At 48.6% G+C, this 110,781-nt stretch carries 133 protein-coding genes and 1 tRNA gene (2 of these 134 running past the window's edge); 73 read left to right on the forward strand and 61 right to left on the reverse strand.

Going from position 1 to position 110,781, the window contains the following annotated elements; translation table 11 throughout:
- From uvrB to ASJ33_RS02420, 6 genes are all read right to left on the reverse strand, one after another.
- Window positions 1-1,638: the 5' portion of an excinuclease ABC subunit UvrB gene (uvrB, locus tag ASJ33_RS02395; protein WP_041330663.1), read on the reverse strand. Its footprint begins 369 nt before the window's first position; only the first 1,638 of its 2,007 coding nucleotides appear in the window; the start codon lies at window positions 1,636-1,638; its stop codon lies off the left edge, out of view.
- A gap of 45 nt (window positions 1,639-1,683) precedes the next feature.
- Window positions 1,684-2,268, reverse strand: a complete 585-nt coding sequence (gene ruvA / locus ASJ33_RS02400; protein WP_023651988.1) for a Holliday junction branch migration protein RuvA — start codon at window positions 2,266-2,268, stop codon at window positions 1,684-1,686.
- A 1-nt stretch (window position 2,269) separates the two neighbouring features.
- Window positions 2,270-2,767, reverse strand: a complete 498-nt coding sequence (gene ruvC, locus ASJ33_RS02405) for a crossover junction endodeoxyribonuclease RuvC (RefSeq protein WP_023651989.1) — start codon at window positions 2,765-2,767, stop codon at window positions 2,270-2,272.
- A gap of 3 nt (window positions 2,768-2,770) precedes the next feature.
- Window positions 2,771-3,526 (reverse strand): YebC/PmpR family DNA-binding transcriptional regulator, encoded by a 756-nt coding sequence (locus tag ASJ33_RS02410; RefSeq protein WP_041330665.1) that lies wholly within the window; start codon window positions 3,524-3,526, stop codon window positions 2,771-2,773.
- Window positions 3,527-3,641: 115 nt separating this feature from the next.
- Window positions 3,642-4,001, reverse strand: a complete 360-nt coding sequence (acpS, locus tag ASJ33_RS02415) for a holo-ACP synthase (protein ID WP_041330666.1) — start codon at window positions 3,999-4,001, stop codon at window positions 3,642-3,644.
- A 41-nt stretch (window positions 4,002-4,042) separates the two neighbouring features.
- Window positions 4,043-4,507 carry a complex I 24 kDa subunit family protein gene (locus tag ASJ33_RS02420; protein WP_041330668.1) on the reverse strand — a complete coding sequence of 155 codons (465 nt, stop codon included), beginning with the start codon at window positions 4,505-4,507 and terminating at the stop codon, window positions 4,043-4,045.
- 236 nt (window positions 4,508-4,743) lie between these two features.
- Here ASJ33_RS02420 and ASJ33_RS02425 point away from each other — a divergent pair, with 236 nt between their 5' ends.
- From ASJ33_RS02425 to ASJ33_RS02465, 9 genes are all read left to right on the forward strand, one after another.
- The gene (locus tag ASJ33_RS02425; RefSeq protein WP_041330670.1) at window positions 4,744-6,294 is read left to right on the forward strand and encodes an acyl-CoA carboxylase subunit beta; all 1,551 of its coding nucleotides are present in this window, start codon (window positions 4,744-4,746) and stop codon (window positions 6,292-6,294) included.
- Between the two features lie 22 nt (window positions 6,295-6,316).
- Complete coding sequence (locus tag ASJ33_RS02430) at window positions 6,317-7,570, forward strand: 3-isopropylmalate dehydratase large subunit (RefSeq protein WP_023651994.1); 1,254 nt, start codon at window positions 6,317-6,319, stop codon at window positions 7,568-7,570.
- Complete coding sequence (locus ASJ33_RS02435; protein WP_023651995.1) at window positions 7,570-8,073, forward strand: 3-isopropylmalate dehydratase small subunit; 504 nt, start codon at window positions 7,570-7,572, stop codon at window positions 8,071-8,073. The genes ASJ33_RS02430 and ASJ33_RS02435 overlap by 1 nt, the downstream gene beginning before the upstream one ends.
- A 14-nt stretch (window positions 8,074-8,087) precedes the next feature.
- Window positions 8,088-9,167, forward strand: a complete 1,080-nt coding sequence (locus tag ASJ33_RS02440) for an isocitrate/isopropylmalate dehydrogenase family protein (protein WP_012881721.1) — start codon at window positions 8,088-8,090, stop codon at window positions 9,165-9,167.
- Window positions 9,168-9,243: 76 nt separating this feature from the next.
- On the forward strand, window positions 9,244-10,170 hold the full coding sequence (gene mdh, locus ASJ33_RS02445; RefSeq protein ID WP_041330672.1) for a malate dehydrogenase: 927 nt from the start codon (window positions 9,244-9,246) through the stop codon (window positions 10,168-10,170).
- A 19-nt stretch (window positions 10,171-10,189) separates the two neighbouring features.
- Window positions 10,190-10,561 (forward strand): hypothetical protein, encoded by a 372-nt coding sequence (locus ASJ33_RS02450; RefSeq protein ID WP_012881723.1) that lies wholly within the window; start codon window positions 10,190-10,192, stop codon window positions 10,559-10,561.
- A complete protein-coding gene (locus tag ASJ33_RS02455) occupies window positions 10,562-11,404 on the forward strand; it encodes a fumarate hydratase (RefSeq protein ID WP_041330673.1) in 843 nt (280 codons plus the stop codon).
- Entirely contained in the window at window positions 11,404-11,973 is a 570-nt protein-coding gene (locus ASJ33_RS02460; protein ID WP_041331692.1) for a Fe-S-containing hydro-lyase, read from the forward strand. Before ASJ33_RS02455 ends, ASJ33_RS02460 begins: the two co-directional genes overlap by 1 nt.
- A 1-nt stretch (window position 11,974) precedes the next feature.
- The gene (locus ASJ33_RS02465; RefSeq protein WP_041330674.1) at window positions 11,975-12,316 is read left to right on the forward strand and encodes a histidine triad nucleotide-binding protein; all 342 of its coding nucleotides are present in this window, start codon (window positions 11,975-11,977) and stop codon (window positions 12,314-12,316) included.
- On the opposite strand, the gene ASJ33_RS02470 is transcribed toward ASJ33_RS02465, so the two are convergent.
- The 13 genes from ASJ33_RS02470 to aroF form a co-directional block, all read right to left on the reverse strand.
- Window positions 12,313-12,843 (reverse strand): NUDIX hydrolase, encoded by a 531-nt coding sequence (locus tag ASJ33_RS02470; RefSeq protein ID WP_012881727.1) that lies wholly within the window; start codon window positions 12,841-12,843, stop codon window positions 12,313-12,315. The genes ASJ33_RS02465 and ASJ33_RS02470 overlap by 4 nt on opposite strands.
- Before the next feature lie 18 nt (window positions 12,844-12,861).
- Entirely contained in the window at window positions 12,862-13,338 is a 477-nt protein-coding gene (locus ASJ33_RS02475) for an N-acetyltransferase (protein ID WP_080514097.1), read from the reverse strand.
- Complete coding sequence (locus ASJ33_RS02480) at window positions 13,322-14,176, reverse strand: NAD(+)/NADH kinase (protein ID WP_023652000.1); 855 nt, start codon at window positions 14,174-14,176, stop codon at window positions 13,322-13,324. Before ASJ33_RS02480 ends, ASJ33_RS02475 begins: the two co-directional genes overlap by 17 nt.
- A 71-nt stretch (window positions 14,177-14,247) precedes the next feature.
- Window positions 14,248-14,571, reverse strand: coding sequence for a hypothetical protein (locus tag ASJ33_RS02485; protein ID WP_023652001.1), 324 nt, complete (start codon window positions 14,569-14,571; stop codon window positions 14,248-14,250).
- Window positions 14,572-14,663: 92 nt separating this feature from the next.
- Window positions 14,664-15,527 carry a prephenate dehydrogenase gene (locus ASJ33_RS02490; RefSeq protein WP_023652002.1) on the reverse strand — a complete coding sequence of 288 codons (864 nt, stop codon included), beginning with the start codon at window positions 15,525-15,527 and terminating at the stop codon, window positions 14,664-14,666.
- A complete protein-coding gene (gene pheA / locus ASJ33_RS02495) occupies window positions 15,524-16,600 on the reverse strand; it encodes a prephenate dehydratase (protein WP_023652003.1) in 1,077 nt (358 codons plus the stop codon). The genes ASJ33_RS02490 and pheA overlap by 4 nt, the downstream gene beginning before the upstream one ends.
- Window positions 16,597-17,691 (reverse strand): chorismate synthase, encoded by a 1,095-nt coding sequence (gene aroC / locus ASJ33_RS02500; protein WP_023652004.1) that lies wholly within the window; start codon window positions 17,689-17,691, stop codon window positions 16,597-16,599. Before aroC ends, pheA begins: the two co-directional genes overlap by 4 nt.
- A complete protein-coding gene (aroA, locus tag ASJ33_RS02505; RefSeq protein WP_041330676.1) occupies window positions 17,684-18,946 on the reverse strand; it encodes a 3-phosphoshikimate 1-carboxyvinyltransferase in 1,263 nt (420 codons plus the stop codon). Before aroA ends, aroC begins: the two co-directional genes overlap by 8 nt.
- Complete coding sequence (locus tag ASJ33_RS02510) at window positions 18,927-19,457, reverse strand: shikimate kinase (RefSeq protein ID WP_041330677.1); 531 nt, start codon at window positions 19,455-19,457, stop codon at window positions 18,927-18,929. Before ASJ33_RS02510 ends, aroA begins: the two co-directional genes overlap by 20 nt.
- Window positions 19,441-20,301 carry a shikimate dehydrogenase gene (locus ASJ33_RS02515; protein WP_041330679.1) on the reverse strand — a complete coding sequence of 287 codons (861 nt, stop codon included), beginning with the start codon at window positions 20,299-20,301 and terminating at the stop codon, window positions 19,441-19,443. Before ASJ33_RS02515 ends, ASJ33_RS02510 begins: the two co-directional genes overlap by 17 nt.
- Complete coding sequence (aroD, locus tag ASJ33_RS02520; RefSeq protein WP_041330680.1) at window positions 20,285-20,953, reverse strand: type I 3-dehydroquinate dehydratase; 669 nt, start codon at window positions 20,951-20,953, stop codon at window positions 20,285-20,287. The genes ASJ33_RS02515 and aroD overlap by 17 nt, the downstream gene beginning before the upstream one ends.
- On the reverse strand, window positions 20,950-22,029 hold the full coding sequence (aroB, locus tag ASJ33_RS02525) for a 3-dehydroquinate synthase (protein WP_041330681.1): 1,080 nt from the start codon (window positions 22,027-22,029) through the stop codon (window positions 20,950-20,952). The genes aroD and aroB overlap by 4 nt, the downstream gene beginning before the upstream one ends.
- 19 nt (window positions 22,030-22,048) lie before the next feature.
- Complete coding sequence (gene aroF / locus ASJ33_RS02530; protein WP_041330683.1) at window positions 22,049-23,104, reverse strand: 3-deoxy-7-phosphoheptulonate synthase; 1,056 nt, start codon at window positions 23,102-23,104, stop codon at window positions 22,049-22,051.
- 520 nt (window positions 23,105-23,624) lie between these two features.
- Between aroF and rpsL the strand changes: the two genes are divergently transcribed.
- From rpsL to rpsI, 37 genes are read left to right on the forward strand one after another with little or no spacing between them, the layout of a single operon-like run.
- Window positions 23,625-24,059 (forward strand): 30S ribosomal protein S12, encoded by a 435-nt coding sequence (rpsL, locus tag ASJ33_RS02535; RefSeq protein WP_010936247.1) that lies wholly within the window; start codon window positions 23,625-23,627, stop codon window positions 24,057-24,059.
- A gap of 13 nt (window positions 24,060-24,072) precedes the next feature.
- A complete protein-coding gene (rpsG, locus tag ASJ33_RS02540) occupies window positions 24,073-24,543 on the forward strand; it encodes a 30S ribosomal protein S7 (RefSeq protein ID WP_012881741.1) in 471 nt (156 codons plus the stop codon).
- Between the two features lie 55 nt (window positions 24,544-24,598).
- The gene (fusA, locus tag ASJ33_RS02545; RefSeq protein WP_012881742.1) at window positions 24,599-26,680 is read left to right on the forward strand and encodes an elongation factor G; all 2,082 of its coding nucleotides are present in this window, start codon (window positions 24,599-24,601) and stop codon (window positions 26,678-26,680) included.
- A gap of 24 nt (window positions 26,681-26,704) precedes the next feature.
- Window positions 26,705-27,013: a 30S ribosomal protein S10 gene (gene rpsJ, locus ASJ33_RS02550; RefSeq protein ID WP_010936250.1), complete on the forward strand. Its 309-nt coding sequence runs from the start codon at window positions 26,705-26,707 to the stop codon at window positions 27,011-27,013.
- An 8-nt stretch (window positions 27,014-27,021) separates the two neighbouring features.
- Window positions 27,022-27,639, forward strand: a complete 618-nt coding sequence (rplC, locus tag ASJ33_RS02555) for a 50S ribosomal protein L3 (RefSeq protein ID WP_010936251.1) — start codon at window positions 27,022-27,024, stop codon at window positions 27,637-27,639.
- A gap of 2 nt (window positions 27,640-27,641) precedes the next feature.
- Window positions 27,642-28,274, forward strand: coding sequence for a 50S ribosomal protein L4 (rplD, locus tag ASJ33_RS02560; RefSeq protein ID WP_023652013.1), 633 nt, complete (start codon window positions 27,642-27,644; stop codon window positions 28,272-28,274).
- A gap of 12 nt (window positions 28,275-28,286) precedes the next feature.
- On the forward strand, window positions 28,287-28,571 hold the full coding sequence (rplW, locus tag ASJ33_RS02565) for a 50S ribosomal protein L23 (protein WP_023652014.1): 285 nt from the start codon (window positions 28,287-28,289) through the stop codon (window positions 28,569-28,571).
- Between the two features lie 25 nt (window positions 28,572-28,596).
- Complete coding sequence (rplB, locus tag ASJ33_RS02570; RefSeq protein ID WP_012881746.1) at window positions 28,597-29,421, forward strand: 50S ribosomal protein L2; 825 nt, start codon at window positions 28,597-28,599, stop codon at window positions 29,419-29,421.
- 6 nt (window positions 29,422-29,427) lie between these two features.
- Window positions 29,428-29,709: a 30S ribosomal protein S19 gene (gene rpsS, locus ASJ33_RS02575; protein WP_011309000.1), complete on the forward strand. Its 282-nt coding sequence runs from the start codon at window positions 29,428-29,430 to the stop codon at window positions 29,707-29,709.
- A gap of 30 nt (window positions 29,710-29,739) precedes the next feature.
- Window positions 29,740-30,069, forward strand: a complete 330-nt coding sequence (gene rplV / locus ASJ33_RS02580; RefSeq protein ID WP_010936256.1) for a 50S ribosomal protein L22 — start codon at window positions 29,740-29,742, stop codon at window positions 30,067-30,069.
- An 8-nt stretch (window positions 30,070-30,077) separates the two neighbouring features.
- Entirely contained in the window at window positions 30,078-30,914 is an 837-nt protein-coding gene (rpsC, locus tag ASJ33_RS02585; protein ID WP_023652016.1) for a 30S ribosomal protein S3, read from the forward strand.
- A gap of 1 nt (window position 30,915) precedes the next feature.
- Window positions 30,916-31,365 (forward strand): 50S ribosomal protein L16, encoded by a 450-nt coding sequence (gene rplP / locus ASJ33_RS02590; RefSeq protein ID WP_023652017.1) that lies wholly within the window; start codon window positions 30,916-30,918, stop codon window positions 31,363-31,365.
- A gap of 1 nt (window position 31,366) precedes the next feature.
- Complete coding sequence (gene rpmC, locus ASJ33_RS02595; RefSeq protein ID WP_012881749.1) at window positions 31,367-31,564, forward strand: 50S ribosomal protein L29; 198 nt, start codon at window positions 31,367-31,369, stop codon at window positions 31,562-31,564.
- A 7-nt stretch (window positions 31,565-31,571) separates the two neighbouring features.
- A complete protein-coding gene (gene rpsQ / locus ASJ33_RS02600; protein WP_012881750.1) occupies window positions 31,572-31,841 on the forward strand; it encodes a 30S ribosomal protein S17 in 270 nt (89 codons plus the stop codon).
- Window positions 31,842-31,856: 15 nt separating this feature from the next.
- Complete coding sequence (gene rplN / locus ASJ33_RS02605; protein WP_012881751.1) at window positions 31,857-32,225, forward strand: 50S ribosomal protein L14; 369 nt, start codon at window positions 31,857-31,859, stop codon at window positions 32,223-32,225.
- Between the two features lie 10 nt (window positions 32,226-32,235).
- A complete protein-coding gene (rplX, locus tag ASJ33_RS02610; protein WP_023652018.1) occupies window positions 32,236-32,547 on the forward strand; it encodes a 50S ribosomal protein L24 in 312 nt (103 codons plus the stop codon).
- A complete protein-coding gene (rplE, locus tag ASJ33_RS02615; RefSeq protein WP_023652019.1) occupies window positions 32,547-33,086 on the forward strand; it encodes a 50S ribosomal protein L5 in 540 nt (179 codons plus the stop codon). The genes rplX and rplE overlap by 1 nt, the downstream gene beginning before the upstream one ends.
- A gap of 8 nt (window positions 33,087-33,094) precedes the next feature.
- Window positions 33,095-33,280 (forward strand): type Z 30S ribosomal protein S14, encoded by a 186-nt coding sequence (locus tag ASJ33_RS02620; protein ID WP_010936264.1) that lies wholly within the window; start codon window positions 33,095-33,097, stop codon window positions 33,278-33,280.
- 33 nt (window positions 33,281-33,313) lie between these two features.
- Window positions 33,314-33,709: a 30S ribosomal protein S8 gene (rpsH, locus tag ASJ33_RS02625; RefSeq protein WP_012881753.1), complete on the forward strand. Its 396-nt coding sequence runs from the start codon at window positions 33,314-33,316 to the stop codon at window positions 33,707-33,709.
- Window positions 33,710-33,724: 15 nt separating this feature from the next.
- Entirely contained in the window at window positions 33,725-34,273 is a 549-nt protein-coding gene (rplF, locus tag ASJ33_RS02630) for a 50S ribosomal protein L6 (protein WP_041330687.1), read from the forward strand.
- Window positions 34,273-34,638, forward strand: coding sequence for a 50S ribosomal protein L18 (gene rplR / locus ASJ33_RS02635; protein ID WP_041330688.1), 366 nt, complete (start codon window positions 34,273-34,275; stop codon window positions 34,636-34,638). Before rplF ends, rplR begins: the two co-directional genes overlap by 1 nt.
- 16 nt (window positions 34,639-34,654) lie before the next feature.
- A complete protein-coding gene (gene rpsE, locus ASJ33_RS02640) occupies window positions 34,655-35,173 on the forward strand; it encodes a 30S ribosomal protein S5 (protein ID WP_012881756.1) in 519 nt (172 codons plus the stop codon).
- On the forward strand, window positions 35,166-35,348 hold the full coding sequence (gene rpmD, locus ASJ33_RS02645) for a 50S ribosomal protein L30 (protein WP_012881757.1): 183 nt from the start codon (window positions 35,166-35,168) through the stop codon (window positions 35,346-35,348). Before rpsE ends, rpmD begins: the two co-directional genes overlap by 8 nt.
- Window positions 35,349-35,810, forward strand: a complete 462-nt coding sequence (gene rplO / locus ASJ33_RS02650; RefSeq protein WP_041330691.1) for a 50S ribosomal protein L15 — start codon at window positions 35,349-35,351, stop codon at window positions 35,808-35,810.
- The gene (secY, locus tag ASJ33_RS02655) at window positions 35,791-37,107 is read left to right on the forward strand and encodes a preprotein translocase subunit SecY (protein ID WP_041330692.1); all 1,317 of its coding nucleotides are present in this window, start codon (window positions 35,791-35,793) and stop codon (window positions 37,105-37,107) included. The genes rplO and secY overlap by 20 nt, the downstream gene beginning before the upstream one ends.
- A 9-nt stretch (window positions 37,108-37,116) precedes the next feature.
- The gene (locus ASJ33_RS02660) at window positions 37,117-37,767 is read left to right on the forward strand and encodes an adenylate kinase (protein WP_023652021.1); all 651 of its coding nucleotides are present in this window, start codon (window positions 37,117-37,119) and stop codon (window positions 37,765-37,767) included.
- Window positions 37,768-37,774: 7 nt separating this feature from the next.
- Window positions 37,775-38,530 carry a type I methionyl aminopeptidase gene (gene map, locus ASJ33_RS02665; RefSeq protein WP_023652022.1) on the forward strand — a complete coding sequence of 252 codons (756 nt, stop codon included), beginning with the start codon at window positions 37,775-37,777 and terminating at the stop codon, window positions 38,528-38,530.
- 9 nt (window positions 38,531-38,539) lie between these two features.
- Entirely contained in the window at window positions 38,540-38,761 is a 222-nt protein-coding gene (gene infA / locus ASJ33_RS02670) for a translation initiation factor IF-1 (RefSeq protein WP_010936274.1), read from the forward strand.
- Window positions 38,762-38,789: 28 nt separating this feature from the next.
- Window positions 38,790-38,903: a 50S ribosomal protein L36 gene (gene rpmJ / locus ASJ33_RS02675; protein ID WP_023652023.1), complete on the forward strand. Its 114-nt coding sequence runs from the start codon at window positions 38,790-38,792 to the stop codon at window positions 38,901-38,903.
- 9 nt (window positions 38,904-38,912) lie between these two features.
- Window positions 38,913-39,302, forward strand: a complete 390-nt coding sequence (gene rpsM / locus ASJ33_RS02680; RefSeq protein ID WP_012881762.1) for a 30S ribosomal protein S13 — start codon at window positions 38,913-38,915, stop codon at window positions 39,300-39,302.
- Window positions 39,303-39,327: 25 nt separating this feature from the next.
- Entirely contained in the window at window positions 39,328-39,720 is a 393-nt protein-coding gene (gene rpsK, locus ASJ33_RS02685) for a 30S ribosomal protein S11 (RefSeq protein WP_010936277.1), read from the forward strand.
- Window positions 39,721-39,729: 9 nt separating this feature from the next.
- On the forward strand, window positions 39,730-40,353 hold the full coding sequence (gene rpsD, locus ASJ33_RS02690) for a 30S ribosomal protein S4 (RefSeq protein ID WP_012881763.1): 624 nt from the start codon (window positions 39,730-39,732) through the stop codon (window positions 40,351-40,353).
- Window positions 40,354-40,373: 20 nt separating this feature from the next.
- Window positions 40,374-41,366: a DNA-directed RNA polymerase subunit alpha gene (locus ASJ33_RS02695; protein ID WP_023652025.1), complete on the forward strand. Its 993-nt coding sequence runs from the start codon at window positions 40,374-40,376 to the stop codon at window positions 41,364-41,366.
- Between the two features lie 30 nt (window positions 41,367-41,396).
- Entirely contained in the window at window positions 41,397-41,750 is a 354-nt protein-coding gene (gene rplQ / locus ASJ33_RS02700) for a 50S ribosomal protein L17 (protein ID WP_012881765.1), read from the forward strand.
- A gap of 35 nt (window positions 41,751-41,785) precedes the next feature.
- Window positions 41,786-42,526, forward strand: coding sequence for a tRNA pseudouridine(38-40) synthase TruA (gene truA / locus ASJ33_RS02705; protein ID WP_023652026.1), 741 nt, complete (start codon window positions 41,786-41,788; stop codon window positions 42,524-42,526).
- A 1-nt stretch (window position 42,527) separates the two neighbouring features.
- Complete coding sequence (rplM, locus tag ASJ33_RS02710; protein WP_023652027.1) at window positions 42,528-42,959, forward strand: 50S ribosomal protein L13; 432 nt, start codon at window positions 42,528-42,530, stop codon at window positions 42,957-42,959.
- A 12-nt stretch (window positions 42,960-42,971) separates the two neighbouring features.
- Window positions 42,972-43,370: a 30S ribosomal protein S9 gene (rpsI, locus tag ASJ33_RS02715; protein WP_012881768.1), complete on the forward strand. Its 399-nt coding sequence runs from the start codon at window positions 42,972-42,974 to the stop codon at window positions 43,368-43,370.
- 73 nt (window positions 43,371-43,443) lie between these two features.
- On the opposite strand, the gene ASJ33_RS02720 is transcribed toward rpsI, so the two are convergent.
- The 13 genes from ASJ33_RS02720 to ASJ33_RS02780 form a co-directional block, all read right to left on the reverse strand.
- Complete coding sequence (locus ASJ33_RS02720) at window positions 43,444-43,638, reverse strand: DUF202 domain-containing protein (protein WP_023652028.1); 195 nt, start codon at window positions 43,636-43,638, stop codon at window positions 43,444-43,446.
- A 290-nt stretch (window positions 43,639-43,928) separates the two neighbouring features.
- Window positions 43,929-44,996, reverse strand: a complete 1,068-nt coding sequence (locus tag ASJ33_RS02725; protein ID WP_023652030.1) for a bifunctional phosphoglucose/phosphomannose isomerase — start codon at window positions 44,994-44,996, stop codon at window positions 43,929-43,931.
- 24 nt (window positions 44,997-45,020) lie between these two features.
- Window positions 45,021-46,436, reverse strand: coding sequence for a phosphoglucomutase/phosphomannomutase family protein (locus ASJ33_RS02730; protein WP_041330694.1), 1,416 nt, complete (start codon window positions 46,434-46,436; stop codon window positions 45,021-45,023).
- Window positions 46,432-46,635: a hypothetical protein gene (locus tag ASJ33_RS02735; RefSeq protein ID WP_023652032.1), complete on the reverse strand. Its 204-nt coding sequence runs from the start codon at window positions 46,633-46,635 to the stop codon at window positions 46,432-46,434. The genes ASJ33_RS02730 and ASJ33_RS02735 overlap by 5 nt, the downstream gene beginning before the upstream one ends.
- Before the next feature lie 31 nt (window positions 46,636-46,666).
- Window positions 46,667-47,887 carry a methionine adenosyltransferase gene (metK, locus tag ASJ33_RS02740; protein WP_041330696.1) on the reverse strand — a complete coding sequence of 407 codons (1,221 nt, stop codon included), beginning with the start codon at window positions 47,885-47,887 and terminating at the stop codon, window positions 46,667-46,669.
- A gap of 9 nt (window positions 47,888-47,896) precedes the next feature.
- A complete protein-coding gene (locus ASJ33_RS02745; RefSeq protein WP_023652033.1) occupies window positions 47,897-49,153 on the reverse strand; it encodes an adenosylhomocysteinase in 1,257 nt (418 codons plus the stop codon).
- 7 nt (window positions 49,154-49,160) lie between these two features.
- Window positions 49,161-50,723 carry an AAA family ATPase gene (locus ASJ33_RS02750; protein ID WP_023652034.1) on the reverse strand — a complete coding sequence of 521 codons (1,563 nt, stop codon included), beginning with the start codon at window positions 50,721-50,723 and terminating at the stop codon, window positions 49,161-49,163.
- Window positions 50,723-50,923, reverse strand: a complete 201-nt coding sequence (locus ASJ33_RS02755; RefSeq protein ID WP_012881776.1) for a DUF6485 family protein — start codon at window positions 50,921-50,923, stop codon at window positions 50,723-50,725. The genes ASJ33_RS02750 and ASJ33_RS02755 overlap by 1 nt, the downstream gene beginning before the upstream one ends.
- Entirely contained in the window at window positions 50,920-51,948 is a 1,029-nt protein-coding gene (locus tag ASJ33_RS02760; RefSeq protein WP_023652035.1) for a methionine synthase, read from the reverse strand. Before ASJ33_RS02760 ends, ASJ33_RS02755 begins: the two co-directional genes overlap by 4 nt.
- Window positions 51,941-52,825 carry an S-methyl-5'-thioadenosine phosphorylase gene (gene mtnP, locus ASJ33_RS02765; protein ID WP_023652036.1) on the reverse strand — a complete coding sequence of 295 codons (885 nt, stop codon included), beginning with the start codon at window positions 52,823-52,825 and terminating at the stop codon, window positions 51,941-51,943. Before mtnP ends, ASJ33_RS02760 begins: the two co-directional genes overlap by 8 nt.
- Window positions 52,826-52,900: 75 nt before the next feature.
- Complete coding sequence (gene mtnA / locus ASJ33_RS02770) at window positions 52,901-53,899, reverse strand: S-methyl-5-thioribose-1-phosphate isomerase (RefSeq protein ID WP_041330698.1); 999 nt, start codon at window positions 53,897-53,899, stop codon at window positions 52,901-52,903.
- A gap of 1 nt (window position 53,900) precedes the next feature.
- Entirely contained in the window at window positions 53,901-54,998 is a 1,098-nt protein-coding gene (locus ASJ33_RS02775) for an ABC transporter permease (protein WP_041330699.1), read from the reverse strand.
- A complete protein-coding gene (locus ASJ33_RS02780) occupies window positions 54,995-55,945 on the reverse strand; it encodes a daunorubicin resistance protein DrrA family ABC transporter ATP-binding protein (protein WP_041330701.1) in 951 nt (316 codons plus the stop codon). Before ASJ33_RS02780 ends, ASJ33_RS02775 begins: the two co-directional genes overlap by 4 nt.
- Window positions 55,946-56,037: 92 nt before the next feature.
- Between ASJ33_RS02780 and ASJ33_RS02785 the strand changes: the two genes are divergently transcribed.
- Complete coding sequence (locus tag ASJ33_RS02785) at window positions 56,038-56,460, forward strand: FAS1-like dehydratase domain-containing protein (RefSeq protein ID WP_023652039.1); 423 nt, start codon at window positions 56,038-56,040, stop codon at window positions 56,458-56,460.
- Entirely contained in the window at window positions 56,430-56,870 is a 441-nt protein-coding gene (locus tag ASJ33_RS02790) for a MaoC/PaaZ C-terminal domain-containing protein (RefSeq protein ID WP_236886627.1), read from the forward strand. Before ASJ33_RS02785 ends, ASJ33_RS02790 begins: the two co-directional genes overlap by 31 nt.
- On the opposite strand, the gene ASJ33_RS02795 is transcribed toward ASJ33_RS02790, so the two are convergent.
- The 5 genes from ASJ33_RS02795 to ASJ33_RS02815 are packed head-to-tail and all read right to left on the reverse strand — an operon-like array spanning window position 56,857 to window position 61,891.
- The gene (locus tag ASJ33_RS02795; RefSeq protein ID WP_023652041.1) at window positions 56,857-57,417 is read right to left on the reverse strand and encodes a GNAT family N-acetyltransferase; all 561 of its coding nucleotides are present in this window, start codon (window positions 57,415-57,417) and stop codon (window positions 56,857-56,859) included. The two genes, ASJ33_RS02790 and ASJ33_RS02795, sit on opposite strands and share 14 nt — an antisense overlap.
- A 3-nt stretch (window positions 57,418-57,420) precedes the next feature.
- Window positions 57,421-58,371, reverse strand: a complete 951-nt coding sequence (locus ASJ33_RS02800) for a HEAT repeat domain-containing protein (protein WP_041330703.1) — start codon at window positions 58,369-58,371, stop codon at window positions 57,421-57,423.
- Window positions 58,371-59,198: a PAC2 family protein gene (locus ASJ33_RS02805; RefSeq protein WP_041330704.1), complete on the reverse strand. Its 828-nt coding sequence runs from the start codon at window positions 59,196-59,198 to the stop codon at window positions 58,371-58,373. Before ASJ33_RS02805 ends, ASJ33_RS02800 begins: the two co-directional genes overlap by 1 nt.
- Before the next feature lie 13 nt (window positions 59,199-59,211).
- Window positions 59,212-60,513 (reverse strand): TldD/PmbA family protein, encoded by a 1,302-nt coding sequence (locus ASJ33_RS02810; RefSeq protein WP_023652044.1) that lies wholly within the window; start codon window positions 60,511-60,513, stop codon window positions 59,212-59,214.
- A 1-nt stretch (window position 60,514) separates the two neighbouring features.
- Window positions 60,515-61,891, reverse strand: coding sequence for a TldD/PmbA family protein (locus ASJ33_RS02815; RefSeq protein WP_041330706.1), 1,377 nt, complete (start codon window positions 61,889-61,891; stop codon window positions 60,515-60,517).
- A gap of 139 nt (window positions 61,892-62,030) precedes the next feature.
- On the opposite strand from ASJ33_RS02815, the gene glmM reads away from it, so the two are divergent.
- Genes glmM through glmS form a run of 4 tightly spaced genes read left to right on the forward strand, consistent with a single transcriptional unit; the run spans window position 62,031 to window position 67,506 of the window.
- Window positions 62,031-63,323 carry a phosphoglucosamine mutase gene (gene glmM, locus ASJ33_RS02820; RefSeq protein WP_041330708.1) on the forward strand — a complete coding sequence of 431 codons (1,293 nt, stop codon included), beginning with the start codon at window positions 62,031-62,033 and terminating at the stop codon, window positions 63,321-63,323.
- 1 nt (window position 63,324) lies between these two features.
- Window positions 63,325-64,527 carry a bifunctional sugar-1-phosphate nucleotidylyltransferase/acetyltransferase gene (gene glmU, locus ASJ33_RS02825; protein ID WP_023652047.1) on the forward strand — a complete coding sequence of 401 codons (1,203 nt, stop codon included), beginning with the start codon at window positions 63,325-63,327 and terminating at the stop codon, window positions 64,525-64,527.
- A gap of 15 nt (window positions 64,528-64,542) precedes the next feature.
- The gene (gene glmU / locus ASJ33_RS02830) at window positions 64,543-65,724 is read left to right on the forward strand and encodes a bifunctional sugar-1-phosphate nucleotidylyltransferase/acetyltransferase (protein WP_041330710.1); all 1,182 of its coding nucleotides are present in this window, start codon (window positions 64,543-64,545) and stop codon (window positions 65,722-65,724) included.
- Window positions 65,725-67,506, forward strand: coding sequence for a glutamine--fructose-6-phosphate transaminase (isomerizing) (gene glmS / locus ASJ33_RS02835; protein WP_041330712.1), 1,782 nt, complete (start codon window positions 65,725-65,727; stop codon window positions 67,504-67,506). It begins immediately after the preceding gene.
- Window positions 67,507-67,512: 6 nt separating this feature from the next.
- Here glmS and ASJ33_RS02840 read toward each other — a convergent pair whose 3' ends face one another.
- A complete protein-coding gene (locus ASJ33_RS02840) occupies window positions 67,513-67,965 on the reverse strand; it encodes a YbhB/YbcL family Raf kinase inhibitor-like protein (RefSeq protein WP_023652050.1) in 453 nt (150 codons plus the stop codon).
- 11 nt (window positions 67,966-67,976) lie between these two features.
- The gene (locus ASJ33_RS02845) at window positions 67,977-68,681 is read right to left on the reverse strand and encodes an HAD family hydrolase (protein WP_041330713.1); all 705 of its coding nucleotides are present in this window, start codon (window positions 68,679-68,681) and stop codon (window positions 67,977-67,979) included.
- A 137-nt stretch (window positions 68,682-68,818) separates the two neighbouring features.
- Between ASJ33_RS02845 and lysA the strand changes: the two genes are divergently transcribed.
- From lysA to ASJ33_RS02860, 3 genes are read left to right on the forward strand one after another with little or no spacing between them, the layout of a single operon-like run.
- Window positions 68,819-70,123, forward strand: coding sequence for a diaminopimelate decarboxylase (gene lysA, locus ASJ33_RS02850; RefSeq protein ID WP_041330715.1), 1,305 nt, complete (start codon window positions 68,819-68,821; stop codon window positions 70,121-70,123).
- A gap of 13 nt (window positions 70,124-70,136) precedes the next feature.
- On the forward strand, window positions 70,137-71,156 hold the full coding sequence (locus tag ASJ33_RS02855) for an ATP-binding protein (RefSeq protein WP_023652053.1): 1,020 nt from the start codon (window positions 70,137-70,139) through the stop codon (window positions 71,154-71,156).
- 2 nt (window positions 71,157-71,158) lie between these two features.
- Window positions 71,159-71,992 (forward strand): PSP1 domain-containing protein, encoded by an 834-nt coding sequence (locus tag ASJ33_RS02860; protein WP_023652054.1) that lies wholly within the window; start codon window positions 71,159-71,161, stop codon window positions 71,990-71,992.
- Here the strand turns inward: ASJ33_RS02860 and ASJ33_RS02865 are convergent.
- From ASJ33_RS02865 to ASJ33_RS02905, 9 genes are all read right to left on the reverse strand, one after another.
- Entirely contained in the window at window positions 71,981-72,511 is a 531-nt protein-coding gene (locus ASJ33_RS02865) for an HNH endonuclease (protein ID WP_023652055.1), read from the reverse strand. The genes ASJ33_RS02860 and ASJ33_RS02865 overlap by 12 nt on opposite strands.
- Window positions 72,512-72,582: 71 nt before the next feature.
- Window positions 72,583-73,995, reverse strand: coding sequence for an ATP-binding protein (locus ASJ33_RS02870; RefSeq protein WP_041330717.1), 1,413 nt, complete (start codon window positions 73,993-73,995; stop codon window positions 72,583-72,585).
- Window positions 73,919-74,629, reverse strand: a complete 711-nt coding sequence (locus tag ASJ33_RS02875) for a DnaD domain-containing protein (protein WP_041330718.1) — start codon at window positions 74,627-74,629, stop codon at window positions 73,919-73,921. Before ASJ33_RS02875 ends, ASJ33_RS02870 begins: the two co-directional genes overlap by 77 nt.
- Window positions 74,626-76,002 (reverse strand): replicative DNA helicase, encoded by a 1,377-nt coding sequence (gene dnaB, locus ASJ33_RS02880; protein ID WP_041330720.1) that lies wholly within the window; start codon window positions 76,000-76,002, stop codon window positions 74,626-74,628. The genes ASJ33_RS02875 and dnaB overlap by 4 nt, the downstream gene beginning before the upstream one ends.
- Complete coding sequence (rplI, locus tag ASJ33_RS02885) at window positions 76,003-76,458, reverse strand: 50S ribosomal protein L9 (protein ID WP_041330722.1); 456 nt, start codon at window positions 76,456-76,458, stop codon at window positions 76,003-76,005.
- Window positions 76,459-76,527: 69 nt separating this feature from the next.
- Window positions 76,528-77,448, reverse strand: coding sequence for a thioredoxin-disulfide reductase (gene trxB / locus ASJ33_RS02890; RefSeq protein WP_041330724.1), 921 nt, complete (start codon window positions 77,446-77,448; stop codon window positions 76,528-76,530).
- Window positions 77,429-78,472: a phosphate acyltransferase PlsX gene (gene plsX / locus ASJ33_RS02895; RefSeq protein WP_023652061.1), complete on the reverse strand. Its 1,044-nt coding sequence runs from the start codon at window positions 78,470-78,472 to the stop codon at window positions 77,429-77,431. The genes trxB and plsX overlap by 20 nt, the downstream gene beginning before the upstream one ends.
- Before the next feature lie 39 nt (window positions 78,473-78,511).
- Window positions 78,512-79,363 (reverse strand): acyl-CoA dehydratase activase, encoded by an 852-nt coding sequence (locus ASJ33_RS02900; protein WP_041330725.1) that lies wholly within the window; start codon window positions 79,361-79,363, stop codon window positions 78,512-78,514.
- A gap of 24 nt (window positions 79,364-79,387) precedes the next feature.
- On the reverse strand, window positions 79,388-80,581 hold the full coding sequence (locus tag ASJ33_RS02905; protein WP_041330726.1) for a M20 family metallopeptidase: 1,194 nt from the start codon (window positions 80,579-80,581) through the stop codon (window positions 79,388-79,390).
- A gap of 213 nt (window positions 80,582-80,794) precedes the next feature.
- Between ASJ33_RS02905 and uvrA the strand changes: the two genes are divergently transcribed.
- The 3 genes from uvrA (at window position 80,795) to ASJ33_RS02920 (ending at window position 84,566) form a co-directional block, all read left to right on the forward strand.
- The gene (gene uvrA / locus ASJ33_RS02910) at window positions 80,795-83,635 is read left to right on the forward strand and encodes an excinuclease ABC subunit UvrA (RefSeq protein WP_041330727.1); all 2,841 of its coding nucleotides are present in this window, start codon (window positions 80,795-80,797) and stop codon (window positions 83,633-83,635) included.
- 66 nt (window positions 83,636-83,701) lie between these two features.
- Entirely contained in the window at window positions 83,702-84,253 is a 552-nt protein-coding gene (locus tag ASJ33_RS02915; protein ID WP_041330729.1) for an HD domain-containing protein, read from the forward strand.
- 109 nt (window positions 84,254-84,362) lie between these two features.
- Window positions 84,363-84,566, forward strand: a complete 204-nt coding sequence (locus ASJ33_RS02920; protein ID WP_012881809.1) for a helix-turn-helix transcriptional regulator — start codon at window positions 84,363-84,365, stop codon at window positions 84,564-84,566.
- Here ASJ33_RS02920 and ASJ33_RS02925 read toward each other — a convergent pair.
- From ASJ33_RS02925 to ppsA, 5 genes are all read right to left on the reverse strand, one after another.
- Window positions 84,563-87,142, reverse strand: a complete 2,580-nt coding sequence (locus ASJ33_RS02925; RefSeq protein ID WP_023652066.1) for an AAA family ATPase — start codon at window positions 87,140-87,142, stop codon at window positions 84,563-84,565. The genes ASJ33_RS02920 and ASJ33_RS02925 overlap by 4 nt on opposite strands.
- Window positions 87,143-87,315: 173 nt before the next feature.
- Entirely contained in the window at window positions 87,316-88,878 is a 1,563-nt protein-coding gene (gene rpoD / locus ASJ33_RS08620; protein WP_012881811.1) for an RNA polymerase sigma factor RpoD, read from the reverse strand.
- Window positions 88,879-90,651, reverse strand: a complete 1,773-nt coding sequence (gene dnaG / locus ASJ33_RS02935) for a DNA primase (protein WP_023652067.1) — start codon at window positions 90,649-90,651, stop codon at window positions 88,879-88,881.
- A gap of 1 nt (window position 90,652) precedes the next feature.
- Window positions 90,653-91,690 (reverse strand): deoxyguanosinetriphosphate triphosphohydrolase, encoded by a 1,038-nt coding sequence (locus tag ASJ33_RS02940; RefSeq protein WP_023652068.1) that lies wholly within the window; start codon window positions 91,688-91,690, stop codon window positions 90,653-90,655.
- Window positions 91,687-93,963: a phosphoenolpyruvate synthase gene (gene ppsA / locus ASJ33_RS02945; RefSeq protein ID WP_023652069.1), complete on the reverse strand. Its 2,277-nt coding sequence runs from the start codon at window positions 93,961-93,963 to the stop codon at window positions 91,687-91,689. The genes ASJ33_RS02940 and ppsA overlap by 4 nt, the downstream gene beginning before the upstream one ends.
- A 300-nt stretch (window positions 93,964-94,263) precedes the next feature.
- Between ppsA and ASJ33_RS02950 the strand changes: the two genes are divergently transcribed.
- The 10 genes from ASJ33_RS02950 (at window position 94,264) to ASJ33_RS02995 (ending at window position 101,712) form a co-directional block, all read left to right on the forward strand.
- Window positions 94,264-94,833 (forward strand): bifunctional nuclease family protein, encoded by a 570-nt coding sequence (locus ASJ33_RS02950; protein WP_012881815.1) that lies wholly within the window; start codon window positions 94,264-94,266, stop codon window positions 94,831-94,833.
- Window positions 94,834-94,908: 75 nt separating this feature from the next.
- A complete protein-coding gene (locus tag ASJ33_RS02955) occupies window positions 94,909-95,124 on the forward strand; it encodes an AtpZ/AtpI family protein (protein ID WP_236886629.1) in 216 nt (71 codons plus the stop codon).
- A 2-nt stretch (window positions 95,125-95,126) separates the two neighbouring features.
- Complete coding sequence (locus tag ASJ33_RS02960) at window positions 95,127-96,071, forward strand: F0F1 ATP synthase subunit A (RefSeq protein ID WP_041330731.1); 945 nt, start codon at window positions 95,127-95,129, stop codon at window positions 96,069-96,071.
- A 40-nt stretch (window positions 96,072-96,111) separates the two neighbouring features.
- Window positions 96,112-96,342, forward strand: coding sequence for an ATP synthase F0 subunit C (gene atpE, locus ASJ33_RS02965; protein ID WP_010936335.1), 231 nt, complete (start codon window positions 96,112-96,114; stop codon window positions 96,340-96,342).
- Between the two features lie 24 nt (window positions 96,343-96,366).
- Window positions 96,367-96,876, forward strand: a complete 510-nt coding sequence (atpF, locus tag ASJ33_RS02970) for a F0F1 ATP synthase subunit B (protein ID WP_041330732.1) — start codon at window positions 96,367-96,369, stop codon at window positions 96,874-96,876.
- 20 nt (window positions 96,877-96,896) lie between these two features.
- Window positions 96,897-97,439 (forward strand): ATP synthase F1 subunit delta, encoded by a 543-nt coding sequence (gene atpH / locus ASJ33_RS02975; protein ID WP_010936337.1) that lies wholly within the window; start codon window positions 96,897-96,899, stop codon window positions 97,437-97,439.
- Window positions 97,440-97,461: 22 nt separating this feature from the next.
- Window positions 97,462-98,973, forward strand: coding sequence for a F0F1 ATP synthase subunit alpha (gene atpA / locus ASJ33_RS02980; protein ID WP_012881820.1), 1,512 nt, complete (start codon window positions 97,462-97,464; stop codon window positions 98,971-98,973).
- A 24-nt stretch (window positions 98,974-98,997) separates the two neighbouring features.
- A complete protein-coding gene (gene atpG / locus ASJ33_RS02985; protein ID WP_041330734.1) occupies window positions 98,998-99,855 on the forward strand; it encodes an ATP synthase F1 subunit gamma in 858 nt (285 codons plus the stop codon).
- Window positions 99,856-99,870: 15 nt separating this feature from the next.
- Window positions 99,871-101,265 carry a F0F1 ATP synthase subunit beta gene (gene atpD, locus ASJ33_RS02990; protein WP_023652075.1) on the forward strand — a complete coding sequence of 465 codons (1,395 nt, stop codon included), beginning with the start codon at window positions 99,871-99,873 and terminating at the stop codon, window positions 101,263-101,265.
- A gap of 24 nt (window positions 101,266-101,289) precedes the next feature.
- Window positions 101,290-101,712 carry a F0F1 ATP synthase subunit epsilon gene (locus tag ASJ33_RS02995; RefSeq protein ID WP_012881823.1) on the forward strand — a complete coding sequence of 141 codons (423 nt, stop codon included), beginning with the start codon at window positions 101,290-101,292 and terminating at the stop codon, window positions 101,710-101,712.
- A gap of 71 nt (window positions 101,713-101,783) precedes the next feature.
- Here the strand turns inward: ASJ33_RS02995 and rimM are convergent, their stop codons facing one another.
- From rimM to rpsP, 3 genes are all read right to left on the reverse strand, one after another.
- Window positions 101,784-102,284, reverse strand: a complete 501-nt coding sequence (rimM, locus tag ASJ33_RS03000) for a ribosome maturation factor RimM (protein ID WP_041331697.1) — start codon at window positions 102,282-102,284, stop codon at window positions 101,784-101,786.
- Between the two features lie 89 nt (window positions 102,285-102,373).
- The gene (locus tag ASJ33_RS03005; RefSeq protein ID WP_010936343.1) at window positions 102,374-102,601 is read right to left on the reverse strand and encodes a KH domain-containing protein; all 228 of its coding nucleotides are present in this window, start codon (window positions 102,599-102,601) and stop codon (window positions 102,374-102,376) included.
- Between the two features lie 15 nt (window positions 102,602-102,616).
- Window positions 102,617-102,865 carry a 30S ribosomal protein S16 gene (gene rpsP / locus ASJ33_RS03010; RefSeq protein ID WP_012881826.1) on the reverse strand — a complete coding sequence of 83 codons (249 nt, stop codon included), beginning with the start codon at window positions 102,863-102,865 and terminating at the stop codon, window positions 102,617-102,619.
- A gap of 145 nt (window positions 102,866-103,010) precedes the next feature.
- On the opposite strand from rpsP, the gene nfi reads away from it, so the two are divergent.
- The 5 genes from nfi to ASJ33_RS03035 all read left to right on the forward strand — a co-directional run bounded on the left by nfi (window position 103,011) and on the right by ASJ33_RS03035 (window position 108,372).
- Window positions 103,011-103,682, forward strand: a complete 672-nt coding sequence (gene nfi / locus ASJ33_RS03015; protein WP_041330735.1) for a deoxyribonuclease V — start codon at window positions 103,011-103,013, stop codon at window positions 103,680-103,682.
- A 112-nt stretch (window positions 103,683-103,794) separates the two neighbouring features.
- Window positions 103,795-104,884 (forward strand): peptide chain release factor 2 gene (prfB, locus tag ASJ33_RS03020; protein WP_186003641.1). Its coding sequence is split into 2 segments (ribosomal slippage): window positions 103,795-103,851 and window positions 103,853-104,884, totalling 1,089 coding nucleotides; the frame shifts between segments, so codons are not numbered across the junction.
- Window positions 104,881-106,107 (forward strand): peptidase MA family metallohydrolase, encoded by a 1,227-nt coding sequence (locus ASJ33_RS03025; RefSeq protein ID WP_041330737.1) that lies wholly within the window; start codon window positions 104,881-104,883, stop codon window positions 106,105-106,107. Before prfB ends, ASJ33_RS03025 begins: the two co-directional genes overlap by 4 nt.
- Window positions 106,091-106,777, forward strand: coding sequence for a RadC family protein (radC, locus tag ASJ33_RS03030; RefSeq protein ID WP_041330739.1), 687 nt, complete (start codon window positions 106,091-106,093; stop codon window positions 106,775-106,777). The genes ASJ33_RS03025 and radC overlap by 17 nt, the downstream gene beginning before the upstream one ends.
- 2 nt (window positions 106,778-106,779) lie before the next feature.
- Window positions 106,780-108,372 carry a peptide ABC transporter substrate-binding protein gene (locus ASJ33_RS03035; protein ID WP_236886630.1) on the forward strand — a complete coding sequence of 531 codons (1,593 nt, stop codon included), beginning with the start codon at window positions 106,780-106,782 and terminating at the stop codon, window positions 108,370-108,372.
- 124 nt (window positions 108,373-108,496) lie between these two features.
- Here ASJ33_RS03035 and ASJ33_RS03040 read toward each other — a convergent pair.
- The 5 genes from ASJ33_RS03040 to serS all read right to left on the reverse strand — a co-directional run.
- Window positions 108,497-108,586 (reverse strand) — tRNA-Ser (locus ASJ33_RS03040).
- A gap of 244 nt (window positions 108,587-108,830) precedes the next feature.
- Window positions 108,831-109,115, reverse strand: coding sequence for a hypothetical protein (locus ASJ33_RS03045; RefSeq protein WP_041330743.1), 285 nt, complete (start codon window positions 109,113-109,115; stop codon window positions 108,831-108,833).
- 93 nt (window positions 109,116-109,208) lie between these two features.
- On the reverse strand, window positions 109,209-109,439 hold the full coding sequence (locus ASJ33_RS03050; protein WP_023652084.1) for a hypothetical protein: 231 nt from the start codon (window positions 109,437-109,439) through the stop codon (window positions 109,209-109,211).
- A gap of 97 nt (window positions 109,440-109,536) precedes the next feature.
- Window positions 109,537-110,655 (reverse strand): aminotransferase class I/II-fold pyridoxal phosphate-dependent enzyme, encoded by a 1,119-nt coding sequence (locus ASJ33_RS03055; protein ID WP_041330745.1) that lies wholly within the window; start codon window positions 110,653-110,655, stop codon window positions 109,537-109,539.
- 16 nt (window positions 110,656-110,671) lie between these two features.
- Window positions 110,672-110,781 carry the final stretch of a serine--tRNA ligase gene (serS, locus tag ASJ33_RS03060; protein ID WP_041330747.1) on the reverse strand. Its footprint extends 1,132 nt past the window's final position, so the window shows 110 of its 1,242 coding nt (coding positions 1,133-1,242); the start codon falls outside the window, past its right edge — the gene reads right to left on this strand; its stop codon occupies window positions 110,672-110,674.

A 110,781-nucleotide genomic window follows, 5' to 3' on the forward strand; every position in this document is an offset into this window, starting at 1 on the left:
CTGCCCGTCCACATGGCGGGCGGCCCGCCCCATAGTCTGGATAAGGGCCTGTTCACTCCGCAGATAACCCTCTTTGTCGGCATCCAGTATGGCCACCAGGCTGACCTCTGGAAGGTCAAGCCCTTCGCGGAGCAGGTTTATACCTACTATAACGTCATAAACCCCCAGCCGCAAATCACGCAGGATTTCCACCCGTTCCAGCGTGTCTACTTCCGAATGCAGATAATGGGTTTTTATCCCCATTTCCACCAGATAATCAGCCAGTTTTTCAGACATTTTTTTGGTAAGGGTAGTGATAAGCACCCGTTCTTTTTTATCTACCCGTTTTTTTACTTCTTCCAGCAGGTCATCTATCTGGCCGCCGGTGGGTTTTACGGTTATAACCGGTTCAAGCAGCCCGGTGGGGCGTACCAGTTGCTCAACTACCTGCTGGGAGTGTTCTTTTTCATACGGGCCGGGTGTGGCTGATACGTAAATAGCCTGTTTGACTCTGGCTTTAAATTCATCAAAGCTTAAAGGGCGGTTATCCATGGCTGAGGGCAGGCGGAAGCCGTAGTCCACCAGGGTTTTCTTGCGGGCGGCATCTCCGGCATACATACCCCGTATCTGGGGCAGGCTCATATGGGATTCATCTACTATCAGCAGGAAATCTTCCGGAAAGTAATCCAGCAGTGTCCAGGGGGCGCTGCCTGCTTTCCGTCCTGCCAGGTGGCGGGAATAGTTTTCCACCCCGGAGCAATACCCTGCCTGTTGCATCATTTCAAGGTCATAATTGGTGCGCTGCTTCAGGCGGGCGGCTTCCAGCATTTTGCCCTCGGCTTCCAGTTCCTTCAGGCGGTCTTCAAGCTCGGCCTGAATGCCCTTTATAGCTTCGACCATTTTTTCGGCTGAGGTTACAAAGTGCTTGGCGGGGTAGATATTTATCTCATCTATGTCAGCCAGTAGTTCGCCGCTTACCGGGTCAAGGCTGACTATCCGTTCTATCTCGTCACCGAAAAACTCCACTCTGAGAGCCAGTTCTTCGTAGGCAGGCTGGATTTCAAGGGTATCTCCCCGCAGGCGGAACTTGCCGCGGGAGAAATCTATGTCATTCCGCTCATACTGCATATCCACCAGCCGCCGCAGTATAAGGTCACGCCTCAGGGACTGGCCCTTTTTCAAAGGGAGTACAAAACTGCGGTATTCTTCGGGTTCACCCAAACCGTAAATGCAGGAAACCGAGGCTACTATAACCACATCCCGCCGTTCAAACAGGGCGCGGGTGGCCGCATGGCGGAGTTTATCAATTTCCTCGTTTATGTCAGCGTCTTTTTCAATATACATGTCCTTTTGGGGGACATAAGCTTCGGGCTGGTAATAATCATAATAACTTACAAAGTATTCAACCGAATTTTCGGGCAGGAACTCTTTCATTTCGGAGTAAAGCTGGGCAGCCAGAGTTTTATTGTGGCTGATTATCAGGGTGGGACGGTTTACTCTGGCAATTACATTTGCCATGGTAAAAGTTTTACCGGAGCCGGTAACCCCCAGCAGGGTCTGGTCTGTAAGCTCGTGTACCAGCCCCTCAGAGAGTTTTTCCACCGCTTGGGGCTGGTCACCGGTAAGCGCGAAATCCGAGACTATTTTGAAATCAGGCATATTAAAATTATAAACATTTGGATGAGCGGGGGCAATCCGGGGAGGTCACTTATTGTTGAAATAATTAAGCGCCAGTTTTATCCGTTCTTCCAGCGGCAGGCCTGTGATATCTTCCAGACTGGCAATAGCTTTGGCGGCTTCGCCTGCGGAGTATCCCAGGGCGGTCAGGGTGGCTAAAATATCCGAATTGGCTTCGGTAACCTGGCTGAGGATACCTGCCTCCCAGCTTTTAGCTATCTTGTCTTTAAGTTCCAGCACAATACGGCTGGCGGTCTTTTTACCTATACCCGGTATAGTGGAAAGAAGCTCTGTATTGCCGCTTATAATGGCGGAAGCCAGAGCTTCGGCATTCATGGCGGAAAGCATGGCTAAACCCAGTTTGGGGCCTATGCCGCTTACGTCTATAAGGGTTTCAAACAGGGAGAGCTCTTCGGCTGTGCCGAAACCAAACAAGTTCAGGGCGTCTTCGCGGACATGGAGGTGGGTAAATACCCGTACTCTCTGCCCAAGTTCGCCGATAAGGGCAGGCGAGGAAGCCGGCATATAGGTGCGGAAACCCACTCCGGATACATTTATTACCGCCCAGTCTTTGCCGCTGGCTTCCAGAATACCGCTCAGACTTGAAATCATTTCAGTCTCCCTGTGATGTTATATTTGCAAAAGCCCTGTGGCTGTGGTGGCAGATAGCTACTGCCAGGGCATCAGCGGCATCATTGGGCTGGGGTATTTCAGCCAGATTTAACAGCAGGCGCACCATTTCCTGTATCTGTTCTTTGGAGGCATTGCCTGAACCGCTTACCCGGCTTTTTATACAGGCGGGGCTGTATTCGGTAACTGACAGACTGTGGTTGGCGGCCGCAAGCAGGGCTACAGCCTGAGCTTTGCCAATGGCAAGAGCGCTCTTAATATTTTTATCTGCAAACGGGCTTTCCACCGCTACTTCGTCCGGCTGGTATAGTTCAATCACTTCCACCAGTCCTTTATATATATACGCCAAACGCTGAGGTACGGGTGCGCTGGCAGGGGGGGTAAGGCTGGAAAAACCTATCAGTGACAGCTCATCATCTGCGGCCTCAATAACGCCGTATCCCACTACTATTGTGCCGGGGTCTATTCCCAATATTCTCATAAACTAAGCCTGAGAGTGGTATTTCTCCACTACTTCGGGGTCAAAATCTGCGTTGGAAGAAACAGTCTGGACATCATCCAGTTCCTCCAGCTTGTCCAGCAGCTTTAAAACCTGCAGGGAGGTTTCTTCGTCCAGTTTAACAGTATTTTTGGGTATCATGTTTATTTCGGCTGAATCTACAGTAACGCCTTGGGCTTCCAGCTGCTGGCGGACTTTTTCCATATCCGGCATGGCAGTATATATCTCCATGTAGTTTTCTTCTACGTTTACGTCTTCCGCTCCCATATCGATGGCTTTTAAGGAAAGGTCATCGGTATCAAGCCCCACCGTTTCCACTCCGATGACCCCTTTAGCCTCAAATATCCAGGATACCGCCCCGGATTCAGCTAAACTGCCGCCGCTTCTTGAGAACATGTGACGGACATCTGAAACGGTGCGGTTGCGGTTGTCACTCATACCGTTCACCAGTACGGCAACGCCTCCTGGTCCATAACCTTCCAAAACCATCTCAATGACAGTTGTTCCTTCCAGTTCCCCGGAACCTTTTTTGATAGCCCGTTCAATATTGTCTGAAGGCATGCGGTTGTCTTTGGCTTTTTGTATAGCCAGGCGGAGGCGGGCATTTCCTTCGGGGCTGGGGCCGCCCTGTTTGGCGGCGAAGATGATTTCGCGTGAGAGTTTGGTAAACAGCTGGCCTCGTTTGGCGTCAGCCGCACCCTTGGCGTGTTTGATGGTAGCCCACTTGGAATGTCCGGACATATATTATCTCTCCTGTTGTCTAGCTGCTACCATTCTAGCACTTTTTACAATTTGGGATAAAGTGTTTGGGGAAAATGTAAAAAGCAAAATTTGTCAGGCGGAAGGTGTGGGTTTTTCAGTCTTGGGCAACTACCATTGCAATGGCGTATTCGCGGCAGTGGGATAGACTGACAGACAGCTGCTTGATACCAAGAAGACCAGCTTTGGCCAGTGCCTGCCCGTACAGATTTATTGACGGCTGTCCGTCAGGCAGATTCAGGGTTTCTATCTCTGAGTAGCTTTGGTTTTTAGGCAGGCTGAGGGCTTTTATGACTGCTTCTTTAGCCGCAAAACGGGCTGCCAGTGAAGGCAGGCGGTCTTTACATAAAGACAGTTCAGCCGGGGTGAATATGCGGTTCAAAAAACGTTCTCCCCAGCGGGCTTGGGCCGCTTTGATGCGGCGGATTTCAATAATATCCGTACCTGTATAAAGCATAACGGCTTTATTATAACGGCTGTCAGCGCACTTGGCGAGGGTTATCTTTTCTTTTTGCCCAGTATGCGGTTTAAGCTGCTGCCGTCAAGGCGGGTATAAAGTTTGCCGTCTACCTCCAGGGTAGGTGCCAGCCCGCAGATACCGGCGCAGTTGATAGTATCCAGACTTATCTCATTATCAGGAGTGGTCTCGCCGGCTTTGATGCCCAACCGTTTTTCAATATTCCTAAGCAGTCTTTCCGCCCCCATTACGTGGCAGGCTGTTCCCCGGCAAACATGCACCTTGTGAATCCCCGGTGGTTCAAGCCTGAACTGGCTGTAAAAAGTGGCTATATTGTAAACAGAGCTTTCGGGTACGCCTACGTAAACAGATACCGATTGCATCATGTCACGGGAAAGGTAAGAAAACTTGCGCTGGAAAGCCAGCAGAATGGGGATAAGGTTTTCTCTTTTTGCTTCGTACAGGGAGAGTACGGGGGTGTATGCCTTGTTTACGGGCTTGTCCATAATGCACCTCCGCAAGATTTACTTGGCTGGCATGGATTACCCTTGATAAAAAGTATATCTCAAATAAATCTTGATTAGCAACGAATTTGGTAAAAATAAGTACTAATACTTACGGCATATGCAGATGTACTTAAGGGCAGTTTGCACCTGTATCTACGTACAATACAAACGTGAGTTCAGTTGCCCTTGGTAATGGGCTGTGTTATCATTACGAGAGTTTTGGGTGGAGGAAGTGTGTGGCTGTACAGGATCAACTTGACAACCTGAACCGCCTTAAAAAACAGGCGGAAATGGGCGGCGGAGAAGCCAAGATAGATGCTCAGCATAAACGGGGCAAGTTAACTGCCCGTGAACGTATAGAATTGCTCTTTGACAAAGGAACATTTAACGAACTGGGAGCTTTTGCCGCCCACCGCTGCCGTGATTTTGGGCTGGAAAAACAGCGGAACGCGGGAGATGCGGTGGTAACCGGCAGCGGTTTGGTAAACGGGCGGCTGGTTTTTGCCTACTCCCAGGATTTTACTGTTTTGGGCGGCTCTATCTCCGAAGTGGTAGGCCAGAAAGTAGCCCAGGTTATAGATATGGCTATCAGGGCGGGTGCGCCTCTGATTGCTATAAATGACTCAGGCGGTGCCCGTATACAGGAGGGCGTCGCCAGTCTGAGCGGGGTGGGGGATATACTTCTCCGCAATACAATTGCCAGCGGGGTTATTCCCCAGATATCGGTAGTGGTGGGCCCAAGTGCCGGAGGTGCGGTTTATGCTCCGGCTCTGACAGACTTTATCTTTGCGGTTAAGGGCATAAGCCAGATGTATATTACCGGGCCGGATGTTATCAAAGCGGTAACGGGGGAAGATATCAGCCATGAGGCACTGGGGGGAGCGGAAATCCACGCTAAGAAAAGCGGGGTAGCCCATTTCCTGTGCGAAAATGAAAAGGAGTGTTTTGAACAGATAAGGGAGCTGATGGGTTTCCTACCCCAGAGTAACCGCAACAAACCTCCCCGCGGCAAAAATAAGGATAATGAAGAACGCAAAACCCGTGACCTCAGGGATATAATACCGGATAATCCCAAACGGGCTTACGATATGAAAAAAGTTATTACCGAAGTAGCTGACGAGAAAGAATTTTTTGAGGTTCACAAGCATTTTGCCCAGAATATAATAGTCGGCTTTGTGCGTATGGGCGGGCAGCCTGCGGGTATTGTCGCCCAACAGCCCTCGCATATGGCCGGTGTTATAGACATAAACGCATCACTCAAAGCAGCTCGGTTTATCCGCTTTTGCGATGCCTTTGAGATACCGCTGGTCAGTTTTGTAGACGTGCCGGGTTTTATGCCGGGTACAGACCAGGAGCACAGCGGTATTATCAAGCACGGTGCCAAGCTGATTTATGCTTATGCGGAAGCAACTGTGCCCAAGATAACGGTTATCACCCGCAAGGCTTACGGGGGTGCGTATATTGTTATGAGCAGCAAGCACCTCAGGGGTGATATAAACTATGCCTGGCCGGCCAGTGAAGTGGCGGTCATGGGGGCGGAAGGGGCAGTAAATATCATATCTCGTAAGGCTATTACCGAGTCTGCAAACCCGGAAGAAACCCGCCAGAAACTGCTTGACGAATACCGGGAACACTTTGCCAACCCCTATCAGGCGGCTCAGCTGGGATATATAGACGACGTAATTGACCCGGCGGATACCAGGAGCAAAATAATAAAAGCCCTGCGCTCTCTGGAAAACAAGGTGCTGGCAAATCCGCCTAAGAAACACGGGAATATACCTTTGTAAAGGAAGGTTGCATAAACAAAACATGGGGAAAACACTAGCAGAAAAAATACTCAGCCTGAAGTCTGGCAGTGATGCCAGCGCCGGAGACATAGTAGTCTCCAAGGTGGACCTGGCCTTTGTTCAGGATACCACCGGCCCTCTGACTGTCAGGGAATTTTGGGACAACGGCTTTACCAAACTGGCTAATCCGTCACGGACAGCCCTTTTTCTGGACCATGCCGCACCCAGCCCCCAAAGACAGCTTTCAACAGACCATATCCTGCTCCGCAAGTTTGCCCGGGATACCGGGGCGCTCATTTTTGATGTAGGCGAGGGTGTCTGTCACCAGCTGGTAGCCGAAAAGCTGGCCAGACCGGGTGATGTGATTGTCGGGGCAGATTCCCATACGGTTACCGCCGGCGGTTTGGGCGCTTTTTCCACCGGTATGGGTTCATCTGATATTGCGGTGGCCTTTGCCCTGGGCAAGACATGGTTCCGGGTGCCGGAGACTATTAAAGTAGTAGTTAACGGGCGGTTTAAACACGGAATTTATGCCAAAGATCTTATTTTGCATCTTATCGGGCTTATCGGGGCGGACGGGGCTACCTATAAAGCTCTGGAGTTTTCCGGTAATGTGGTTAATAATATGACGATAGCTGAAAGGTTGACTATCGCCAATATGGCGGTTGAGGCCGGGGCTAAAGTAGGTCTTTTCCCTTCTGACCGCCAAACACTTGAATACCTGCGTTCGGTAGGGCGTGAGGCTGACTACCAGCCTTTGGCAGCTGATGCAGATGCAGTGTACGAAAGGGTGATAGAAATAGACGCAACCGCCCTTGAACCCACCGTATCCAAACCCCACACTGTTGACAATACTGCTACTGCCCGTGAGCTTAAAGGTACCAAGCTTGACCAGGTGTTTATCGGCACTTGTACCGGGGGGCGTCTGGATGATTTGGCGGTAGCGGCGGCTATATTTAAGAACCGCAGACACCATCCCCAAACCCGCCTTATAGTCACGCCTGCTTCTCAGAAAGTATATCTGGAAGCTATTCGTTTGGGATATATAGAAATACTGGTGCAGGCCGGGGCAAATATCATGCCGCCCGGTTGCGGTGCCTGTCTGGGTGTTCATCAAGGTGTTTTGGGAGACGGGGAAGTCTGCCTTTCCACCGCCAACCGCAATTTCAAAGGCCGGATGGGCAACCCCGAAGGGTTTATTTATCTGGCAAGTGCGGCAACGGCTGCGGCATCAGCCATCAAGGGTGAAATTTCAGACCCCAGAGAGGTAATGTAATGCTTAAGGGCAAAGCTTTTAAGTTTGGTGATAGCATATCCACTGACCATATTGCACCCGGCCGTCTGGTGCACCTGCGGAGCAATCTGCCGGAACTGGCCAAGCACGTGCTGGAAGATGCAGACCCCACTTTCGCCCAAAGGGTAAAACCGGGTGATTTTGTGGTAGCCGGCAACAACTTCGGCTTGGGTTCTTCGCGTGAACACGCCCCGCTGATTATTAAAATGTCCGGGGTGAGTGCAGTACTGGCAAAGTCGGTAGCCCGCATTTTCTTCCGCAACGCCATAAATCTGGGTCTGCCCGTACTTATATGTGATACCGATAAAATTGCCGAAGGGGATGAACTGGAAGTAGACCTTAAGGGCGGCAAAATATATGACCGTACCAACGGGGCAGAGCTGACATTTGGCAAGATACCCCCCGCCATGCTGAAGATACTTGATGAGGGCGGTGTTATGCCCTATATAAAGAAATACGGTGATTTCAAGCTTAACGAAGTTTAAGGAGTTTTATTCTGATGTCTCATAACGTAACCCTTATACCCGGTGACGGGATTGGCCCTGAAATATCTGAGGCAACCCGCCGGGTACTGGAAGCTACCGGTGTAAAGTTTAACTGGGAGATAGTAAATGCCGGTGCGGACGTGGTAGCCGAATATGGCACGCCTCTGCCGGATATGGTTCTTGAGTCCATTCGTAAAAACAAGGTTGCCATTAAAGGGCCGGTGACTACCCCGGTCGGCTCGGGATTCAGAAGTGTAAATGTGGGTATGCGCAAGGCTCTCAATCTTTATACCTGCCTGCGCCCCTGCAAGACCTATCCCGGTGTTCCCTCCCGCTATGACAATGTGGATATTGTTATCGTGCGTGAAAATATGGAAGACCTGTATGCCGGTATTGAGTTTGAAAAGGGCAGCTCCGAAGCTTTGAAGCTTATTGAGTTTATTAAGGATAACAAAAAGGTTGAAATACGGGCAGATTCAGGTATCAGCATTAAGCCTATAAGTGTGTTCGGCACCGAACGCATATTCCGCTGGGCTTTTAAATATGCCAAAGAAAACAACCGCAAAATGGTTACGGCTGTCCACAAGGCCAATATCATGAAATACTCTGACGGGCTTTTCCTGGCTATAGGCCGCAAGGTGGCCGAGGAATACCCGGAGATAGAGTTTGAAGACCGTATTGTAGACAATATGACTATGCAGCTGGTCAAAAACCCCTCCCAGTTTGATATCCTGGTCTGCCCAAATTTGTACGGGGACATTCTGTCTGATTTGTGTGCCGGGCTGGTGGGCGGCCTGGGGGTTGCACCGGGTGCTAATATCGGTGATGAGTACGCCCTGTTTGAGCCTACTCATGGCTCTGCCCCCAAGTACAAGGGGATGAATAAAGTAAACCCCATGGCCATGATGCTTTCCGGGGTGCTGATGCTTCGCTATCTGAAAGAGGAAAAGGCCGCTGATAAGCTGGAAAATGCTATTGCGGCTGTTATTGCCGAAGGCAAGAGTGTTACCTATGATATGCTTTCACCTGACAAACAGGCGGCGGCGGTAGGCACTTCGCAGGTGGCAGACGCCATAATAGCCAAAATGAAATAAAAGTGCGGCTAGTCTTATGGGTATTGTACCCTCAGGCTTAGCTGCCTGAAGTGATAACAGGTGAGGAAGAAAATAAATGCCCAAAATTAGTGTCATAGGTGCCGGCAATGTGGGTGCAACACTTGCCCAGCGCCTTATAGAAAAAGACTTTGCAGATGTGGTCATGCTGGACGTGGTGGAGGGTATTCCCCAGGGTAAGGCTCTGGATATTTCCCAGTCTGCCAATATACTTGGTTTCAGCCATACCATTACCGGCAGCAATGATTATGCCGAAACAGCCGGCTCTGAAATAGTGGTGATAACCGCCGGTATTGCCCGCAAACCGGGCATGACCCGTGAGGAACTGCTGGCTATAAACCAGAAGATTATGACCGATGTGGTTTCAAACTGTCTTAAATATTCCCCCGAAGCCACTCTGGTAGTTGTTTCCAACCCGGTGGATACCATGACCTATCTGGCTTGGAAACTTTCAGGCCTGTCCCGGAAACGGGTGGTGGGTCTTTCCGGCGTGCTGGACGGAGGGCGTCTGGCTACCTTTGTAGCCCGTGAGCTTGGGGTAAAACCTTCGGCTGTTACACCCTGCGTAATGGGCGAACACGGCGGCAGCATGGTGGTCATGCCCCGTTTTACACTGGTGAACGGCAAACCCCTGTCCGAACTGGTTTCGGCTGAAAAAGCAGATGAACTGGCCAAACGGGCAGTTAACGGCGGTGCCGAGATAGTGGCTTTCCTTAAAACCGGCAGCGCTTTTTATGCCCCGTCTGCTTCAGTAGCTGCCATGGTGGAGGCTATTTTTACGGGCAGCGGAAAGGTTATGAATTGTGCCGTCGTGCTGGATGGCGAATACGGCCTGAAAAATATTGTGCTGGGCGTGCCGGTAAAGCTGGGCAAAGGCGGCATACAGGAAATTATCACCTTGCCGTTAGATAAGATGGAAAATGCCAGCCTGTTGGCTTCTGCCGAAGTGGTAAAGGGACAGATAGCCGCACTTTCGCTTAAATAGGGTTAAAGGAGACAATGCAGTGAGTAATGATAAAGAATTTCTGGATGCTTTTTTAAAGCTCAAAACCGAGCTGGATGATACGGTTTACAAGCTTGAAGATGTGGTCATAAACGGCAATCTGGAAGAGAAAGTTGCCGCTTTGAAGGAAGCGGAAGAAACCCTGCTTCCCGCTTTAGAAAGATTTGATACCCTGCCCGAACCCGAAGCTGACAATGTTAAAAACGCCCGGGATTCATATAAAAAGGCTATGCATTTTTATCAGCAGGCTTGTGGTCATTACGTGAAGCTCCTTACCGAACAAAATCGCGAAGAAGGTAAAGAGGGTGCCTTCAAAATGAAACAGGCCGGAGACCTGTTTGTAAAGGCCAGCGAGTATCTAGAGGGCAAATAAGTGCGGGAGATAGATTCATCCCAAATAAGTGAGGCTCTCTCGGAGCTTATTATCCAAACCAGCACCAGCTTGTGTGATGACATTTTAACAGCTTTACATAAAGCATATGAAGCTGAGGTGTCTCCTGCCGGGCGGGATATACTTCTGAGTTTGCTTGAAAATGCCCGTATTGCGGGGGAGAAAAAAATACCCCTCTGCCAGGATACCGGTACGGCCATTGTCTTTGCCGAAGCAGGGCAGGACGTGCATATAAATGGTAGCCTTACGGATGCTATAAATCTGGGTGTCAGGCAGGGGTATGAGCAGGCTTACCTCAGGAAATCCATTGTCGCTCAGCCGTTTTCCGCACGTGCAAATACCCAAGACAATACTCCGGCGGTTATTCATACCGAAATAGTTCCCGGTGACCGCCTGAAACTCAGTTTCATGGCAAAAGGAAGCGGGGCGGAGAATATGAGCCGCCTTTTCATGCTTAAGCCCGGGGTAGGGCGTGAAGGGGTGATAGAGGCGGTGCTGGAAACAGTGGAAAATGCCGGCGGCAGTCCCTGTCCGCCTATTATTATAGGGTTGGGGGTAGGGGCAACTGCCGAAAGGGCCATGTTTATGGCTAAAAAGGCTTTGCTTCGGCCGCTGGGTGTACCCAACTCTGAGGCTGAGGTGGCGGCTCTGGAAGCTGAGGTGCTGAAACGGGTAAATGGCTTGGGTATAGGCCCGCTTGGCTTAGGCGGCAGGGTTACGGCTCTGGGAGTGATGGCAGAAGCCGTGCCCACCCATATTGCCAGTTTGCCGGTAGCGGTAAACCTGCAGTGCCATAGTGCCCGCCATGGTGAGGTGGTGCTGTGATATCCGGTATAAAGCTGAATTCCCCTTTTGACCAATCTGAATTGGAAAAATTGCAGGCCGGAGACAGGGTACTGATATCCGGTGTCATATATGCTGCCCGGGATGCCGCCCATAAAAGGCTGGTGGAAGCCCTTAATCAGGGCAAACCGCTTCCGTTTGACATTGAAGGGCAGACTGTTTACTACATGGGCCCTTCTCCTGCCAAACCGGGTGAGGTTATAGGTTCAGCCGGCCCTACTACCAGCAGCCGGATGGACCGCTATACCCCGGAACTGCTGGATGCCGGATTATTGGCTATTATCGGCAAGGGCAACCGTTCGGCTGAGGTCAGCCGGGCTATTGTAAGTAAAAAGGCTGTTTATTTTATATCTATAGGCGGGGCAGGGGCACTTCTCTCACAGCGTATCAAGGAAAGCCGGATGGTGGCTTACCCTGAACTTGGGGCGGAAGCTATACTGGCACTAAAGGTCGAAGATTTTCCGGCTATAGTGGCTATTGACTCTCAGGGGAACAATGCATTTGCACTTGGACAGTCTCTTTACCGTATAGCAGATACTAAGGAGGCCTGATATGGGGTGTTTATTTTGCGGTATTGCCAAAGGGGAGATACCTGCCCAGATAGTTTACAAAGATGAAGATTTGGTGGCTTTCAAAGATATAAATCCCCAGTCACCGGTGCATATACTTATTATCCCTCGCAGGCATATTGCCAATCTGACCGAGCTGGACGAAGCTGATACCGAACTGGCCGGTAAAATGATTTTGCTGGCAGGCAAACTTGCCCGTGAGATGGATATATCCGAAAGCGGTTACCGTCTGGTGATTAACAGCGGACGGGAAGGCGGACAGGTAGTTAATCACCTTCATTTGCACCTTTTAGGCGGCCGCCAGCTTGGCGGGCAGCTGGGTTAGACAGGGCTTTGGCTGAAATAAAGCATCAGTCCTGCCAGTGTCTTTGAGTCTGTTATCTGCCCGTTTGCAATCATGGATTTTACTTCTGCCGGGGTATAGCGGAAGACTTCTATATCTTCGGTATCTTCGGCAATCAGGGGTGCATACTCAAGGTCTCTTGCCACCAGAACGTGCAGATACTCGGTCAGAAAGCCCGGTGATGAATAGAACCCCCCCAGCCGCCTGACGGAATTGGGTTTGAAACCGGCTTCCTCCCTCAGTTCACGGCGGGTGCTTTCCTCAGGTGTTTCACCGCTATCCATACTGCCGGCCACTAGTTCCAGCATATCTTGGGAAGCGGCCAGACGATACTGTTTTACCATCAGCAGTTTGCCGTCCGCATCTTCTGCTATTACTACCACGCAGGGGTTATGTTCCACCAGCTCACGCGGGGCAACTTTGCCCGAAGGCAATTCCACCGCCGCTTTGCGGACTTTAATCAGGTTGCCGCAGTATATATACTGGCTTGAAAGTATCTTTTCTACCATGTTACAAGTCTCCTGAGTTTAGGTGGGATTTGCTTCGGTTAGGGATAGCATCATAGCAGTTTCATCACAGTTGGGGAATTTGGGGCACCGGTAGCATTCCCCCCATATTTTGTGGGGTAAAGCATTTTTCTCCACCTCGTGGAAACCGCATTTTGCAAAGAAAGCCGGTTTATAGGTCAGACAGAAAACGGTGGGTATCTGGAGGGCTTTGGCATCTTCCAGACAGGCTTTGACCACCATTTCACCCAGACCCTGACGGTGGCGTTCTTCGGAAACAGCCAGAGATTTTACCTCTGCCAGATCTGCCCAGCTAATATGCAGGGCAGCACAGGCAATTACCTCACCGCTATCACCCCGGATTACATAAAAATCCCGAAGGTTTTCATATATTTCAGCCAGAGAGCGGGCCAGCATCTGGCCATGGTCGGCAAAATTGTTTACCAGCTTGTGAATAGTGGTGGCATCTTTAATGGTGGCTTTATCTATCATATACACTTTCATTATTGCCTTTCAGTTTGGTATCAAGCTCTTTATAAAAATAATTATCCGGCCTCAGCCTTATGAATTTCACCTTTTTTGCACTTCGCCTGAGACGCAAAGTGTCTCCGCTTGATACCGGCATATTGATAAAGCCGTCTATGCTCAGGGTGGCTTCGTGCCATGTGTTTACCTTTAAATCTATGGTGCGGTCAGAAGGCAGCACCAGACTGTAACCCCGTCCCAAATGAGGGAGAATAGGCGTGAGTATAATATCAGCTGAGTTTGGCTGGAGGACAGGCCCTCCGGCGGCATACGAATAGCCGGTGCTGCCGGTGGCGGTGGAAACAATAGCCCCGTCAGCTTTGTAGGTAGTAAAGGGCTGTGAGTTTATATCTACTGAAACGCAGATAACCCGGGCAATCTGCCCGCGGGCAACCACAGCATCATTCATAATGAAGAATTGACGGCTGGGGGTGGAGTTATGGGGTAAATATTCGGCTTCCAGCAGACTGCGTTCATCTATCCATCCGTTACCGGCCAGTACCTTTTCCAGCCCCGAGATGGCATCTTCAGGTGAAAGCTCAGTCATAAAGCCCACTTTGCCCAGGTTTATACTTAAAATGGGTATTTCAAGGGGCAAAACGGCATGGGCGGTACGTAAAATAGTGCCGTCACCGCCGGTAGTCAAAATAAGCTGGGTATTTTGTATTTTGGTAGCCAGCTTGTCTGCCTGCCAGGCAGAGTCAGACCAGTTTTCAATTCCCAGTGAGTCCAGCTTGGCGGCCAGCTTGACAGCCAGGTCACAGGCAGCCGGATTTAAAGGGTGATATATAATACCAATCTTTTTGTACATAACAGAAAATCCTTAAATAAAGACAAAATGAGTGTAACAACCCGAAATGCGGGTGTCAAACGGAGGAAAATTTACCGGCGCCTGGAGAAAAACAACAGCAAAAGACCTATACAGGCAATGGCTGCACCCCAGACAATCCCGGATGCCAGCTGTTTCACCAGCAGGAAGCTGACACCGCCTAGAAGGAGACCGCCGAACATAACAATAATACCCAAGTACTGCAAGCGGTATGATACATGGCTGCGGGGAGGTGCTTTGGGGGCAACCCGGACAGGTTTGGGTTTGGCATCTTCAGTGGTATCTGACTTTTTACCCAGCTTGCCGAATTTGCTGACCGCCCAGACAACAGCTATCAAGCCGCCTATCAAGAGTATTTCTATAGGGCCAATTCTCATAATGCTCCCGCAGGTTCAAAATCAAATACTAAGTATATAGAATACCACAAAATACTGAAAGTTCAAATCATATTCTGCAGGAATTGAATTTATCAAGGCTGTTTTAGATGATACATATCCTGATAGGCTTTTTCAAAACCGGGTTCTGTACGGGCAAGGTTATCCTTAAGGGTTTGCATACGGTGGGCAAACCCGGCCTTGTCCCCGTTTTTTACCAGTTCAGCCCACTGGGTTGCTCTCTTTATGAAGTCGGCTTCCAGTTTGGGCAGCTTTGGCATATTCACCTGCAGTGAGGCATACAGATTAGGGTCTTCGGTTAAAACGCTCTTGGTAAGGGTATCCAGCAGGCGGAAGGTGGTACCGCCGGCACCGGCTATACCGGGCAGATTTTGCCCCAGCAGGGTATCAGCTGACACTATAGCTATAAAGTGAGCCAGCCCCAGCACTACTGACATCAGCCGGTCATGCTCTTCCGGGCTGGTCAGGCTGACAGTGCTTTCATGTTTTTCCAGCCAGGTTTTAACCTTTTCGGCAAGTGCAGTTTCTGCTTCGGTGGTAGGTGTAAGGATAAAGTTATAACCCTTAAGTGATTTTGCCCCCGGCCCGAATACGGGGTGAGTACCCAGTATCCGGCAATGCGGCAAATATTGGTGCATCATCTCCACCGGGCGTTCTTTTACCGAACACAAGTCAAAAACCAGCTGCTCCCGTTTGGTAAACGGGGCAATTTCCTTCAGGGTGTCTTCAAATGCGTCAATAGGTACGGATATCACAAGACAGTCCATTTCGGTCAGTTGGTCAGGCTGGGTAATCACCTGAGAGCCTAAGCGGCTGGCTACGGGTGTAAGTTTGGAGGGGTTTCGCCCCCAAAGCCAAACCTGATGTCCGTTTTCCGTAAGGAAGCGGCCGAACCACTGTCCCATCTTGCCGCTGCCGCCCAGTATGCCTATTTTCATATTCGTTTTTTCATTTTGGGGTAAGACCCAAGCACTTTCATAAATATAACATGGTCTTCGGCTTTTGCCAGCGCCTGTTTAATGTTTTCGTCCTGGCGGTGGCCTTCTATATCCAGGTAAAAGTTATACTCCCAGGGTTTAAGGCGGGTAGGACGGGATTCCAGCTTGGTCATATTTATTTTTCTAGAGGCCAGTTCCTTTATAAAGTCATACAGCGCCCCGGCCTGATGTTTAACGGCGAAAACCACTGAAGTTTTATCATTGCCGCTAGGTGCGGAATCCTGCTTGGCCAAGACGAAGAAACGGGTGTAGTTGTTTATATTATCCTCTATTTCCCGTTCCAGCACTTTCATATTATAAATTACGGCCGCTCTTTCGGAGGCGATGGCCGCCCCGTCTAAAAGGTGTTTTTCTTTAATCATTTTGACGCTGCCGGCGGTATCGTAGGCCGGTATCAGTTCTGCCCGCAGGTGTTTTAAAAATGACTGGCATTGCCCCAGTGCCTGGGGGTGGGAATAAATGGTTTTTACCCCTTCCAGAGTGGTTTCGGGGTTGGCTATCAGGCAGTGGGAAACCCTAAGCTCATGTTCGGCGGCAACCATAAGGTTGGAATCAAGCAGCAGATCATAGGTGCGGGAAATAGAGCCCTCAAGTGAGTTTTCCACCGGCACTACCGCAAAGCGGGCCATTCCCTTTTCCACCGCCTCAAATGTGGCATCCAGCTGATCGCAGGGTAGGGTGAGAGTGTTTGGACCGAATATTTTCAGGGCGGTTTCTTCGCTGTAAGCACCGGCTGCTCCCTGAAAGGCTACGGTGAACCGCTGCTGTTTCTTGGATATAAACAGGATTTCCTGGTACAGGGATTCGATATCCTGCGGATCAAGGCCCAGAGATTGGGCTAGTGACTGAACTCTGTTTAAAACCTCTGATTCGCGTGAAAGGTCCTGAACAGGAGAATTGGTTTCTTCTTTGACTTTGCCTATCTGGTCGGATACTTCAAGTCGCTTTGCCATCAGCTTTACCAACTCGGTATCCAGCTCATCTATCTGTTTGCGCAGGTCTGAAAGGTTCATTGTTTTATTACCCTCGGTATCATTCCGGCTCTCAGTGCCAGATCAGCCAGGACTATACAGGTCATAGCTTCCACTACGGAAACTGCTCTGGGTACGATGCAGGTATCATGACGGCCGCGTATTTCCAGACTGGTGTTGGTCATGGTATCAATATTTACGGTAGGTTGGGATAAAGATATGGAGGGGGTGGGTTTTACGGCCACCCTGAACTGAAGCGGCATGCCGTCTGAGATTCCGCCCAGTACACCGCCGCAGTTGTTGCTGGTGGTGCGTATGTGGTTAGCCTGAATACTAAAAGGGTCGTTGTTTTTTGAACCGCGCAGGCGTGAAGCTTCAAAGCCCGCCCCGAATTCAACCCCTTTTACGGCCGGAATGGCAAACATAGCTTTGGCCAGTTCACCTTCCAGAGTATCAAACACCGGCTCTCCTAGACCAACCGGCAGATTAAACCCTAAGCACTCTACTACCCCGCCCAGACTGTCACCCTCCTCAGCGGCTTGCTGGATAAGTGCCAGCATTTGTTTACTGGCCGCAAGATCAGGGCAGTTTACATCACTTTCGGAGATGTTCTGGCGGAGGTCTTTGGTTTTAGGCAATTTGGCTACTATTCCTCCCAGTTCGGCGGTATATCCAATCACCTCAATGCCGATAGTTGAAATAAGTTTACGGGCAATAGCGCCTGCCATAACATGTCCGGCGGTAATCCGTCCTGAGAAACGTCCTCCGCCGCGAAAATCATTGAAACCGCCGTATTTCACAAAGCCGGTAAAATCCGCATGTCCCGGTCTGATTTTACTGCGGGTGCGTTCATATTCGCTCGAGTCTATATTTCTGTTCCAGATGACCAGACAAATGGGTGCGCCGGTGGTGAAATTGTTGAATATGCCGGAAAATATTTCTATCCGGTCATCTTCACGGCGCGGCGTGGCATGCGCTTTTGCCCTGGATTTGCGTTTGTCTACTTCCACCTGGATTTCATCGACATTTATGGCCAGACCGGCCGGAACGCCATCAATTACTACTCCTACGCAGTCTCCATGGCTTTCGCCGAAACTGGTAATCTGAAACAGTTTTCCCAGACTGTTAGACATCTTTTATTACCTTTCCGCCGAGGCTTTCCAGTTGCTCCCAGAAACCGGGGTAGGTTTTGGATACGCACTCAGCATCTGAAATATGGGTTTCTCCCGCAACCGCACCCAGTACACCGAAAGCCATGGCAATACGGTGGTCTCCGAAGCTGTCAATCTCTGTGCCTTTGGGATATCCGCCGTCAATAATCAGACGATCATCTTCTTCGGTAACATTTATGCCCATAGCAACAAGCCCCTGGCTTACCGCCCGGATACGGTTGGACTCTTTGATACGCGCCTGACGGACTCCGCTTAAAATACTTTGTCCTTTGGCACAGGCGGCCGCTACTGCCAGTGCAGGCAGCAAGTCAATGGAGTGGGTAAGGTCTGTGTTTATAGCTGAAAGGGGTTTGGGGCTTACCTTTACCCAGTTTTGGCCGCTTTCTGCTTCTGCCCCCATCTCGGTGAGGTATTTTATCATTATGCGGTCAGCCTGAAAGCTGTCCGTATCCAGGTTGGATACAAATACCGGGGCTGCAATAGCCCCCAGTGCCAGAAAGCTTGAGGCTGAAGACCAGTCTCCTTCTACTCGGTATCTGGCGGGCAGGTATGGCTGGGGCGGGATACTTATTTCCTGCCAGTTTATAGAAGAAAAGACCTTGATACCAAAGCTTTCCAGTGTTTGTTTAGTCATTTTTAAATACGGCAGTGAAGCCGGCGGTGTAGCCAGATGAATTTCCAGCCCGTTTTTGCAGGCAGGCGCCATAAGCATAAGTGCTGAAACATATTGAGAGCTTATATTTCCCGGCAGGCTAACCTTTGAACGGGTTATCTCACCGCCCTTGATTACGGTAGTATTGCCGCGGGTTTCTATTTCTATGCCAAGCTGGTGCAGGGCTTGAATAAGGGGCAGCATGGGGCGTCTCATAAGGGAATGCCCAGCCAGCAGGTGGCATTCAAATGGCAGTCTGGCACACACGGCTGACATAAAACGCAGGGTAGCGGCAGATTCGCGGCAGAAGAGGTTGCCTTCAGGTTTTTTGAAGGTATGGCCGGTAATCTGCCAGCTTCCGTCTTCAGTCTTGGTGTTTATATCTATACCCAGCCCTGAAAGCACCTGTTTGGTAGCCAGCGTATCATCTGCAATCAGCGGGCTTATTATATGGCTTTGGCCGTTTGCCTGGGCAGCTGCAACCAAACCGCGTATGGTATAGCTTTTTGAGGAAGGGACGGCGATTTCCCCGCCGGGTAAGCTTTTAGCCAGATGTATTTTCATATTTCCTCAATCTGTTTTCTATTTCTTCACAGACTTCATGGCATAACTTGTTGTGGGTGGAGACTGTAATATCGGCCGCATCTTTGTATAGAGGCTGCCGGCTTTCAAGTAGTTTTATCATTTTATCCGAACGCTCGGCATTGTATAAAGGGCGGTTGGTATGGTTTCTCAAGCGGGCTTCCAGATCTTCGGGGCGGCTTTCCAGGTAGATTACCAGACAGTTTAATCGCATAACACTCAGGTTTTGGGGTCGGGTAACTATACCGCCGCCGCAGTCTATAATCTGGCCTGATTGCCGGCAGACGTCTTCCAATACTCGGCTTTCCATCTGTCGAAAGTATTCTTCACCTTTTTCTTTGAATATGCTGCTTATGCTTAAACCTTCGCAGGTTTCTATGCAAGTATCTGTGCTGACCAGTGTTTTACCCAGCTTTTCAGAAAGCAGCTTTGAGACACTGGTTTTACCCGCACCCATAAAGCCTATCAGGGCGATGTTATTTTTCGTTTTCATCTAAAGCCAGCTCTGCTTCTTTCATCATCACCCGGAAAGGGGCTTTTTGGCTTGTCCAGATTTCAAATGACATAGCACCCTGCCAGACCAGCATTTCCAGCCCGTTTATTATCTTGGCGCCTTTATTTTCAGCCTCTTTCAACAGGCGGGTTTTACACGGGTTGTAAATAGCGTCTATAACTGTCAGGTCAGGACGCAGGAAACGGGCGGGGACAAGGCTTTGTCCGGTCAGATTTCCCATACCCACAGGTGTGCAGTTTACGATAATATCAGTTTCGGCTAGGACTTCTTCCAGATTGGTATCATTCAGTTCCAATCCCTGAGCCTTGCCATTAAAACGCAGGCACATTTTGCTAGCCAGGTCCTTGGCTTTTTCTTCCTGGCGGGCAAGTACAGTCAGGCGTCCGCCCAGTGTGCAAATAGCCAGTGCAATGGCATGGGCACTGCCTCCCGCACCCAGCAAGGCAAAGCGGTGTTTGGCCGGGGCAATACGGTTGTGTTCAAGTAAACGCACAAAGCCGCCAAAGTCAGTATTGTAACCTTTGAGCACACCGTTTTCATTTACAATGGTGTTTACCGCTCCAATCTTTTTGGCAGCGGGGTCAAGTACATCTATATATTTGATAACCTCTATTTTGTGGGGTATGGTTACATTCAGACCGCGTATATTTAAAGGCCGCATGCTGGCAATTACGTTTTGCAGGTCTTCCGGTTTGGCAGCGACAGTCAAATACAAGTAATTCAGTTTGCAGTATTTGAAGGCCGCATTTTGCATAGCCGGCGATATGGAGTGACTTACCGGGTAACCAATAATCCCGAATAATGCATCAGGTATGGTTTTCATAATTTACAGACCGGTAGATTTCTATCATTTGAGCCAGGGTCATCTGACCTGATGCAGACTTATTGCCGTCATTCAGGCTGGCGTAGGTAAAAGGGCTTCCGGCCAGCGGACAGAGTATACGGCTCAGAATGCCCGGTTCCCCCATGGCAAAAGCGACAATTTCCTTATCCGGCATCTCCTTTATCAAATTAAGCAGCTTAATATTATCATTTATTGAGGCGGCAGTGGTAATTACCTTATATATATCCGCCGGATAGGTGAGCATGTCCTTTACAAGAGTTTTGAGTTCAGCGGCGGAAGGAGTGTCAGTAAAATTATGATGGGATAACAAACACTTCGCCTGCGGCCTGAGCCGCTTAAGTATTTCCCCAAGGTTGGGGCTGGAATATTCAATATCCAGCATAAATGCACCCGCTGCGGCGGCTTTTTCAAGTCTGCTTATCCGCTCTTCTTCGCTGCCGCTAAAACTGCCCCCTTCGGCAGCCCTGCGGCAGGTGGCTATAAATGGTTTATTAAGCATTGCTGCTGTTTCCTGCCAGCTTTCACCCAGAAGGTCCAGCCTTAGTTCATAAAAGGCCGCACCTTCGCTTTTTTTCAGGCTTTCGGCCTCCGGCAGCCGGGTGATTACGCAACAGATGGATGGGGTTTTCATTTCATCTCCTCCAGTATGGAAATGACATCTTCCCTTAAAATATTTTCAGCTATCAAAGGTTCTTCCGGCCTTTTTAAAAGTATGAAACGTATACGTCCGTCGGATACCTTTTTATCATGGTGCATGGCATCTATAATTTTTTCGGGGTCTATATCTTGGGGTTTGGTGGGCAGACCGAAATCAGCTATCAGTTTTTCCAGCCGCAGTACAGTCTCATTTTCACATAAACCCAGTTTTACCGAAAGCCTTGAGGCAAAACACATACCTATAGCTACTGCTGCCCCGTGGCTCTGGCTGAAAGAGGAAGTACTTTCCAAAGCATGTCCCAGGGTATGCCCGAAGTTAAGTATGTTTCTGATGCCGCGGTCAGTTTCGTCCTGGCAGACAATGCCGGCTTTGATAGCCGCAGTTTGGCTTATTATATCTTCCATTATCTCCGGAGAGCGGTCTTTGATAGCCTGGGTATTTGTCTCAAGCTGCTTGAACAGTTCGCTGCTGCCAATAGCGGCACTCTTTATTATTTCCGCCATGCCGCAGGCAAATTCTTTTTCAGGTAGGGTTTTAAGGCAGCTGATATCAGAAATAACCAGCCTTGGCTGATAGAAACTGCCGATAATATTTTTGATACCGCTATGGTTTACCGCTACCTTGCCGCCGATGCTGGAATCTACCTGTGACAGCAGGCTGGTAGGCAGATGGATAAGAGGGACGCCCCGCTGGTAGGTAGCGGCCACAAATCCGCTCAAATCGCCTATTACCCCGCCGCCTAAAGCCAGTATGGGAGTATTTCTTTCGGCAAAGTGGTTTATCAGCTGGGGATAGATGTGGGCGGCCATATCCAGTGATTTATGTATTTCGCCCTCAGGCAGTTCCAGAAACAGGCTTTCAATGCCATTTGCCTCAAGGTGTTTTTTCAGCTTTTTGCCGTAAAGCCTGTTTATATCTATATTGGTTATGACTATTACTCTGTCACAGGGTACGTCATCCTTCAGAAGGCTGGCTGTTTCAGACAGCAAGTCACTTCCTATGAGTATTTTGTATTCACGCCCGCTTAGATTAAGCCCTATACTTTTCAAGGTTCTTTCCTTATATATATTAGTGTTTTTTCACCAGTTTGTTTATCTGGCGGCAAGTAGTTATAAGCTCTTTCAGTTCCGGCGGAGTAATCATCTGTGAAGCATCTACCAAAGCCTCTGCCGGGTTGGTATGCACTTCAACCATCAGCCCGTTAGCCCCGGCAGCCATGGCAGCACAGCTCATGCTGTATATCAGGTCACGCCGCCCGGTGGCATGGCTGGGGTCAACCATAATGGGCAAATAGGTTTCCTTCAGGGCTACCGGCACGGCTGCCAAATCCAGATTGTAACGGGTGAAACTTTTACCTTTTCCCACCGGCACTATGCCTCTTTCGCATAATATTATATCCTTATTGCCCTCTGCGGCTATATATTCTGCAAAGGAAAGGAATTCCTCCATGCTGGCCCCGAAGTGGCGTTTGTACATAACCGGTTTGCCTTTTCTGGCAACTGTTGCCAGCAGGTCCTGGTCATACATATTGCGTGAACCCACCTGGAGTATATCTACAAATTCGGCTACCAAATCCGCCTGGGATTCACCCCGTATCTCGGTCATTACCGCCATCTCAAAGCGTTCACCGGCTTCTTTCAGCCATGACAGGGCTTCGGTGGCTTCATCCTTGCCGGCAGAGCCCAGCCCCTGGAAAGAATGGACAGATGAGCGGGGTTTGTAAACGCCGCCTCTTAGTATCTGGGCACCAGCCATCTTTGCCCCTTCGGCTATCTTCATCAGGGCTTCTTTGCTTTCTACCGCGCAAGGTCCGGCAATGAAGACAGGCTCGTCCCCGCCGATAGTTATATTTTTTACTTTTATTTCACGGGTCAACCCCTCAGCCTGCCACAGGTTTGAGTATTCGCGGCTGATAAGCTTGTACGGGGTTTCTACCATACGGGCTTCCTTGACACCGGGCAAGCTGGAAAAGTAAGCAAACGGGATGGATTTTTCATCTCCTATCAGGCCGATAATGGTTCTGAACGCCCCCTTTGAAACGTCGGTCTTGAGACCGCAGCGGCGAACCTCGACAATTACGTTTTCTAGCTCTTCCGGGGTGGCATCCTTTTTCATGATAATCATTGTTTGCTTTCTCCTTTGCTTTTTATACCCGTATAAATCAAAAATCCTCCCGTTGCCTGGGAGGATTTCTAACTTACTAACTGGTGATTATTGATTTTTTAGTAAAACGTTATCTCCCAAGCAAACTTGCCTTGGTAAAGTAATAATAGTTCTTAAAGGATTTAACGTTTAACATAGCTGAATGACAATAGCATAGCTGAAAAGGGTTTGTCAAGAAAACTATTTAGTGCTATTATATGGGGTCTTTTTCCCTGGTGGTTGTTATCGGTCGGGCAGCGGATAAGTGCCCTGAGGCAGACGGGGATATCCCCCAGCTTTAAACCAGCGGGTTTTCAGTGATGGGTGGAGTTGACATCCATATATTGCTGTGCTAGACTAACTTTCTGTTTGTGGTTAGATTTCAGGTTTGACCATATCCGTTATGGTCGCCTTATGGGTTTTAAGGATGGGCCTGGCTCATCCTTATTGATTGAAAACGGGAAATTTATTAAAACAGCAATTGTTAACAGGAAGGTACATTATGCCAACGGTTAATCAGCTAGTAAGAAAAGGGCGCTCAAGTGCGGCCAAGAAGTACAAAGCACCTGCGCTGCATTACAGTTTCAATTCTCTGCGCAACAAGGTAGCCTTCGGTGACGGTTCCCCCCAGAAGAGGGGCGTCTGCACCCAGGTAAAGACTACTACCCCCAAAAAGCCGAATTCGGCTTTGCGCAAGATTGCCAGAGTAAGGCTGAGCAACCATATGGAAGTTACTGCATATATCCCCGGTGAAGGCCATAATCTTCAGGAGCACTCTGTGGTTCTGATACGTGGCGGCCGCGTCCCTGACTTACCGGGTGTTCGCTATCACATCATCCGCGGTACTCTTGATACCGCCGGTGTGGCAAATCGGCAGCAGGGCCGCAGCAGATACGGCGCCAAAAAGGGCAAAGCCGCTCCTGCCAAGAAGAAATAACCGGAGATAAGATATGCCTAGAAGAGCACGAAAATTTAAAAGAGCAGTTGCCCCGGATTCCAGGTATAACAGCCTGATGCTTTCTAATTTTATAAACAAGCTTATGATGCACGGCCAGAAGGCTACCGCCCAGAGGATTGTTTATGATGCAATTGACATAATGGGTAAACAGGAAAATAAAGAAGGTTTGGCTGTGTTTGAGCAGGGTCTCAAAAATGCCACTCCTTTTATTGAGGTTAAACCCCGCCGTGTAGGCGGTGCTACTTATCAGGTGCCTATTGAGGTTCGCCCTGACCGCGCCCAGACTATGGCTATGCGCTGGATTATCAAGGCTGCCCGCAAGCGGACCGGCAAGTCCATGGCTGAGCGGCTGGCGGCTGAGATGTTGGAAGCCTCACGCGAGCAGGGTGCTGCTGTTAAGAAAAGGGAAGAGACCCACAAGATGGCCGAAGCCAACCGTGCTTTCGCCCATTACAGGTGGTAGAGAGAAAATAGGGGGAATTGGATAGCCCTGACGGGTTAGCCAGATTTTAGATAATATGAGCGACAGGAAATACCCTCTGGAGAGGGTTCGGAATATAGGTATCATTGCTCACATAGACGCCGGAAAGACGACTACTACTGAGCGTATCCTTTATCTTACCAAGCGTACCCATAAAATCGGCAATATTGATGATGGTACTACTGTAATGGACTGGATGGAGCAGGAAAAGGCCAGGGGTATTACCATTACTTCTGCCGCCACTTCCGCTTACTGGAACGGGCATCACCTTAATGTTATTGATACTCCCGGACATGTTGACTTTACGGTAGAAGTAGAGCGCAGTCTGCGGGTGCTTGACGGCGGTGTAGTGGTGTTTGACGGCGTAGCCGGTGTTGAAGCCCAGTCTGAAACTGTCTGGCGTCAGGCCAGCCGCTACGGTGTACCCCGCATCTGTTTTATTAATAAAATGGATCGCACCGGTGCCAACTACGAACGTACTTTGGGTATGATTACCCAGCGCCTCAAGGCTAAATGCTTGCCTCTTCAGATACCTATTGGTTGTGCTGAAACTTTCCGCGGCAATTGTGATTTGCTTGACTTTCAGTGCTATGGCATGGATAACAGCCCTGAAGAACCTGCCGAGACATTTGATCTGCCCGCTGCTGACAAGGAACGGGCAGTAAAATACCGCAATATGATGATAGAGCGTCTGGCTGAAGAAGATGACGAGGTTATGGAAGCCTATTTGGTTGGTGAAGAACTGCCTATAGAGAAACTCAAAGCCGCTATCCGCCGTGTATGCTTGGCCAACAAAGCCATTCCTATATTCTGCGGTACTTCGCTTCGCAACAAGGGCGTAAAAAGACTGTTAGATGCAGTCTGTGACTATCTGCCCTCACCTTTGGATATCCCTGCCATAAAAGGGACTGCTCCTAAAACCGGTGAACCGATGGAACGCCATACCAGTGACACGGAGCCCTTTTCCGCGCTTGCTTTTAAGATTGTTTCTGACCCCTTTGTGGGACGTTTGGTGTATTTCCGGATTTATTCTGGGAATGTTTCTGCCGGTTCCGGCGTGTATAACAGTACCCGCGGCGAACGCGAACGCATAGGCCGTCTTATCCGCATGCATGCCAATGACCGTGAGGAAATTGAATATGCTGATGCAGGTGAAATCGTGGCCAGTTTGGGTCTTCGCAATACCTTTACCGGTGATACTCTGTGTGACCAGAATGCACCTATTTTGCTTGAGAGCATCAAGTTCCCTGAGCCGGTTATTAATTTGGCCATCGAACCCAAGACTCGCTCCGACCAGGATAAGATGACTGAAGGTCTGCAGAAACTGGCTGAAGAAGATCCTACTTTCAAAGTTAAGTTCGATGACGAAACAGGTCAGACAGTTATATATGGTATGGGTGAACTTCACCTGGACGTACTGGTCAGCCGTTTGCTGTCTGAGTTCAAAGTTAATGCCGGCGTGGGCAAACCGCGGGTAGCTTACCGAGAGGCCATTACTGCTCATGCTAAAGCGCAGGGCAAATTTGTTCGCCAGTCCGGCGGCCGCGGTCAATATGGCGATGTTACCATTGAAGTTGAACCCCGCGAACGCGGTGCTGGTTATGAATTTGTTGATAACGTTAAGGGCGGCGCTGTACCCCGCAACTTCCTGATGGCGGCTGAAGCCGGTATCAGGGAAACACTTGAAACAGGTGTATACGCCGGTTACCCCATGGTTGACGTAAAAGTAACCGCTGTTGATGGCAGCTATCACGATGTAGACTCTAATGAAAATGCTTTTAAAATGGCCGGGTCTATGGCTATCAAAGCGGCTGTTGCCAAAGCAAAGCCGATACTGCTTGAGCCTATTATGAAACTTGAGGCAGTTACTCCAGAAGAGTATATGGGTGATGTTATCGGCGACTTAAACTCACGCCGCGGCCAGATTATGTCCGTTGAGCCCAATCCCGAAACTACGGTTATTATCGGTACAGTGCCTTTAGCTGAGAGCTTCGGTTACACTACTGACCTTCGGTCAGTAACCAAGGGACGGGCAACCTTTTCCATGGAGTTCGAATCTTACCGTGAAATGCCGGGTGAATTGGCCAATCAGGTCGTTGAAGCCGCCGGCAAGAAATAAGTATACTGGTTAGGGTGATATTGTATGACTAAACAAAAAATCAGGATAAAACTAAAGGGCTTTGACCACAAGATTCTCGACCAGTCTGCATTGCAGATTGTAGAGGCTCTGGAACGGACAGGGGCTACTATATCTGGGCCGGTTCCTTTGCCTACCCGTATCCAGCGTTACAGTGTCATACGCTCATCCTTTATTGATAAGGATTCACAGGAGCAGTTTGAAATCAGGACTCACAAGCGTCTGATAGATATAGTGGAAACTACGTCCAAGACCATTGATGCCCTGACCAACCTGAACCTCCCGGCTGGCGTAAGTATAGATATTAAACTTTAGGAACGAATATGATTCAAGGTATTATCGGTAAAAAAATCGGTATGACCCAGATATTCCAGGAGGACGGCAAGGCTCAGCCGGTCACTCTGGTAGAAGCTGGTCCGTGTGTAGTGGTCCAGGTCAAGACCGAAAAACAGGACGGCTATGAAGCTGTTCAGCTGGGTTACGGTAAGGCCAAGCATATCACTTCAGCTGTCAAAGGGCAGTGCAGAGGATTCGGTGAATTCAAAGTGCTGCGCGAAGTAGATGTGGATGATATTGCGGCGGTTAATGTCGGTGACCAGATTACGGTCAGTGACTTTAAGGACGGCGAGAAGATAGACGCCAGCGGCGTCTCCAGAGGGCGTGGTTTTGCCGGTGTAGTTAAACGCTGGCATTTTGCCGGTGGTCCCAAGACCCACGGTCAGTCTGACCGTCACCGGGCTCCGGGTTCCATCAGCTCCACCACCACTCCCGGCCGTATTTATAAGGGCAAGCGCATGGCAGGCCACATGGGGAATGATGCGGTGACTATCCGCAATCTGGTTGTGCTCAAAACTGATGCAGAAAAAAATCTGCTTATGGTAAAGGGCGCTATTCCCGGCGGCAAGAATACAATAATATTAATTAAGAAAACGGGTAAATAAACGTGGAAATTCCTGTTTATAACGCATCCGGAGAAATCATTAAGAATATCAGCATCAGCGAAGACGTCTTTGGCGTACCCTTCAACGAAGCTCTGGTTCATCAGGCCTTTGTAGCCCAGCAGGCGAATGCCCGACAGGGTACTCAGTCCACCAAGACCAGAGGTGAAGTGCAGGGTTCAAGCCGCAAGATATATCGCCAGAAGGGTACCGGTAATGCCCGTATGGGTACCAACCGTTCACCCGTCAGGCGGCATGGCGGCGTGGCCTTTGGTCCCCGCCCCAGAGATTTCAGCAAGGATCTTCCCAAGAAGATGCGCCGTCAGGCCATCAGGTGTGTGCTGTCCTTCAAGCTTGAAAGCGGCGAACTGAAGGTTATTGACCAACTTAGCTTTGAAGAACCCAAAACCAGAGATATGGCAAAGATACTTGCGGCTCTTCAGGTAATCTCTCCCACTCTTATAGCGGTGGATAATCCTGATACCAATTTTATCAAGTCTGCCCGCAATATACCGGCAGTCAAGACCACTCCGGCTAACCTTTTGAACATATCTGATATGCTCAAAAACAAGCAGCTGGTCATGACTGAGGAAGCAGTACGTCAGGTTGAAGAACTCTGGGGTCAGCGCTCAGGCTAAGGAGAAGGAACAATGAATTTATACGAAGTATTGCGCCGGCCGTTAATATCTGAAAAGAACAGTGTTCATGCTATGCAGAACAAGTACGCTTTTGAAATAGCCAAAGGGGCCAACAAGCGTATGGTAAAGCTGGCGGTGGAACAGGCCTTTAATGTAACGGTTGAAGATGTAAATATGCTTCACATACCGGGTAAGCAAAAGCGGATGGGGCGCAATCTGGTCCAAACCGCCGGGTTGCGTAAAGCCGTCATCACTCTCAAAGAGGGTGATAAAATAACTCTATTTGAGGGTGTTTAGTCAAGGAAAGGGTGGTTGATATAAAGTGGCAATAAAGATATATCGCCCTACTTCCCCGGGTCGCCGGCATCACAGTGTTGCCTCCTTTGAGGAAATCACTAAGAGCCGGCCGGAGAGAGCTCTTCTGGTTTCGGTTAAGAATGATTCCGGCCGAAATAATCAGGGGCGCGTAACCGTTCGCCATAGGGGTGGTGGTAGCAAAACACAGATTCGCGTTATAGATTTCAAACGTAATAAACTGGATGTACCCGGAAGAGTAGCGGCTATAGAGTATGATCCTAACAGGACTGCCCGCATAGCTCTGGTCTTCTATACTGACGGTGAGAAACGCTATATTTTAGCCCCTTCAGATTTGAAGGTTGGGGACGTAATTATGGCGGGTGAGAATGCTGAGCCCAAAAGCGGCAACGCTTTGCCCCTCAGTGCCATACCCACCGGTACATTTATCCATAATATTGAGCTTATCAAAGGCCGTGGTGGCATAATGGTACGCAGTGCCGGTGCTGCAGCTCAGCTGATGGCTAAAGAGGGTGATTATGCTCTGGTGCGTTTGCCTTCCGGTGAAATGCGCAAGGTGCGGAGTGATTGCTCCGCAACCGTAGGCCAGATTGGCAATATAGAGCATGGTACTCTTGAAATAGGTAAAGCGGGACGCAACCGCCATATGGGTTGGAGACCGACTGTCAGAGGTTCTGCCATGTCACCTAACAACCATCCTCACGGCGGTGGTGAATGCCGCTGTCCTATCGGTATGACCGGGCCGAAAACTCCTTGGGGTAAACCGGCTCTGGGTTATCGTACCCGCAAGGCTAAATACTCTGATAAACTTATCGTGAAGCGGAGGGGGTAAAGAATAATGTCACGTTCTGTTAAAAAAGGGCCGGCTCTTTGCCCTAAACTTATGAAAAAAGTAGAGGTAGCTAGTGCTACCAACCAGAAGTCCATCATCAAGACCTGGGCTCGCTGGTCAACCATTACCCCGCTAATGGTCGGTTTGAATGTAGGTGTACATGACGGCAGACGCCACGTACCTATCTACATTACTGAAAACATGGTCGGTCATAAGCTGGGCGAATTTACCACCACCAGAAATTTCCGCGGTCATGCTAAGGCGGAAAAAGTATCTCAGGTAAAATAGTGAAGTTAACCGGGTAGGGTAGGTTATAAAATGGAAGTAAAAGCAATAGTAAAGGACACCGGATATTCAGCGCTTAAGGTAAGGCTGTGCGTTGATATGGTTCGCGGCAAGAAAGTAAGTGAAGCTATTACCATGCTTCGCTTTATGACCTCGCCTACGGCCAAGGTTGTATCCAAGGTTATAAAATCAGCCGCGGCTAATGCGGAAAATAATTTCCAGATGAATCCGGCTGACTTAAAAATATCACAGATTTATGCAGATGAAGCGCGAATGCTTAAGCGGATGCGTCCTCAGGCCAGAGGCCGGGTTTCGCCGATACTAAAGCGCTCCAGCCATATAACTGTTGTCGTGGCTGACTAGGAGGGTTAATGGGACGCAAAGTTCATCCAATCGGGTTTAGACTTGGCATTATTAAAGACTGGAGTGCTAAATGGCATGCCAGTGATAAGGGTTTTGCCGAATGCCTCACCGAAGACCTTAAGCTTCGCAAGGCTATTGCCAAGAAGTATGTAGATGCCGCTATCTCTCAGGTAGATATTGAGCGCCAGTCCAACAAGGTGACTGTTTCTGTCCGGACAGCCCGGCCGGGTATTGTTATCGGACGGGGTGGTCAGCGTGTTGATGAAATGCGCCATTTCCTTGAGGAGCTTATCGGCAAAAAGGTACAGCTGAATATTGTTGAAATATCTCAGGCTGAGCTTGATGCCTTCCTGGTTGCCCGGAGTGTGGCAGAGCAGATTGAACGCCGTGTTGCTTACCGGCGCGCCATGAAGCAGGCTATCTTCCGCAGTATGCAGGCTGGTGCCAAGGGTATTAAAGTATGTGCCTCAGGACGTTTGGGCGGCGTGGAGATTGCCCGGCGTGAGGTAATGCACGAAGGGCGTGTTCCGTTACATACTCTTCGGGCTGACATTGATTACGGCTGCACCAGGGCTCACACCGCTCTTGGAGATATAGGCATAAAGGTATGGGTATACCGTGGTGATATCCTGCCCGAAGCAAAAGAAAAATCTGAACCCGAAGTAACGGAAATGGCTGCTGTTATGGCTGATGCTCCTGCTGCCGCTGTTTCCGAAACTAAGGTTGCTGATACTGTGGCCAAACCCAAACGGGTTGTAAAAAAGGCCGAAGCCGAGGCTCCCGCTGAAGAAAAACCGAGGCGCGCAGCCAAAAAGGCTGAGAACATAACCAAGGAAGAGGAATAATATGCTCCAACCCAAGCGTGTTAAGTTTAGAAAGGTACAGCGCGGGCGTCGTGACGGGGCTGCCCATAAAGGCAACACAGTTGCTTTTGGTGAATTCGCTTTGCAGTCTCTTGAGGCCGGCTGGATTACCGCCCGCCAGATAGAGGCTACACGCCGGGCAATCACCCGTTATATCCGCCGCGGCGGGCAGGTATGGATACGGATTTTCCCTGACAAACCCATTACCAAGAAACCGGCTGAAACCCGTCAGGGTGGCGGTAAAGGTGCTCCGGAAGAATGGGTAGCGGTAGTAAGACGCGGCAGGATTATGTTTGAAATCGGCGGGGTAACCCCCGAAGCTGCCAAAGAGGCTATGCGGCTTGCGTCTTATAAGATGCCGGTAAAGACCCGGTTTGTGGCTCGTGATATACCCGTAGTTGCGGAAGAAACTGAAGTAGAGGAGGCTGAATAATATGAATATAAGTGATATTCGCGGCCTTTCCGATACTGAAATAAAGAAAAAGCTTGAAGATGCCCATAAGGAACTTTTTGAGCTTAGACTGAAGCTTTCTACCAGGCAGTTAGTGAATCACCGAGAGCTTCCCAGGGTAAAAAATGATATTGCCCGCATTCTAACCGTAATGCGTGAGCGCGAACTGCAGATAAGGTAGGACTGATATGGAAAAAAATAAAACCCGAATCGGTCATGTGATCAGCGATAAGATGGAAAAAACCATTGTAGTGGGTATTGATGTTGCCAAGCGCCATCCCCTTTACAAAAAGACTTATCGCCGGACTATGAAATATCTGGTTCATGATGAAAAAAACGAAGCTAAAATTGGTGATATGATTGAAATAGTTGAATGCCGCCCCATCTCCAAGGGGAAATACTGGCGGCTCAGCAAAATAATCACCAAGGGCCACATTGTTGCGGCTCAGGAAGCATAGTTCTGGAGAGAAGAGATGGTTCAGCAGTATACCAGGTTAAACGTAGCAGATAATACCGGCGCTAAGAAAATAATGTGCATCAACGTTTTGGGCGGTAGCCGCAAGATACAGGCCAAAGTTGGTGATGTTATAGTAGCTGCGGTAAAGAAATCCAGCCCTGATGCCCAGGCTAAATCCGGTACTGTGGTAAAGGCCGTTGTGGTACGTATTACCAAACCTTATGCCCGTCCGGATGGCTCTTATATAAAGTTTGATGATAACGCTGCAGTTATTCTGAATGACAAGATGGAGCCCAAAGGCACCCGTATTTTTGGCCCGGTGGCCCGCGAGCTTCGTGATAAAAAATTCACCAAGATTTTATCGCTGGCGCCTGAGGTATTGTAGAGGTACTTAGATGAGACTGAAGAAAAACGATAACGTGCTGGTAATTGCCGGTAAGGACAAGGGTAAAACCGGTAAGGTTCGTTATGCCTTTCCCCGCACCGACAGGGTGCTGGTGGAAGGCGTGAACATGATAAAGCGGCATTCACGTGCCAAGGGTCAGGCCAAACAGGCCGGGATTATTGAACGTGAAGCTCCTTTACATGTTTCAAATTTGATGTTGCTTTGCAGTAAATGCAACAAACCGGCTCGTATTGGAAGCCGGGAACTGGCGGACGGTAAAAGTGTACGCTACTGCAAATCCTGCAATGAGGTAATTGACTAATGCTTAAGGTAGAGGAACGTTACACTAACGCCGTACCTGAACTTCAGAAGACTTTCAAGTACGAAAATATTATGCAGGTACCCAAGCTGGTAAAAGTGGTTATAAATACCGGTGTCGGTGAGGCTGTGTCCAACTCCAAGGCACTGGAAACTGCGGAAGCAGACATTGTAGCTATAGCCGGCCAGCACCCGGTAATCACCCGTGCCAAGCGTTCTGTGGCTAACTTTAAGCTGAGAGCCGGTATGCCCATTGGTTTAAAAGTTACCCTGCGCGGCCAGAGAATGTATGATTTCCTTAATAAGTTATTTTTTATTACTCTACCCCGTGTGCGTGATTTTCAGGGTGTTTCAAATACCGCTTTTGACGAACACGGCAACTATACTTTAGGTTTTAAAGACCATTCGGTTTTCCCTGAAATTGATTTTAATAAGATTGAAAAACCGCGAGGTCTTGAAGTTTGTATTGTAACTACTGCCAACACACCTGAAGAAGGCAAGAAGCTCCTGGAACTCTTGGGCATGCCTTTCAGTAAGGATTAGAGGAGACTATGGCTAAAACATCTAAAATTGTTCAATCCCAGCGCGCATCCAAGTTCAAGGTGCAGCACCATAACCGTTGTAGCCGGTGTGGTCGTCCCAGGGGCTATATTAACAGGTTTGGTTTGTGCCGCATCTGTTTCCGCGAGCTGGCATTACAGGGGCAGATACCCGGTGTCCGAAAGTCCAGTTGGTAGGGTATAATTGAGGTTTAATAACGGGGGTTTACGATGATCTCTGATCCGATTGCAGATATGTTAACAAGAATACGAAATGGCGTAATGGCCAGACACGAGGTAGTAATCATGCCGGCTTCCCGGATGAAACAGTACCTTGCTAAGGTCATGAAACAAGAAGGCTTTATTGCCGGTTATGAAGTAATTGGCGCAAAGCCCAAACGTCAGCTGAAAATAGTTCTTCGCTATGATGAAGGTGGTGCTTCCTTTGTCAGCGGGCTGGAACGAATCAGCAAGCCCGGTCTTCGGGTTTATGTACAGCGGGGCGAAATCCCCCGTGTTTACGGCGGTTTGGGTATTGCAATTGTCTCCACCTCAAAGGGTGTTATGACCGGTTCACAGGCCTGGCGCCAGGGGCTCGGTGGCGAGCTGCTTTGCAAAGTCTGGTAAACTAGAGGTTTTGATATGTCTAGAATAGGTAAAATGCCGATAAAGGTTCCACCCGGCGTAACGGTGGATATAAAAGGGAACGATGTAACTGTTAAAGGACCCAAGGGTACTCTTAGCAGGACTTTTAGACCGGAAGTGACCATTACCCGCGAGGGTGATCATTTGGTAGTCGCTCCGGTAGGCACAGACAAGGCCGCCAGGTCTTTCTTTGGTCTTAGCCGTACCCTTTTGGATAATATGATAGTGGGTGTCAAAGACGGCTTTGACAAGAACCTTGAGATAACGGGCGTTGGTATGCGTGTAGATAAAGACGGCAACAATATCGTCCTGAAGGTGGGTTATTCGCACACTGTTACAGTAGCCCCTCCGTCGGGCATCACTTTGAGCGTAGACGGTACCACCAAAGTCAAGGTATCCGGTATAAATAAAGAAGAAGTGGGCCAGATGGCTGCTGAAATCAGGTCTGTCAGAAAGCCTGATCATTACATGGGCAAAGGTATCAGATATGCCGGCGAATATGTACGCATCAAGCCCGGCAAGGCTATCGGAAAGGGTGCTAAGTAATGGCTAAAGTAAATGCCAGAGAAGCGCGAATTGTACGGCACGAACGGTTACGCAAGAAGGTCAGCGGTACAGAATTCCGCCCCAGATTATGCGTTTTCCGGAGTATTGAAAATATCTACACTCAGGTAATTAATGATAACTGTGGTTCAACCCTTGTTCAGGCCTCCACCAAGGATGCCGAGCTGAAGGCTGAGCTGGACGGTAAAACAAAAACCGAACAGGCAGTTGTAATAGGCAATTTGATTGCGAAACGGTCTCTTGAAGCAGGCATCTCGGAAGTGGTTTTTGATCGCGGCGGTTATAAATATCATGGCCGGGTCAAAGCTTTGGCTGAGGCTGCCCGCTCCGGCGGCCTGAAATTCTAAGGAGGACGGAAAAGACGTGTTAGCTAAGGTAGAAAGAATCGATCCTTCTGAGCTTGAACTGAATGACAAGCTTATATTTATTAACCGTGTAACCAAGGTGGTTAAGGGCGGTAAGCGCATGGGTTTTGCGGCTTTGGTGGTAACCGGAGACGGTAAAAATCATGTGGGTATCGGTGTGGGTAAGGCTAAGGAAGTTCCTTCGGCTATATCAAAAGCCAGTGCCAACGCCAAACGTAATCTTTCACGTATACTTCTGAATGGGACGACTGTTCCCCATGAAATTGTATTTAAATATGGCGCCGCCCAGGTTTTACTGAAGCCGGCTGCTCCCGGTACCGGCATTATCGCAGGCGGTAGTGTTCGGGCAGTGTTGGAATCCACCGGTATCAAGGATATTCTGACCAAGTCTATGGGTTGTGGTAACAAGGCTAACGTTGCCAAGGCTACTTTAGGCGGGTTGACTGCTATGCGGGATCCCAAAACCACAGTTACCAAACGGCGCTCTTCTTTGAAAGAGGAGGCTGCTGGTGGCTAAGATTAAGATTACCTGGGTAAAAAGTACTATCGGTTATAAATTTGACCAGGCGGCCACTATCAAGGCTCTTGGTCTCAAAAAATTAAATCAGAGTGTTATACAGGATGATTCTGCTGCTATACGCGGCATGATACTGAAGGTAAGGCATCTTGTTGTTCTGGAAGAGGTGACCTAAGTGAGATTGAATGAACTTTCTCCAGCCCCCGGTTCAAGAAAAGACCGCAAGCGGGTAGGCCGCGGTGATGCCGGACGGGGTAACTATTCGGGGCGCGGCATGAAGGGCCAAAAAGCCCGTTCCGGTGGCGCTACACGCCCTGGTTTTGAAGGCGGTCAGTTGCCCATATATCTGCGTCTGCCCCGGAAGCGCGGTTTCTTTAATCCCTTCAGGATTAAATATACAGTGGTAAATGTTGAACAACTGAACATATTTGAAGCTGGCACCGAGGTCACTCCTGAGACCATGCTGGCGGCAGGCTTGATAAGAAATTTCATAAAGCCGGTAAAAATACTTTCAGCCGGGCATGTTGACCGGGCTCTGGAAGTAAGCGCCCATAAATTTTCGCAGGCAGCCAAAGCTCAGATTGAAGCTGCTGGCGGTAAGGTACAGGAAATAGATTATGCGGCAGAAATCGAGTAGACCACGCCTCTTGCAGGCGATGATTGACGCTTTCAGCTTGCCTGATTTAAGGCGTCGGTTGCTAATTACTTTGGGAATATTGGTTGCGGCACGTTTTATCGCTCATGTGCCGCTTCCTGGTGTTGATTCAGCTGCCCTTCAGGATTTGTTCGATCAGAACGGTGCTTTGGGTATGCTGGATTTGTTTTCCGGCGGTGCTATGCGGTACTTCAGTGTGGCGGCTCTGGGTGTTTATCCCTACATTACCGCATCCATCATCATGACTTTGCTTACGCCCGTTATCCCCAAACTTACCGCCCTTTCAAAAGAGGGAGAATCAGGGCGCAATAAAATCAATACTATTACTCACTGGCTGGCAGTGCCGACAGCGGCCTTAGCCGGTTACAGCCAGTTGCTTCTTCTCCAAAGAGAAGGGGCGGTAGCTCAGACCGAACCTTTGGCGGCAGTCGCCATAGTTTTATCCATTGTGGCCGGCACCATGTTTATGGTTTGGCTGGGTGAACAGATTACCAGTTATGGTATAGGCAACGGTATTTCGCTGATAATATTTGCCGGCATCGTGGCCGGTCTGCCGGATATGATTGGGCGTGGTCTGATGGCCTCGGATCAGTTCGCCGGTTTGGCGGTATATGCCTTCATGGCTCTTTTAACTACAGTTTTGATAGTTATCTTTACTGAGGCACACCGACGGATACCTGTTCAGTATGCCCAGACTGTTATCCGCAGTGGCAAGATGTACCGCCGCGGCGGTGAGAGCCATATACCCTTGCGGGTCAATTCAGCCGGTATGATACCCCTGATATTTGCATCCGCATTGGTAATGCTGCCTGGCTTGGTGGCCAGCTATTTCATGGCAGGCTCAACCGAAGACCCCAACTTCTGGAATACCATCTATAATATTTTCAATTCCGGCGCTTCCATGCCCGGGGGGTTGGTATACTGGGGTCTTTACTTCTTTATGACTATAATCTTCGCCTTCTTCTATACTATGGTAACCTTTGAACAGCAGGATATACCCGGCACTCTTCAGAGGCAGGGCGGTTTTGTACCCGGCATTCGTCCCGGCAAAATGACTGACCAATATCTTAGCGGGGTTATCGGGCGGATTACCTGGGCTGGTGCACTGTTCCTGGGGTTTGTAGCTATTATGCCTTTCATTGCCCGTGAGGTTACCGGCATACAGGTTATTCAGCTATCCAGCTTCGGTATGCTGATTGTGGTCGGTGTAGCTCTGGATACTATGAAACAGCTCGAAGCGCAGCTTGTAATGCGGCGTTACGAGGGCTTTATTAAGTAGGCAAGAATAGTGTATAATGTTATTTTCCTTGGCGCTCCGGGTTCGGGCAAAGGCACGCAAGGTGAAGTAGTCGCTAAAGAGCTTAAGCTGGCGCATATGGCTACCGGCGATTTGTTTCGCAAGGCTATAGAGTGTGGTGATGAGCTGGGTGATACCGTTAAGTCCTATATGGAACGGGGCGAGCTGGTACCGGATGAGATTACTATTAGTGTAGTCCTGAAGCACCTTGCAAGTTTAAAAGATGTTACCGGAATTATTCTGGACGGATTTCCTAGAAGTCTGCGTCAGGCCGAAGCGCTGGATGAAGCGCTGGTCAAGCAGGGGCAGGGAATCGGAAGAGTAATATATATAAATGTGCCGGAAGATGAGCTGGTCCGGCGTCTAAGCGGCCGCTGGGTTTGCCGAAGCTGTCAGTCACCATATCAGTGTGGCTGTGCGGAAGTAACCGAGGGGAAATGCAGCCGCTGTCAGGGTGAGCTGTATCAGCGCCCTGATGATACGGCGGAAACCGTAAAAGAAAGGCTCAAAGTGTACTTTAGCAAAACAGCGCCGCTCATTGAGTACTATCGCTTAAAGGGTAAACTTAGTGAGATTGACGGTATGGCTGAAATATCAGAGGTTACCAAACGTATTATATCAGCTATAAAGTGCGGTAAATAACCGGTTTATGGCCATAATACTTAAAACTGAAAAAGAGATTGCTGTAATGAGGCGGGCCGGTCATATACTGGCTGCTGCTTTAGAAGAAGTTAAGAAGAACGTCAGGCCGGGGATAACTACCCGGGAGTTGGACGAGATAGCCGAAAGGGAACTGTTAGGACGGGGGACTATCCCGTCGTTCAAAGGTTACCAGGGCTTCCCGGCCAGCCTTTGTGCGTCTGTTAACGATGAAATTGTTCACGGCATACCCGGCGGACGGGTATTAAAAGAAGGCGATATAATATCGCTGGATATAGGCAACATATTAGAAGGATTCCAGGCAGATATGGCCGTAACAATCGGAGTGGGTGCAATATCACCTGCTGCCCTGCGGCTTATATCCGCTACTCAGGCTGCACTGGTGGCCGGGATTGCTCAAGCCAGGGCAGGCGGGCATCTGGGCGATATAGGTGCGGTTGTGGAGGAATATGCCCAAGGCAGAGGGTATGGGGTAGTCAGGGAATATACCGGACATGGTATTGGCCGGGATATGCATGAAGACCCCCAAATACCGAACTTTGGCCGCCGGGGTAAAGGCCCGGAATTAAAAAAGGGTATGACATTGGCTATAGAACCAATGTTAAACATTGGCACTGAAAAGACAAAAGTAGCTTCAGACTGCTGGACAGTGTATACTGCGGATGGCAGTTTGTCGGCTCATTTTGAGCATACAGTTGCCATTACCGATGGTGAGCCGGAAATACTCACCGTGATAGAAGAATAGCGGGGATTTATGCCTAAGAAAGATGCAATAGAAGTTGAAGCGACAGTGCTGGAGGCTTTGCCCAGTGCCGCTTTTCGCGTTCAGCTTTCAAACGGGCATGAAGTCCTGGCCCATATTTCGGGCAAGATGAGGGTACATTACATAAGGATTTTGCCCGGTGACAGAGTACTGGTGGAGTTATCTCCCTATGATTTGACCCGCGGCCGGGTTACATACCGATTCAAGTCATAGGTTTGGGAAGGATACAGGAGAACAGTAAATGAAGGTTAGAGCTTCGGTAAAGACAATGTGCGAAAAGTGCAAAATAGTGAAACGTAGCGGGGTGGTTAGAAATATTTGCACCAACCCCAAACATAAACAGAGGCAGGGTTAAGGAGGCATTATGGTTCGCATAGCGGGTACAGATATACCCGATAACAAGCAGGTTTATTTCTCGTTGCAGTATATTTTCGGTATCGGCCCTGCTCGCAGTGAGAAAGTACTTGCTCAGGCGGGTGTGGATAAAGCGATTCGGGTTAATAAACTGACCGATGAGGAAATCAACCGCCTTAGGGAAATTATAGATAAAGAGTATCGGGTAGAAGGGGATCTTCGTAAAGAAATCACCCTCAATATCAAGCGGCTTATTGATATTGGCTGTTACCGTGGTATTCGCCATAAGCACAATTTGCCGGTACGTGGCCAGCGCACCAAGACTAATGCTCGTACTCGTCGTGGCCCGCGCAAGACTGTGGCAGGGCGTGGACAAAAACGCGGTGCAACTAAGAAATAAACGCTAAGTAGCGTAGGAGGATATAATGGCAGTTAAAAAACGTGCCGGTGCCAAGAAAAAAGAGAAGAAAGTAATACCTGTAGGTAAAGCCTTTGTACAGGCTACCTTTAATAATACTATCGTCACTCTGACTGACCTTCAGGGCAATGTTATTGCCTGGGCCAGCTGCGGTACTGCCGGTTTCAAGGGTTCACGCAAGGGTACTCCCTATGCTGCCCAGATGGCCGCTCAGGCTGCTGCCCGCAAGGCTGCTGAAAGCGGTCTCAGGCAGGTTGAGGTACTGGTTAAGGGACCGGGAAGCGGCCGTGAAGCTGCTATCCGCTCTCTTCAGGCTTCAGGTATCAATGTGACCGCAATACGGGACGTCACTCCCATTCCGCATAATGGTTGCCGTCCTCCCAAGAGAAGGAGGGTATAGAGGTAGAATATGTCTAGAGAAACAGGTGCAGTTTGCAGAATGTGCCGCCGCAGCGGCGATAAATTGTTCTTAAAGGGCGATAAGTGCGTTACCAAATGTGTGTTTGAAAAACGCCCCAAAGCCCCCGGCCCTCAACTGGGCAGACCCCGCCGTCTGTCTGACCGTGGTCAGCAGCTCCGGCAGAAACAGAGCATACGCTGGAGCTATGGTATGACGGAGCGTCAGTTCCGCCGATTCTTCGGCTTGGCCAACGCGCAGCCTGGTGTTACCGGTGATAATATGATGATTCTTTTGGAACGCCGTCTGGATAACGTTTTGTTCCGCTTGGGCTTCGGTACTTCACGTGCTCAGGCCAGACAGATTGTTATGCATGGACATATACTGGTAAACGGACAGAAAACTGACATTCCTTCTTATCTGATTAAAGAGGGTCAGGTGATAACTGTACGTGAGACCAGCAAGGCTACTGCATATTTCAAAACTTTAGCTGAAAATATTGAAGCCAAGGCAATTCCTGGTTGGTTAAGCTTGGATCGAAAAACCCTTTCCGGCAAGGTCATTAGTTTGCCCGCTGCCGGTGATATAGACGCTAGATTCGATGCTCAGACCGTAGTTGAGTACTACTCCAGGTAACTAGTATAAGGAGGTATTTCGTGTCTGATCTAGCTATACCCACAATTAGTTGCACCGAGAGCGACGGCAAGTACGGACGCTTTGTGGTAGAACCTTTGGAAAAAGGTTTCGGGACTACTATGGGTAATTCACTGCGCCGTATACTTCTTAGCTATCTGGACGGGGTTGCCATTACCCGTGTCCGGATAGATGGTATCCAGCATGAGTTCAGTGCTCTGCCCAAGGCCAAAGAAGATACACTTGATTTTTTGCTGAACCTTAAAAATATAAGGGTTGAGAGCCTTTCAGGGCTTGAGGGTATTTTGTACCTAAGAGCCTCCGGTTCTAAAGTAGTTACGGCAGCTGATATTGAGCCCTCAAATGATTTTGCGGTAGTAAATCCGGAGCTGTACCTGCTTACCCTTGATTCGGATGATGCAGTATTAAATGTGGAACTTGAGGTGGAACTTGGCCGGGGCTATCGTCCTCCTGAAAGTACCGAAAATACTCCCATAGGGACTATTCCGGTAGATGCCATTTTTACTCCCATCCGCAAGGTGAACTTTACCACCGAGCCTATGCATGTAGGCCGCGAAACCAGCCTTGAACGGTTGGTGCTTGAGGTCTGGACTGACGGTACAGTAGAACCTGCTACTGCGGTCAGCCGCTCAGCAGACATTCTGGTGAAACAGTTTGCGGCTTTGGTTAGCCACAGCAAGGTAGTGGCTGAAGTAGAGGCAAGCGAGCCGGTTAAATATGCTATACCCGAAGAAAAATATAACATGCCTATTGAACAGCTGGATTTGTCCGTCAGGGCTGTTAATTGTTTGCGGCACGCAGGTATAACCACTGTGGGTGAGGTTATAAACAGGGGAACTAAAGAGTTGCTTACTCTTCGGAATTTTGGTCTTAAATCTCTGACCGAGCTTGAGGATAGGCTCAAGACTATAGGTCTGTCCTTGAACCCCGAAGATGAACTGTTTGAAGATGCTGAAAACACTAAGAAGAAAAACAAAGGCATAGACGAAGCCTAAAACTTGTACTTGCACATAAGGTGAGGAAATATGAGACACAACGTATCAGGTAGAAAATTTGATAGACCCACTGGCCAGAGGATGGCACTTTACCGCAATCTGGTAACGGATCTTTTGAATTATGAAGAAATAACCATCTCTGAACCTCGGGCAAAGGAAATACGTAGCATGGCTGAAAAGATGATTACCCTCGGCAAAAAGGGTACTCTTGCTTCACGCCGCCGGGCTTTGGCTTTTGTATATATACCCGGTATTGTTGACAAGGTTTTTGAAGACCTGTCAAAACGGTATGCTGAGCGTCCGGGTGGTTATACACGCATAACCAAGCTGGGTCCCCGTCAGGGTGACGGTGCGGAGATGGTTAAGCTGGAACTTATCAAATAGCTTTTGGGAGGGGTATTATCTCACCCAGGGTATTAATGGTAATTGAATACGAGGGCACCAGGTATTTAGGTTTTCAGATTCAGGACAAAGGGGCCACGATACAGGGAGAGCTGGAAACAGCTATCCAAAAATTAACAAGTGAAAAAACCAGAGTGAGCGGTTCCGGAAGGACTGATGCTGGGGTACACGCGGCGTATCAGGTGGTCAGTTACCTCTCGGAATCTTCACTTGGGCTGGAAAAAATTAAAGGCGGGTTGAATTATTACCTGCCGACGGACATAGCCGTAAAAGAAGTCTACTTCGTAGCGGAAAACTTTGATGTGAGACGCCGGGCTATTAGCCGTGAGTACTCTTACCATATATTAAATAGCAAAACCCGCTCGCCGCTTGCCAGACTTCAAGCCTGGCAGGTGCCTTACAAGCTTGATACAAAGCTTATGGAACAGGCTTTTAAAATGCTTGAAGGGGAGCATGACTTTATCGCTTTTGCCTCCAGTCTGGGGCCGGAGATAAAGAAAACCGTTCGCAGGGTTAACTGGACCCGGTTAGATATTGCAGAGGATAGGCTGGTATTCAGGATAGAGGCCAATTCCTTTCTTACTCACCAGGTGAGAAATACTATCGGAACGCTGGTGGAACTGGGACGCGGGATTTTGAGTATGAGCGAGTTTGGGGCATTATTTGAGGCTAAAACCCCCGGACTGGCGGGGCCGGCAGCGCCGGCTTGTGGACTGAGCCTCGTTCGGGTAAACTATAGAGAACCTTTTGGGAGTTAAGATGAACACTTACACAGTTAAAGCTAGTGACATAAAACGGGATTGGCACGTAATAGACGCTTCCGGCCGTGTGCTGGGTGAAGTAGCTGCTGAAGCAGCTAAATATCTCATGGGTAAGCACAAACCCATGTTTTGCCGCAATCTTGATTGCGGTGACTACGTGGTTATTGTAAATGCAAAGAAGATCACGGTTACCGGCAACAAGCTGGACCAGAAGATTTATTATCGCCATTCCGGCTTTCCCGGCGGTTTCCGTCAGGAAAAACTGGGTGACCTTCTGAAAACTAAGCCTTTGTTTGTGATTGAACATGCCGTGAAAGGCATGATTCCCCGCAATACTTTGGGTGCCCAGATTTTGGCTAAATTAAAGGTCTATGAAGGTGCGGAACACCCCCATGCCTCTCAGACCGGCGAAGTAAGCAAGGAGTCTTAACGGGAGATAATAATGGTAGAGAAGAATACATATTTTATTGGTGTTGGCCGGCGTAAGACTGCAGTTGCCACTGTAAAACTGACAAGCGGCAATGGAGTTATAGTAATTGATGGCAAGCCCATTGAAGAGCGGTTTACCCGCATTCAGGAGCGTAATGTTATTTTGAACCCTATGATGGTTACTGATACCATGGGTAAGTTTAATGCTGTTGTAAAGGTTCTTGGCGGCGGTGTTACCGGTCAGAGCGGGGCTATCGCTCATGGCATTGCCCGTGCCCTTGAAAAGACTGATGATAAACTGCGTGCTACTCTTAAGAGTAATGGTCTTCTTACCCGTGATGATCGGACTAAAGAACGCAAGAAGCCCGGTTTGAAACGTGCCCGCAAGGCTCCCCAGTATACTAAACGTTAAGATTATCTTACATAAAAAAGATAAAGGCCGAAACTTTTAAGTTTCGGCCTTTTTATTGATTAAAAGAGATTATTCAGTTTCCGCGTTCATCTCTGAAATAACGTACTATCCCTATGATAGCTGTCAGCAAACCCATGGCTACTGAAAGTATACCGAGAACTGTTTGAGAAAAAGACAGACTATCAATATCAGTTGGCTGCTGGTAGGTAAATATACCTATACCTATCATTATTATCCCAAACCCAAGGTAAAAAAGGCTGGTTTTCATGAATAACTCCAGGAAATTAATTTAGACATTATACCACAGGATAACTTGGTTCGTGGTTCGGGAAGTAGACCAGATAATTACCAGTTGTACTGGAGTCATTCGGGAGTAATTTAAGGTGTTACATTATGGGGAAAAACAAAATGGGGCGGTAGAATCCCCGCTGGGCAGCCATATTATATATAAAAGCCATGGATTATATGATGGCTTTAAAATACTCCAAAATCCGTCCTGTGTCTTTTGGCCGGTTATCTAGCGGTTGGTCGGGCATGTTCAAACTTGATTCAGAAAAATTAGCTTTCGGCTAATTTACGTTTGAAGTAGTCAACAGCGTCTATTGGATAGGGGTCTACTCCTGTTAGGAAAGCCAGATACAGGCTCACAAAATCTCCCTGAAGTATCAGGCTTAATACCTGGCAAAGGGGACTGAAACCATAACCGTCGATGCTGAAAACGGGGATTTTGGCCTGATGAAGCATATCAGTAGTAATTCTCATGCGCTGGTGAATGCGTTTAGATAGGTAGGTGGTTTTGAACATAACCGCCGCCCAATAACGGGCTGAACTTTGGGGCAGTTGGTAGCCCACTACGGAGTTATGGTTCATTTCTGGTATTTCTTCGGCAAATGAAAAGCACTTGGCGTTCTCGTTCATCTGGGTTTTAAAGCGGCGGGCTGCCGGGAATGTTATCCCTGAGCCAAATGCCATAACCGCCCGTCCTTCCAGTTTGGCGGCCAGCTGCTTAGCAGGGTTGTTGAGAGTTTGATATTTTTCTGACAATCTTTCCGCAATCTGGGAAAGGACTATCAGGCTTTCACTCACTTCGGTAGATTTATTGGGTATAAAGCCCAGTTTATGGAGGATACTTAAAACAGGCAATACTCCGTAAGCAATAGCGGTACTGGGACGGTAAGTATAGTCATAAATCAGCCCCGGTATATTATGAGTAGCGGTCATTTCCTTGAGCTGTCCGCCAGTGGTTAAAACCAGCAGTTTGGCATGGCGATTAACTGCCTGATGGAAGCAGGATACTACCTCTTCGGTTGAACCGGAACTGCTGGAAGCAATAACCAGTGTGTCCGCGGATACGTATGCCGGCAGCAAATAGTCTTGATGCAGGTAGATGGGTATTTTACATTCATCACGCAGCATTCGCTCTGCCAATTGGGCACCTACTCCCGAAGTACCCATACCCAATATTACCACCTGTTTGACGGTGCGGTAATCTTCAGGCAGGTTTAAAGCTTCAGCAGTTTCCCATGCCTGTTTGCAGAGTGAAGGCATGCGTTTAAGCTCGTCCAGCATATGGTGAGGGTCAAGCTTTTCATAAATATTTGGGTCATCAAGATTGATAATATCCATCTGGTATATCCCTAAGACAATATTTTAGATACCGGAAAGTCTGCGGCCGTTTTCAAGCAATGCGGCGGTCTTATCCTGGCTTGGGCTTTCGGCATATATCCGCAGCAGTGGCTCAGTACCGGAAAAGCGGATAAGCAGCCAGCTGCCGTCTTCAAGCTTGTAGCGGAAACCGTCCAGGTTGTCTGTAGAAATCACTTTGGTTTCACCGAGACTAGCCGGTTTTTGGTCTGCCAGATGTTTTATTATTTCTTCCCGGCGGGCTTCGTCAAAGGTATAGTCAACCCGGTTGTAATAGTGAGGCCCAACCTTGGAATACAAATATTCAAGCATGGCTGAGGGCGATTTACCGGTGGTAATCATAAAATCCAGAAAATAAGCTCCTGCCAGTATGGCATCACGTTCAGGCACGTGCCCGGCAAAGCCGTAGCCGCCGCTTTCCTCACCGCCGATAAGGGCATTTTGCTCAAGCATAACCGGGGAGACATACTTGAAGCCGACTTTGGTTTCAAATACCGGTACATCATAAAGCTCACCCAGTTTATCTATCATACTGGAGTTGGTAATAGTTTTTACCAGCGGCCCGCGCAGCCCTTTTACTTCCAGCATATAAAGTGCCAGCAGGGAAAAGACCTGCAGCTGGTTAAGAAAGTTGCCCATTTCATCTACCACACCCAGACGATCAGAATCCCCGTCGGTAGCCAGCCCTATATCTGAACGGATATCCTTGACCAGCCTCATCAGCTTAGCCAGATTAGGGGTGATAGGTTCAGGCTGAAGCATGTCAGGGAAATTGGGGTTGGGTTCGGCGTTTATTTCATTCAGGCGGTTGCAGCCGCCCTCAAGCAGTTGCTTGAAATAACCTATGCCGGCACCATACATAGAATCTATGGCTATATTGAAACCGGCCTCCCGCAGTTTTTCAGTATCTACCAGTGTATTTATTTGTTCAAAATAAGCGGGGGTAAGGTCTGTCAATTCAATAAGCCCGCGGGAAACTGCCGTATCAAAATCCAGACGGGATACCGAAGGGTTATTCTCCAGTTTAGCTATCTCTGCCTCAATGGCGTTTATCATGTGGATAGGGGCACTGGCACCGTCAGCTGATTTAACCTTGAAACCATTCCAAATAGCGGGGTTATGACTGGCGGTAATTATTACTGCGCCAGCCGTTTTCAGGTTTACCACCCCGTGGCTGATTACCGGTGTAGGTGTGGGGCGTGAACTAAAATAGGTCTTGATGCCGTTTGCCGCCATAACTTCGGCAACCGAACGGGCAAAATCCGCTGAGGCGAAGCGGGTATCATATCCGATTACCAGCGAAAGGTTATCGGGACGGGTATTTTTCAGGTATGCGGCAGTGGCTTGGGAACAGACAGAGACATTTTCAAAGGTGAAGTCTCTGGCAATAATGCCGCGCCAGCCATCGGTACCGAACTTAATTTGGCTTGTTATTTTGGCTGTCCCCCTTGAAGAATTTGCTTAACATAAAGATGATAGAACCCAGAATAAGCACTACCGGCAGGAAGAGTACCATAATAACGAAAGTAAGTCCTGCCAGCCCCATTATGGTAGCCAGCATTATTACTGCCAGTTCAAGTACAATTGCCCCAAAGAAGGCCAGCAATAAAGTCTTAATCATAAGCACACCTTCCTGTCGGTAGTAATATTTTTTACTTGGATACGCTTAGGGATTCCATAGTGGCCTTTATGGCATCTACCTTATCCAGCCGTTCCCATGGCAGATCCAGTTCCGGGCGTCCCAGATGGCCATAGGCGGCAGTCTGGCGGTAGATAGGGCGGCGAAGTCCCAGATTACGGATAATAGCTTCCGGCCGCAAATCAAAGTGCTTCTGGATAATAGACAAGATATCTTCATGGCTCATGCGGGCGGTGTTGAAGGTTTCAATGGAGACTGACAACGGGTGGGCAACACCGATAACATAAGCTACCTGAATTTCCAGTCTGTCTGCCAGTCCGGCCGCTACCAGATTTTTGGCAATATATCTGGCCATGTAGCAGGCGGAACGGTCTACCTTGGTGGGGTCTTTACCGGAAAAAGCACCGCCACCGTGACGGGCAAAGCCGCCGTAAGTGTCCACCAGAATTTTGCGCCCGGTAAAGCCGGTATCTGAAACCGGACCACCCACCACAAAGCGGCCGGTTGCGTTTACATAATACTCGGTATTTATGTCCAGCAGGTCGGCGGGGATGATAGGTTTGATAACCTCCCTGATAATATCAGATTGAATTTTTTCGGTAGTTATGTCCGGGTCATGCTGAGCACCGATAACCACGCTGCTTATCCTTTTGGCCTCTCCGTTGTGGTATTCCACTGTTACCTGGCTTTTGCCGTCAGGACGCAGGTAGGCCAGCGTGCCGTTTTTGCGTACTTCAGACAAACGCTTGCTCAGGCGGTGGGCTAAAGAAATGGGTAGGGGCATATATTCAGGGGTTTCGGTGCAGGCATAACCAAACATCATGCCCTGGTCACCTGCGCCGGTCAAATCCAACTCATCTACTTTCCCGCTCTTGGCTTCCTGAGATTTATTAACTCCCAGAGCTATGTCAGGAGACTGGCGGTTTATAGAGGTAAGTACGCCGCAGGTACGGTCATCAAAACCATATTCGGGTTTGGTGTAGCCTATATCTTTTATGACTCCCCTGACCAGTTCGGGTATTTCCACGTAGCAACTGGTGGTGATTTCACCCATTACTACTACCAAACCGTTGGTTACGGCGGTTTCACAGGCAACATGAGCAGTGGGGTCTTTGGCTATGATAGCGTCCAGAACTGCGTCAGAAATCTGGTCGCAAATCTTGTCCGGGTGGCCTTCGGTAACTGATTCCGAGGTAAAAAGATATTTTGAAGAATTCCCAAAAGTCTGAGACATCGTTTCTCCTTAAGTTCCTTCCTGCCAGCTGGACAGGTATTTTATTTGCTCTTCGGTAAGGGTATCTATACTTACGTTCAAAGAGGAAAGCTTGGTTGCCGCTACTGCCCGGTCAATTTCTTCGGGTACGGCATAGACCTTCTTTTCCAGCCTGGTGTGGTTTTTTACCAGGTATTCCAGTGAAAGAGCCTGATTGGCAAAGCTCATATCCATTACGGCGGCAGGGTGGCCTTCGGCAGCCGCCAGATTTATCAGGCGTCCTTCACCCAGCAGATAAATCCGCCGTCCGTCCTTCATTTTGTATTCCTCAACGGAGGGGCGGATAGTTTCTTTGCCGCAGGCAAGGGATTCCAAAGCAGGGATATTTATTTCGCTGTTGAAGTGGCCGCTGTTGGCCAGGGTTGCGCCGTCTTTCATAACCTTGAAATGGTCTTTGTCTATAACGTGCTTGTCTCCGGTAACGGTTATAAAAATATCACCCAGTTTGGCAGCTTCTGCCATAGGCATTACACTGAAGCCGTCCATCACAGCTTCCAGAGCTTTCACCGGGTCAACTTCGGTAACTATTATATGCGCGCCCAAGCCTTTGGCACGCATGGCAACTCCATGCCCGCACCAGCCATAACCCACCACTACCACAGTCTTGGATGCCCAGAGGAAGTTAGTAGCCCGGGTAATACCGTCCAGTGTGCTCTGGCCAGTGCCGTAGCGGTTGTCAAACATGTATTTAGTCTTGGCGTCATTTACCGCAATGATGGGGTAGCAGAGCTTGCCGCTTTCAGCCAAAGCCCGCAGGCGGATAACACCGGTGGTGGTTTCCTCCGTACCGCCAAGTATGCCGGACAAAAGTTCGGTTCTCTGGCTGTGCAGGGTAGCCACCAAATCAGCCCCGTCATCTACGGTCAGCTGGGGTTTGGCATCTAGAGCGGCGGCTATATGGCGGTAGTAACTTTCGTTGTCTTCACCGTGTATGGCAAAGGTATTTATACCGTGTTCTACCAGAGCGGCGGCAGTTTCGTCCTGGGTGGAAAGGGGGTTGGAGGCACACAGGGTCAGGTCAGCACCGCCTGCCTTTAGCACCAGCCCCAGGTTAGCGGTTTCGGTAGTAATATGCAAACAGGCCGCTATGCGTATGCCCTTAAAGGGTTTTTCTTGCTCAAAACGTTCTTTGATAAGGGACAGGGTCTTCATCTCACGGCCAGCCCAGTCTATGCGTTTTTTGCCCAGCGCGGCCAGAGACATATCCTTGACATCAAAATTTGGCATTACGAACTTATTCTCCTTGATTGGATTTAAAAAATTCCAGTATGTCTGAAAGTTGTTTATCCGTTGGTTTGGAACTATCAATTATAACACGATTTGGTTGAACAGCCAGAGGCTCAAATGACTTAATTTGCTTCAAATACACTTCCCAGCGCCCGTCAGAGACGCTCTGTTTGTCCAGACGCTCCTCAAGCCTTTTTTTAGCCAACTCAGGTGAAAGTTTGACTTCCAGTACCACAAATTTGGCATTATTCTGGCTGGCGCACTCTTCAGCCTGCTTTCGCTGATCTTCTTTTAAGAAAGTGGCATCAAGTATAACTGAGTAGCCTTCCTTCAGGGCATCACCGGCCTGGTCAAACATGGCCTGATAGGTTTTCTTAGTCATCTCAGGCGAATATATGCCCTGGTCAGCGTCTTCAAAACAGTGCTGATGGCAATCTATATTTGATAGTCCCTTGCGGACAATATCCGAAGAAATAACTACCGAACCGGATACCTCAGCCAGACTTTGGGCAAGAGTACTCTTGCCGCAGCCACAAAACCCTGTTGTTATAAAGAGGGTGGGATTGGGTTTAGCATAGAAATCTGCCAGCGTAAAATAATTTCTGGATTTTTGGACGTATTTGGCTTTTTCAGCCTCGGAGATATACGGGTCATCCAGCTTAAAGCCTTCCACTTTACCCCGGATATAAGCCCGGTAGCATTTGTAAAAGCGGAGCAGTTTATAAAGGTCGGTATCGTTGCTTTTTTGGATATAACTGTTTACAAAGAGGCGGGAAAGGTCAGCCCTGCCGTAATGGTCTAAATCCATAGCCAAAAAAGCCACTTCGGAAGCTACATCCCCGTATCTGAAGCGGTCATTGAACTCTATACAGTCATATATGCAGATATTGTCCATAAAGCAGATATGGGCGGCGTGCAAATCTCCGTGGCAGTCCCGTATTTTGCCCCCGTTTACCCGTGCGTTAAAAAGGGCTTGGTTATCAGAGATAAAACTGCGGGTAAAAGAACTGATACGGGCGTATTCTCCGGGGCTTACGGTAAGGCCAACTTTACTGCCGGTCTGTTCAAAGTTTTCTTCGGTATTGTATTTAATAGCCTCAAGGTTGCCGTATTTCTGGACTTCGGCATTGGTTCTGGCGGTTTGATGGAAAACGGCCAGTTTTTCAGCCAGTTTTTCCAGCATTCCGCTGCTGACACCGCCGGTTGACAGCAGATTTATCAACATGCGGTCTTCGGGTAATCTTCGCATTTTCAGGGTATATTCCACCACCTCCCCACATCCACCCAGCGAATAACCCACCTCATTTTTAGTAACAGGCAAAACCTCAAGGTAGGCATAGTCACACAAACGGCGGTTTAGGACCAGCTCTTTTTCTGACAGAGCTTTGCGTTCTGAAAGTTCAGAGTAGTCCAGATATCCCAGATTAACCGCTTTTTTGGTTTTATATGCAAAATGGTCAGTCAGGAAAACAAAAGACATCTGGGTTTGCACCAGCTCCACTTTGCTGGTAGGCTCAGGGTAAAAGTCAGGCCTCAGCATAGCCTGGGCATACAAGGGCAAATCAGACATCAGCTTTCCTTGCTGACCATTCGGGCAAAGCATTTGAATGAACGGTCATGTGTTTTTTCAATATTATCCGGAAAAGCGCAGGCGGGCAGTTCATCCATGGCCAGATGGTACGAGATACAGCGGCAGCACTTGCCTTTCCTTTCACAGGGTTCATATGTACAGTTGCAGTTTACTTTATTAAGTTCAGTTGCGCAGTTCATACTGTTCCGTGTTTCCTTCTAAGCAGGGCGGAAAGTTCAGCCAGCAGTAGGGGAGCCCGTTCTGCCGCTTCGGGGCTTTTTAAGCCCAGACCGCAGGCAGGGGTGATAAGTGAGTGGCGGGCAAGCTCGGCAAAGGGCAGACCGCGGCTGTCAAAGTGGGACATGGCCGCTTCCAAACGGTCTTTCAAACTAGCAGCAGTTTCTTCTTTTAATGCTTTTTCGTCTGTGGGTACAATCCCCCAGGCAACCGCTCCGCCCCTTTTTATGAAGGCTTTGAGTTCATCAGTATATATAGACAGCGAATCTGCATAGGCATAAGTGTCAAAATTTATAATATCCACGCTGGTATCCATCAGGATAGACCAGTCTGTATTGCCGCAGCAGTGCACTCCTTTCAGGCCGGATATGCCTGAAAAAACCTCGTCAAACATGGCTGTAACCTGCTCACGGGAGAGAGGCAGATAGGCTGACCCGTAGGCGCTCATGGCTGGTTCGTCCACAAAGATAATGGTATTCCGGCAGATATTGCTCAGGAAATGTTCCTGCCAGGATGCCTTCAGCTTAAGGAGTTTGGTAGCCGCATCTGAAAGGACTTCATCATACAGGATATCTTTTCCTGAAGGGTCTTTGATAGACATGCAGTAGGTCAGCGGGCCGGTGATATGCCCTTTTACCAGCAAGGGGGAAAGATTGCGGGAAGCAAGCTCATAAAGCCCGGCGGCGTACTCCGCCCCTATGGGAAACTTGTTAAAATCATTATCCAGATAGGCTTGGTAAAGGCTTTCCAGTTCGTTCTCAAAACTGGGGTTTGGTTCAATCCACACCTTGTCCTGGTTGATTTTTACCCCAGGCAGCCCCTGGCTGAACTGGGCGGACATACCTTCAAGGCAGCTTCTGCGGGGCAGCTGCGGCCAAACGGGTATATCCTGAAGGTAATGGGTAATAATGTCCACCGCCGCCTTCGGGTCTGTATGGGGCATACTGCCTATCATGGTAGGCAGAAAATGAAAATCAGTTTTAGTCATTTTCACTCGCTGCGGGCATGTATTTATCAATTATCAAAGCTAACTCACGCTTACGGGTATTCGGCACTGCCTCAGGTGAAGTCATGATGGCGTTGGAGAGGGCGGTGCTGCATTCGCAGTTCCGGGCTTCTCCAATGCGCCCCACGGCCAGTTTTATTATATTTTTTGAAAGATTTATATTGCCGCGCAGGGTGGCAATCACTTTGTCTACCGTTACGGCTTCTTCTTCCTCATGCCAGGCATCGTAGTCGGTGGCACAGGCGATAATAGCGTAACAGATTTCAGCTTCTCTTGCCAGTTTTGCTTCGGGCAGGGCGGTCATGCCGATAACATCTGCCCCCCAGCTTTTGTGAAGGCGGCTCTCGGCCTGGGTGGAAAAGGCAGGCCCTTCCATAACTACATAAGTGCCGCCGTTATGCACATCGGCACCCGCCTCTTTGGCGCATTCATACAGGAGTTTGCGTAAATCCGGGCAGAAGGGCTGGGAGAATGCTATATGGGCTACAATTCCTTTGCCGAAAAATGTATTGGTGCGCTGGCTGGTGCGGTCTATCAGCTGGTCAGGTATTAAAAGATGCCCCGGTTTGACCTCTTTTTTAAAACTGCCTACTGAATTTATGGCGATAATGTGCTCCACTCCCAAACTTTTCAGGGCATATATATTGGCGCGGGATGGGATTTCCGAAGGGAGTATGCGGTGACCCCGCCCGTGTCTGGGCAGAAAAGCCACTCCCACTCCGTCCAAATTGCCGGTAACTATGGTATCTGAAGGCTTGCCGAATGGGGTATCAAGGGCGTGTTCGCGGATATCGGTCAGTCCCTCAATATCATACAGGCCTGTCCCCCCGATAACGCCTATTTTAGCGTAGTGTACCATCTTAAAGACCTCCTCAGGTTTTATGTGTCTTTGGGCAGTTAGTGCCTAGGGTAGTATGGCAGATGCGACTAATTTTTAACCGCCCCGTCGTATTATCCCGTTTTCAGTTATAAAAGCGGTTATGAGGTTAGCTGGAGTTACGTCAAAAGCGGGGTTGGCTACCGCTATGTTTTCAGGGGCTATGCGTTGCCCCCTTATTTGGGTTATTTCCTCAGGTTTGCGCTCTTCTATAACTATATCCCGGCCTGATTCAATGGATTTATCAAAGGTGGAGCTGGGTGCGGCTACGTAAAAGGGTATGCCGTGAGCCAGCGCCAGCACTGCCAGAGAGTAAGTGCCTATCTTGTTGGCGGTGTCTCCGTTTTTGGCAATACGGTCTGCCCCCACTACCACCGCGTTGATTACCCCTTTTTGCATAAAGTGTCCGGCCATACTGTCGGTAATCAGTTTAAATGGTACACCGGCTTCTTTCAATTCCAGTGCGGTTAGGCGTGATCCTTGAAGAAGGGGGCGGGTTTCGGTGGCAAAGGAGGAAATATTTTTGCCCTGCTGATGGGCGGCTAGAATCACCCCCAGAGCCGTGCCGTAACCGGCCGTTGCCAGAGGGCCTGCGTTGCAGTGGGTGAGCACTGTCCAACCGGGTTGTATCAGCTCCGCCCCGAAGGCGGATATTTTGCGGCTGGCCTCTTCTTCTTCATGATGGATTTTTACCGCTTCTTCTACCAGAGATATTTTTACCTGTGAAACATCTGTCCCCGAAGCTACCACATGGTCCATGCGTTCTGCCGCCATAAACAGGTTTTTAGCGGTAGGGCGGGTGGAGGCAATCTCTGCTGATACCTGCTGGTAAAGGGGCAGAAACTCACTGCAGTATTGGGTTTCTATGCCCAGTGCCCCCAGAGCTATGCCGTAAGCGGCGGCTACGCCTATAGAGGGTGCGCCTCTTACCCTAAGGGTCTTGATGGCCTCGGCGACGGCATGGTAGTCATTTAGTTCAAGGTATTTTTCTTCCAAGGGCAATAGGGTTTGGTCAAGTATTATCAGGCGGTTATCCCGCCACTCAATTGCTTTCATATCAGCTGCGCATAGTCCTTCCGAATATTATTGTTCCCAGGGCGAAGATAGCTACTGTCCAGATGGCCAGTATGCCTACTTCACCGCTTACGGCCGAAAAATCTGCCCCCCGTAATATTACCAGACGTGATGCCTCAATGGCATGGGAGTAGGGGAATGCATAGCCCAACCATTTGAGTACGTCCGGCATAAACTGAATAGAAAACCAGGTGCCGGATATTATGGCCAGCGGCATGGAGAAAAACCAGCTGATAGATTCTGACTGGTTTTCGCTCTTGGAAAAACCGGCAATCACCATGCCTACGCCTATACTGGATAGCCCGGTGAGGAAGAATATCAGGAAAGCCAAAGCTATATTCCCCGTTATATCCATACCGAACAGATAGCCCAGCAGCATAAAAAATATTATCTGGATTATACAGATAAGGGTCATGCTAAGCGAATACCCCAGTATAAAGTCCACGGAACGGCTGGGTGTGGTCAGCATTCTTGACATAAAGCCTTTTTCTTTATCCCGTACTATTATTCTGGCTGAGGTGGGTATAAGTATGAGCAGCCCGAATACAATAATGCCGGGAGAGATAAAATCTATGTTGGTTATCTTGTTTTCAATATTTACCGGCTGGGCATTTATGCTCAGGGGTATTTCTATTTTGGCAAAGGCGCGGCAAACTGCATTCAGTTGTGAAAGGATTTCACCGGCGGCCTGTATATCACTTTCATCATAGGTCACGTCCAGATATATATTGCCATTTTCACCCGCCCAGAGTTTGCTTATTTCCTCTCCGAAGCCCTCCGGGATTATTACATATGCCCGTATGTCAGAATGTTTCAGCTTGGTCAGGGCTTCGTCAGGGGTGGTTATATAAATAATTTCATAGCTAGGTACTTCTGACAGGGCTTCATCTGCAAATGCAATTGAAACGGGTGTTTGGTCTTTATCCACTAATCCAATCTGGTAGCTGGCACTGCCTTCGCCGGAGAAAGCAAAACCGAAAAGAAGCATGAACATAAGGGGAAAACCCAGCAGGAAACCAAGAGCCATGGGGTCACGGTAGGTTTCCTTGAGGGCGCGGATACCCAGTTCCCAAAATCTCATTGCCGCAGCTCCTTTCCGGTTAGTTTCAGGTAGACATCTTCTAGGCTGGGGTCTTTTATCTGGGCAGAGCGGATAACTGCCCCTGCATTTTGCAGCCGGTTTACAATCTCGTTAAACTCCAGGTGTTCTGCCGAAACTGAAAGTGTTCCGCCTGAGAACTCCACTTTAGGGTAGAACGTTTTTAAATCGGCTACTATTTTCTGGGAAATATTAAAGGCCTGTATCTTCATGGTGGGCTCTTTTATGAGGCTCTGTTTCAGCTCAACCGGTGTCCCCAGTGCTACTATCTTGCCCTGATCCATAATGCCTATGCGGTCTGCCAAATGGTCTGCTTCCTCCATGTAGTGGGTGGTAAGGAGTATAGTTTTCTGCCCCTTCATAGATTTTATATATTCCCACATGGCGTGGCGTACCTGGGGGTCTAAGCCCAGGGTGGGTTCATCTAAAAAGACTACATCCGGGTTGTGGATAAGTGCCATCATTATGCTCAGACGGCGTTTCATGCCGCCGGAAAAAGTATGCACCTGGCTTTTTGCCCGGTCTTCCAACCCCATTATCTCCAGAAAACGGGGTATCCATTCCTTTAGTTTTACAGGGTCTACCCGGTTCAGCCTTCCGAATAGTTCCAGATTTTCCACCGGGGTAAGGTGGTCCGAAATGGCGGTTTCCTGAGGCGAACTGCCGATAGTAGATTTAACCTGGTAGCTTTGGGTATTTATATCAAAGCCCATTATCCGGGCTGTGCCGGAGGTGGGTTTCAGCAGGCAACAGAGCATATTTATGGTGGTGCTTTTGCCTGCCCCATTGGGGCCCAGCAGGGCAAACAGTTCACCCTTGCGGATATTCAGGTTTAGCTTGTCCACTGCCAGAAGTTGCCCGTATGAGCGGCTTAAATCCAGGGTTTCAATAGCCGGTATTTCCGGCGGTGCTTTTGAAGTGGCAGCCATTTATATGCCTCCCATCTCAAATAATGGCCTATTATAACATAAGGCGGGCATTATTTTGACAAAATGCAGGGTTGTATTATAAGCTTGGCCAAATGCTGAATACCAAATACACTTTGGAAGACTTACGAGCGAATCCCGGTTTAAAACTACTGCCTCTTAGGCTGGTCATTGAGCGGGGTATGGTTGAGCGTTTTTGCAGAGCTACCGGTGATGATGTGGAGAACTGGCAGGCCGAAGCACCACCTTCATTGGCACTCACTTTGGGTTTTGGGCAGATGCTGGAAGCTATCTCGGCGGATAATATTACTGTCCTTCATGGCTCAAGTGAGCTGGAAAGCTTAAAACCCCTTGAAATAGGGCAGGAAGTGGTGGTGGAGACCAGTTTGCTAAGTTTACGGGAACGTCCGGGCAAAATGGGGCTTTCGTCATTCCTTAATTTTGAAATGCAGGTATCAAATAACAAAGGGGAGCTGCTAGCCAGGGTTTGCCAGCTGGCTATAGTGTATTCGGCATGACCAGTGTTTTTGAAAATATAACCGAAGGGCAGGAAATAACCTGCCAGATGCTTGCCCTTAGCAGCTGTGACCTGGTTATCTGGGCGGGAGCTTCGGGGGACTATAATCCCATTCATTATGATAAAGACATAGCTTTGAAAAGGGGTTTGAACGGAGTGGTAGTGCCGGGGCAATTGGTGGGGGCTATGCTGGGTAAGCTGGCATCCCGCTTTGCCTGCCCCTCTGGCAGGCTTGCAAAACTATCAGTCAGCTATAAAAAGATGATGCCTTTGGGGGAAACCCTTTTTCTGAAAGGTGTGGTATCCTCAAAGGCAGATACTTCGGAAAGCAAAACCTTGAGCCTGAAACTCTGGGCGGAAGATACTGCCGGGGATAAAACCGTTACCGCGGCGGCTGTTATACTTTATTAGACTGATGTTCTTCAGCCAGCAGGTCTTTGTTTTTCAACCAGTTTGCTTTTAAAAGTTCCATCATTATAAACCGGTGCTGGCCTGATTCTCTTTCCCCGAAAGGTTTAAAGCCGCATTTTTTAAAGGCACACTGGGCACGGGTATTATCAGATAGGGTTTTCAGGTAAAGTCTTTTTAGGCTGGTGTTTTCAAACACATATCCAACCATCAGCCCCAGAGCGTCACTGCCGTAACCTTTGCCCCAGTATTCTTTTTGACCTATCATTATGCCTGCTTCCGCTTCTCCGGCGGCTCTGTCCCAGTTGTAACAGGCGCAGTAGCCAATATATTCCCCCCGGAGGGTTTCAATGCCGAATTGCACCCGCAGGGATAAAGAATTTTCCAGTACGAATATATATTCACCCAGGAAGGTTCTGAAGGGGATAGTCAGAGGCTCTGCCGCATCCAGGCGGCTAAGCTCCGGGTCAGTCTGCCAGATATAATCTAGCGAGGCATCTTCCAGACGTTTGTCTCTCAGCCGGGTCAGCTTTCCCTGAGCGTGTATCACAGATTACTCCTCTGGTGAAATGGCTGGCATACCGGCAGCAGATTCATCTGCCTCTATATCTGCCAGTGCGGTGGTTATCATATCGCGGACAGCCTGACTGGAGGTACTCTCCAGATTTTCAGTCAGACCTTTTTTAGCGTCCTTGCCGCCTATTTTAGCCAGCGCCTGTATTGATGCCAACTGGACTTCTATATCGGGGTCTTCAATCAAAGAAACCAATTTAGGGATGAAACTCTCCAGTCCAAGTTCTCCGGCGGCAACTGCCGCTTCATAACGAAGGTCGTTATTATCATTATTCAGTTCAGATGTTATTACAGACTCCCACTGGTCACTGGCATTTTGTCCCATGGCATAGACCGCACCTATTTTGAGCAGGTGTTCAGGGTTGTTATAGGCTTGGGAAATTGCCATAATTACTTGCGGTTGTCCGAAAGGGGATACTGATTCCAGTGCCCTGCGTCTTAGTTCCACCGGCAGTTCGGTATCTCTGAAAATAGTTAGCAAACTGGTTTGCAGTGTTTGACTGGTTTTTTCTGGCAGCTGGCCGAATTCACCCATAAGGCTGTAGCGCCCCAGAGAGGCTGTTGCGGCTATGCGGACTTCCATAGACGGGTCTTCGTTTGATAAAGACAGCAAATGGTCAATCAGTGAAGGGCGGTTGCATTCCCAAAGGCCGTCGATTGATTTTGCACGCACTTCTGCATTCGGGTCATGCATAGTTCGGATAAAGATGCTTTCAAAATCCAGAGAAACATCATCTTCGGCCAGTTCACCCAAACGGCTGACTATATCAAGCCGTCTTTCAGGGCTCATGCGAATCCAGAAATCTTTGAAGGCGGCTACCTCCTGATTGTTAAGGTCGGACAACAGGGCCAGGTCTGTATGTTTCAGGCTGGTGTTTTCATCTGTCAGCCTTTCAAAAAGTTCAGTAATTTCCGTGTTATTCTGGCTCATCAGTTGTTACTCGCTTCCTCATTGTCATCACCTTCGTCATTATCAAGGTCATCGTCGTCTTCACCGCTTTCCCAAATAGGTTCGGTAAAGTAGTCTATATAATCCTCCATAGCCTCAGCTGCAATCTGTGATACATGCTGCTTGGCGTCAGATGCAATCTGTTCCAGTTCAGTGATATCAACTTCCAGATGGAGCAGTTTGGACAAAATCTGGACAATCACCAAAGCTGCCATGGGGTTTTGCAGGCGGGAAGCATAGCTGGGGACTTCGCCCAGCAGGCATACCCCATCCATATTCCGTTCTTTTGCCACACCCAGCAGCAGACCATTCAGACCGGAAATCTGGAGGTTGCCGCTGCCGCTAAGCCCCCGCTCCACCAGTTCATTGGCTACTTGGGTGTTAGTACCCACTGCCCATGCCCGCGGTTGTTCGCTGTGGTGGATGCGGGTCAGGGCGGCGGCGAAAGTATAAATTCTTTTAACGCCGAAACGCTGACCTACGTCCAGAATCAAATTAGCCAGTTCGTAACTCTTAGTAGAAGGCTGGTCTTCACCTATAAACAGGATAATATCGTTATCCTGTTTATTTTTCAGGTAGTAAAAGCGGTTTTGGGGGAATTGGGGTTCTTCAACTACACCGTCTTTTACCAGTACGCCTATAGGGTCAAAGAAACTGGGGGAATCTATCTCGGCCAGTTCCTTAAACTCCAGTTTGCGTGCCAGATAGGTAGCTACAATAAGGGCGACATTGCTTATGCCCGGCCAGGCCGCCAGCAGGCAGGGTGATTTGAGCTTGGGTCTGGAATTCAGCTTGTATTTTTTGTCCATATATCTGTCTCTCTTATTTGGTAGCTACAGACAGCTTCGGGAAATACATGGATGGGGTGAAAAGCTCACCGTCCAGCCAGCGTCCGTCACTGCCGATGGCGTTTATAGTTTTAAGGGCATTATAAATATTGCCGGAGAGCATAGTGTCTTTTACCCGCCCGGTAATCTGTCCGTTTTCTATTTTATAACCCAGCAGTACATTTCCTGAGAAATCACCGCCCAATACATTGCCCTGTTCGGCACCCATCATAAATTCCACTATCAGGCCTTCTTTTATACCTGAAACCATTTCTTCAAATGAAACTGTGCCGGGTTTTATCATCAGGGCGCTGAAACCGGGCGCAGGCTGTCCGCCATGCCTTTCGGCGTTTCCGGTGCTTTTGGCTTTGGCCAAAGCGGCGGTGCGTAGGTCATAAATGAAGTTTTTAATAATCCCGTTTTCCACCATGGGTGTTATCTGGCTGGCGGTGCCTTCATCATCAAAGGGGCGTGAATTCGGGCTGAAACTCTGGGTAGGGTCATCAACCAGATTAAGGGCAGGGTCAAACATTTGCTCACCCAGTTTGCCGGCCAGGGGAGATGCCTTTTCCTGTACCAGTTTGCCGTTGAGTGCGGCAGACAAGGCTGGGATAATGGTGCTACCTACCCCGTGGGGGGTAAAAATAACAGGCATTTCCCTGCTTTGTAAAGTTACATTCTGGCGGGCGCGTTCAAGCTGCTTGCCAACCAGATTTACTACTTCGCTGCCGGAGCGGATAGGACGGCAGGAGCTAAGCCCGTCACCCACAAAAAGCATATCTGTGCCACGTACCAGAGTGCCTTCCAGCCCCATGGAGAAATTGCTTTTTTTATAGCTGATATCTGCTCCGCTGGTATTCAAGAGGCGTATATTCAGGGTGCTTTTGGAAAGGCTGGCACTGCAGACCAAGTCAGGGTTTATTTCAAGCAGCCCGGTTATCATATCTTTGCCCAGCTTTACCATTTCCTCCAAACTTACCGCCTCTGTCTCAGGGTCAAATATTTTAATCTCAGGGCAGATTTGGGCGGCAGGGAACTGGAAATGGGCTGTTTGGCCGTATGCGGCTGTTTCTACTGCCATATCCGCCAGTTTCAGCCAGTTAGCCGGGTTGGAGCTGGCGGCATAACCGATTTTACCGTCCTTGATAATCCGCAAAGCCAGGCTAAGGCTTTGTTTGGACTCAATATTTTTCAGCTGATTAGCTTCAAAATGAATTGGGGCAGATTCGGATTCCACCATAAAACATTCGGCCTGTTCAGCCACTTTTTTAGCTTGCTCAAGTATTTTTTCAAGCATATCAGGCACCACCTACCAGACATTTCTGAATACGGATATGGGGTGAACCGTTTGAAACCGGCAGAGGAGACTGGCCGCTCTTGCCGCAGCCGCCGCCCTGATTCATATCCAGATCGTTGCCTATCATATCTATATTGTGCAGGGTATCAAATACATTTCCTGACAAAACCACCGGCCGCAGAGCTTCGGCTATCTTGCCGTCCCTTATCATATAAGCTTCTCCGGAGGAGAAGGTAAACATTTCCATACTGGTAGTTCCGCCGTACCAGTTCTTTACATAAATACCTTCTTTTACCCCGTCCAGCATTCCTTCCAGAGTAGATGTGCCGGGTTCTATATAGGTATTACTCATACGTACAATAGGGGCATAGCGGTAAGATATGGCTCTGGCATTACCGGAAAGGGGTTCATTTAACTTGGCGGCAGTCTCCCGTGAATGGAGGCGGCCGCTAAGTTTGCCCTCACGGATAAGGTAATTTTTAGTAGCGGCTACACCTTCGTCGTCGTATTTATAGCTGCCCCGAAGGTCAGGCATGGTGGGGTTGTCTACTATATTTAGTATTTTCGGGCCGAATTTTTTACCCAGCACCATTATTTCGCGCATCTGGGGGTTTTCATATATGTGGTCAGCTTCGGAGAGGTGTCCGAAAGCCTCGTGGACAAATACCCCCGCCAGTATGGGGTCAAGTATTACGGTGTATTCGCCGCCTTTTACCTTCTGGGCGGAGAGCAGTTTTACTGCATGTTCGGTCATGTCTTTTATCTGGGAGTGAAGCCCGGTTATGGCGCTGTAATTGCCTCGGCTGCCTACGGAGATATTTGACTGTTGGAGTTCGCCGTCTGCCGAAGCAATGGCAGTGGCGTTGAAATTTATATCCGCGCGTGACTGCTCTATGACACTCCCGCGGGAGTTTACATAAAAGCGGCGGCGGTAGCCGTCTGAAAAGCGGATAAATGATGTTTTTATGCCTTTGGTCTGCCAGATAAGGTCTTTATATTCGTCCAGCACCCGTTTTTTATCTTCAAGCGGGCGTTCCACCGAACTTTGAGACAGCTCGTCCGGCTGGGCATAGGTAACCGAAGGGGCAGATGCAAACTGGCTCTGGGCAGAACCGGCCAATGCAGCCTGGTGGATTGCCTGGTCTATCCGTTTACGGATATCATCCAGACTGTTAAAACTTACAAAACCCCAGCCGCCGTTTACCAGCGCCCGAACGTTGCCGCCCAGGTCACTGCCGCGCCCGGCAGTATCCAGATTTTGTCCCCTGTAAGAGATATAGCTGCTTGTGCTTTCTTCCAGGTGGATTTCCAGATAGTCTGCCCGGTAGTGATAAAGCTGTTGGGAAAGCTCGTGGGCAATATTTCTGAGTTCAGTCAAGGTGGTCACCTTTAGAGAGAGTATTCTAATCTAAGTTTAAACTGGGGCAGTTGGCTTGTCAATTTATTGTTCAGTTTTCAGCCTTGATAGCTGGATGGGCATTGACTAATGATGGGTAAAAGGGCTAGGATTTAGCCGTATGGGATTATTCGGAACTTCCGGTATCCGCCGTTTGGTAGATGACCGTTTGATGGAAACAGCTCTTAAAGTGGGGTTTTCTGTAGGAAAACGCTACCGCAGGGTGGTGTTGGCCGGTGACAGCCGCACTTCCACGCCAGCTATCAAGCGCATACTTAGCGGGGCTTTGATTTCCGCCGGGGCAGATGTGCTTGATGTAGGGCTGGTGCCGACACCTACTCTGGCCTTTATGGCCAGAGACTTTGATGCCGGGTTGATGGTGACTGCTTCACATAATACAGCTGAATACAATGGCATCAAGTTTCTGAATCCTGACGGCTCGGCTTTCAGTTATCTGCAGCAGCAGGAAATAACCAAAGACGTTGAATCAAGCCGTTCCCCTTCAATAAAGTGGGATAATTTCGGCCAGATAAATGCTTTCCCTTGTACAGTTGAAAAACACATGGAACATATCCTCGGTTACCTGCCGGACAAATGCCGCCTTAAGGTAGTGGTGGATTGCGGCGGCGGGGCGGCATCCGTTATAACCCCTTGGTTGCTTCAGCGTATGGGCAGCAGGGTGATTTCCCTGAATGATACTACCCACGGTTTTTTCCCTCACCCGCCTGAACCTCTGGCTGAAAATCTTACAGGACTAATTCAGACTGTCAAAGAAAGCGATGCTGATTTGGGCATTGCCCATGACGGTGATGCCGACCGGATGGTGGCGGTAGATAAACACGGCAACTTTATTTCCGGTGATAAAATGCTGGTACTTTTTGCCAGAGCTGCCAGGGCAGACAAGGTGGTTACCACTCTGGATGCTTCTATGGTAGTAGACGAGATGGGATTTAAGGTTATCCGTACAGCTGTAGGTGATAACTATGTTTCCGAGGAACTTAAACGGCAGGGTAACTTCGGGGGTGAGCCCTGCGGTGCCTGGGTTTTCCCTGAGAGTTCTCTTTGCCCTGACGGTATTTATGCCGCTGCCAGATTGTTAAATCTGGTTGCCCGCCAGCCTCTTGCGGAGCTTACTTCGGATATCCCGGAATATTCCATGAAACGGGGGAGTGTGGCTGGCAGTGGTTTGAATCTGGCCTTGGTTGAGGAATCACTCCAGTGCCTGAATCCTCTTTCCTCCAGCCTGCTGGACGGGATTAAGCTTAATCTGAAAGATGGCTGGTTGCTTATCCGCCCTTCGGGTACAGAGCCTAAAATCCGTTTGACGGCTGAAGCCAAAACCCCTGAACAATGTGAAACCATTTACCAAACAGGCCTTAAGTGCTTAAAGAGCTGTCTTTCCCGGGAGAAATAAAATGAAGGCAGTCATATTGGCGGCAGGCGAAGGCAGCCGCATGCGCCCGCTGACATTTACCCGTCCCAAAGTTATGCTGCCCATTGCGGGCAAGCCTATTTTGGAGCACCTATTACTGGAGGTCAGCGCTGCCGGTATCACGGAGTTTATACTGGTGGTGGGTTACCGTGATGAGCAGGTGCGTTTGTATTTTGCAGACGGTGCCAAATGGGGGCTGAAAATCAGCTATTGCCAGCAGAACCGCCAGCTGGGTACCGCCCATGCCTTAAAGCAGCTTGAAGACCAGCTTCAGGCTGAATTTCTGGTTATGAACGGAGATATATTGGCAAAATCAGCAGATATCGCCGCTCTGGCGGCATCTGCCAAAACTACGCTGGGTGTTTTTGAAGCATCAGACCCCAGCCGCCTTGGTGTGCTTGAAACAGACGGCAGACGTGTAAAACGTATCCATGAAAAGTCCGCAAATCCGCCTACCAATCTGGCAAATGCCGGTTTGTACCTGTTTACCCCGCCGATATTTAAAGCCATAGACGATACTCCGCTGTCACCGCGGGGCGAATATGAAATAACCTCATCTATCCAGCTGCTTATTGACAGAGGCCTGGCGGTGGGTTACCGCCCGCTTACTTACTGGCAGGACGTCAGCTACCCGTGGGATTTGCTTGACCTGAATGCTTCCATGCTTAAAAGCCTTAGCCAACGTATTTGCGGCAAGGTAGAGGAAAATGCGGTTATCAAGGGGGCGGTGGAAATAGGCGAAGGTAGCCTTATCCGTTCGGGTGCGTATATAGAAGGGCCGGTGATAATAGGTAAAAACTGTGATATAGGTCCGAATTGTTATATCCGCCCGTCTACTTCCATAGGGGATAATTGCCGGGTTGGTGCTTCGGTTGAGATAAAAAACTCTATTATTATGGATAATACCAAAATACCCCACCTTAATTATGTGGGGGATAGTGTAATCGGACAAAACTGTAATCTGGGTGCCGGAACCAAGCTGGCTAATCTGCGTTTTGATGGTGCGGATATTTCAGCTGGGGGTGTCAATACCCGCCGTCGCAAGCTGGGTGCGGTTTTGGGAGATGGGGTTGAGACCGGTATTAATGTAAGTCTTAATCCGGGCGTTCTTGTAGGCTCAGGCAGCCGCATAGGGCCCGGTGCGGTTGTGAGCGGGCTTATTGAGCCAAACTCATATATCGGCTAAGGCAGGGAGTGAAATATGAAACAAGCAGTTATACTGGCAGCCGGTGAGGGACAACGCCTGCGGCCTTTTACCGCAAGTAAGTCAAAAGTGATGCTGTCTATTGCGGGCAAACCCCTGCTTGAGTATGTTATTGAATCCCTCGCCCGAAATGGTATCCGGGATATTATTTTGGTAGTAGGTTACCAGCGTGAGCGTATATTTGATTATTTTGGTCAGGGCGGGCATCTGGGGGTGCAGATAACCTATGTTCACCAACCAAATCAGTTGGGCACAGCCCATGCTCTTAAACAGGCAAATGATAAAATCAAAGGGGATTTTCTGGTTCTGAACGGAGACCAGCTTATCAAGCCTTCTACCATAAGTGAGTTTGCAAAACAACCGCCGCAGGCGGTTATGGTAAAAGCCGTAAACGGCGAAGACCCCAGACGATACGGGGTGATAACTTCTTCGGGTGGCTTGTTAACTTCCATAGAGGAAAAACCCAGTATAGCCAAAAGCAGTTTTATAAATACCGGCATTTACTCTTTCTCAATGAAAGTTTTTGATTATATCGGCGAGCATCTGGATATTCCGGTGGTTTTGCAGTCCATGATAAAAGACAAGTTGGATATACAGGTAGCAGAAAGCCATGGACTTTGGCTGGATATAGTCTACCCGTGGGATATGCTTTCACTTAATGCGGCAGTATCGGCCGAGCTTAAGCCGGGGGTAGCCGGCACTATTGAAAGCGGTGTGGTAATAAAAGGGCCGGTACTGATTGGCAAAAATACGGTTATCCGTTCAAATTCATATATTACCGGTCCGGTTATAATAGGTGAGGGGTGTGATATTGGCCCGAGTGTTTGTATTTACCCTTCCTCCAGCATTGCAGATAATGTAACGGTAGCCCCTTTCTGCCAGATAAAAAACAGCCTTATTTACAGCGGCAATAGTATCGGGGTAGCTTCGGTTATTGAAGATTCGGTGATAGACCGCGGCTGCGTGCTTCGCGGCCAGTTCAATGCCACTTCCTCCGAGGTAGAGACCCGCATAAATGATGAATTGCATAAAATAAAAGTCGGCACCATGATGGGTGAAGGCTGTATCGTGGGTAACTCTGTCGTGTCGCAAAGCGGTACGGTGGTGGGCAATTCCAGCCGCATAGCCCCTTTAAAAACGCTTTCGGGCAGTATACCTGACGGCAGTTTGGTGGTATAGATGTGCGGTATAGTGGGCTACACCGGTAAACGCCAGGCGCAGGCTGTTTTATATGATTGTTTGTGCCGTTTGGAATACCGGGGGTATGATTCCTGCGGTATAGCCGTAAACTCGCCTGAGATAAGGCTTTTTAAAGATGCAGGCAAAGTCCATAACATACTTCAAAATGCCCCCCGGTTTGAGGGTACAGCCGGTCTGGGGCATACCCGCTGGGCCACCTGCGGTGAGCCAACCCAAATAAATGCCCATCCACATACAGACTGCACCGGCAAAATTTGTTTGGTGCACAACGGGGTTATAAACAACTATTCACAACTCTTAAAACGGCTTGAGGCTAATGGCCATAAGATAGTTTCGGATACTGATACCGAGCTTATTGCTCATTTGATAGAGGAGTACGACAAAGGAAACTTGGAAGAAGCCGTCCGTCAGGCAGTGAAGGAAATAGAGGGTTCATATGCTCTGGTGGTTATGCGTTCAGGGGAAAATACCTTGGTGGCGGTGCGGCAGGATAGTCCTTTGGTTATAGGGGTAGGTGACGGAGAATATCTGGTTGCTTCAGATGTACCTGCCATTTTGGGGTATACCAACAGGGTTATATATCTGGATGAGGGTGATATCGGCATTATAAACCCTGATAATCTCAAAATACGCCGGAATGGTGAGTACATTGTGCCTCCGGTGGAAAAAATAAACTGGACTCAGGATGAATCACAGAAGGGTGGCTACAGCCACTATATGCTAAAGGAAATACACGAACAACCGCGGGTTATTCAAAATACTCTGATAAATATGCCCTTACCGGAATCTTTTAATAAGTCTCCATTACTGGAGCAGAGCCGCAAAACAGGTATCCTTTTTTTAGCCTGCGGCAGTTCCTATCATGCAGCACTGACTGTCCGTTATCTGGTGGAAGAGCATCTGAACATACCAGTCCGGCTGGAGGTGGCTTCAGAGTTCAACTATATGCATCGTTTACCTCCCTGCAAACTGGCCGTGGTGCTCAGCCAGTCAGGTGAAACAGCAGATGTTTTACGGGCGATGCGCCGCTTAAAGCAAGCCGGCTGTATGGTGGTAGCCATAACAAATGTAGCCGGCAGTACGGCTGCCCGTTTGGCAGATCATACTATATATACTCAGGCAGGGCCGGAGATAGGGGTGGCGGCTACTAAGAGCTTTGTTGCCCAGCTGACAGTTCTGTATTTTTTGTGTTTTGCCTGTGCCTCTGCTGCAAACCCGCGTTATCAGGATTATCTAAGCACTATGCGTCTTTTGCCCAGTGTTGTTCAAAGAGTATTTGGTAGCCAGCAAAACATTAAAGAGGCTGCTTTAGAAATAGCCAAAGCTAATAGCGTCTTTTTTATAGGGCGGGGGATTAACTATCCCATAGCCCTTGAGGGTGCTTTGAAACTCAAGGAGATTTCGTATATTCATGCGGAGGGTTATGCGGCAGGGGAACTTAAACACGGACCGTTTGCATTGCTTTCTCCGGAAACACCTGTGCTGGCATTGGTAAGCCGTGACCAAACCTACGAAGCTATGCTGACCGGGCTGAGGGAAATAAAAGTGCGCCGTGCCCCCCTGATTGTTATCGGTGAAGCTGGAGACGAACAGCTTGGCCAGTTAGCAGATAGGGTAATAAGCCTGCCGTCTTTCAGCCGTCTGTTTAGTCCCATACTTTTTACTGTAGTACTGCAGCTACTGGCATATTACGTAGCCTGTGAGTTGGGCTGTTCCATTGATACTCCCCGGAATCTGGCTAAGAGTGTCACTGTCGAATAGTCTTATTCAGATTACAAACAGCCCGGTAAGGTCTGTCTGGTCAATGATATGCCCTTCCATAGCTCTTAAGAGGTCTGTTTGGTGACAGCCGGCTTTCAGTTTAAGTGCGGTATCCAGTGCAAACAGGCGGAAATGATAGTGGTGCACCCGGTTGGGTGGGGGATAAGGACCTGTATAACCTATTTCGCCGGCACTGTTTAATCCCTGACGGATACCATCCGGCAGGTTGGGTTCAGTGGGAACAGCTTCGGGCAGGCTGTTACGATTGGAAGGGATATTGTAGATAAGCCAGTGGGTAAAGGCTTTGGAAGCGTCCGGGTCTTCCAGTATTAGGGCCAGGCTGTTGGTGCCCTGCGGTAGTTTCATCCAGTGGAGGGGTGGTGAAATATTGCCGCCCAAACCGGAAAAACGGCGGGGAATATACTCTCCGCAGGCAAAAGCGCTACTACCCAGAAGCATATCCGCCTCCTTTACGTATTGTCTATGCAATACTCCAGTTCATCCAGGCCGGTTATCCTGCGGCAATCACTTAAATCAATATAGCAGTTACGCCGGTCAAGCAGAATGGGATTCAGCCCGACATTCATCGCTCCTATATAATCTACCTGATACTGGTCACCTATGTATAGTACCTCTTTGGCGGCAAGGCCGCTTTTTTCCAAAGCCGCCTGAAAAATAATGGGATTGGGTTTGGTTACACCTACATCCTGAGATATTACTACTGTTTCCAGATAGGCATCCAGTCCGGTCTTATTGAAGAGTTCGGACATATCTTTATCTGCGTTTGAAATCAGCCCTATTTTCAGGTTTCGGTTTTTCAGGTTCTTCAGGCAGGGTATTACATCCTGGTAGAGAGTCATTTCCCATTTCAGATTTTTCCAGCGGCCAATCAGGTTGGTTATCAGCTCGGGTGACGCCTCAATGTCTATTGCCTCAAGAATAATCCGGTAATAGTGGCTCCAAACTGCCATCTGTTCTGCTTTTTCCCGCAGGCTTATAGGGCTTTGGGCATTTTGCTGGTAAAAATATTCGTCCGCTTTGTTCATAGGCAGGTAGAGGTCATCTTCTATTATCGTGTAGCCCATCTCCGAAAGCAGCTTTTGAGTCATCTCTTCACGGCTGGGCTGGTAGCCTATCAGGGTATTATACAGGTCAAAGAAAACACCTTTTATCATTTGGTACTCCAGGGTAGTATTTCGCATTCCATTCTAGACCAATAAAATAAGTTAAAGCAAATTCAGCCAATCTTTAGCATATTTTCATGGCAATATTCATTGACGCAGTTGTGTAACCACTGGTATGATAAGCAATTATGGAACCAAGAATACAATTATTCCCCAAAAACACTGAAGTAAAAAATAATCATCTGGTTATTGGCGGAGCGGATGTTACCGGGCTTTGTGCCAAGCATGGCACGCCGCTTTATATCTTTGACGAGTCTACCATCCGCCAGAATTGCCGAGATTTCAAGCGGGAATTTTCACGCCGCTATGCTGACAGTTCTGTCAGTTACGCTTCGAAAGCCTTTTTACATCCGGCTTTATTGAAAATATTGGCCGAAGAAGGTATGAGTCTGGATGTGGTTTCAGGCGGAGAGCTTTCCATAGCCAATAATGCCGGTTTTCCTATGGATATGGTTTATTTCCACGGAAATAACAAATCTGCCGAGGAACTTCGGCTGGCACTCCGGCTGCATGTAGGGCGGATTGTAGTAGATAGTTTTGATGAAATCAAATTGCTTTCAAAATTGGCGGATGAAAGCGGGCACATACCGGATATACTCCTCAGGCTTACCCCCGGAGTTGATGCCCACACTCACCACCATATTACTACCGGCAAGCTGGATTCGAAGTTTGGTTTTCCTCTGTTCCAGGCAGCTGAAGCGGTAGGTCTGGCTATGGCTCAGGCCAGCTTAAATCTGGTAGGGTTTCATTTCCATATCGGTTCCCAGATATTTGAAACTCAGCCCTTCCTTGATGCCATAGATTTGGTATTGGATTTTGCCGCTCAGGTTCAGGAACGTTATGGCTTTGACATAGAAGAACTGGATATCGGCGGCGGCTATGGTGTTCAGTACGAAGTAGACAAGCCTGCACCTGCGGTATCGGTTTATGCAGAGGCTATCGGTGCTAAGATTGTAGCTAAATGTCATAGTTTGAAACTGGCCCCTCCAAGCCTGAATATTGAACCGGGACGGGCTATCATCGCTCAGGCAGGGGTTGCATTGTATACGGTAGGGGTTATCAAAGATATCCCCGGCATTCGTCTGTATGCCTCGGTGGACGGGGGCATGGGGGATAATATCCGCCCGGCTTTGTATGAGGCAAAGTACGAAGCTGTGGTGGCAAACAATGTACAATCTGCTGAAAAGCAAAAGGTAACTATAGCCGGCAAGTTTTGCGAATCCGGTGATATACTTATAACCGATATTGAGCTGCCTGTCCTCAAGACAGGTGATATACTGGCAGTGCCCTGCTGCGGGGCTTACTGTTTGCCTATGTCCAGCAATTACAACGGCTATCAGCGCCCGGCGGTAGTAATGCTGAAAAATGGTGAAGACCGCCTGATACGGCGGCGTGAAACTGTGGAAGACCTTAGCCATCTGGATTCGGTCTAAGCCGGGTTTTCATATGTGGCGGATAATAGGTCAGGACAAGGTCGTCTCCTTTCTGGGTAACAGCCTCGGTCAGGATAAACTGTGCCATGCTTACGTATTTTACGGCCCGTCAGGGGTAGGTAAACAGCGGATGGCTCTAACTTTTGCTCAGGCACTTAATTGTCAGGCATCACAGCCCCCGTGTCAGGAATGTTTGGTTTGCGAGCGTATTTTATCTGGCAATCACCCTGATATTATCCATCTGGAGTTGCTTTCGGCCGAAGATGCCTCTGACGGCAAGGCCAAAGCTGAAATAGGTGTTAAACAGGTAGAGGATATCCAGCGTGCCGCCAGTTTGCCTCCGTTTGAGGGAAAGTACAAGGTTTTTATTATTCACCATGCAGAAAAACTTTCACAGGAATCTTCAAATCGCCTTCTAAAGACACTGGAAGAGCCCGGTTCCCTGAATATATTTATTTTGCTGACCGCTGATAAATCACTTTTGCTGCCCACTGTGATTTCGCGTTGCCAGATTCTGGAGTTAAGATACGTTGAGATAAACCTTATCCGGGATGCTTTGCTTGAACAGGGTTTGGCTGAAGAAAAAGCCGAGCTTCTGTCTCACCTGAGCCACGGCAGAATAGGCTGGGCGATGGAAGCAGCGTCAAACCCTGAAATTTTGGAAGAACGTAAAGCTAATTTAGAAAAGATTATATTGGTACTGGGGCAGGACGAAGAAGAACGTTTTGATTATGCTTCTGATATCTCAAATCTGTTTGCTCAAAACCATATGGCGGCTGAAGCTGTACTGGATATGTGGCTAGCCGTATTTAGGGATATGCTTCTGCTGAAGGCTGATGCCAGCCAAAACATGACTAATATTGATTATAAAGATATACTATACATGGCCTCTGATAAACTTGGGCTTGCAGATATACGCATTGCTATAGATAATATACTTAAAGCCCGAAGCCAGCTGCGGGCGAATGCCAATCCCAGACTGTGTCTGGAGGTGCTTATGCTTAGTTTACCCTTGGTAAAGGAAGGACTATAAAGATGGTCAATATTGTCAAGATACGCTATAAACAGGCCGGCAAGATATATTATTTTGACCCGGCCGGTTTTGAACTTTACCCGTATGACTGTGTAGTGGTGGAAACCAGCCGTGGCGAAGAACTGGGCTGGGTGGTTGCCTCTCCTTCACAGGTAGAGGAGAGCAGTCTGGAACAGCCGCTGAAGCCTGTTATCCGTTTGGCTACCGCTGAAGATATGGCCCGCGAACGCCAGCTGGAAGAGAAAAACCAGAGTGCAGTCGCGGAATGTGTGGAATTGGTAGACAGGCTGAATTTGCCCATGAAACTTATAAGGGCGGAATACAGTCTGGATGAAAACCACGTAACCATATATTTTTCCGCCGAAGACAGGGTGGATTTCCGTGAACTGGTCAGGGAAATTTCACGCAAGCTGAGAGTCAGGGTAGAGCTTCGGCAGATTGGCCCGCGGGATGAGGCTAAGATGGTGGGTGGTTACGGCAGGTGCGGACGTGAACTTTGTTGCTGCAGTTTCCTGAGTGAGTTTGACCCGGTGTCTATAAAAATGGCTAAAGAGCAAAATCTGCCGCTCAATCCCCAGAAGATTTCAGGTGTTTGCGGCAGGCTTCTTTGCTGCCTTGATTATGAATATGAAACCTACAAAGCCGCCAAGGCTAAGATGCCTAAGGACGGGCTGAAGGTAATCACCCCGGTAGGCAAAGGCGAAGTGGTTGGCGGTAACCCCTTGGAAGAAATGGTATTTGTACTGCTGGAAAGCGGGGCTAATGCCGAAGTGCCTTTGAAGGATATCCGCCCTGACAAAGAAGGCCGCCGCCCTGATGCCTCGCTACACCGCTAATTTGGGTTCGTCTTCAAGCCCAAGGTAAGGACGCCATTCATGGCGTATACTGCCGTTTGATCTGGGCAGTGAATAACCGTATCTGTACTGGGGTACTCCCGGAGCACTCATAAGCTTCATATGGGCTTGTTCGGGGGTGCGGCCGGCTTTATGGCGGTTGCAGTGCAGACAGGCGGTTACCACATTTTCCCAAACATGGGGTCCCCCCTGATGCTTGGGATTAACATGGTCTATAGTCAACTCAAGGTCTCTGCGTCCGCAGTACTGGCAAGTGTGTTTATCACGGCTGAATATTTCAGCCCGGTTTAGCTTGGGGCGGAGGGGCGGGTGTTTTATGAGGCAGGAGAGGCGTATAACTGATGGCAAGGCAAAACGGTCTTTTTCAGAGTGCCAGAAACCTGACCCGTTTTCCAACATTTCAGCTTTGCTCTGGTAAATAAGCAAAACAGCCCTCCGTACGTGGCATACGTTTAGTGGCTGATAGTCTTGGTTTAAGACCAGTACCTGATGGTTGTCCATCAAACACCGCTTTCCCTTGAAAGATTAAGTTTATTCTAAACAAAATCTCATAACTGGGCAAGTTTGTTCGCTTAGCGTTGGGGGCGGGTAGTCCTGTTCATACGGGATACCGGGCGCTGTTTTTGCTGGCCGGTGCTGTCACAGCGGAAATTAGGGGCGGTGATGTTAAACACCATGCTTATCTGTGGGTCAACGAAGCGTGAGCTTATGGCTATCTCTATCTCACTCAACTGACATCTGGTGGTAATCACCGTAGCCAGTCGGCGGTTATAACGGTAATTTATTACCTGATATAGTTTTTCCTGAGCCCAGGGAGTGCTTGATTGTTCGCCGAAATCATCCAGTACCAGCAGTTTGGCGTTTTTAACCGCATCAAACATCTGGTCGTAAGAGGTTTTACTCTCAGGGCTGAAGGTTGAACGCAGGTGGTCTAAAAATTCGGGTACGACCACAAACATAGCGGGTTTGCCTTGACGGTAACGTTCATTGACAATAGCTGATGCCAGATGGGTTTTACCGCAGCCGGTTTCACCTTGAAACACCAGCCAGCTTTCAGGGTTTCGGGAAAATTCCAGAGCCAGATTGTAAGCGGCATCTATATTTTGGCGTTGTTCCGCAGTCAAGTTTGCACGCTTGTGGTCATAATTTTCAAAGGTCATTTTCTTTTGAAGCGCCAGAGCATTATCCCAGCGGTATTCCAGGGTGTCTTCCGGGTTTGAGGCAACCGGATATATTCTGGATACAGATTTATCCAGCAGACGGCTCTGGATACGGGAATCAAGCTCGTTTATAGGTGTAGACAGGGTAATAATAGTGGGCAGTTCCTGACTGAAACGGTAAGTAAGCAACTGGTCAAGTTTTTCTTTTGACCAGTCCGAACCGCTCTGAACGGTAAGGTCGTCTATTATCAGCAGGGGTGCGTTTTTGAGGATATCAAAGCTCTGACTGTAACCGGACTCGCTGTCAGGCTCAAAAGATTTTTTCAGGTCATCTATCAGTTCAGATGCTCTTTTATAAAGAACCGGCTGCCCCATGGAAAGGCGTTTATTGGCAATAGCAGCTGCTAGATGGGTTTTGCCTGTACCGCTTGGTCCGGTGAAAACCAGCCAGCCGGAGGGGTTGAAAGCATAATCCATGGCGGCCTCGTAGGCTTGCTTAAATGTATTCTGACTGTGCGGGTCATCAGTTTTACCCAGCGAATTCAGTTTTTCAAAGGTGTATTTTTGCAGACCTCCCAGACAGCTATAGGTAAGCAGCCGTTTTTCCCTGTCCGCACCGGATTCGGACTGGGTGCACTGGCAGGGGATTACACGGCTAAAATCCGTTACCCCTTCGGCGGAAACAGGGTACACGAATTTTGCCCCTTTACATAACGGGCATGTGTTTGCCTCGGCCGCTTTGTCCGCCTTACCTTTGGACGAGGTGGTCGAAGAGCTGCCCTTTATATTTATCTGTTTCCCCAGTATGTCCTTTATGTGTTCCACTGCTTTTTCCCTGACTTGACCAATTTTCCAGTATTCGTTCTATATAACGCCAGTTGCGTTTATTCAAGCTGACCGCCTCTTTTATGGCTTCGGCAATCCATTCTTCGGGGTAGAGTTTTTCCGCCTCTTTCAGGTTATCTGCCAGCATGGGGGTCAGCATGCCTATATTCTGTTCGTAGAGTTTAAATATATTTGGCTGTTCGGCTTGGCCGCTTATTACTTCGGTTGAGGCTTCTTTTAAGCCGGGCAAAACCAGATTGCCGGTTTTTATCTTTTCCACCACTGCCGCTTCTGATTCGGCATTTATGAAATAAAGCTGGTGGTGGTGTTTGCCGCTTTTTACTTCCAGCCCCAGCAGGGTTCCCCGTTTTACGGCCATTTGGAGGGCTTTTTCTAGTGATTGCAGGCTTTCATCCCGCGTTTTGCCCAAGGCTTTTACCAGGGTTTCTTCGGCTGCCAGTTCAGCCAGTGTGGTGTATCTGGGGTAGCCTTTTTTTGCCTGAATAAGGCTGAATACCGTCAGGCTTACTTTCAGTTCGGCCATATCTTCTATCAGGGGAGCTACCCGGTGGATAAAAAAGCGGGATACGGGGGTAAACTCCTGTCTGGCGGGGAATAATGGCGCATTGCTCATAAGAAGCTAGGCTCCGTGCTTGACCCCAGATTTTCAAAGCGGGTCAAGTCATGCCGGAAGCGGCACTTTACAGTGCCGATAGGGCCGTTACGGTGTTTGGCTATGATAATATCCGCAATTTCGCGCGGGTATTCCTGGTCAGGGTGGAGGTTTGCCCATTCATCTTCTTTATAATAAAACTCGTCACGGTATATAAAGACCACTATATCCGCGTCCTGTTCAATAGAGCCTGATTCACGCAAATCTGAAAGCTGTGGTTGATGGGACGAGCGGAATTCCGGGGCGCGGGAAAGCTGGGATATAGCTATAACCGGCACGTTCAGTTCGCGGGCAATACCTTTCAGCGAACGGGAGATATAGCTTATTTCCTGTACCCGGTTTTCTTTGCCGCTGCCCTCACCCTGAATAAGCTGCAGGTAGTCCACAATAATAAGGTCTATATTTTGTTCATAGCGCAGCCGCAGGGCTTTACTCCGTATTTCGGCCACCCTTATCTGGGGTGAGTCATCTATAAAAATGGGCGCTTCAGAAAGTACGCCGATGGCATCCATTATTTTACGCTCTTCGTCAGGGCTGCTTTCATTCAGGCGGATGGAACGTGAATTTACCGCGGCTTCGTTGGAAAGCAAACGCTGCACCAGAGACTCACGGGACATTTCCAGACTGAATATGGCGGTGCAAGCCCTCTGTTCAACCGCCGCATTCCGGGCAATATTCAAAGCCAGCGAGGTTTTTCCCATGGAGGGGCGTCCCGCCATAATGATAAGGTCTGAACGCTGCAGCCCGCCTAAGAAGGTATCCATGCCGGTCAGCCCGGTAAGTACATGGGGTATGGCCTGGTAACCCTCGCTGCCGGGTATGGGCACAGGTTCAAAATATTTATCCAGAATATTTTTAATATGGGTAAAGCCCAGACTGGAGCGTTCATGGCGCAGGCGGAATAATAAATCTTCGGCTTTGCCCAGTGAATCCGATACGTCAGGGTCGGCCTTAAATCCCAGTTCGCTTATTTTTTGGCCTGCCTCAATTAGCTGGCGCATGACCGAAAGACGGTAAACTATGCGGGCATAGTGTTCAATATCCAGTGAGGTCGGCACTACCGTAACCACATGGCTCAGGTAAGCTGACCCGCCGCATCTTTCCAGCTTGCCCAGCCGTTCCAGTTCCTGGGCTACGGTAACCTGATTGATGGCTTCACTCCGCCCGTAAAGGGACATGCAGGCTTCAAAGATAAGGCGGTTGGGTTCGGTGAAGAAGTCCTGCGGCTTTAAGATGGGTATAATATCAAAAATAGCCTGCCCGTCTATCAGCAGAGAGCCGCTTACCGATTCCTCGGCATCTACATCATAAGGGGGCATTTTGGCATCAAGCAACTAAGTGTTCTCCTCAGCGGTGATTATCAGGTTTATTTTAGATGATAAATCTTTATTAAAACGGATAACTACTTCGTAGTTGCCCAGCTGACGGATAGGTTCGGCCATCTCCAGTTTGCGTTTGTCTATGGCTTTGCCGGTTTGTTTTTCAATCTCAGCGGCAATTACAGTGGTAGTTATTTGGCCGTAAAGTTTATCTTTTGCACCGGTCTTGGCCTTGATGCTTACATTAGTGCCGTCAAGCTCTTTGGCTAACTGCGCCATTTCAGCTTCGGCTTTAGCTTTGCGGCGGCCTTCAGCCGCCTGTTTGGCTGCTATTTCGCTGGTTACCGAGGCAGAAGCCGGCATAGCCAGTTTGTTGGGTATAAGATAGTTACGGGCATAGCCGTCATTTACTTCTTTTACATCCCCGGTTTTCCCTCTGCCGGGTACATCTTTCAGAAAAGCAACCTTCATGCCAACCCCTTTTTAATTTACTATTATACTGGAAAAGCGTACCGGTTTTGTACTCTTAAATAATATAATTTATCGGTCAAGATAGCGTTTGGCGGAAAGGGCGGCAACTGCCCCATCTCCGGCGGCGGATATAACCTGCCTGATTGAGCCGCTTCGGATATCCCCGGCACAGAGTATGCCGCTTACTGATGTTTCCATCTGGTCATTTACCAGTATACTGCCGTTTTTATCCATATCCACCACCCCCTTCAGGTAGGCGGTATTCGGCTGTAAGCCCACGGCTACAAAAAGCCCGTTTACCGGCAGGTCAGATGTTTTTTGGGTTTTAAGGTTATTTAATGAGAGTGACTGAATACTGTCTTTGCCGTTTATGGCAGTGATTACCGTATCCAGCACCATTTCAATATTGCCCTTGCTTTTTGCTTTATCTATTAATACCGCATCTGCCCGGAAACCCTGCCGGCGATGAATCAGGTAAACTTTTTTTGCAAACTCGGACAGGTGCAGGGCTTCGTAAATTGCCATGTTTCCCCCGCCTACTGCTGCAACAACCTTGTCATTGTAAAAAGGGGCATCACAGGTGGCACAGTAGGAAACACCCCGTCCTGAAAACTCCTCTTCACCGGGAACGCCCAGCTTATTGCGTTCGGTTCCGCCGCAGATAATAATACAACGCCCGCTTAGTTTGCCAGCTTCGGTGCTAATTTCAAAGCTGTCTTTGGCTTTATTAAGGGCAGTTACCTCTGCCGAAGTTATCTCCGTCCCGTATTTTTCGGCTTGTATTTGCATTTGTTGGGTCAGGTCAAAACCGGTGATACCCTCCGGGAAGCCGGGGTAGTTATCCACTTTTTCCGAACGGGTTATCTGCCCGCCAATAAATGCGCGTTCAATAACCAGTGTCTTAAGTTTTGCCCTGCCGGTATACAGAGCGGCAGTCAGCCCGGCCGGGCCTCCGCCTATAATTATTACGTCATACAGGGGTGTTGACATGGTTCTGGTCTCCTTCCGTAGCTGTTAGGGTGCGCAAGCGTACATCTTCGGCAATCAGCTTATCCACCCCTTTTTCGGCAGTGCGTTTAGCCAGACCGATAGCATTTTTGATAGCTCTGGCATGGCTTCGGCCGTGGGCAACTATAACTGTTCCTTTTACTCCCAGCAGGCAGGCACCGCCGCATTCTTCAAAATCCATGCCTTTTACCATAGAGCCCAAGCCTACGTCAGCCAGCAAAGCTCTGCCTCTCAGGTGGGCGGCACTGTCAATGGCATGGCCTACTTTCCGCAGCTTAAGCAGGGCATCCCCCAGCCCCTCCAACGTTTTGAGTACAACGTTTCCGGTAAAGCCGTCTGTTACAATCACATCCGCTTTATTAAGGGAGATATCATGCCCCTCTATATTGCCGATAAAATTCAGTTGGCTCTTTTTTAGCAGCTGGTGGGTTTCCAGTGTGAGCTTGGTACCCTTGGCTTCCTCTTCCCCGTTATTCAGCAGCCCAATTCGGGGTTTTTCAAGTCCCAGCACCTGCTTGGCATAAATATTGCCCAGGTGGGCGAATTCATCCAGATGGTTGGGGCGGCACTCGGCATTTGCACCGGCATCTATCAGCAGGGAAGGGATGTGGGGGCGGGTGGTAATAATGGCACCCAGTGCCGGGCGTTCAACCCCGTCTATTTTGCCCAGAATAAAAAAGGCGGCAGCCAGCACCGCACCGGTGTTACCGGCAGAGATGAAGGCATCTGCCTTGCCCTGTTTGACCAGGGAAGTGCCAATAACAATAGCTGACTTAGGTTTGCCCTTGATTGCTTCCACCGCATGTTCGTTAAAGGTAATGGTTTGGGGGCAATGGACTATTTCTATAGGGTATTTCTTCAGGTAGTGTCCCGCATGGACGTGAATAACCTCTTTTTTACCCAGCAGGATAAGACCAATTTTGTACTCCTGGGCAGCCTTAAGTGCACCTTTGATAATTTCCTTCGGGGCGTAGTCACCCCCGTCTACATCTACCGCTATTATCATCTATATCCTCTTTGAAAATTCATCTTAATAAAACCGGGACTATACTTTCTCCCGGAGAAAAGGGGTTTCAAACCCCCGAAAGTTGGTGGGCTTGGCTGGACTATTCGTCTCTCTTTCCTGACAAAGCAGCAAAGCCGCACCCAAAGCCCCGGTTATTTCCGGCCGGGGCGGGACTATCAGTGAAAAACCCAGTTCTTCTTCAAAGGCTTTTTTCATAGCCGGGTTCCGGGCAACCCCACCCTGAAAAACCACCGGCTGGCGGATTTCCTTGTGCAGCCCCAGGTCATTCAGATAATTTCTGACAAGAGCTTTACATAAACCGTAAACAATATCGGGACGGCTGCTGCCGGTTTGCTGAAAGTGAATCATATCTGATTCTACAAATACCGTGCAGCGTCCTTTAAGTTCAATAGGGTTTTGGCTGAAATGAGCCAGTTTCCCCATTTCCTCCAGTGAAAGGTTAAGCCTGCGGGATTGGTGCTCCAGAAAGCTGCCGGTGCCGGCGGCACAGACAGTATTCATGGCAAAATCAGATACAAACCCGTTTTCCAGCAGGATAAGTTTGCTGTCCTGCCCGCCAATCTCTATTACTGTTTTTACATCGGGTATCAGGTGGGCAGCCGCTTTGGCTTGTGAGCTGATTTCGTTTTTGACCATATCTGCACCCACTGCTTCGGCTACCAGCTCACGGGCACTGCCGGTTACGGCCACTCCCAATACGCTGGTATCTTCCGGCAAACGGTGTTGTAATTGTCTCAGCCCCGTCCGCAGTGTACTTAGCGGGTCTCCGGCTGTAGGCAGATATATCCAGTCTGCCAGTTCGGCAGACGGTGACAGGCATATTATTTTGGTAGATACGGAACCGCTGTCAATGCCCAGAAAAATGTTCATCTAAATAACCTGTGGCCGGAAGTGTCAGGCGGATGGCCGGGTAGATTTTTGAAATTCTGTTCGTACTTTATCCAGATTGGCTGGGTTGCCGAGTAAATCAGCTGCGGTCATAGCCATAGCCTTGGCGGCATCTAGAGCACCTTTAATACCCTTTGACGAACAGGCGGCAGAAGCAAATTCTTCGGTATGGCCGGAAACTTCTTTACGGGTGATGGAGTAATACCCATGCAGGCTGGGTACAATTTGACTGACGTTGCCCATGTCAGTACTTCCAAAATTCATCTCAGGGTCTTCGAGCAAAGTCTTGCGGCTCAGCATATCCATGTTTGTTACATATAAATTTGCCAGTGTTATGTTGTTATTCATGGGGGCATATATGGATTTATCAAAGCGGTATTCCAAACGGGCACCGGTAGCCTGAGCGGCAGATTTAAAGCAGTCCAGCACCCTATCCATCAGCTCTTTAAGGTAGGGCATAGTCTGGGAGCGTATCAGGAAAGTGCCGGCGGAATGTCCCGGTACGATATTAGCCGCTTTGCCCCCGTCGGTAATAATGCCGTGAATACGGGCACCCGGCTCTATGTGCTGGCGAAGTGAATTGAGGCTGGTATAGGCCAGCACTATGGCATCAAGTGCGTTTATGCCTTTATCAGGGTGAGCGGCGGCATGGGATTCTTTACCGAAATACTCTACATTCAGGGTAACACAGGCAAGTGCCTGAGTGGTGGCAATATCATCATTGCCGGGGTGGGCTATAAGCGCCGCATTCAGTTCTTTAAATATACCCTTTTCTACCATCTGTATTTTTCCGCCGCTAAGTTCTTCAGCCGGAGTGCCGATAAGACACACCGTTCCTCCGTAAAGTTTGGCGGCCATACGGGCGGCTATGACTGCACCTGCTGCCGAGGTGGCAATAAGGTTATGGCCGCAGGCATGACCCAGCTGGGGCAGGGCGTCATACTCAGCCAGAAAACCTACTACCGGTTTGCCCTGACCAAAGGTGGCTTTAAAGGCAGTCTTGAGGCCGCCTAAATTTTTTTCAATGCTGAAGTTGTGTCTGGACAGGTATTCGCACAACCATTCTACAGCTTTATATTCCTGATAGCCCAGCTCAGGGTTGGCATGCAGCTTAAGAGACAGCTCTTCCAAACTGCCCTTTTCAGTGTCAATCATTTTAATAACGGCACTTTTGATATTGGCAAGATTGTTATCTGACATTGGCCTGATTATATCCCAAACCAGCCCGAAATACCATTTACTTTCCTGTTTTGTGTGATCAACGGAAGGAGGAAATCCTTTCTGAAAGTCAGGCAAAGTAGTGTTATGGCTTCGGTATGGGTTTGGTCTTGGCTTGTTAAGCATTATGGTGTAAAATATTAGAACACATGTTTTGATTTGCCCTTACAAATAAATGAACAGGAGACCATACCTGTGGCTCAGGAATATATAAAGATAAAAGGTGCCCGCGAACACAACCTCAAAAATATAGATGTTCAGATTCCCCGTGACAAGCTGGTGGTTGTGACCGGGCTTTCGGGGTCAGGTAAGAGTTCACTGGCTTTTGATACCGTTTATGCCGAAGGTCAGCGCCGTTATATGGAGTCTCTTTCATCATACGCCCGCCAGTTTCTGGGCAGGATGGAAAAACCGGATGTAGACCATATAGAGGGGCTTTCTCCGGCTATAGCCATTGACCAGAAGGGCGTCAGCCACAACCCCCGTTCTACCGTGGGTACGGTAACTGAAATATATGATTATTTGCGTTTGTTGTTTGCCCGTACCGGTCACCCTCACTGCCCTGAGTGCGGCAAGGAGATTTCCGCCCAGAGCGTGGAACAGATAACAGATGCCGTTCAAACTCTTGCGGAGGGTACAAAAATACTTATTCTGGGGCCGCTGGTGCGGGGGCGCAAGGGCGAGTATGCCCAGATGTTTAAAGACCTGCGTAAGTCAGGTTACGCCAGAGTGAGGGTAGACGGGCAGATCAGGGATTTGTCTGAAGAAATAGAGCTGGATAAAAATAAAAAACATGATATAGAAGCCGTAGTAGACCGGTTGGTGGTTGGTCAGGCAGGTGGGCAGGGGCGGATTGCAGATTCGGTTGAAACTGCCCTGAAACTGGGCGGCGGGCTGGTAATAATATCTGTGGTAGACGGGCAGGATATGCTTTTTTCAGAAAAATTTTCCTGTGCTGACTGCGGGGTAAGTCTGGGTGAGATAGAACCCCGGACTTTCAGCTTTAATACCCCCCACGGTGCCTGTCCAACTTGTATGGGACTTGGTGCCAAGATGGAGCTTGACCCTGATTTAATCATACCGGACAAGAGCTTGTCTCTGGCTGACGGGGCTATCAGCCCATATCAAACTCAAAACTGGTATTTCGGGCAGGTGGAAGATTTAGCCCGCCGGGCGGGTTTTTCGGTTAATAAACCTGTCTCTACTTTTACTCCCGCCCAGATGCAGGTACTGCTTTATGGTGAGGGCGGTGATATTCATAAATACCGCAACCGTTACGGGCGGGTACGGGAATATACCAGCGGTTTTGAGGGGATTATACCCCGTCTGGATAGGCTTTATCGTGACAGCGAATCTCAGGGGGTAAGGGAAAGCATTGAAAAATACATGCTGGCCAGCCCGTGCCAGGCCTGCGGCGGTAAAAGGCTTCGCAAGGAAGCCTTGTCAGTAAAAATAGGCGAGCTTAATATTGCTGATGTTGCGGCCATGTCTGTAGATGAGCAGTTTAAGTGGGCAAATGAACTGGCTGGCAAGAATACCATATTTAACAAACGCGAACAGCTTATTGCCGCCCAGATACTCAAAGAGATACGTTCACGTTTGGGTTTTTTAAACAATGTAGGTTTGGAATACCTGACTGTAGACCGTATTGCCGGCACGCTTTCCGGCGGTGAAGCCCAGCGGATACGTCTGGCATCCCAGATAGGCTCAGGGCTGATGGGGGTGCTGTATGTTTGTGATGAACCTACTATAGGCTTGCATCCCGCAGATGATACCCGTCTGGTGGAAACCCTGCAAAAGCTGCGTGATTTGGGCAATACCATACTGGTAGTGGAGCATGATGAATCCGTGATGCGGGCAGCGGACTATATTATAGATATGGGGCCGGGGGCAGGTGAACACGGCGGGCGGGTAGTGGCTACCGGTAATATTACCGAAATAATGCAAAACCCGGCTTCGCTAACCGGTCAATATCTTTCGGGTGTTAAGGTCATTCCTGTTCCCGAAAAACGGCGGGACGGTAACGGACAGGAAATAGTAGTATTGGGTGCCCGCCAGAATAACCTGAAAAATATAGACGTACATATTCCGCTTGGCAAGCTGGTCTGTGTCAGCGGCGTATCTGGCAGCGGCAAATCCACACTGGTTACCGATATACTTTTTAAACATCTGGCGCAGGTATTTTACGGGGCAAAAGACCGGGCGGGCGGAGCGGATGCTATAACCGGCACGGAACATATTGATAAAATAATAGAGATTAACCAGTCACCCATCGGGCGGACACCCCGTTCAAATCCGGCCACCTATACCGGGGCATTTACCCATATAAGGGAACTGTTTGCCTCTGTGCCTGAAGCCAAAGTGAAAGGCTACGGACCGGGGCGGTTTTCATTTAACATAAAAGGCGGCCGCTGCGAGACCTGCGGTGGTGAGGGTTATATCCAGATAGAAATGCAGTTCCTGCCGGATGTGACTGTGCCCTGTGAGGTCTGTCACGGGGCGCGTTATAACCGTGAAGTGCTGGAGATAAAATTTAAAGACAAGACCATTGCCGATGTGCTGGATATGACGGTGGACAGGGCACTGGAATTTTTTGAAAATTTCCCCAAAATTAGTTCCAAGCTCCAAACATTGCAGGACGTGGGTTTGGGATATATCCGCATCGGCCAGCCGGCACCCACCTTATCCGGGGGTGAAGCCCAGCGCATCAAGCTGGCAACCGAGCTTTCCAAGCGGGCTACCGGGCGGACTTTATACATATTGGACGAACCTACCACCGGGCTTTCTTTTGAAGATGTGGCGGCGCTTTTGCGGGTGCTCCAGCGGCTGGTGGACAGCGGCAATACGGTGGTTGTGATTGAACACCAGCTGGACGTTATTAAAAATGCCGACTGGATTATAGACCTGGGGCCGGGTGCGGGCGTAAAAGGCGGGCAGATTGTGGCTGAGGGCATTCCTGAGGAGATTGCCTTAAACAAAGCTTCTGTGACAGGTAAATACCTAAGGCGGGTTTTGCCGAAAATTAAACCGGCTTAAGAAATTACGGTCTGCTGTCAGGCGGCAGTGGCAAATTTATGAAGACTAATCAGCGGAGAGATAAATATGGACAGGCAGCTTGCTTTAGCTGAAGTGGAAAAACGGATAGAAAATAAAAATCTGGTCAAACATATGCTGGCGGTTGAGGCCGTGATGAAAAGTTTGGCCGTATATTTCGGTGAAAACGAAGACGAATGGGCTATGGCAGGGCTTATACATGACATAGATCTGGGTGAAGTAAAAGACGATATGTCACTTCACAGTAAACGCAGTGCCGAGATTGCCGCGGTTTTAGGCGTAAATGACGCTATTTGCAGGGCTATTCTGGTGCACAATTCGGCTCATGGCATACTTCCTGAAAGCCGTATGGAAAAAGCTTTGTTCTGCGCTGACCCTATAACTGGGCTTATTACAGCCGCTGCGTTAGTCAGGCCGGATAAAAAGCTGGCCTGTGTGGAAGCTAAAAGTGTATCCAAACGCTTTAAGGAAAAGTCTTTTGCCGCCGGTGCAAACCGGGAACAGATAGCCGCCTGTTCCGTTTTGGGTTTGGAGCTGGATGAGTTTATCCGTATCTCTCTGGGTGCTATGCAAGCTGTTGCCTCTGATTTAGGGCTTTAAATATTTTCAGCAAACACTTTAACCCTTTGCATTTTGTCCCGCATACGTAATATAATTCTAACATAAGTACTTTATGCTAACGGACAGAAAGAGCAAGGGGAAACTTCTGATGATACTGCGTACCCGTATTAAGGAACTGCGGTCAAGATACAATCTTACTCAGGCTGAGCTGGCTGAGACAGTGGGTGTCAGCCGACAGACTATGCTTTACCTTGAAAAGGGTACTTACAATCCTTCGCTTATTCTGGCTCACAAAGTAGCCAAAGCCCTGCACGCAGATATAGATGACGTTTTTATCCTGCGGGATGTTTAGTTTAAGCGTATAGCTGAGCCTGACGGGGTTTTATCTATCTCAATGCGGGTGGGGAAAGAATCTTTCAGGTCATCTATATGGGTTATGACCAGTATCTTGTCAAACTCATCCTGAATAGAGTTTATAGCCTCTTTCAGGCGTTCAATACCGGTTGAGTCCTGTGTGCCGAAGCCTTCATCAATAATCAGCGTCCGCAAGGGTGCGCCCAGACGGTTTGCCAGCAGGCGTGACAGGGCAATCCTGACCGCAAAATCTATCCTGAAAGCCTCACCCCCGCTGAATGTTTCGTAGTTGCGGGTGCCCAGCTCATCCGAGATATTTATATCCAGCGTCTCGGTCTGGTCTCCCTTTTTGGTGGAACGCTGGGTTTCTATGCTCAGATGCATACGCCCGTCAGTCATCCGTGACAGCAGCAGGTCTGCCCCGCTTTCCAGTTCGGGCAGGGTGTCTTCAATGAGCATGGTCTGGATGCCGTCTTTCTTGCCGAAAGCTCTGGCCAGTTTACCAAAGTAGTATATTTCTTTGGCGGTTTGCTCTTTATCCTGCTCCTGTTTTTTCAGCTTTTTTTCAAGTTCATTCAACTGTTCTTCTTTCTGGCTGAGCGAACCAAGTTGTTGCCTCAAGGTATCCTGTGTTTGGCTGAGTAACTTGTATCCGGCTTCGGCGGTTTCCAGCTCCTGCTCCAGTGCGGGCAGTTCAGTCAGTTCTCTTTGCAGGGTTTGCTGTTCACTCAGTTTAGTATCATGGCGGGCGGTGAGTTCTGCCAGTGCCGAAGTCGTTTTTTCCAAGCTATCTCTTTCTATCGGCAGGCGGCTTTGTGCCTCGTCCAGTTTGCGTTTTTGTTCCTCAAAGTGGGTCAGGCCGGCCAAAGTTTGCTGGTTTTGGGTGTATTCGGCATTATCAAAATTCAGTTCCAGTATCTCTTTTTCAATTACTGCCAGCCTGGCTTGCTCGGAAACGGCATAACTGCGTTCGTTCAGCTGCTTCTCAATATCCGAAATCAGCTCTCTGCCTTTTGCCGCTTTGGTTCCGGCATCTTTGGCGTCTGCAATCCCTTTTTCCAGTACGCTCAGCTGTCCCTCATACTGCCTGCGTTTTTGGTTTAAGCGTTTGGTTTCAGTTTCAATTTGGGCAGTTAAAGTCTGGATATCCAGCCTCAGCTGCTCAAGCTTTAGTTTCAGGCTGCTTTGCTGTTTTCCCTTAGCATCTTGTTCTGTCCGGTATTTGCCGAATACCAGTTTGAGTTTGTCTTGCCCCAGCTCGGTTTCGCACAGGGGGCAGTTGCAGCGGCTTTCACTTGCTTCGATAAGCAGTTTTAGTTTTTCTTCCAGAGAGTTTATTTCTCTGGCTGTACCGGCATACTCGGTCTCTAGTCCGGCTAAACTTCCTTGCATCTCTGCCAGCTTGGTTTGCTTGATTTTTAAGACAGTCTCTTCATTTTCCAGTTCCAGGTGCATCAGGTCTGACTGTTTTTTTTCTTGTTCCAGCCTGCTCAGGGTTTGGGCGGTTTCCTGCCGCATTTTGAGATGTTCCTGATATTTAGTCAGGATGTTTTTCAGGCTGTTTTCCTCTTTATAAACGGCATCTTCAAAGGGTTTTTTGGAACTTTCCAACTGTCTTAGTTTCGCCAGTACGCGATTGTGTTTTTCATACAGACTTTGGCAGGCGGTGTATTCCTGAAAACCTTTAAGGATTTCATCCTTTCGGGCAGAGAGTGATTCAAACATGCTGATACGCTGTTTTATATCCTGTTGATTTTGTGCCCAAAGTGACTGGTCTTTTGATATGTCCCGCAGGTCTTTTTCTATCTGGAGGCAGGCACTTTGTTTGGCATCAAAGGCATGTTTTTTATGCCTGAGGATTTCCAGCTTGGCAATATGGGTTTTCAGTTTCTCCTCACCGTCTGTCAGGCTCAGGCGGGTATTTTTTAAAGCTTCTTCCAGTTCCGGTCTGGATTTCAGCCCTTCTTGGCCGTCTGCAATACTCTGCTCTATAAGCAGTTTTTTAGCCTCTGCCTCGCGTACGGCCTGTCTGGCCAGGTCTTCCAGCTGGTCATATATTTCTAACCCCAGTATATTAGAGAGTACTTCCTTGCGTTTGCCGGGGGGCTGCTGGGTAAACTGGTTGGCATGCCCTTGCCGCAGAAAAGCACTGTTTATAAAGGTGTCATAGTCCATATGCAGTATGGAAATTATCTTTTTCTCTGTTTGGGTCAGGGTATCCCCGGTGATATTCAGGGGTTTCCCATCCTTTATGGAAAACAAGCTTAAAAGGCTTTGCCCGTTTGCTCCGGTCTTTTTGGGGCGTTGGCGTTGGCGGATAACCTGATAAAGTTCACCCGAAATCTCAAAATCTAGGCTGACTTCAGTTTCCTGTTCGTTTAGAGACACTACATCATCATCACTTTTAGCCCGGCTTTTTCCCCAGAGTGCCCAGGTAATGGCATCTATCAGGGCGGATTTACCTGCCCCGTTTTGGCCGCAGATGCAGGCGGTATGCACCCCATTAAAAGAAAAAGGCGGAATTTCGCCGCGGTAGCACATAAAGTTTTTTATTCTGAGTTTGACAGGAATCATAATGCTCTCCAGTTTTACTGCCTATATTTTAGCATAAAAAGGGGAATATAAAGCTATTTTCATAGCTTAATGTGTATTAAAGTATTTGAGATATAGAGCTGCCAGCCAAACGGAATAAAAAACCCCTGCCGTTTGGGGCAGGGGTTGTCTTTAGTTATTAATAAGCAAGCTTATTATTCCAGGTAATCTTTCAGTTTGCGGCTGCGGCTGGGGTGGCGGAGTTTCCGCAGAGCCTTGGCTTCTATTTGGCGGATACGTTCACGTGTTACATTAAATTCTTTGCCCACTTCTTCCAGTGTACGGCTTCGGCCGTCTTCCAGACCAAAGCGGAGCTGAAGTACCCGGCGTTCACGTGGAGTCAGGCTGCCCAGTACTGTATCTATCTGCTCCTTTAGCAGCTGGCGCGAAGCGGCATCCGGCGGAGCCAGAGCGTTCTGGTCTTCAATAAAGTCTCCCAGATGACTATCTTCCTCTTCGCCTATAGGGGATTCCAGCGAAACCGGCAGCTGGGATACCTTGGCAATTTCACGTACCTTTTCAGGCGGCAAATCCATTTCAAGGGCTATCTCATCTGGGGTAGGTTCACGCCCCAGCTTCTGTGACAGCTGCCGGCTTATGGACAGCAGCTTGTTGATGGTTTCCACCATATGGACAGGTATGCGAATAGTCCTGGCCTGGTCTGCAATAGCCCGGGTAATTGCTTGACGTATCCACCATGTGGCGTAAGTGGAAAACTTGAAGCCGCGGTGGAAATCAAATTTTTCCACTGCCCGTATAAGGCCGATATTGCCTTCCTGTATTAGGTCAAGCAGGGGCATGCCTCTGCCGATGTGTTTTTTTGCTACGCTGACAACCAGGCGAAGGTTAGCCTGAATAAGGTGACGTTCAGCTCGTTTGGCATCTATCTCAAGGTTATCCAGATAATATTTCAGGCTGGCCTCATGCCGTTCCAAGTGACTTATAAAGGCAGGGTCGTTGGTATGGTCTGATATTTCCGGTATGGTCATTTTTTCAGGTATGGCATCCAGCACAACCTTGGGCAGAAGGGAGCTGTTTATAGCCAGATTGATAAATGCCTGCTCAATCTCCGCCATGCTCTTGCCGGTATTATCGGAGATATTTTTGGTAAGCTGCTGGTCAATCTCATGGTCAATAGCCGCCCTTAGCTTGGGGTTGTGGATAATAGTTTTCAGACTGGCAGAAGTATCCACCTTTAGTTCCTGCCCCAGTTGGAAAAGCACCTCGGTAGCTTGGGCAAGCTCTCTCAGCATGCACAGGAAAGATTCCGCAGCCGAGGGGTAGCGTCCGCGTTTTTCAAGGCACTCCTGACGGATTTCACGTATGCGTTTGCCTTCTTCCATTTTCTTAGCCAGGGTTTTTTCGTCTTCGGCGGAAAGCAAAGGTACCCTGCCGATTTCATGCAGATACATGCGTACCGGGTCATCTACGATACCCTGGGTATCAACCTGCTCAAGGGGTATTTCAAGGTCAATATTAAGCGGGCCGATTTCTTCATCTGTGTCCGGCATCATATCCGCTTCGGCCGCCAGTTCTTCTTCGGTTAGTTCGGCCGGTATGTCGGTATCGGCTATATCTTTGAGGTCAGGCTCTACCAGTTTGTCACTTTCTGCTTCGGCATCCTGTTCGTCATGGATATCAGCCAGCCCCTGTTCCACATCTTTATCATCATCGATATCGTCAGGGCTAAATTCCTTCTTATCTTTCTCAGCTGGCATTTATTGTCTCCTCTGTTTCTGGTTTCGTCTGTCTTTAAGGCTGAATACACTGCGCAATTCTTCGTTGACCTTTACACACTGGTCATTCAGCGCCTGGTATTCAGCTGTTTCCGGCTGGTTGATTTCACTCAAGGCTTGGTTCAGTTTTACCGCCAAGTTCCTGAGGTATCTTTCTCTCAGCCTCAGGCATAGGTCGCAAAACTTATCCTCTATATTATCATTTGCCGCATTTTTATTCATCAAGTTGTCATAATATTCCCGCAGGTTTTCATCAAGACCCGCCCGCAGGGTATCTTTTTCGGCAGATTGATTATAAACAGTCAGCAATTCCCGGTACTGGGGTATTTCAAGATATTCAGGGTGCAGTTTACCGGCAAAACGGGTAAGCTCTGCTGAGGTGAAAAGCAGACTAAGGGCATATTCCTCCAGAGCCGGGTTTTTGGCTGCTGAAACAGCTGTTGATGTGGTTTCTTTTTCTATAGCTTTGGTAATACGGGTTTCATTTTTCAGTTTTTTCATCCGTTCCAGTATACGGTTCTGGCTGGTGCTTACTATTTCAGCCAGCTTGCCCAGGTAGTGGGACTGGCGTACTCCGTCTTCCATTCTGGATATTATGGGCAGCAGGCGGTCGGTCAGCCCGGCTTTGCCTGCGGCGGAACTCAGGTCCAGACCTTTCTGGCTGTGTTTAAATATATAGTCCAGCAGGGGGCGGGCATTATCCAGTATCTCCTGCCAGGTCTGGGGTGCATGGCGGATAATTTCATCAGGGTCTTTGCCGCCTTCTGGTATGGCTACCCGTATTTCTGACTCTATCTGGTTCTCATAATCTATAGCCCTCAGGGTGGCTTCCTCACCGGCCGAATCCGCATCCAGTCCCAATACCAGATTTTTGGTCTGGCGTTTTATTAAAGCTATCTGGCGGTCAGTCAGGGCAGTGCCCATACAGGCCACCGTGTTGGTAAAACCGCCTTGGTGGGACATGATGGCATCCATATAGCCTTCCACTATAATGGCCTGATTCTTTTCCCGTATGCTGGCAGAAGCCAGATGCAAACCGTACAGCAGGCTGCTTTTATCAAAAAGGTCTGTCTGGGGGGAATTGCGGTATTTGGGCTGTGAGTTATCCATCACCCGCGCCCCGAAACCGGCTATCTGCCCTTTGTAGTTGGCAATGGGGTAAATAATATTATTGCGGAAGCGGTCATGAATCCGCCCCTCGTCAGAGCGGACTATTACACCAGCTTTCAGCAGTTCTTCATCTGTATAACTGCGTTCTTTAAGATAATCATAAAGCCCCTGCCATTCAGGCAGGGCGTATCCCAGTTGAAAGTCTGCCAGAGATTGGTCATTTAGCCCGCGTGATTTAAGGTAACTGCGGGCATTTTCGGCTTGGGGGCTGTTTAAAAGCAGGTTATGGTAATATTGGGCGGCTGCCAAATTTATTTCATACAGGCGCTCACGCTGGTCTCTGATTTGCGGGTTTATCTGGCTGGGCAAGCTTATGCCCGCTTTTTCAGCCAGCAGTTCCAGTGCCCCTTTAAAATCCAGCCCTTCTTTTTTCATTACGAAAGCAAAAATATCCCCGCCGGTATTGCAGGCTCCGAAACAGTGCCAGTTTTGGGCTTCGGGATAAACGAAGAAAGAGCCGTGTTTTTCGCTGTGAAAAGGGCAGATTCCGCGCATAGTGCGGCCTGCTTTGGTCAGTTTGGTATACTGGCCGATAAAGCTCACAATATCCAGTTTTTGCTTTATTTCTTCTACAGCGTCATTCATATTATTCAGCCAGATTAAGTTCTTTAGCCAGCCTCAGGGTGAATAGGTCTGTCATACCCGCAATATAATCAACAACCCTCTGTTCAGGTTTATCAGACAGGGCTATATATTCCATGGGCAGCAAATCCTGATGGTCTACCAGATATTTGTATAACAAACGGACTATTTCCCTTTCATGTTCGGCCTTACGGTCTTTGCTCTGATATACCTGTTCAAACAGGAAATCCCGAAGGGTATTGCTGGCACTCAGCACCTTGTTGCTCATGGTAACTTCCGGCTCCGCACCGGGAATCAGCCCTGTGCATGACCACGAACTTTTTATAATATCACACACCATGGTGTTTATCCGCTGGGAATGGCTGTTGCCCAGCACCGAAACCGCACCCAGCGGCAGGTCATTTGCTTTGATAATGCCTGCCCGGATAGAGTCCAGGATGTCATGGTTTATATAGGCAACCGCATCTGCAATCCGGCAAATCTGCCCTTCAAAAGTTGCGGCCTTGTTATGCACTTCCCCGAGTATGTTTGAGCGTGACTTAGAGTGGTTGAGTATGCCATCACGTACTTCAAAGCTTAGGTTAAGGCCATGCCCGTTTTTTTCCAGCAGGTCCACCACCCGAAGGCTCTGTTCGTTATGGTGAAAACCTTTAGTATAAAGCTCGTTTAAAACCTCTTCGCCGGCATGTCCAAAAGGGGTATGTCCCAGATCATGTCCCAGGCAAATGGCTTCGGTCAGGTCTTCGTTAAGGTTGAGCGCCCGGGCAATAGTCCGGGCTATCTGGGTAACCTCTAGCGTATGAGTAAGGCGGGTCACAAAGTGGTCACCCAAAGGGGCAATGAAGACCTGGGTTTTGTGCTTTAAGCGGCGAAAGGCCTTGGAATGTATAATCCGGTCCCGGTCACGCTGGAAACAGGTGCGAACCGGGTCCGGATCTTCTGCTTTTTGCCTGCCACGGGAAAGGCGGCTTTTAACCGCGTAAGGGGAGAGGTTCTCCTCTCTTGCTTCAATGCGCTCCCTTATGCGAAGCTCGCTAATCATTTAATCTTTAATTTGGCCTCTGCCTTGGCAATAATCTCGCGGGTAGTGCCTATCATGTCAGGACTGACAGAAACCGAGGTTATGCCCCAGGAGACCAGCTTTTCAGTCAGTTCAGGGTAAACCGAAGGTGCCTGTCCGCAGATGGAGGCGGTAATACCGCGGCGGGCAGCGGTGGTAACGGCTTTTTCCAGGGCTACCAAAACTGCTTCATTGCGTTCGTCAAAGGTTTCGCGCAGCATTTCGCTGTCACGGTCAACACCAAGTATCAGCTGGGTGAGGTCATTTGAACCTATGGAAATGCCATCTATACCGGCATCAATAAACTTGTCAATCAGGAAGATATTGGAGGGTACTTCCACCATCATCCAGAGTTTGAAATCAGGCCCTCTTTTCAGCCCCTCATCTTCAAGTATCTGTTTTACTTTTTTCAGCTCATCTACGGTACGGACAAAGGGAAGCATAACGTAGACATTCGGATAGTCCTTGCGTACCCGCTTGATGGCTTCGATTTCCATCTTGAATACTTCAATATCTTTAATATAGCGGGAAACACCGCGGTACCCCAGCATGGGGTTTTCTTCCTGGCCTTCATATTTATCGCCGCCCAGCAGATCACGGTATTCGTTAGTCTTAAAGTCATTGGTGCGGTAGACTACCGGTCGGGGATGGAACGCTTTGGCGAAGGACAAAACACCTTCGTATACCTGCTGGATATATTCTTCCTGCTGGCCCATTTCTATCATGTAGCGGGGGTGTTTGCCTATCTGGCTGAATATAAATTCAGCTCTCAGTAGACCTACTCCATCTACATTGCGGGCGGCTACTTTATCAGCCAGTTCAGGCTGGGCTAAGTTTACATAAACGCGGGTTTTGGTGCGGATAGCTTCACGTACTATAGAAGCTATGCTGCTGGTTTTTACGTTGCGGGTTACCTTACCGTTATAAACCTTGCCGTGAGTACCGTCAACGGTAATCATCTGGCCGTTCTTAAGCAGTTTGGTGGCTTCACCGGTACCTACCACGCAGGGGATACCCAGTTCACGGCTGACAATGGCAGCGTGGGAGGTGCGTCCGCCGCGGTTGGTTACAATGGCAGCGGCCCGTTTCATGGCGGGTACAAAGTCAGGGGTGGTCATTTCGGCTACCAGAATATCCCCCTGATTTACCAGATCTATTTCGGAGGGATCTTGAAGCACTTTGACTTCGCCGGTAGCCAGACCGGGTGAAGCGGCCGCACCCTGCAGCAGAATGGGTGCTTCAATCTCGGGTTCCAGTTCACTGGCATCTTTCAGTGCGGTAACAGGGCGGGACTGGACAATGTAAATTTCGTTTTCTTCTTTTGCCCATTCAATATCCTGAGGGCCGCTGTAGTGCTTCTCAATAAGCATGGCCAGTTTGGCCAGTGTAATAATATCGTCTTCGGTAATCTTTTGCTGTTCCTGCTTGGCTGAGGGTACCGGTTGCCAGTAATTGTTGCCGGATTCATCTTCGGCGCCTGAAGCTGAATTGCCGTTTTTGCGTACCAGCCGCCTTTCCTGATGGCTGATAGTCCTTGAAAGAACCGACGGCCCTTCTTTATCTATAATATAAAGGTCCGGTGTAATTTCCCCTGACACCAGACCTTCTCCCAGACCGTATATGGCTTCAATTACTATTTTAGTGGGGTCTGAAGTGATGGGTTCAATAGTGAAGCAGACACCGGAAGCCTGTGACTGTACCATTTTTTGTACCGGTACGGCGATGCCAACCTGCAGGTGGTCAAAGTTTTGCTGTACCCTGTAGTAAATAGCTCTGGCCTCAAACAAAGAAGCCCAGCATTTCTGAACAGCCTTAACAACTTCGTCACCGCCCTCTATATTAAGGTAGGTGCTTTGCTGGCCGGCAAAAGACGCTTCCGGCAAATCCTCAGCCGTAGCTGATGACCGTACTGCTACCAAGCCTTGCCCCATTTTCTCATATGCAACCTTAATCTGGGTGGCAAGTTCGGCAGGCAGGGGGGTGGAGAGAATCATTTCCTTTACGATGTTAGCAACAGCTGCAAGTTGTTTGGAATCATTGATATCCAGTGACTCAAGAGCCTTGCTGATGGACGGGCGAAGGTTTGAGCTGTTTATGAAGTCAAAATAGGCATTGGCTGTTACGATATAACCGGGAGGTACAGGGATACCGGCGCCGGTCATTTCGCCTAAATTAGCGCCTTTACCGCCGACCAGAGGGATATCGTTCTTCGTAACTTCGTTAAACCAGACAATAGCCTCATGACCTTTTTGCATTAGTAGATCTCCTTCATCTATGACGGTTCAGGTAGTTTATGATAGCACACCCAGACATTTAAAATCATTATTCTGGAGCTATGTATTATTCCATAAACTCACCCATCTTTGCAAAGTTTTGCTTGAGAAATATTAAGATAGCTTAGAGGGATGTAGAGTATTAAGGATTTGGGCTAATATGTCTACAATACTGTCAGAGGTCATAGATTGTTATAGATAGGTACGCAAATTGACACTCCATTTCTTTGGGGGTAGAATTCATGGTACGCCGTCAGGCAAACTTAGGAGGCAGATAATAATATGATAGAAATGACGATAGACAGCATAAGGGTTAGCCTGATGAATTATCAGAGGGTAGTTTTGCTTAAGGAAAAGACCTCTGACCGTTATCTGCCTATTTGGATTGGTACAGCTGAGGCTGAGGCTATTGCAGTTAAGCTGCAGGGGGTGGCAGTTCCCCGCCCTTTGACCCATGACCTCCTCGGTACAGTTATAGATGTGCTGGGTGCAAAGGTACGCTCCATAGTGGTAGATGACCTGAAAAATGACACTTTTTACGCTAAGATATTATTAGAGGTAGACAGCGAGCAAATGGAAATAGATTGCCGCCCGTCAGATGCTCTGGCACTTGCGGTAAGGGTGAATGTACCTATATATGCGGCTGACAGTGTACTGGAAAAAGCCAGCATCATGCTGGACCGCGAACAGGATAAACGGGCGATGGACGAAATGGATTTGCCCGAACCACCCGCCGGCGGCAAGGGTGAAAAGACCCGTAAGGCCAGTGACGAAGAGATTAAAAGGCTGTCAGCTTTCCGTGATTTTGTAGATAACCTGGACCTTGAGGATTTTGACAAGCGTAAATCCTGAGAAGTATTAATACACAGCAGTTTTCTTGACCTAAAGAACTAATTCTGGTATGCTACTTTGCGTTTTGAGGCTGTAATGAACAAATGGGGTACAGGTCTTCAGTATCTTGGTTTGGGCTGGTATATTGCCCTTGTCATATTGCTGGGGACTCTGGGCGGCAGATGGCTGGACGAGACTTTTGGTCTTTCACCCCTGTTCTTACTGATCGGTCTTTTAAGCGGAGTTTTTCTGGCCTTTTACGGCGTTTATCGGTTGCTGCCGAAGATAACTAACAACGGTAAAGGGAATTGACAGTGCCAAAGAAAAAGATTTTAGGTATGCCCATGCCGGTATTCTGGCCAGTAATGATAGCTATACTGGCAATTTTAGCGGTCGGTTTCCTGTCCGGCCCTATAGGTGTCGCCCTCTTTGGTGATCTTGGATTTCCTGACTGGATGAAAATTACCACCCCTAAGCCGGAGCTTCCGGCAGCCGAGCTTTTCAGTATTGGTCCTGTAGTAATTACTAATACTATCCTTACCGCATGGATTACCATTCTGGTGCTGGTGGGTCTGAGTATTGCTGCCACCCGCAAAATGAAACTCGTTCCCGGTCGTCTTCAGGGTGCTTTGGAGATGGTGCTTAGCTGGATTTACAATATGTGTGTCGATGCTGCCGGTGAGAAATTCGGACGTAAGTTTTTCCCTCTGGTTGCTACTATCTTCCTTTTTATCATAGTAAATGCATGGATGAACCTTTTACCCGGTTACAATACCATATTTATAGAGCTGGGCAACGGCCACGAAGCTCACTTGCTCCGTGGTGCTAACACCGATATTAACCTGCCTCTGGCTTTGGCTGCCATCACCTTTTTTATGGTGGAGTACTGGGGCATCAAAACCCTGGGCGGTTTTCATTATCTCAGCAAATTTTTCAACTTCAAACCCCTTATAAATGCCTTCAGACACAAAGAAGGGGTAATCGGTATATTTAACGGCTTTATTACTATCTTTGTGGGTTTACTGGAATTTTTCTTGGAGTTTGTCCGTATCATCAGCCTGACCTTCCGTCTTTTCGGCAATATGATAGGCGGCGAAATCCTTATACTTATGATTACGTTCCTTGCGCCGTTCATTATCGGCATACCTTTCTATGGTCTTGAAATGCTGGTAGGTTTCGTACAGGCGCTGGTGTTCTGCAACTTGGCTCTGGTCTTCTCCCTGATAGCGGTTACGCCTCACGGGGAAGAAAATCATTAATTCAGTATTATGCAATTAGAACAAGGGAGGAAAAACAATAGTGGAAGCTGATGTAATCAAACTCTTAGCGGCTGGCTTGGCAATGGGTCTGGGTGCAATTGGCCCTGGTATCGGTGTAGGTATTCTGGGTTTTGGTGCTTTGCAGGCTATCGGCCGCAATCCTGAAGCCAAGGGTTCTATCTTTACCAACATGATCCTTTTGGTGGCTTTCGCTGAGTCCATCGCCATCTTTGCGCTGGTTATCTCTATCGTACTTATTTTCGTTGCCTAAGGGGCATAATACAGGAGGAAACCGGTGGAAAAACTGGCAGAACTGGGAATAAATATACCTTCTTTCATAGCCCAGATTGTAAACTTCGGTTTACTCTTAGGTCTGCTGTATCTGTTTGCCTATAAACCCATTCTGGCCAAACTTGACGAGCGTTCTGCCCGTATCAAGGAAAGCATGGAACGGACAGACCAGGTAAAGGAACAGGCCCAACGGGCGGAAGAAGAGTTTAAAAAGAAGATTGGCGAAGCCAGCCAGCAGGGTCAGCTGGTGATTGAACGGGCTGTGAAGACCGGTGATGAAATCCGCCAGAAGGCCATAGAGGAAGCTAAGGCTGAAGCTGAAGCTATGCTTAGCCGCGCCCGGACTGAAATACGTCAGGAACGTGATGAGGTAGTGGACCAGCTGCGCAAGGAATTTGCCGAACTGACCATTTTGGCGGCCGGCAAGGTTATTGACCAATCTTTAGATAAAAAAGCGCATCAGGCGCTGATTGACAGTGTGCTTGAAAATAGCACCAACCTGCGAAAAAATTAAAAGAGAGCAACGGAGAAGCAGTGGCCAAAAGAGTTTATGCTATAGCCATGCGTTATGCGCAGGCATTATACGAACTGGCTAAGGAGCAAAAGTCTCTGGATAAGTGGCAGGAAGATTTACAGGATCTTTCCAGCCTTACAGAGGATGCTTCGGTTGCTGAGTTTCTCAGCAACCCCAAAATTGCCTCTGCCAGAAAACACAAGGTCCTTGCCAAGCTGAGTAATATAGACCCGCTGATGCTGAACCTGGTGGATATGCTGGTGGCTACCCGCAGGCTGGGTATCATGAGGGCTGTTTCAGGTGAGTACAACCGTTTGCTGAATGAGGCCAGAGGGGTGGAGGATGCTATTGTAACCACTGCCAAGCCTTCCAGCGAAGCGGATATTGAAATAATCAGACAGCAGTTAAGCAAGATAACCGGGAAAAAGATAAATGTAGTAACTGCAACAGACCCCGGCTTGATAGCTGGTCTGAAAGCCAGAATCGGGGATAAACTGATAGATGGTTCTGTCAGTCGGAGGCTGGTCTTACTGCAAAACGAAATCAGTCAGGGACGTATTTGATAACCCTCAGGAGGTGGCGTAATTGAGCGCACGTGGTCAAGATATAGTATCTATTATTAAAGAGCAGATAAAAGAATTCGGTGCTCCGGTTAGCATGACCAGCGTCGGTTCGGTTATCGAAGTAGGCGATGGCATCGCCCGTATTCATGGTCTTTCCAATGCCAAGTACAACGAACTTTTGGAATTCCCCGGCGGTGTTATGGGCATTGCCCTTAACCTTGAAGAAGACAGCGTTGCAGCTGTTATTCTGGGCGAAGATTCCAATATTAAAGAAGGCGACGAAGTAAAGGCTACCGGTCGTATTTCTGAAATTACGGTTGGTAAAGGTATGATTGGCCGCGTTGTAGACCCTTTAGGCCGCCCTCTGGACGGCAAAGGCCCTATCAAGGCTGAATCAACCCGCCCCCTTGAGCGTATCGCCCCTAACGTGGTTGACCGTAAATCAGTAAACACTCCGGTTCAGACAGGTATCAAAGCTATTGATGCCATGATACCCATCGGCCGCGGTCAGCGTGAGCTGATTATTGGTGACCGTTCAACCGGTAAAACCGCCATTGCTCTGGATACCATTATTAACCAGAAGGGCGGGGATCTGGTTTGTATTTATGTGGCTATCGGACAGAAGGCTTCCAAAGTAGCCCGTACGGTAGCTTTGCTTGAGCAGTACGGTGCTATGGAGCATACTATCGTGGTTGCGGCAAACTCTTCTGACGCAGTAGCTTTGCAGTATCTGGCACCTTATGCCGGCTGCGCTATCGGTGAAGAGTTTATGGAACAGGGTCAAGATGCCTTGGTGGTTTATGATGACCTGACCAAGCATGCCTGGGCTTATCGCCAGCTTTCACTCCTTCTGCGTCGCCCGCCCGGCCGTGAGGCTTATCCGGGTGATGTATTCTACCTGCACAGCCGTTTGTTGGAACGGGCTGCCAGACTTAATGACAAGCTTGGCGGCGGTTCGCTGACCGCTTTGCCCATTATTGAAACTCAGGCCGGAGACGTTTCGGCTTATGTACCTACCAACGTTATTTCCATTACGGATGGACAGATTTATCTTGAACCGGATATGTTTAACGCCGGTATCCGACCCGCGGTTAACGTGGGTATATCGGTGTCACGCGTGGGTTCAAGCGCTCAGACCAAGGCCATGAAGAAGGTTGCCAGCAAACTGAAGATGGATATGGGTCAGTATCGTGAATTGGCTGCTTTTGCCCAGTTCGGTACTTCCGAACTTGATAAAGCTACCCGTATGCAGCTGGAGCGCGGTCAAAGAATCACCGAGGTACTCAAACAGGGTCAGTACCAGCCGTTGCCCATGGCTAATCAGGTTGCTATCCTGTATGCCGTGCTGAACGGGTATCTTGACAGTATAGAAGTTGAAAAAGTACGTGATTTTGAGAGCGGGTTCTATCGCTTCCTCGAAGCGAACTATGCTTCGGTGCTGAACAATATTACCAAGGAAAATGCTATCTCTGCTGAAACCGAGACAGCCCTTAAGACCGCTTTGGATGATTATAAGAAGGGTTTAGTAGCATAAATTTCGAACCTGGCGGGAAGTTAAATGGCTAATATAAGAATAATAAAAAGGCGTATCCGCAGTGTCCGTAATATAGCCAAGATTACCAGGGCTATGGAAATGATTGCGGCCTCTAAAATGAAAAAGGCCCAGGAACGCGGTCTGGCTGGTAGGTCTTACAGTGAAAAAATCACCGAGGTTATTGCCGCTTTAGCGGCTCTACCCCAGAGCGGTGAAGTTTTGCACCCCTTGCTTGAACGCAGACCGGTCAAAAAGATAGCCGTACTTCACATAACTCCTGACCGGGGTCAGTGCGGCGGTTTGGTTGCAAATATCAACCGCAAGACCGGTACTTTCATAATGGAGCAAAAAGTTCCGGTGTCTGCCGTAGTTGTAGGGCGTAAGGGCGTGGATTTTATCCGCCGTATCAAACAGCAAATGCGGGCAGAGTTTATAAATTTGGGTGACAAGCCCGGTTATCTGGACACGCTTCCCATTTCCAGAGTTATTATGGATGACTTTATGAGCGGGGAGATCGACCAGGTATTTATTTCCTACACCCAGTTTGTAAGTACCGCCCTGCAGAAGCCTGTTCTTGAGCAGCTTTTGCCGGTAGTGCCGCTGGAATTGCCTCCCGGCCAGAATCTGGAATATATTTACGAGCCGGAATCGGCTACTGTTTTAAATTCGCTTTTACCCCGTTTTGTTGAGATGAGTGTTTATCATGCCATTCTGGAGTCTATTGCCTCAGAGCAGTCAGCCCGGATGGTTGCCATGCGCAATGCTACTGATAATGCCAAAGAGGTTATCGGGGAGCTTACACTTATTTACAACAAGGCTCGTCAGGAATCTATCACTAATGAGCTTTTGGACATCGTCGGCGGAGCTGCCGCGCTGGCCTAATTCTAGGAGGATATAATGGCAAACGGAAAGGTTATACAGGTAATTGGTTCGGTTGTTGACGTAGAGTTTTCGGCAGATTCCATGCCGGCTCTGTTTAATGCGTTGGAAATTCCCCGTGATAACGGCAAAATGGTGCTGGAAGTGCAGTCACACGTCGGTAACAACCGCGTAAAGTGCCTTTCCTTTACTCCTACCGATGGTCTGGAGCGCGGCGCCGAGGTTATTGATACCAAAAGACCGCTTTCGGTTCCGGTAGGCCGTAATACTTTGGGGCGTATTTTTAACGTGCTCGGTGAACCTCTGGATAACAGGGGTGATGTAAAATCTGAAAAGACTATGCCTATTCACCGCTCGGCTCCCGCTATGGACGAGCTGGAATCTTCCGCTCAGGTATTGGAAACGGGTCTTAAAGTTGTTGACCTGATTGCGCCCTTTGCCCGCGGCGGTAAGATCGGCGCTTTAGGTGGTGCAGGTGTAGGCAAGACCGTTCTTATTCAGGAACTTATACGTAACATTGCTACCGAGCACGAAGGTTTTTCAGTTTTTGCCGGTGTAGGTGAACGTTCCCGCGAAGGTAATGACCTTTGGCATGAAATGGAAGACTCAGGCGTGCTTCCCAAGACTACCATGGTATTCGGTCAGATGAATGAGCTTCCCGCAGTACGTCTGCGTATTGCTCTTACCGGTCTTACCATGGCCGAATATTTCCGTGATGAAGAAAGACAGGACGTGCTTCTGTTTATTGACAATATCTATCGTTATACCCTGGCTGGTATGGAAGTATCCGCCCTTTTAGGACGTATGCCTTCTGCTGTAGGTTATCAGCCCACTCTGGCCACTGAAATGGGTGCTCTGCAGGAGCGCATTGCTTCTACCAAACAGGGTTCAATCACCTCATTCCAGGCTGTGTACGTACCGGCAGATGACTATACCGATCCCGGTGTAGTCGCCACTTTCGGTCATCTGGATGCTATGATTGCCCTTGAGCGTTCACTGGCCGAACAGGCTCTTTATCCGGCTGTAGATCCGCTGGCTTCCAATTCCCGCATACTTGACCCTCAGGTAGTGGGTGAGGAACATTATAAAGTAGCCCGTGACGTTCAGAAGGTTCTTCAGCGCTATAAGGATCTTCAGGATGTTATCGCTATCCTGGGTATGGAAGAACTTTCTGAAGAAGACAAACTGACTGTTGCCCGTGCCCGCCGAATTCAGCGTTTCCTGACTCAACCTATGTTTGTTTCAGAGGTATTTACCGGCCGTCCCGGTCAGTATGTATCTTTGGCTGAAACTATTCGCGGGTTTAAGGAAATTCTTGAGGGTAAGCATGACAGTTTGCCTGAACAGGCTTTCTATATGGTAGGCACTATTGATGATGCCGTGGCCGAAGCCAAAAAGCTAAGCGCGGTCTAAGTATTATATCTGGCAGGTAAAAAATTGGCTAAATTAAAGCTGGACATAGTTACTGCGGAACGGTCGGTATTTTCCGAAGAGGTAGATGTGGTGGTTGCCCCCGGTATTGAGGGTGAAATGGCCATACTGCCTCATCATGCCCCGCTGATGACAGCTTTGCAGGCTGGGGAACTCAAGGCTAAAATCGGCTCTGAGGAATATTCTATGGTGGTTTCCGGCGGTTTCCTTGAGGTACGGCCTGACAGGGTAATCGTGTTGGCAGATAGTGCTGAACGGGCAGAGGAAATTGATATTGCCCGGGCTGCCGAGGCCAAGAAGAGGGCTGAAGCCCGCATGGCTGACAAATACGAACCTGGTATGCTGGCTGCCGAAACAGAAGCTTCACTGCGACGGGCTATGATACGCCTGAAGGTAGCCGAAAAACGGCGGAAACACCCCCAAGTCTAGTTGGTACAACTCTGCAAATGATAAAAGCCCCTTTAACAAGGGGCTTTTTGTTTGGGCTGACAAACTGACAACTAGTCAAGCAAACCGGGAATGGGGTCAATAATCATTTTATCGGTCTGCAGGTTTATCTCCTTGACTACATCCTTGACCGCCGGTATCAGGGCTTCTTTAGCACCGTAACTGATTACGTATATGTCATTAGATGGCATATGGAGTATTTCCTTTATCTGCCCAATCTTCTCCCCCGACAAGCCTACAACTTCTAGCCCTATCAGCTGGAAATCATAGTAAACACCTTCAGGCAGTTTTTTTAAGGCGGAGAACGGTATTTCCACTGGAGCACCGATAAGCTCCTCTGCGGCATCAATATCGGTTATTTCGCTCAGGTGAATAACAGCCTGGGCTTTCTGCCAGCTTGTCTGGCTGACAGTATAGGCTGTGCGTCTTATCAGCAGTTTATTTCCGATATCAAAGCGTTCAGGGAAATCAGTCAGCACACCTATTTTAAGGCCGCCGTTCATTCCCCATATCCCCAGTACTTTACCTATTAAAATGTATTCTTCTTGAGCCATTTCTTTCACATATTAATAAGGCCAACCCGAACCGCGGCACCGGGCCGGGGGAGGGGTTGACCTTAGATAGACCTTGGCTTGTTATTTAACTAAAGAATTTCAAGACGGGCGCGTTTACCAGCTTTCGCAGCTTTGACCCGAATGAGGGTGCGCATTGCCTGAGCAATCCTGCCCTGCTTGCCGATAATCCTGCCCTTATCTACATCGGCTACCTTCAGAGTCAGCTTGATGCCTTCTTCTTCAGGTTCCTCTGTCACTACTACATCATTTGGCTCGTCAGCTAGCGATTTGGCGATGTACTCGACAAGTTCTTTCATGGGATCTCCTTCTGTTTAGTTAGAATTAACGACGCCGGCCTTTTTCAAAAGGCGGGCAACCGTATCCGTAGGTTGAGCACCTTTACCAATCCAGTAGAGGGCTTTTTCGGCGTTTATGACCACAGTTTCAGGATTAGTCATGGGGTTGTAGGTGCCGACAATGTCCGTATAAGTGGCATCACGCGGCGAACGGGCCTCAGTTACGATTATCCGGTAGCAAGGTTTCTTGGGGGCTCCGATACGAGTGAGTCTGATTTTCAACATGATTGTTTACCGCTTTACCTTTTTTGCTGGTATTATGACTTATCGTAGCCAAGCTGTCAAATGTGCCTTTGGTACTGGCTAGCCCCAAAAGAGGATAAATATATACAAATTATCTCTGTAGTTATCTAAAAATATTAGATATAATATGAATGTGAAAATTAAAAAACTTCATAATTGGGATATGACACCCGCTCAGGCAATAGTTCTCCAGCGTGAACTTGCCCAAAAAGTGTCTGCTTGCGGCACTCTTTCTGATATTCATCTGGTTGCCGGAGCAGATGTCTGGTACAGCCGCACTTCAGGTATGGGCAGGGCGGCGGTAGTGGTGCTTAGCTATCCTGATATGCAGTTGATGGAAATAAGCCGTTCCGAAGGGGATTGCCATATTCCTTATATACCCGGTTTATTATCTTTCAGGGAGATGCCGCTTCTTTTATCCGCTTTTGAGGGATTGGAAAGTATACCTGATTTGGTATTTATGGACGGGCAGGGGCTGGCCCATCCCAGACGGCTTGGGATTGCTTCGCATTTGGGATTGTTTTTAAATAAACCGGTAATAGGCTGTGCTAAAAACCGTTTGGTGGGTGAATATACCGCTTTAGCCGAGGCAGCTGGAAGTCACTCTGATTTGTATCATAACAACCAACTGGTAGGACGGGTGGTACGCACTCGTAAGGGGGTAAACCCTTTGTTTATATCCGTAGGGCACAAAATTTGCCTTGAGGAAGCTTGCAGCTGGGTTGTAGAGTGTTGCCGTGGTTACCGGCTGCCTGAACCGATACGGCAAGCTCATCTGGCGGCTGCCGAGTTGATTTAAAAACCCTCTCCGGTATTATCATATAAGCCTATAAATGGTATTCTATATAATATGGATTTGGGCGTGCCGTCTAACCGTACACTGTTTTTAGCGTTATATTAAAAGAGGTATTATGCAAGATATATTAAGTGAACTTAAGGGCCGCATTCTTTCTGATATGGTGCGACTTTGACGTTTCTGCTAAAGAACTGGAGATAACCGAACTGGAAAATGCCTCCGCCAGCCCTGATTTCTGGCAGGACCAGCAAAATGCCCAAAGGGCCATGAAAAAACTGGCTGCCAACAAGCGCACTTCAGAACTTTGGCGGGGTTTGGAACGGCGTGTAAACGATCTTACTGAACTTGCGGTATTGTCATATGAAGACCCGTCTTTAAGTAACGAGATAGAACATGAAATAAGCGGTCTTACTGCCGAACTGAACAGCCTGGAAGTAGGCTTGGCTTTTTCCGGCCAGTATGATAACCGAAATGCTCTGCTTACGGTGCATGCCGGGGCGGGCGGGGTGGAATCTCAGGATTGGGCAGGTATGTTGCTGCGGATGTTTATGCGCTGGGCTGAAAAAAAGGGGTTTGGCATGGAAATACTTGACCAAAGCCTCGGTGAGGAAGCGGGCGTAAAGAGCGCAACTCTGCAGATAGATGGTGAATATGCTTACGGTTTTCTGAAAAGCGAACACGGGGTTCACCGCCTCATTAGGCTTTCTCCCTTTGATGCCGACCATGCACGACATACGTCATTTGCTTTGGTAGAGATTATGCCCGAAGCTGAAGACAGTGTGGATATTGACATAAAACCGGAAGACATAAAAATTGAGATGTTCCGTTCAAGTGGTCCTGGCGGGCAGAATGTTCAGAAAGTTTCAACCGCAGTACGGATTACCCACATACCTTCAGGGATTGTAGTTGCCAGCCAAACCGAGCGCAGCCAGCATCAGAACCGTGAAATTGCCATGCGGATACTGGCATCCAAACTGCTGGCGGTAGAGATTGCCAAGCGGGCGGAAGAACGCGCCAAGCTTAAAGGAGAACGTATTTCTGCCGAATGGGGAAACCAGATACGCAGTTACGTCCTTCACCCCTATAAGATGGTCAAGGATCACCGCACGGATTATGAGGTAGGTAATGCTGAAACTGTGCTGGAAGGTGAACTGGACGGGTTTATAAATGCTTATCTTCGGCAGAATATAGGAAGGGAAGAATGAAAAAACAGTTTTTGGCGCTGGGGCTTATACTGGGAATACTGCTGGGCGGTTTGTTTCCGGCTGATGCCAGTGCTCAAAGCTCTATTACTATAGATAAAAGTAATGTAAATGTTACTTTCCCCAGCAATATAGGCTTTAGTATAACAGCCAGCAGTACCAGCAATATTACCGATATACGGCTGTTTTATACTGTTGACCGCAAAAGTTTTTCAGAGGTATACAGCGAATCTGTCTTGAAGTTTACTCCAGCGCCTACGGTAAGCACGTCGTATTCCTGGGATATGCGCTATACCGGCGGCATGCCGCCAGGTGCCCGTGTAAATTATTGGTACCGTATAACAAATGAGGATGGAGATATCCTTGTAAGCCCAATCCAGACACTTGTATATGCAGATGCCCGTTTTGACTGGCAGAGTATTTCAGAGGGTATGCTGGAACTATACTGGTATAATGGTGACCAGTCTTTTGCAGATGAACTTATGGAGTCAGCGCAAGCAGCGCTTGTGCGCCTTGCGGCAGATACCGGTGCAGAACTGCAGGACAAGATTACACTGTATATTTATGCCAGTTCTTCAGACCTTCAAAGTGCCATGGTATTCCCTTCTGAATGGACAGGCGGGGTGGCTTATCCGGATTTCAATGTGATAGCTATAGGTATCGCACCTTATGATATTGATTGGGGCAAAAGGGCTATCACTCATGAGCTAGCTCACCAGGTAACCAACCAAATGACTTCCAACCCGTACGGGGATTTGCCTGTGTGGCTGAATGAAGGCATTTCCATGTATGCCGAAGGCAATCTGGAAGCAGTGTATGTAAATTATCTTACATGGGCTATTAGTCAGGATAAACTTATTTCTGTTCAAAGCCTGTGCAGCCCGTTTTCAGCCAATTCGGCAGATGCGTATTTGGCTTATGCCGAAAGTTTTACCCTGGTGAATTATCTCATTACCGGTTACGGTCCGGAAAAATTTTCAGATTTACTGCAAACATTCAGCCATGGTGCCGGTTATGATGAAGCGCTGCTGGCTGTTTATGGTTTTGATATACAGGATCTAAATATCCAGTGGCAGGCAGCTTTGAAAGGAGGCACTGTTGAAATCCAGCCGGTCAGGTCTATTAGTCTGACACCTGGTTTGGTAGTGTTATTTACGCTGGTGGGAAGTGGCAGTATTATAACTGCTTTCTGGTTATGGAGTAGCAGAGTTGTCTCTCGTTCCTAGCATACGTGATTTGCCGCTTGCCGAAAGGCCCAGAGAACGGCTTCAGTCTCTTGGGGCCGGAGTGCTTTCTTCTGCTGAACTGCTGGCGGTTATTTTGGGGCGGGGTGTGGCGGGTGAGCCTGTGCTGCAAAGTGCTCAGCGTTTGCTTGCCCATTTCGGCGGGCCGTCAGGTATAGCCTCTGCCTCGGTGGAGGAACTTTCAAAACTGAAAGGAATAGGTTTGGCAAAGGCCTGCCAGCTGAAGGCCGCTTTTGAACTGGCTAAACGGGCAGGGGGGATTAAAGGCGAATACCAGCCCTGTATCAAGACCCCGGAAGATGTTTTTCAAATAATATACCCGCTGGTATCGGACGCGAAAAAAGAATATTTTTTCTGTTTGATGCTGGATGTAAAAAGCAGGCTTATCAAGGTAGGGCATATATCTGCCGGCAGTTTAGATGAGAGTGTGGTTCATCCCCGCGAGGTTTTCAAAGAAGCGCTATCCGCTAGTGCCGCAACTGTAATACTGGCACACAACCATTCTTCCGGAGATACCGAGCCATCTCCAGATGATATCGGTCTGTCTGCCCGTTTGCGAGAGGCTGGCAGCATAATGGGGATAGAGGTACTTGACCATATCATAATAGGCAGACAAAGCTTTACCAGTTTAAAAAGACAGGGGCTTTTATAATTATGAAAAAAATACTGTTTGCAATTTTTTCTGTCTGTCTCAGTTTCAGTTTATTACTGAGCGGCTGTGGTTATGCACCCGGAGATACCGCTATGCCTACAGGCGACAATGTACTTACCCTGATTGGAGAAGAACCTTATACCCTTGACCCTGCCAAGGTAAGTGATATTTCTTCGGTGACCTATATTTACCAGATATTTAGCGGTTTGCTGAAAATGGGAGATGACCTGACTCCTGTTGCGGATATTGCCGAAAGTTGGGAGGTAAGCCCTGACGGGCTCACCTATACGTTTTATTTAAAACCGAATGTGAAATTTCATAACGGACGTGTTGTCACTGCCGCAGATTTTAAATATTCATGGGAAAGGGCTGCCAGCCCTGAAACTGCCTCAGGCACGGTGCTGACCTTTTTGGGAGATATTCAGGGTGTAACTGAAATGGTACAAGGACAGGCAACATCTATTTCAGGGGTGACTGTGGTAGATGATTTAACGTTAAGGGTAAAGCTGGTATCCCCCTGCAGTTTCTTCCTTTCGAAAATTTCATATGTGACTGCTTTTGTGGTAGACAAAAATAATGTGTCTCAAGGCAGCGGGTGGTGGAAAAAACCGGTGGGTACAGGTCCTTTTACGCTTACCGAACTTACCCAGGGAAACTATATTGTACTAAATAGAAACCCCGATTATTATGATACACCGGCAAAAATTGCCAGTGTTATTTTCCGTCTCCAGTCCGGCCAACCTATGGATTTATATGAAGTGGGCGGGGTAGATGTGGCAGCTGTCACTGCTGATTATCTGGCTAAAGCCACAGATCCGGACGGCGTTTTTGCAGCTGATTTACAGGTAGTGCCTCAGCTTGGTTTTTACTATTTTGCCTATGTAACCAGTAAAGCCCCGTTTGATGACCCTAAAATCAGGCAGGCTTTTAGTATGGCGGTAGATAAAGCCCGTATTATAGAGCTCTGTTATAAAGGTAGTGTCAGCATGGCCGAGGGTATCTTGCCGCCGGGTATGCCCGGGTACAATTCGGAACTGGTCGGACTTGAGTATAATCCGGAACGTGCCCTTGAACTGATAGCCGAATCTTCCTATGGCAGTGTGGAAAACCTGCCTACTATCACTCTGACAACGTCAGGCTGGGCCGGGTTGCTTGCTCCGGAATTGGAAGCAGTGATTGACCAGTGGAGACAGAATCTGGGGGTGGAAGTGATAGTCCGCCAGATAGATATGGAGCTTTTCCTTTATGACCTCCAGACAGAAAAAGATAACCTCTATTATTCCGGCTGGATGGCAGATTACCCCCATCCGCAAGATTTTCTGGCAGTGCTTTTTGAGACCGGTGCATCTTATAACAGCGGAGATTATTCTAACCCTGAGGTAGATGCCCTGCTGGCAAGGGCGGCTGCCACTCTGGATATTCATGAAAGCATGCAGCTTTATGCCCAAGCGGAGCAATTGCTTATAAATGATGCTGCCTGTTTTAGTTTTTGGTTTGGGAAAAACTATATGCTGGTCAAACCCTATGTAAAGGGCTACAAGCTTAATGCAATGGGGATTTCGATACTTACAGAAGTTACCGTTGAAGACCACTAAATTAGTCTGAAAAGCGGGCTCAAGGGGTTTAAACACCTTTGGTTGGCAGAGTGCCGATGTGCTTAAATAAAAACCCTGATTCGGAATATAATATCTCCGGTCAGGGTTTGCTTTTAGAAATAAATGGCGGAGGGGGTGGGATTCGAACCCACGGTTCTCTTTCGGGAACAACGGTTTTCAAGACCGTCACCATAGACCGCTCGGACACCCCTCCATGACCGTAAAATGAAGCCAAAATGAATGTTTTAGGTTTGCCTAGTGAGTTAACATAACAGTGATTTGCTAATCAAATGCTAACGGGATTTGTTAAAATGGCATTTACTAAATTTCTGCTGATCACGCTGCAACCATTTTTGCTTATGTGGGCACATTATACCTGTTGGAAAATGCAGAGTCAAAGCTGGTTACTTTGACCTGCATAAACAGAGGGTATTTTGGATAGCGGTAGTAGCCGGGCTTTATTTGGAATTCAAAATATGGGCAGTTTTACGGGTATTTCGTTCAATATCTATAAAGCATTGTATAAGCTCTGCTGATGCAAAAATAAGTACGCCGATTATCAGTGAGCCTAAAATACCCATAATGCCGGCAAAAACCCCGAAGCTGGTGGCTATATCAAAAGAGATAATACTGGCACCTGCCATGATGCCGATAGAAATAACAATACCTGTCAGTGTTATCAGCACCGCCAGTATTTTTAACACTATTATTATAATCTGTAATGCCGGGTATCTGCTGCGCATATTTCTGGTTCGCCTTTCAAACTCGGGGTGAATTTAGCGCTATCCTACACCTGCTGTACGGCTGTATCTTTTTAAGACTGAGCATGCTATTGATTAATGTCTCTTTGAGCGGCTGGTTTTGTGAACGGATATCTTTTGAAAACCGTTTATTTGGGAGGTGGCTACTTTTCTGAATTTGTATCCGCATTTGTCACACTTGAAAGATTGCCCCAACAGCCAGTCCAGCACTCTCGGCTGGGTATGGAAATTGTGGCAGTCACATTTCGGGCAGACCTTTTGAACAGGAAAATGCTGTGTTTTGGACAAATGTTTGCTGACAGCCATAAGACCCCTCTCAAATTAATCTACAGGATATTATAGACTAAAATTCTAAAAATAAGAATAAATAAATATTGAGAGGCAAAAAAGTCTAGTGTACTTGTTAGCTAGGATTACCCGTTAGACAGTTTTCAAATGCCTGCAGCACTTCCGGGAAATTTGCCCGCCCAAACCCGATGCGGAAATGGCTTTGCCCGTAATCATAGACTTCTGACGGTAAAAGCATGATGCCTGTTTTTTCTAAAATCTGATGGCAAAAATCCATGCAGGAGGTAGCTTTGTTTAAGCGAGGAAAGCAGACTGAACCTGCTTTCGGTTTCACCCAACTGAAATTTGTCTTGTGCCTATCCATGAAGCCTTCAAGGAGTTTCAGATTTCGGTTTAGTTGCTTCATTTGATCAGACACGATAGTATTTTTATTACGAAGGGCTATTATGGATAGTATTTCGTCTGTGGCACTGCCGCAGATGGTAGTATAGTCTTTATATCCGGCCATTTTGGAAAGCATATCTTTATCACGGCAGGCAAGCCAGCCGCTCCGCAGTCCCGGCAGGCCGAATGATTTTGAAAGCCCTCCCAAGCTTATAGCCCTTGAGGATTGGTCACAGGCGGCAGGCAGGCGGGTATCGGGGGCGTATTCCATCAGACGGTACATTTCATCTGAAAAGTGCCAAAGCTTATGCCTGTTTATTATTTCCTGTATACGTGCATAGTCTTCCCTGTCCGGCATTGCTCCGGTAGGGTTGTGAGGGAAATTGGTTATTATCAGGCGGGTATTGGGGCGGATATTTTGGGTAAGAAAATCAAGGTTAAACTTCCAGCCGTTTTCTTCTTCAGGCATCCAGTAGCTGACTTCGCAGCCCAGATTTTCCGCCAGCTGGTAGAGTGATTGATAACCCGGAAAGGTGCAGATAACGTGGTCGTCTTTTTTAAGCAAGCAGTTTAAAGCTATAAAAATGCCTTCTTCGGGTACAGCAGTTAAGATGTCTGATGGGGCGGTTACCTCGTACAGTTTGGCTACTTCATTCCTAAGCAGAGGGTGCCCATCTGAATAGGTATACCCAAGCTTCAGGTTTTGCCAGAGGCTGCGGCACTCTGTGTCTGCCAGTGACAGCAGATAGGAGAGTGCCAGTGGTTCGCAGTCCGAGCTTGACATAAGGTGTTTGGCGGAGAACTCGTATTTGGCCAAGTACCGTTCCAGTTTAAACTGCTTTAGTTCCAATAAAACGGCCCTTTTCCTAGCGGATAACATCTACTCCCATAAAGGGGCGGAGTACCTCGGGAACAACAATGCTGCCGTCAGGCTGCTGGTAGTTTTCTATAACCGATATCATAACTCTGGGCAGGG

The organism is Dehalococcoides mccartyi (genome assembly GCF_001889305.1).
Classification (GTDB): domain Bacteria; phylum Chloroflexota; class Dehalococcoidia; order Dehalococcoidales; family Dehalococcoidaceae; genus Dehalococcoides; species Dehalococcoides mccartyi_A.

Excerpts from the sequence above, each read along its gene's own strand:
- trxB (WP_041330724.1), bottom strand. The coding sequence starts at position 77,448 with ATGTCAACACCCCTGTATGACGTAATAATTATAGGCGGAGGCCCGGCC.
- ASJ33_RS02900 (WP_041330725.1), bottom strand. The coding sequence starts at position 79,363 with ATGAACATTTTTCTGGGCATTGACAGCGGTTCCGTATCTACCAAAATA.
- ASJ33_RS02755 (WP_012881776.1), bottom strand. The coding sequence starts at position 50,923 with ATGAACTGCGCAACTGAACTTAATAAAGTAAACTGCAACTGTACATAT.
- ASJ33_RS02515 (WP_041330679.1), bottom strand. The coding sequence starts at position 20,301 with ATGAAAACCATACCTGATGCATTATTCGGGATTATTGGTTACCCGGTA.
- rimM (WP_041331697.1), bottom strand. The coding sequence starts at position 102,284 with ATGGCTCAAGAAGAATACATTTTAATAGGTAAAGTACTGGGGATATGG.
- rpsG (WP_012881741.1), top strand. The coding sequence starts at position 24,073 with ATGCCTAGAAGAGCACGAAAATTTAAAAGAGCAGTTGCCCCGGATTCC.
- acpS (WP_041330666.1), bottom strand. The coding sequence starts at position 4,001 with ATGCTTTATACAGGTACGGATATTATTGAAATCCGCCGCATCAAAGCG.
- ASJ33_RS02760 (WP_023652035.1), bottom strand. The coding sequence starts at position 51,948 with ATGACTAAAACTGATTTTCATTTTCTGCCTACCATGATAGGCAGTATG.
- rplC (WP_010936251.1), top strand. The coding sequence starts at position 27,022 with ATGATTCAAGGTATTATCGGTAAAAAAATCGGTATGACCCAGATATTC.
- rpsM (WP_012881762.1), top strand. The coding sequence starts at position 38,913 with ATGGTTCGCATAGCGGGTACAGATATACCCGATAACAAGCAGGTTTAT.
- ASJ33_RS02950 (WP_012881815.1), top strand. The coding sequence starts at position 94,264 with ATGATAGAAATGACGATAGACAGCATAAGGGTTAGCCTGATGAATTAT.
- ASJ33_RS02410 (WP_041330665.1), bottom strand. The coding sequence starts at position 3,526 with ATGTCCGGACATTCCAAGTGGGCTACCATCAAACACGCCAAGGGTGCG.
- aroA (WP_041330676.1), bottom strand. The coding sequence starts at position 18,946 with ATGAAAATACATCTGGCTAAAAGCTTACCCGGCGGGGAAATCGCCGTC.
- glmS (WP_041330712.1), top strand. The coding sequence starts at position 65,725 with ATGTGCGGTATAGTGGGCTACACCGGTAAACGCCAGGCGCAGGCTGTT.
- ASJ33_RS02925 (WP_023652066.1), bottom strand. The coding sequence starts at position 87,142 with ATGATTCCTGTCAAACTCAGAATAAAAAACTTTATGTGCTACCGCGGC.
- ASJ33_RS03025 (WP_041330737.1), top strand. The coding sequence starts at position 104,881 with ATGAAAAAACAGTTTTTGGCGCTGGGGCTTATACTGGGAATACTGCTG.
- ASJ33_RS02440 (WP_012881721.1), top strand. The coding sequence starts at position 8,088 with ATGTCTCATAACGTAACCCTTATACCCGGTGACGGGATTGGCCCTGAA.
- aroF (WP_041330683.1), bottom strand. The coding sequence starts at position 23,104 with ATGATTATCATGAAAAAGGATGCCACCCCGGAAGAGCTAGAAAACGTA.
- glmM (WP_041330708.1), top strand. The coding sequence starts at position 62,031 with ATGGGATTATTCGGAACTTCCGGTATCCGCCGTTTGGTAGATGACCGT.
- plsX (WP_023652061.1), bottom strand. The coding sequence starts at position 78,472 with ATGATAATAGCGGTAGATGTAGACGGGGGTGACTACGCCCCGAAGGAA.
- mtnA (WP_041330698.1), bottom strand. The coding sequence starts at position 53,899 with ATGAAAGCAATTGAGTGGCGGGATAACCGCCTGATAATACTTGACCAA.
- ruvC (WP_023651989.1), bottom strand. The coding sequence starts at position 2,767 with ATGAGAATATTGGGAATAGACCCCGGCACAATAGTAGTGGGATACGGC.
- ASJ33_RS02940 (WP_023652068.1), bottom strand. The coding sequence starts at position 91,690 with ATGATTAGCGAGCTTCGCATAAGGGAGCGCATTGAAGCAAGAGAGGAG.
- ASJ33_RS02875 (WP_041330718.1), bottom strand. The coding sequence starts at position 74,629 with ATGAGCAATGCGCCATTATTCCCCGCCAGACAGGAGTTTACCCCCGTA.
- mdh (WP_041330672.1), top strand. The coding sequence starts at position 9,244 with ATGCCCAAAATTAGTGTCATAGGTGCCGGCAATGTGGGTGCAACACTT.
- ASJ33_RS02920 (WP_012881809.1), top strand. The coding sequence starts at position 84,363 with ATGATACTGCGTACCCGTATTAAGGAACTGCGGTCAAGATACAATCTT.
- rpoD (WP_012881811.1), bottom strand. The coding sequence starts at position 88,878 with ATGCCAGCTGAGAAAGATAAGAAGGAATTTAGCCCTGACGATATCGAT.
- ASJ33_RS02620 (WP_010936264.1), top strand. The coding sequence starts at position 33,095 with ATGGCTAAAACATCTAAAATTGTTCAATCCCAGCGCGCATCCAAGTTC.
- ASJ33_RS02735 (WP_023652032.1), bottom strand. The coding sequence starts at position 46,635 with ATGATTAAGACTTTATTGCTGGCCTTCTTTGGGGCAATTGTACTTGAA.
- ASJ33_RS03045 (WP_041330743.1), bottom strand. The coding sequence starts at position 109,115 with ATGCGCAGCAGATACCCGGCATTACAGATTATAATAATAGTGTTAAAA.
- rplM (WP_023652027.1), top strand. The coding sequence starts at position 42,528 with ATGAACACTTACACAGTTAAAGCTAGTGACATAAAACGGGATTGGCAC.
- secY (WP_041330692.1), top strand. The coding sequence starts at position 35,791 with ATGCGGCAGAAATCGAGTAGACCACGCCTCTTGCAGGCGATGATTGAC.
- rpsP (WP_012881826.1), bottom strand. The coding sequence starts at position 102,865 with ATGTTGAAAATCAGACTCACTCGTATCGGAGCCCCCAAGAAACCTTGC.
- ASJ33_RS03050 (WP_023652084.1), bottom strand. The coding sequence starts at position 109,439 with ATGGCTGTCAGCAAACATTTGTCCAAAACACAGCATTTTCCTGTTCAA.
- rplW (WP_023652014.1), top strand. The coding sequence starts at position 28,287 with ATGAATTTATACGAAGTATTGCGCCGGCCGTTAATATCTGAAAAGAAC.
- metK (WP_041330696.1), bottom strand. The coding sequence starts at position 47,887 with ATGTCTCAGACTTTTGGGAATTCTTCAAAATATCTTTTTACCTCGGAA.
- rplX (WP_023652018.1), top strand. The coding sequence starts at position 32,236 with ATGAGACTGAAGAAAAACGATAACGTGCTGGTAATTGCCGGTAAGGAC.
- glmU (WP_041330710.1), top strand. The coding sequence starts at position 64,543 with ATGAAACAAGCAGTTATACTGGCAGCCGGTGAGGGACAACGCCTGCGG.
- atpG (WP_041330734.1), top strand. The coding sequence starts at position 98,998 with ATGGCTAATATAAGAATAATAAAAAGGCGTATCCGCAGTGTCCGTAAT.
- ASJ33_RS02860 (WP_023652054.1), top strand. The coding sequence starts at position 71,159 with ATGGTCAATATTGTCAAGATACGCTATAAACAGGCCGGCAAGATATAT.
- ASJ33_RS02845 (WP_041330713.1), bottom strand. The coding sequence starts at position 68,681 with ATGATAAAAGGTGTTTTCTTTGACCTGTATAATACCCTGATAGGCTAC.
- rpsS (WP_011309000.1), top strand. The coding sequence starts at position 29,428 with ATGTCACGTTCTGTTAAAAAAGGGCCGGCTCTTTGCCCTAAACTTATG.
- ASJ33_RS02785 (WP_023652039.1), top strand. The coding sequence starts at position 56,038 with ATGCTGAATACCAAATACACTTTGGAAGACTTACGAGCGAATCCCGGT.
- rplI (WP_041330722.1), bottom strand. The coding sequence starts at position 76,458 with ATGAAGGTTGCTTTTCTGAAAGATGTACCCGGCAGAGGGAAAACCGGG.
- ASJ33_RS02430 (WP_023651994.1), top strand. The coding sequence starts at position 6,317 with ATGGGGAAAACACTAGCAGAAAAAATACTCAGCCTGAAGTCTGGCAGT.
- ASJ33_RS02780 (WP_041330701.1), bottom strand. The coding sequence starts at position 55,945 with ATGGCTGCCACTTCAAAAGCACCGCCGGAAATACCGGCTATTGAAACC.
- rpsQ (WP_012881750.1), top strand. The coding sequence starts at position 31,572 with ATGGAAAAAAATAAAACCCGAATCGGTCATGTGATCAGCGATAAGATG.
- rpsD (WP_012881763.1), top strand. The coding sequence starts at position 39,730 with ATGTCTAGAGAAACAGGTGCAGTTTGCAGAATGTGCCGCCGCAGCGGC.
- ASJ33_RS02745 (WP_023652033.1), bottom strand. The coding sequence starts at position 49,153 with ATGCCAAATTTTGATGTCAAGGATATGTCTCTGGCCGCGCTGGGCAAA.
- ASJ33_RS02855 (WP_023652053.1), top strand. The coding sequence starts at position 70,137 with ATGTGGCGGATAATAGGTCAGGACAAGGTCGTCTCCTTTCTGGGTAAC.
- ASJ33_RS02810 (WP_023652044.1), bottom strand. The coding sequence starts at position 60,513 with ATGCTTGAAAAAATACTTGAGCAAGCTAAAAAAGTGGCTGAACAGGCC.
- rpmJ (WP_023652023.1), top strand. The coding sequence starts at position 38,790 with ATGAAGGTTAGAGCTTCGGTAAAGACAATGTGCGAAAAGTGCAAAATA.
- rplP (WP_023652017.1), top strand. The coding sequence starts at position 30,916 with ATGCTCCAACCCAAGCGTGTTAAGTTTAGAAAGGTACAGCGCGGGCGT.
- rpsJ (WP_010936250.1), top strand. The coding sequence starts at position 26,705 with ATGACTAAACAAAAAATCAGGATAAAACTAAAGGGCTTTGACCACAAG.
- rpmC (WP_012881749.1), top strand. The coding sequence starts at position 31,367 with ATGAATATAAGTGATATTCGCGGCCTTTCCGATACTGAAATAAAGAAA.
- ASJ33_RS02750 (WP_023652034.1), bottom strand. The coding sequence starts at position 50,723 with ATGTCTGATTTGCCCTTGTATGCCCAGGCTATGCTGAGGCCTGACTTT.
- ruvA (WP_023651988.1), bottom strand. The coding sequence starts at position 2,268 with ATGATTTCAAGTCTGAGCGGTATTCTGGAAGCCAGCGGCAAAGACTGG.
- rplN (WP_012881751.1), top strand. The coding sequence starts at position 31,857 with ATGGTTCAGCAGTATACCAGGTTAAACGTAGCAGATAATACCGGCGCT.
- aroC (WP_023652004.1), bottom strand. The coding sequence starts at position 17,691 with ATGTCTAACAGTCTGGGAAAACTGTTTCAGATTACCAGTTTCGGCGAA.
- infA (WP_010936274.1), top strand. The coding sequence starts at position 38,540 with ATGCCTAAGAAAGATGCAATAGAAGTTGAAGCGACAGTGCTGGAGGCT.
- lysA (WP_041330715.1), top strand. The coding sequence starts at position 68,819 with ATGGAACCAAGAATACAATTATTCCCCAAAAACACTGAAGTAAAAAAT.
- rplE (WP_023652019.1), top strand. The coding sequence starts at position 32,547 with ATGCTTAAGGTAGAGGAACGTTACACTAACGCCGTACCTGAACTTCAG.
- rpsI (WP_012881768.1), top strand. The coding sequence starts at position 42,972 with ATGGTAGAGAAGAATACATATTTTATTGGTGTTGGCCGGCGTAAGACT.
- rplV (WP_010936256.1), top strand. The coding sequence starts at position 29,740 with ATGGAAGTAAAAGCAATAGTAAAGGACACCGGATATTCAGCGCTTAAG.
- rpsK (WP_010936277.1), top strand. The coding sequence starts at position 39,328 with ATGGCAGTTAAAAAACGTGCCGGTGCCAAGAAAAAAGAGAAGAAAGTA.
- aroD (WP_041330680.1), bottom strand. The coding sequence starts at position 20,953 with ATGAAAACCCCATCCATCTGTTGCGTAATCACCCGGCTGCCGGAGGCC.
- map (WP_023652022.1), top strand. The coding sequence starts at position 37,775 with ATGGCCATAATACTTAAAACTGAAAAAGAGATTGCTGTAATGAGGCGG.
- pheA (WP_023652003.1), bottom strand. The coding sequence starts at position 16,600 with ATGAACCTTTCAGACCTGCGCAAACAGATAGATGAGCTGGATACCGAG.
- ASJ33_RS02720 (WP_023652028.1), bottom strand. The coding sequence starts at position 43,638 with ATGAAAACCAGCCTTTTTTACCTTGGGTTTGGGATAATAATGATAGGT.
- fusA (WP_012881742.1), top strand. The coding sequence starts at position 24,599 with ATGAGCGACAGGAAATACCCTCTGGAGAGGGTTCGGAATATAGGTATC.
- ASJ33_RS02465 (WP_041330674.1), top strand. The coding sequence starts at position 11,975 with ATGGGGTGTTTATTTTGCGGTATTGCCAAAGGGGAGATACCTGCCCAG.
- ASJ33_RS02915 (WP_041330729.1), top strand. The coding sequence starts at position 83,702 with ATGGACAGGCAGCTTGCTTTAGCTGAAGTGGAAAAACGGATAGAAAAT.
- truA (WP_023652026.1), top strand. The coding sequence starts at position 41,786 with ATGGTAATTGAATACGAGGGCACCAGGTATTTAGGTTTTCAGATTCAG.
- glmU (WP_023652047.1), top strand. The coding sequence starts at position 63,325 with ATGAAGGCAGTCATATTGGCGGCAGGCGAAGGCAGCCGCATGCGCCCG.
- ASJ33_RS03005 (WP_010936343.1), bottom strand. The coding sequence starts at position 102,601 with ATGAAAGAACTTGTCGAGTACATCGCCAAATCGCTAGCTGACGAGCCA.
- ASJ33_RS02775 (WP_041330699.1), bottom strand. The coding sequence starts at position 54,998 with ATGAGATTTTGGGAACTGGGTATCCGCGCCCTCAAGGAAACCTACCGT.
- ASJ33_RS03035 (WP_236886630.1), top strand. The coding sequence starts at position 106,780 with ATGAAAAAAATACTGTTTGCAATTTTTTCTGTCTGTCTCAGTTTCAGT.
- ASJ33_RS02435 (WP_023651995.1), top strand. The coding sequence starts at position 7,570 with ATGCTTAAGGGCAAAGCTTTTAAGTTTGGTGATAGCATATCCACTGAC.
- ASJ33_RS02955 (WP_236886629.1), top strand. The coding sequence starts at position 94,909 with ATGAACAAATGGGGTACAGGTCTTCAGTATCTTGGTTTGGGCTGGTAT.
- rplR (WP_041330688.1), top strand. The coding sequence starts at position 34,273 with ATGGCTAAAGTAAATGCCAGAGAAGCGCGAATTGTACGGCACGAACGG.
- ASJ33_RS02805 (WP_041330704.1), bottom strand. The coding sequence starts at position 59,198 with ATGGACAAAAAATACAAGCTGAATTCCAGACCCAAGCTCAAATCACCC.
- ASJ33_RS02725 (WP_023652030.1), bottom strand. The coding sequence starts at position 44,996 with ATGGATATTATCAATCTTGATGACCCAAATATTTATGAAAAGCTTGAC.
- ASJ33_RS02420 (WP_041330668.1), bottom strand. The coding sequence starts at position 4,507 with ATGGACAAGCCCGTAAACAAGGCATACACCCCCGTACTCTCCCTGTAC.
- rpsL (WP_010936247.1), top strand. The coding sequence starts at position 23,625 with ATGCCAACGGTTAATCAGCTAGTAAGAAAAGGGCGCTCAAGTGCGGCC.
- rplF (WP_041330687.1), top strand. The coding sequence starts at position 33,725 with ATGTCTAGAATAGGTAAAATGCCGATAAAGGTTCCACCCGGCGTAACG.
- atpD (WP_023652075.1), top strand. The coding sequence starts at position 99,871 with ATGGCAAACGGAAAGGTTATACAGGTAATTGGTTCGGTTGTTGACGTA.
- ASJ33_RS02485 (WP_023652001.1), bottom strand. The coding sequence starts at position 14,571 with ATGAGAATTGGCCCTATAGAAATACTCTTGATAGGCGGCTTGATAGCT.
- ASJ33_RS02490 (WP_023652002.1), bottom strand. The coding sequence starts at position 15,527 with ATGAAAATAGGCATACTGGGCGGCAGCGGCAAGATGGGACAGTGGTTC.
- ASJ33_RS02480 (WP_023652000.1), bottom strand. The coding sequence starts at position 14,176 with ATGTACAAAAAGATTGGTATTATATATCACCCTTTAAATCCGGCTGCC.
- mtnP (WP_023652036.1), bottom strand. The coding sequence starts at position 52,825 with ATGGTACACTACGCTAAAATAGGCGTTATCGGGGGGACAGGCCTGTAT.
- ppsA (WP_023652069.1), bottom strand. The coding sequence starts at position 93,963 with ATGCAAAAAGGTCATGAGGCTATTGTCTGGTTTAACGAAGTTACGAAG.
- rplQ (WP_012881765.1), top strand. The coding sequence starts at position 41,397 with ATGAGACACAACGTATCAGGTAGAAAATTTGATAGACCCACTGGCCAG.
- ASJ33_RS02840 (WP_023652050.1), bottom strand. The coding sequence starts at position 67,965 with ATGCTTCTGGGTAGTAGCGCTTTTGCCTGCGGAGAGTATATTCCCCGC.
- dnaG (WP_023652067.1), bottom strand. The coding sequence starts at position 90,651 with ATGAATGACGCTGTAGAAGAAATAAAGCAAAAACTGGATATTGTGAGC.
- rpsH (WP_012881753.1), top strand. The coding sequence starts at position 33,314 with ATGATCTCTGATCCGATTGCAGATATGTTAACAAGAATACGAAATGGC.
- ASJ33_RS02865 (WP_023652055.1), bottom strand. The coding sequence starts at position 72,511 with ATGGACAACCATCAGGTACTGGTCTTAAACCAAGACTATCAGCCACTA.
- ASJ33_RS02905 (WP_041330726.1), bottom strand. The coding sequence starts at position 80,581 with ATGTCAGATAACAATCTTGCCAATATCAAAAGTGCCGTTATTAAAATG.
- ASJ33_RS02800 (WP_041330703.1), bottom strand. The coding sequence starts at position 58,371 with ATGAGCCAGAATAACACGGAAATTACTGAACTTTTTGAAAGGCTGACA.
- ASJ33_RS02510 (WP_041330677.1), bottom strand. The coding sequence starts at position 19,457 with ATGAAAACGAAAAATAACATCGCCCTGATAGGCTTTATGGGTGCGGGT.
- nfi (WP_041330735.1), top strand. The coding sequence starts at position 103,011 with ATGAATGTGAAAATTAAAAAACTTCATAATTGGGATATGACACCCGCT.
- ASJ33_RS02470 (WP_012881727.1), bottom strand. The coding sequence starts at position 12,843 with ATGGTAGAAAAGATACTTTCAAGCCAGTATATATACTGCGGCAACCTG.
- rpsC (WP_023652016.1), top strand. The coding sequence starts at position 30,078 with ATGGGACGCAAAGTTCATCCAATCGGGTTTAGACTTGGCATTATTAAA.